This is a genomic window from Glutamicibacter sp. NPDC055354 (assembly GCF_053644955.1).
The window spans coordinates 56,906-170,705 of the sequence record NZ_JBSHMB010000001.1 but is presented as its reverse complement, the minus strand read 5'-3'; the positions used below and the strand labels follow the sequence as shown (position 1 = coordinate 170,705).

The following is a 113,800-nucleotide window of genomic DNA, read 5'->3' as shown; positions in this document are numbered from 1 at the left end:
GGTGGCGCCACCCGGTGGAGGCGAACCATTTGCCCAGGCCCTGGCGCCCCGCGCGTCCCTTGGGTGCGCCGGCTACCGGCCTGCCGGTGATTTCGGTGCTCATTAGTTCAGCTCCTCCAGTGCCTTGGTCTGCTTGAAACTGATAATCGAGATGATCGCGACGATCACGAAGATGATGATGGAGAAGGCGCTGGCCAGGCCGTAGTCGCGCTGGGAGCCAACGAACGCCACCTTGTAGACCATGGAGATCAGGATGTCGGTGGATCCCACGTTCAGTCCTGCATCCTGCATGCGCGGCCCGCCTTCGGTGAGCATGTAGATCACGTTGAAGTTGTTGAAGTTGAAGGCGAAGGAGCTGATCAGCAGCGGAGCCACCGAGACCAGCAGCAGCGGCAGCTTGATCAACCGGAAGATCTGGAACGGCTTCGCCCCGTCGATGGTGGCCGCTTCGGAGAGTTCATTCGGAATGGACTGCAGCGCCCCGGTGCAGACCAGGAACATGTACGGGAATCCGAGCCACAGATTCACCCAGAGCACGGAGAACTTCGCCAGCCACGGGTCGGTCAGCCAAGGGATCTGCGCTCCGCCCAGGAGCACCTGGTTGACGAACCCGAAGTCGCGGTTGAGCATGCCGGCCCAGACCAGCCCGCCCAGGAACGCAGGGAATGCGTAAGGCAGGATCGAGATGACGCGGTAGACCTTCCGCCCCTTCATGCGCATGTCGTTGAAGACAATCGCCAGGAACAGCCCGAGGAAGAAGGTGGTCGCCACCGACAGGAAGGCGAAGGCGAAGGTCCACACGGTGACAGAGAACAGGGCGTTGCGGATCGAGGAATCGGTGACCGCACGGGTGAAGTTCTCGAAGCCCACGTTGATGGACCAGCCGGGCATCAGCTGCGAGCCGTCTTGCGCGGTATACGCGCCCACGCCGGTGTCCCGGTACACCACGCCGGTCTTCTGATCGGTCATGGTGTCCGCGGCTTCATCATGCTTGATGGAGGAAGTGTACTGGTAGGCGGTGCGGCCATCGCTGGTGCGCAAGGTGCCATCTGCCGGGTTCTCGGTGAATGGAACGGCCAGCGAGGTGACTTCCTGCTGGCGGCCCAGCAAATCGGCGAAAGCCAGTTCGGAGTAGTCCCCCAGGCCAGCGGGGTCTACCGGGACGAAAGGATCATCCGCATCGCCGAGCAGCTGCTGGCCATCGCGCTCAATGAGCATCGCCAGCCCGTCTTGTCCTTCGAGGATGGACACCGGGTAGCCGGCTGATCCCTCGACGCGGTTCTGGTTGGATTGCAGCAGCGCGTTGATCGCGTCATCCTTATCCGAGTTGTGCCCCGAACCGTAGTTGGTGAAGGCGATATACCCGGTGTAGCCGATCACGAAGACCTGGAAGATCAGCAGGAAGATGGTGCCCGGCAGCAGGTACTTTGCCGGCAGCCATCCGCGCTTGAAGTAGACCACGTTGATAGCCACGGTAATCACCGCGATCACCGCGGCGATCGCCCAGGCTTCGCGCCCGAGTGCGGTGAAGACCGCGAAGAGCGCGGTCGCATCGACGATCGCCACCAGGATGATCTTGGCGAGCATGGCCCCAATGGAGGTGCTGGTGGCATTCGCGAAGCGCCTGGCTGCCGGTGACAGCTTGGGCTTCGTCTCCTCGGTGCCGGGTTGCGGCCCTTGGCGGGCGGTCTTTGTCATCTTCCAGATATCCCTGTCGATCAAGTGCAGTTGGCGCTGGTGAATTGCAGGCGCTGTGGCCCGGAAGAGTTCCTCCCGGCCCCAGCGCCCACCGTTGTGCCTGGTGGCAGGTGTTCCTACTTCGAGATGGCCTTTTCGATATCCGAGGTCATCTGCTTCCAGCGCTTGGCTGGATCAGCCTTGCCGGTGATGATCTCGGCCTCGGCTACGCCCCAGAACTCCCATACGGCAGCCATTTCCGGGATGTTCGGCATCGGCACACCGTTGGCGCCAACCTCGCCGAAGGCAGCGATGGTTTCATCGGCCTTGGCCGCTTCGAATGCCGCGTTGTTTGCCGGCGGGCGGTTGCCTACCTCGTACAGTTCGGTCTGGACTTCTTCGGTGCCGATGTAGTTGGTCAGGAATTCGGTAGCGGCCAGCAGGTTCTCGGTCTTCGCGGAAACGAAGAAACCCTGCACGGCGACGAATGGCTGGGCCTTTTCTCCACCGGCCGATGGAATCGGGTCGATTTCCAGGTTGATCTCAGCTTCTTCCACTGCTTCCACGTTCCATGGACCGGTCAGGAAGAATGGCGAGTCGCCGGAGATGAACTTCTCCTTGGCAATGTCCCCGTCGAGGCTGGTCTTCAGGTTGCCTTCTTCGCCCTCTTCAGCCAGCCACTTGGCGAACTCGATGCCGCCCTCGTTGCCGATCTGCAGATCTGCCGGGTCATAGGCGCCCGTATCATCGGTGCCGAACACCGGTGCGCCGAAGGAGGTCTGGAACGGGTAGGCGTGGAATGGGTCGCCGACATCAGAGACCTGGACCAGGAACGGGAATTCAGTGCCGGCCTTCTCGCCGGCGGCAATCATGTCATCGAAGCTCGTCGGAGCTTCCTTGACCAAATCCGCATTGCGCAGCAGGGCCAGGTTCTCGGTGGCGTAGGGAACGCCGTAGGTGTTGCCCTCGTAGCTCATGGCGTTGACCGCGACGTCCTGGAATTCGCCGGCCTTGTCGCCCAGCTCAACTGGCTGCACGACACCGTTGTTGACCAGGTTGCCCAGCCAGTCGTGGGCGCCGATGGTGATATCCGGGCCCTTGCCGGTAGGAACCTGGCGCAGGAAGTCTTCCTGGATCTTGGAGAAGTCCTTGATCACCAGGTCCACCTTGACCCCGGACTGCTTCTCGAAGTCCGCCGCGGCCTCCTTCAGCACTGGTTCGCGGTTGGCATCCACCCATACGGTCAGTTCGCCGCCGGAGGCGGCTGCCGGGGAGGATTGCGCCGCTGCGGGGCTGGAAGAAGCTGCTGGCTCGCTGGTGCCAGACCCGCCGCAGGCGGTGAGCGAGAGTGCGGCAATGGCCGTCAGTGCTCCGCCGAGAAGCCAAGGGTGCTTATTCACCTTCATGGGATGTCCTTTCGTGACAACTGTGTCATCAGGGACCGGGTCGGCCGCGATTTCCGCTGAACCTGCCGGTCGGGTCTTTAGTGGTGCGAGTAACACATTGATTGTAAGCGTTTACAGCGTGGCACAGATCATGAAAATTGACAACAATGCCGATAAAATCAGTTTTATCGGCCGAGGCGCGAATTCTGACCTCACCATGGAACGAAGGCTTTGAAGCATAATTGCAAGCGTTTACAAACTCTGGTGAATCATTTATCGTTACCGTCATGACTTCAATTCGTTCAGCAGCTGATTCCCTTGTGCAATCCGAAGACTCGCAGTGGTGGCGCTCCTCGGTGATCTACCAGATCTACCCGCGCTCCTTCGCCGATTCCAATGGCGATGGGATGGGCGATCTGCGCGGCATTACCCAACGCCTGGAAAGCATCGCTCAGCTTTCGGTCGACGCGATTTGGCTGTCGCCATTCTTCACTTCCCCGCAGAAGGACGCCGGATACGACGTATCGGACTACTGCGATGTGGATCCGCTGTTTGGAACCCTGGAGGACTACGACGCGATGGTCGCCAAGGCCCACGCATTGGGCCTGCGCGTCATCATCGACCTGGTTCCGAACCACTGCTCGGACCAGCACCCGTGGTTCCAGGAAGCGCTCAAGGCGGCGCCCGGCTCCCCCGAACGCGACCGCTTCATCTTCAAGGACACCCCGGCAACCGGGCGCCCGAATAATTGGGATTCGGTCTTCGGCGGCCCCATGTGGACCGAAACCAGGAATCCTGATGGCAGCGCCGGCCAGTCCTACCTGCATATCTTCGACTCCTCGCAGCCGGACTTCAATTGGCACAACGAGGAAGTGCGCGCGATGTTCCGCGACGTCCTGCGCTTCTGGCTGGACCGGGGCACCGACGGCTTCCGCGTTGACGTGGCCCACGGGCTGATCAAGGCCGAGGGCTTGCCGGACTTCACCCCGGACCCATCCGGTGCCTCCATGGGCGGCACCGACGAACTGGCTCCGTGGTGGGGCCAGGATGGCGTGCATGAGATCTACCGCGACTGGCGCAAGGTCATGGACGAGTACGACGGCGAGCGCGTGCTGTGCGCCGAGGCTTGGGTCAATCCCCTGTCGCTGATGGCCAAGTGGGTGCGCGAGGACGAGATGCACCAGGCTTTCAACTTCCCTTACCTCTCCTGCGACTTCGATGCCCAGCAGATCCGCGAGACCATCGACCAGTCCCTGGAGGAGTTCGGCAAGGTCGGCGCCCCGAGCACCTGGGTGCTCTCCAACCATGACGTGGTGCGCCATGCGACCCGCTTGGCGCTGACCGATGAGAACCCGCAAGGCGAGGGCATCGGCCTGAACACCCCGAACCTGCCGGAGGCTGCCGTGGGATTGCGTCGCGCTCGTGCTTCCAGCGCGTTGATGCTGGCCCTGCCAGGTGGCGCCTACATCTACCAGGGCGAAGAGCTGGGCCTGCCAGAAGCCGTTGAACTGCCAGATGAGGCGCGCCAGGATCCTACCTGGTTGCGCACCAATGGCGAGCGCTACGGGCGTGACGGCTGCCGGGTGCCCTTGCCCTGGGAAAGCGGCAAGCCCGCTTTCGGCTTCAGCGCGACCGGTGAAAGCTGGCTGCCGCAGCCGGAAGGCTGGGATTCCTATGCCCGCGATGCGCAGGTCGATGACCAGTCTTCCACGCTGAACCTGTACCGCCGCCTGTTGCAGCTGCGCCAGGATCACGCACTGGGCACCGGCACCCTGGATTGGGTCGAAGGCACTGCGGATGATGTTCTGGCTTTCGCCAACGGCACTGTGCTGGTCGTGGCCAACTACGCTGCAACTGCACAGCCCTTGCCTGCCGGTGCGCAGGGCGCCACCGAACTGGTGCGCAGCCAAAGCGAGATTTCGGCGGAACCGGGAATGATTCCGGGCGAAACCACGCTCTGGTTCCAGTTGCCGTAGCCGGCCATCTGCTGACCGGATGCAGCCGCACCGGGTAATGTTGGGCAGGAGCCGTGGCCAGGGGAAGGAATTTCCCCTAGCCACGGCTGTGCCCATGAAGGAAGGAAGAGAAGTGGCCGGGATCAAAGACGTCGCACAAGCCGCTGGCGTATCCATTGCCACCGTCTCGCGCGCATTATCTGGCCGGGGTTCTGTCTCCGCGTCCGCGCAGGAGGCTGTGCAGCGCGCCGCCACTGAGCTGGGCTATGTGGTCTCATCTTCCGCGTCCGGGCTGGCCTCGGGACGCACCCGCAACATCGGCGTGCTCGTTCCGGTGATCAACCACTGGTTCTACGCTTGCGTGCTGGAAGGCATTTCCAGCCGCTTGATGGACGAGGGCTATGACACCACCCTCTATCAGCTGACCAAGGACCGCACCCAGCGCGAGAAGATCTTCTCCGATTTCCTGCTGCGCCAGCGCGTGGATGCGGTGATCGCGGTCAACGTCGAGTTGGCTGGGGACGAGGTCCAGGCGCTGCTGGCCATGGACAAGCCCCTGGTTGGCGTGGGAGGACCGCTTCCCGGTGTGCCGACCCTGCACGTGAATGACGAAGCGATTTCTGCCCTCGCGACCGGGCACCTCATCTCCCTGGGCCATGAACGCATTGGCTTCATCGGCGGCAACGCGGAAACCGATGTGGACTTCATGGTGCCCACCCACCGCCGCACCGGCTACGAGCGGGCGCTGGCCGAGGCTGGACTTGAACTGGATGAGTCGCTGTTCGCCAGCGCGGACTTCTCCATGGCCCAGGGCTACGCGGTGGCCAAGCAGCTGCTGGGCAACCCGGCATCCCGACCGACGGCAGTGTTCGCAGCCAGTGATGAAATGGCCATTGGCGCGATCCTGGCCGCCCGCGATCTCGGTTTGCAGCTGCCCCATGACCTGTCGGTCATCGGCGTGGACAATCACGACCTGGCCGAGCTCTTCGGCTTGACCACCGTCGAGCAGCGTCCGCATGAGCAGGGGCAGCTGGCGGTCGCCATGCTGCTGCGTGCTATCCGCGGCCAGGAACCGGCGCAAGCCCACGAGTTGGGTCATCGGCTGATCGTGCGCTCCTCCACCACCCGCCCCGCCCAGTAACCTGGCCAGGCAGTCGGGTCCCGCATGCCGGCGGCCTAGGCGCAAGGGATGGCGGTGGCCGGACGTCGGCCGTGCAGCAAACTGCCCGCTGCATCCGCCCACTGATCGGCAAACCACCGGTCGCCATACGCGCAAATGCCCGCGCAGGCCAGGATCGCTTGATCCGTTGCCTGCGCGGGCATGGTGCTGCCGCGAAACTAGTGCGCCACGCGCGAGTCGGCCTGTTCGCCCTCGATTTCTTCCACGTGCAGGTTGCGTCCACGAGTCTCGCCCACCCAGAGCACCGCTGCCACAGAAATGATGGTCAGCACCATGATGTAGATGGCAATCGAGATCGAAGAACCTGTGGTCTCCAGCAGGATCTGCGCCACGGTGGCCGCGAAGGCACCGCCCAGAATAGCGCCAATGGCGTAGCCAATGGAGATGCCCGAGTAGCGGATCTGCGCCGGGAACATCTCCGCGTACATCGCCGACTGCGGGCCGTAGGACAAGCCCAGGCCAACGGTCAGCACGAAGATCGCAATGGTGTACAGCACGATGTTTCCGGTGTCGACCATCAGGAACATCGGGATCATCCAGATGAACACCAGCGCGTAGCCGATCACGAAGGTATTGCGGCGCCCGATCTTGTCCGAGAGCCAGCCGCCGACCAGGGTGAAGATCAGCCAGCCCACCGAACCGATGGTGGTAGCCAGGAGGATCGGCGCCACCGGCATCTCGAGGACCTTGGTGGTGTAGGAAATGAAGAACGCGATCACCAGGTAACCGGCGGCGTTGTTCGAAATGAAGATCAGCGCTGCCTGCAGGACCTGCTTGGAATGGCTGGTCATCAGCTCGCGCAGCGGGGTGTGCTCGGAAGCCTTGCGCTGGGCGAGCTGCTTGAAGACCGGGGATTCCTCGACCGCACGGCGGATCATGTAGCCCACGAAGATCAGCGCAATGGAGAGCAGGAACGGAATGCGCCAGCCCCATGCGGCGAACTCTTCCGGGCTCATCGCAACGCGCAGGATGTAGAGCAGGCCGGTAGCCAGGATCATGCCGATGGGCACGCCGATCTGCGGGTAGGCGCCGAAGTAGCCGCGGCGATCCTTTGGTGCGTGCTCTACCGCCATCAAGGCCGCACCGCCCCATTCGCCACCGGCCGAGAAGCCCTGGACCACGCGCAGGAGCACCAGCAGGATTGGCGCGGCCACGCCGATGGACGCGTAGGTTGGCAATAGGCCAATGGCCGCGGTGGCAACGCCCATGAGGATCAGGGTGAGCACCAGGATGCGCTTGCGTCCGTAGCGGTCGCCCAGGTGGCCGGCAACCACTGCGCCCAGGGGACGGAAGAAGAAGGAGATGCCAATCATTGCGAAGGAAAGGATCTGCGCGACACCCGGATTCGACTGCCCCAGGGGCTCGAGGAACAACGGGGTCAGCAGGGTCGCGGTGAGCTGGGCGAAAATGAAGAAGTCGTACCACTCAATGGTGGTGCCCACCAGGGTGCCGGCAAGAACCCGGCGCTCCTCCTGGGTGCGAGTGACAGTCGATGACATGAGTTGGCCTTTTTGCGAGTTGTTTACCGACCGTTCGGACGGTTTATGTCGCACACCATCATATGCCCACAGTGAAGCAGATCACAAGATCTATCCAAATCGTGACCAGCTACAGCCAGGCACCCTCTCCCGCACTGGGCCGGGAATTCGGTGTTCTAATAGAGAACGACTAAAATCGGATATAGATCACCGACCGCTTGGTCCCCAGATTCACTACGAAGGCCCTCGACGACGTTCCAGCAGCGCCGCACGCCAGATTGAAGAACAATGCCTACCTCCCAGACGCTTTCGCGTGGAATCCGCGTCCTTGAAATCGTCGCCAATTCCCCGGTCAATCTTTCCATCGCGGAAATCGCCGCGAAACTGGAAGTCCACCGCTCCATTGCCTACCGCATCATCCGCACCCTGGAGCAGCATCACCTGCTCAACCGCGATGAGGCCGGGCATATCCGTTCCGCTTCCGGCTTGGCCGTGCTCGCCCGCTCGGTCCAGCGCGACCTGCAGGCGGCCGCCACCCCGGAACTCACCGCGCTGGCCAACGAGCTGTCGATGACTGCTTTCGTGGCCGTCTGGGAACACGACCTGTGCACCACCTTGCAGTCGGTCTCCCCGTTGAACTCCCAGCGCGCGATCGTCCACCGCCCGGGCTCGGTGCACGGCATGGATGTGGGAGCAGCCGGCATCGCGATCCAGTCGCGCTATGCCAAGGCCGAGTGGGATGCCCTGGACACGGGCATTGAGTACCGCGAAGCTGCCGTCGCGGCCCGGGTTGACGGCTATGCCACCAGCGAGAATGAAGTCATCCAGGGCGTGACCTCCATTGCCGTTCCGATCCAGCATTCCGGGCAAACCCCGGCGGCCTTGGCCGTCGTCTTCGCCGCCAGCACGGTCGGCGGGTACGAACGCATGATCGAGGAACTCAAGCACGCAGCAGCGCGCATCAGCGAAAAGCTCGCGCACTAGCAATTCCCGGCGGGGAAAGAGGCATCCCGCTGCCTTTCGCCTGCTGGGCGAGGTGCAACGGGATGCTTCTTATCCAGTTTTGCTGGGCGCCGGTCTCGTGCGCAGAGTTCTTGCCCTAGCGGACGCGGGCCAGCGACGGGGACTTCGCGACAACGATCTTCATCGTCACAGCGGCCAGGAAGATCACCAGTGCGCCACCGGTGGAGACCCAGAAAGCGCCGAGGTAGCCCAGGGTCTCGGCGAAGACGCCGGCCAAGCCGTTTCCGATCGCGGTTCCCACAACAATGCCGGCAGAGAGCATGGTCATCACGGTGGACAGGCGCTGCGGCGGAGCTACTTCGCCGCCCAGGGTCATGACCGTGACGATCACCGGCCCTACCGCAAATCCTGCGATGAACAGGGCAACCAGCATCAGCGGGACATTGCCGGCCACGTGCAGCCCGAAGCTGAGTACGGTCAATGCTGCGCCGCACAGGATCCAGCGGTTGATCTGCTTGAAGGCTTGTGGCCAAGCAGCCACGGAAATCGCGGCAATCGCGCTGGAGAACCCCATGGCGCCATAGAGCAGGCCGCCGGAGTTGGAATCGCCCTGCGCCCCGGCAAAGGCCAGGGTACCGGCCGCCGAGGAACCGAAGACCGTGCCCAGCGCCATCATGCCCAGGACCAGGGCACCGATCGCGGCAACCTGCGCGCCGCTGATCGAGACCTTGGGAGTGTGCTCGGCGGTTCTCGCCGGCTTCACCGCATTGCCGGTACGGTGCGAAGCGAACACCGGCACCAGCACCAGGGTCAGCAGGGCGGCAAGGTAAAGCGGCAGCACCGGATCCACCAGGGATGCCAGCAGGCCCACGGCAACCGGGCCGAAGACGAAGCCCAGTTCATCGAACATGGACTCCAGGCTCAATGCCGCCGAAAGGACCTTGTGGTTCTTCTTCTGCTGGCGGGTGATCGCAATCCAGCGGACGCGGGACATCGGGCCGACCTGCGGGCCGGTAGCACCGGTGGCCAGGCACATGATCGAGAGCAAGGCCGCGGACATGTCCGGTCCCGAATCGGCAAACAGCGTCAGGGCAACCAGCAGGATGGTGTGGATGACCGCGACCGTGGTCAATACCGGGCGCTGGCCCACCCGGTCAGCCAGATAGCCGATGCTCGGACCGCCAATGGCGGACCCCAGGCCAACCATGGCCGCGGCCAAGCCGCCCATGGCATATGAGCCGGTGGTAGCAGTTACCAGGGTCATGGACCCGATGGTGAGCATCGCCAGCGGGAGGCGTGCAAGGAAAGTAAGCGGCAGGAAGGGTGCTCCCACCAAAGGAACTAACGCGGAGTATCCGGACATCTTCTCGGATTCCTCACTGTTTTCCTTCGACAAAGTAGGCTGAGTCAACAAAACTCCATGACGAAGCGTGCGTCGTCCCACACCCCCCGACGCACAAAATTTCCCAGGCATGCCTGATGGCACTACTTTCAAGATAGCTACTGCCCTGGGGCAAGTCCAATCTATCCAGCCAAGATCACAGTGCCATCGCGTTCAATGGTGGAACCGTGCTGGGTCTTGCTGACCGAAATCCGATTGGTGATGCGCTGCTTCATTTCTGCCACGTGGGAGACCAAGCCGATGGTGCGGCCCCCGGCACGCAAGTTTTCCAGCGCCTGCATGACTTCTTCCAGCGTCTCGGCATCCAGCGAACCGAAGCCTTCATCGACGAAGAGCGTCTGCATGTCCACTGCCCCGGAATGGTGCGAAATGACATCCGCCAGGCCCAGTGCCAGGGCCAGCGAGGCCATGAAGGTCTCGCCTCCGGAGAGCGTCTGGGTCTCCCGGCGCTTCCCGGTCCACGAATCGAGCACCTGCAGCCCCAACCCGGACTTCGAATTGCCCTGCTTGGAATCATCATGGTGCAGCGAGTAGCGGCCGCCGGACATCATGCCCAGGCGCTGCGTTGCGGCGATTGCCACTTCCTCCAGCCGGGCAGCGAGCACATAGGTGCTCAGCGTCATCTTGTAGAGGTTCTCTCCCCCGCCACGAATCACTTCAGCCAATCCGCGCAGCCGGCGGTAGGCTTCGATGACCGGGCCTGCCTCGGTCCGCTGGCGTTCAAGATCAGTGGCTGCTTGCTCGTGGCGAGCGAGCTGGGTCTGCGCCAGCACTTCTTGTTCCCGCGCCGCTTCGAAGCGTTCTTCGGCAAGGGAAGAGCGCAGCTTCGCTTCGGCAATCCCTTCTTCGCTTGGCCCTTCAAGGCCCTGCGCGGATAATTCCTGGGCCTTGCGGCAGTCCTGCGACGCTTCAAGCGTGGCAATGGCACTGGCCAGATCGGCATCGGCACGCTGCAGCTGGCGCAGGCGCTCGCGTTCGGCGCTGTCCAGCAAGGCGGCCTCGAAGGCAGCCGGATTCTCGAAACCGGCGGCCGTGCGCTGGCTATTCCAGTTGGCCTCGGCCTTCTCCAGCGCCTCGCTAGCCTCAAGGAAACGGCGCAGGTTCTGCACCGCGCTGGCCAAGCCCTGGGACGTGGCGGACAGCTGCGCCACAAGTTCGGCCAGGTTCTCCCGGCCTTGGCGCAGCTGCTCCAGCTTGGCATCGAGTTCTGCCAGCTGGGTTTGCAGGGACTGCGCCCGCTGCTTCGCGGTGGCGTGCTCGAGTACTGCCTGGGATGCCCGCGCGTTCTGCTGCTCGGTACGCTGGCGCACCGCATCCAGCTTTGCCACGCGGGCAGCGATTTCTCCTTGCTGCTTCTGCTCCCGTTCCAGTCCGGCCCGCGCCGTGGCAAGCTCCGCCCGCAGGTCCGCGACCGGGGCATCGCCGGCAGCTTCCTGCGCGGCCTGGAACTTGGCCACCAGGGTGTCGCGCGCCTGCGCGGCCCGTTGCCCGGCAGCTCTTGCCACAGCCACCGCGGTTTCCAGCGTCTGGATCTGCTCATCGTCGATCAGCGGCGCATCGGCATCCGCCCGGGCCGGGGCGGGATGCTCTTGCGCACCGCAGACCAGGCACGGTTGCCCGTCTTCCAGCGCGGCAGCCAATCGCAAAGCGCTCTGGGCCAGCTGCTCGGTACGCAGGTCAAGCAAGGTATTGGCTACGCCTACAATCTCCAGCTCTTGTGCGCTGGACTGCTCCCGTGCGGCCAGCGCCTGCTTCTCCAGGGCGTCGCGCTCGGTGGCATGCTGGATCCTGGTCTCCAGCCCCTTCACCTGTTCCTTGGCCTGCTGGACCTTGCCGCCGGCGGCTACCTGGTCGAGGTCCGCGGCTTCCAGCGCAGCACGTTCGGCCTTGAGCAAGGCAACTTCGGCTTCGGCCTGGGCACGGGTCTCTTCCTGCGCAGCGGCCAGTTCGGCGGCTTTGCGTGCCTGGCCGGCCAGGACGTCGCGGCGCTTTTCATCGTCCAGGCCCGCCTTGGCCACCGCTAGTTCTTCGGCCGCTTGCTGCGCCGGCAGGCGCAGCTGCTCCAGACCGGCAGCGTCGGCACTGGGGTCCAGTCCCTGTTCGGTTTCAAGCCACAGCTTGCTGTCCAGCCAGGTGCCCTTGGCCTGCTCCTGGGCAACGGATGCCTCCTGGAGCTGGGCCTGGTAGGCACGCACCGCGCCTGCCTTGGCATCGCTGTCCAAGCGCGCGGCAGCCGCTGCGGCCGCTTCATGGTTCTGGGCATAGCCGGCCTGCATGCCGCGCAGCTCGGCCAGGCGCGCGAAGATCCGGCGGCGTTCCTCCAGGGCCTGCGCCTGCTCGCGGGTGCGGGTCATCTCGGTGCGCAGTTTGGCCGCTTCTAGGGTCGAGTCCCGGTGAACCGCCGCGATCCGGCGGTGATAGCCGGCGAACTGCTCGGCACTGCTCAGGTCCCCCGCAGCGGCCTGTCCAGCGCCTTCGCCGTCGGTTTCGGCGTTCGCTTCTCCGCCGGCCTCAGCGGACTCATCGATGGCTTCGCGGCCGGCGAGGAACGCCCGGGCAGCGGAATGGATGCCCTCTTCACTGGCGCTCAGGCGTGCTTCCAGGCTCTCGGTTTTCTTGCGCTCTTCGGCCAGCCGGGCGGCGAATTCATCCTCGATCCGCGCATAGCCGCTGGTATCGAAGAGATTCGCCAGGAGATCTTCGCGGTCCTTGGCCTTGGCCCGCAGGAAGTCCGCAAAGCCGCCCTGCGGCAGCATGACTACCTTGGTGAACTGCTCGCGGTCCAGACCCAGCAGGCTGCCCAGGACGTGGCCCACCTCGTCGTTGCGGGTGGACAGTTCCTTCCAGCCCGAACCGGTGAACTCGCGCAGGAAGCTGGCGGCCTTCTGCTCGGTGGTCTTGTTCTTGCCGCGCTTGGACGGGCGCATCCAGGCCGGCGAACGGGTGACCTCGAAGCGCCGGTCGCCGATGGTCAGCTCGCAGACCACTTCCGGAGCCAAACCGGCCGGGGCATGATCCGAACGGATCTGCCGGCTGCCGGCACGGCTTCCGGGCAGCGCGCCGTACAGGGCGTAGCAGATCGCATCCAGGATGCTCGACTTGCCGGCACCGGTGGGGCCATCAAGCAGGAACAGCCCGCCTTCGGCCAGTTCATCGAAGTCGATCTCTTCGGTGCCTGCGAAGGGCCCGAACGCCTGGATCTGGAGTTTGTGGATTCTCACTGGCTGGCCTGTGCCTCTCGGGTGGCTTGGATGACGGCGCCGATGACTTCCCGTTCCAGTTCATCGGCCGCGCGTTCGCGGACATGTTCCATGAAGTCCCCCACCACTTGTTCGGTGCTGGCGGCCTTGGCCATGCGCTCGGCATAGCTCGCCGGCTTGGCATCCCCGCCGGCGTGATCGGGGGCGAAATTCAGCACCACAGTGTCGGGGAAACGGGTCCGAATCGTTGCCATCGCGTCGGCGGGGCGCTCGCTATCGGTCAGCGTGACCTGGCACCATGCATCGACGGCGGATTCCAGTTCCGGATCCGCCAGGAGCTCAGCGAGCTTGCCCTTGAGGATGGCCAATTTCTTCGGCACCGGAAGCAGGACTTCCTGCACGGACTCTATGCCCCGGGCGTTGGTGTCGATCAGCCATACGCCCTTGCGCTGCGTTGCCTCGGAGAAGGAGTATGCCAGCGGAGAGCCCGAATAGCGCACGTGCTCCTTGACCTTCTGCCGTCCATGCAGGTGCCCCAGCGCCGAGTAGTCGAAGCGCTCGAAAAGCTCTGCCGGAACCACGTCGAGGTTGCCGGTGCTCAGCTCGCGTTCGGAGTCGCTGCCGTAGCCGCCGGCGGCGAACAGGTGGGCCATCGCGATGGAAACTACCGGTTTTTCCCCTGCCCGCAGTTGCGCAAGATCTTCATCGATCTGCGATATGGCTGCACGCACGACCGCTTCGTGGCTGGCCTTGGCCACGCCCAGGCGTTCCATCACCATGCGCGGTTCCAGGTACGGGATGCCGTAGATGGCTACCTGGTGGTCGCCGGCCTCGCGGATGACCGGCAGCAGCATGCGTTGGAGGTCGGCGATGATGTGCACCCCGGCGCTGTCCAGGAGCTCTGCGCCGAAGCCCAGACGGGAGGCCGAGTCGTGGTTGCCGCTGGTGACCACGACGGCGGCCCCGGTGGCGCGCAGCTCGCGCAGCACCCAGTTGCACAACTGGACGGCATCCACATGCGGCAGCGCGCGGTCGTAGATGTCACCGGAAATCAGCACCGCATCAACCTGCTGATTAATCGTGATATCGATGATTTCCTGCAGCACTGCGCGCTGCGCTTCGATCAGGGAGGCCCCGTGGAAGGTCCGTCCCAAATGCCAGTCCGAGGTGTGAAGCAATCGCATGTGTCCAACCTTATGCAATGCCGCGGACAACTTGGACATTAGAATGGTGATGTGAATGAAACCGGTGAAACTGCACTCCTGCCAGAGAACTACTCAGACAAGGTGTTTGCGATCCTCCTCGGCCTAGCCGATGGCGCAACCCACGCCCGTGACGAAATTGACCCCGGGGCCACCGAAATCCTCCCGCTCTACCTGGCCGACGGCCTGCTGGAAGCGCTGGAATGGGCCAACGACGGTGTCGCCAGCGACGAAGCGGCCTGCATGTGGCTTGCGGCCCTGCGCGGCTACAGCAAGATCGCCGGCTCCTTCCCGGAACGCGCCCCGCAACCGCTGGGCCGCTGGATCGACAAGGAATTCGCCAACGTCGAGATCTTCGAGAAGATCCTGGACGGCGATCCGCAGAACCTCGCCGGCCTGGACAGCCCCGACATGGGACAGCCAGGGCGTCCCACCGGCGCTGGCGCCGACTCCACCGGCGTGCTTCCGCGTGCCGCGATTGCCGCGCTGCTGGCTCGGGTCCCTGTGGGCACCACCGAGACCCTGGCCCGTTCGGCCGCCTTCCTGACCCACGACGACCAGGCGGCCAAGACCGCCATTGCCGCGGCGAAGATCATCCGCTCGGCCATGGAACGCTCCGAGGCCGCCACCGGCGAATGGGCCGAGCTGCTCGTTGGCCTGCAGGGCCCGTCGGCCGATGCGCTGCGCGAGGTGGCCACCAGGATCGCCGAGAACATCTCGCTGTCCCCCGAAGAGGCCTACGCGGCGTACTTCGGCGAGCATGCCGCCGAGCAAGACGCGGAATCGGACATCGAGGCCGCCCCGGCGGCAACCGCCGAAGAAGAAGCCAGCCGAGATCCCGAGGTCGACGCCTACGCTGTAGCGCTGCTGGCTGCCATCTACGGCACCGAAGCCGTCGGCGAGCGCCCCGCGAGCGCACTGGATGACATCATCTCCGAGCTGCATGACCGCTGGATGGCACTGCTGGTCTAGGAACCGCGCCCAGAAAAAAATGGCAGAAGCCCGGCCGGCACAGATTCGATCTGTGCCGGCCGGGCTTCTGCGGTTTGCTAGGCGGTCAGCCCGAACCCGCCAACCATCTGCATGAACTCGCCTTCGGAGATGATGCTGACCCGCTGGCCCTTTTCGCGCAGCCGGAGTACGTGCTTGGCCTTGTTGGTCAGCCGCCCGTTGGCCAGATCCTCCGGGACGAAGCCGTCTCCGACGACCAGCGCCGTGGTGGCGCGGGTGACCCGCGAGGCGGTCTGCGCGCCGTGTTCGGCGGCCAGTTCCTTGGCCTTGGGGCGCGGCATGGACAGGTTGCCGGTGAACACCATGATCTGGCCGAACAGCGGATGGCTGGGATCCGCGTTGTCGCTCGGCTTCGGGTTCGGCCCTTCCTGCGGCCAGTTGTTGAAGGAATCCTGCGGCGGCAACGGGTTGCCAGCAGCCAGCCAGCCCTGGGCGTCGCGGGTGGCGCGGGACAGTTCGTGGCCTGGCTGCCACGGCTGGGTCAGGCTCAGCCGGACGCCATAGTGGTCTGCCGTCTCCAACACGGACTGCTGTCCGCTGCGCCCGGCGATATCGATCATTGCCCAGGCACAGGCCACAGCGTCAGCCAGAGCCTCGTGGTGGTTTTCGATAGGGTGCCCGGCTTCTTCGGCAACGAACGGCAGCGAGTAGCTGGGCAGATCATAGGCCTTGCGGGAGAGCTTGACGGTGCACAGGTGCGCAATTTCCGGTACCGGCAGTTCGCCGGCTTCGCACGCCGCGCGGATCACTCCGGAATCGAACGAAGAATTGTGGGCCACCAGCACGTCGGATCCGATGAATTCCAGCAGTTCCGGAATCCTGTCGGTCACCCGTGGCGCGGCGCTCACCATGTCGGGGGTGATGTGATGGATCGAGACGTTGCGCGGGTCGAAGTGGTCGAAGCCTGCCGGCGGCTGCATGAGCCACTGTTCGGTTTCGACGATTTGCCCGGAGCGTACCTTGACCAGGCCCACCGAACAGGCGGAACCAATAAAACCGTTTGCTGTCTCAAAATCTACTGCTGTGAAGTCCAATGCCACGCCCAATAGCTTACTCGCTTAATCGCTGGCACCGGCATGCGTGACATTCGCGCACCGCGGACCGCGCGGTGACCGCCGGGCGATAACGTGCCAATAATTCGCTGCAACCCGATTTTGACCTGTATCGATCAAGTTATCGGCGGCCTGGCTGGCTTGGGCGCAAGGCAGGGCATCTCACAATCATCAGCCGGCCGCATTGAGCGAGTCGAACCCTGCACGCAGGGAACTCAGCGCCCGAACAGCTCCTCGTAATGCTCGCTGAGCGCCGGATAGTAATCGGCCTCGAAGTCCACGCTGTCGGCATCGGCTCCGTTCACCACGGCTGCCAGGCGGTCCAGGTAGTAGTCCCAGCCCGGCCCGACGGAGCCGGCGAGCTGCGGGTCAAGGCCCGGCATCCGGAAGACCAGGGAACTGCCCTCGCCGCAGGACTGCACCGCGAGCTCCAGCCGCCAGGCCGAGGGGCCTGTTCCAAGTTGCACCTGCAGGTGGTGCATGCGCGGATCGCAACGCAGGATTTCGACTCGTTCGGTGGGTGAACCGTCCTCGAGCAGCATCACCACGTCCACCGCGCCGCGCTCCGGGTCCCCGTGCCATGGGCCATACCAGAGCGCCAAGCACTGGGAGTCTGCCAGATAGCGCCAGATCCTGCTCGGGGATTGGGTGAACTCGCGGCGCAATTCCAGCGCTCCGTCTGCGGTTCGAATTCCGGTCGGCGAGGCGCTCATGATTTCTCTCCTGGGTTGCTCCCCTGCCGCCGCGGCACGGGCGGCTCCAGCGCCTTCACCGGCAGTCATTGAAGAATAGCAAATCGCGGTCCCGGGCCGCTGGGCGCCTTCTTGCAAAAGCAGGCACCGGTTCCCTTCCCCCAAGGGGAAAGGGAACCGGTGCCCTTATGTTCTGCATTTCCGACCCGGGCTAGGCGGTTGCCTTGCGCAAGGTGAGATAGGATCCTCCTGCCATCAGCAGGGCCACCAGGCCGCCCCATAGCGTGATCCCCGCGGCGGTCCAGGTCAAGGCCCAGCTCCAGAACTGGTCCCAGTAATTGCCGAAGGTGAACAGGGCGATGATTCCCAGCACGACCACACCCAGCAGGGTGAAGAAAACCACCATGCCCGTGGTGCGCCACCTCATGTAGATGGTCGCTATCAGGAAGCCGACCATGAACAGCAGCACCATCAGCACGAAGTAGAACAGGATCTGGACCAGCCAGTTGTTATCCGCAATCCATTGCAGGGCGAAGAACTGGCCGCCCATGCCCCAACCACCGGTGGCGACTTCCAGCAATCCAATCAGGTAGTAGAACACCGACAGAACCAGTGCGCAGACGGAGAACAGTGCCACGGTTCCCAGATAGAAGGTACGCCGCGAAATGCTCATGGCCATGGAGAACGGGAAGGTCAGCGTCAGCGCCTGGATACCCAGGGCCAGGAAATACCACATCGGCGCTTGGGCGCCGCCGCTGTACAGCCCTTCGTCGCTGCCGTTGCGCCGGACCAGCCACCAGATGGCCAGTGTGAAGAGGAAGGATGCGCACAGGATCATCAGCGGGATTCCGATGAAAGTGGCTTTGTTGATCAGTTGCATGCGGGCGACTTTGATGATGCGGTTCATTTTCTTGCCTCCGTCCGTTCGTCGATCCCTGTTTCGGTGGTGCTGCTCAAGGCGCTGCGGACTACCAGTTGCTGCAGCGACACCGGACTCAGGTCCAGGCCCATGAGCTTCGCTTGTTCGCGCTGCTCCGAATCCAGCTTGGCCTTGATGGTGACGCTGGCCAGGGCGCCGAGTGCATCACGATGGATTATCTGCGCGGAGCCGATGAATTCCTGGACCTTGGCGTCCTCGCCAGTTACCGTTACCGCGGTGCCGCGCAGCTCTTCGGCATCCGAGTCGATGACAATTCGCCCCTTGTCGATCACGATGACGTGTTCGAGCAGGTTGGCGACTTCATCGATCAGGTGGCTGGAGAGCACGATGGTGCGTGGATATTCCGCGAAGTCTTCGACGAGGCGGTCATAGAAGATCTGCCGCGCTACCGCGTCCAGGCCGAGGTAGGGTTCATCGAAGAACGTGATGTCAGCCCGCGAGGCCATGCCGATGATCACGCCCACCGCGGACAGCTGCCCGCGGGAGAGCTTCTTGATCCTGCGCCTGGTCGGCAGTGCGAACGCCTCGACGAGATCCTGGGCCAGTTCCTCATCCCAGTTCTCGAAGAACAGGGCTGCGGATTTGAAGGCCTGGTGGACCTTGAAGTCATCGGGGTACTTCTGGGATTCGCGGATGAAGCAGATGCGCGAGAGCGTCGGATCATGCTCGAAGGGGGCGTGGCCGAAGATTTCGGCGGTGCCTTGGTCCGCATAGTTCTGCCCGGTCAGGATGGACATGAGCGTGGTCTTGCCGGCCCCGTTTCGTCCAAGCAGCCCGTAGATACGGTCGGGTTCCAGTTCCAGGCTGACGTTGTCGAGCGCTCGCACGTCCTTGTAGGTCTTGCTCAGCTCGCGTGTGGCGATTGCTGTCGTTCGTGGCATGTCATTCCTCCCTGCCTAGTAGAGATGTTTCAAGAATCCGAACCGGTCTTGATCATGGCGACCAGCTCATCCAGGCCAATGCCCAGCTTGGAGGCTTCTGCGGTCAATGGGGTGATGAATTGCTGTTGGAATTTCTCGCGGCGCTGTTCTCGCAGCCGCCGCGGTGCACCTTCAGTGACGAACATGCCGATCCCCCGCTTCTTGTAGAGCAGTCCGTCTTCCACGAGCCGGTTGATTCCCTTGGCTGCTGTGGCCGGATTGATCCGGTAGAACGCTGCGAATTCATTGGTTGATGGAACTTGCGCTTCTTCTGCAAGAACACCAGAGATGATGTCGTTCTCAATCAGCTCAGCAATCTGCAAGAAGATCGGTTTTGAATCATCAATCATGCTGGCTCCTCTCCGTGCTCATTTCCACTAGGTTAGCTAGTGGGTTAGTTACTCATGTAACTAACCATAGAACCTAGTTCGGTTCTGTGCAATAGCGGGGCGGCAAAATATCCACGGAAAAACCGGTACCCCAAACTGTCCGCCTTGCTATCTATGCTGGGAACTGTCGACGGGGCTGCCCGGAACGGGCACCGGCGATGGTGCGTTCACCGTGGTGAGAACGGAAATGGAGCTGCAGACCGAGACAACGCATGGCGCAACCCGAAACCGGGAAGGGCTGGCGATGGCTACGAATAATTTGCAGTATCTGGCCCAGGAAAATAGTGATCGCACGCTGGGCAATGACCGCAATCCACGGATTGCAGGCCTTTATGGGAGGGACCATGCAAGAACTTTTCAATCGCCTTGAGGCTCCGGATCCGCTTCTCGGAGCATTGGATCGCCAGATCCTGCTCGGGCTGTACAAGGTGATTTTCCCCGAATCCACCGGTGAAGAAATGGCCCGCGCTACCCGGCGCGAGCTGATCGCCAGAATCCAGGACTCGCGCGCTGGCACCATGCAGCGTCCCGGCCGCAATATCCTGGACTACCCCTTGCGCCGCCCGAACCAAGCGGCATTGAATCGCGCACTGCTCACCGGCACGAAGGGCCAGCCGGTATATTGGTGCCGCCAGGCAAATGCACTGGCTTCCGCGGCGGCCCTGGGGCAGGAGAACGAGTCATTCCGCTGGAATTTGGAGGAACCCCTGCGGGCAGGCGATCTCGTCCTGACGGCATTGGAGGGCACTCCAGCGTTGATGGCAAGCCTTGAAATCACCGAAGCCGATGAGGCGGAGCGGCTCACCTTCACCAATTTGGCGACCTTCACCGACCCGATCTCCGTGGCTGAGCTCGAGTCCATGATCGGCGCAGAACTTCCAGGACGCTCGCAGTATTTGGCAGATTCCCTTGCCCAGAAGCTTCTGGGCAGCATCGGGGATCTTCTCGAACTCCCCCGCCCGATATTCGTCACCGCCGGACCTTGCACTCCCTCGCAGCCTGCGAAGGCCAATGAGGTGCTGGGCGTTGTGGCCATCCTCCAGAAGGCTTCACCGTATGAACCGCTTGCTTGCGAAATCTGCGATCGGGATATTTCTGCCAGGCCCGAGGTCCACCTGCCGCAGAGCCATCACAACGGCCTGCGTTGGGAGATCCAGGACCATGCCGATGAGGTGGTGCTGCTTTGCCGTGGCTGCCACGACATGGCCCACCAGCCAACTCTGGAACAGCTCCGGAAGTTCGCGAAGCCTGCCTGCCCGGAATGCGGGGAACGCAATCCGCTGAAGATCATCTGGGGAATGCCAAGCTTCATGCCCGATGACGACGAGTACGTCACCGCTGGCTGCATGATGCCTGTGGGGCCTCCCGCACAGTGGCAGTGCCGCGCATGCGAAACCCAATACCTGGTGACCGAGTTCGACGAGCGGCCCTATCTGGCCCTGGCACGGTTCGGCGAGAACTTCCCGCACTAGCGCAAGAACGCCAGCAAATCCGTTTCAGGATTTGCTGGCGTTCTCGTTCTATCCGGGATTTGGAGGCTACTTGGCCAAGGCCTTGGTGACCTCGTCGATGATGCTGGGCAGCAACGCGGCGAAGGCGCGAGCCCGGTGCGAGATCGCGTTCTTCTCCTCCGGAGTGTGCTGGGCCATGGACTTGCCGGCGCCGGCAGGTTCGAAGATCGGATCATAGCCGAAACCATGCTCGCCGGCACGCTCGGTGCGCAGCACGCCCTCGACCTTGCCCAGTTCCACGTGCTCGGCACCCTCTGGGGTAGCCAGTGCCGCGGCGCAGACGAACTGCGCTGCGCGGTGCTCGGCTGCAATATCGCCGAGCTGGCCGAGCAGCAGATCGATATTCGCTTCGTCATTGCCGTGCACCCCGGACCAGCGCGCCGAGAAGATTCCCGGCGCTCCCCCGAGCACATCCACGCTCAAACCGGAATCATCGGCCAGCGCCACCAGGCCGGTGGATGCCGAGATCTCGCGGGCCTTTTTCAGCGCATTGCCCTGGAAGGTGACCTGGTCTTCAACCGGGTCGGCAGCCCCTGCGGTGGCGGCGTCGATGACCTGGCTGTCAACATCCAGGCCCGGAACCTGCCCGCGCAGCAATTCGCGCAATTCGCGCAGCTTGCCCTGGTTGCGCGAGGCAAGCACCAGTACCGGCTTGCTCATTTGGTGCTGCTCAGGGTTTCACGCTGGATCTCGGCCAGCTCGTTGGTACCGCCAAGGGCCAGGTCCAGCAGGGCATCCAGCTCCTCGCGCTTGAATGGAACCCCTTCGGCGGTGCCCTGGACCTCGACGAAGTCGCCGGATCCGGTGACCACGACGTTCATGTCGGTCTCGGCGCGAACATCTTCCTCGTAGGGCAGGTCCAGCATCGGGGTGCCATCGATGATGCCCACCGAGATCGCGGCGACCGAGTCGGTGAGCACCTTGGCGTTGGCCTTCACGATGCCCTGCGAACGGGCCCAGGAAATTGCTTCTGCCAGTGCCACGTAGGCACCGGTGATGGCGGCAGTGCGGGTGCCGCCGTCGGCCTGCAGGACGTCGCAGTCCAGCACGATGGTGTTTTCGCCCAGGGCCTTGGTGTCCACGACGGCACGCAGCGAGCGGCCGATCAGGCGGGAAATCTCATGGGTGCGGCCCGAGAGCTTGCCCCGGACCGATTCGCGGGAGTTGCGGGTGTTGGTAGCACGTGGGAGCATCGCGTATTCAGCGGTGACCCAGCCGGTGCCTTCGCCCTTGAGCCAGCGTGGCACGCCCTCGGTGAAGGACGCGGTGCACAGCACGCGGGTGTTGCCGAATTCGATCAGCGCCGAGCCTTCGGCCTGAGCGGACCAGCCACGGGTGATGGTAATGTCTCGAAGTTGCGCGGCTCCTCGGCCGTCAGCGCGTAAAGTCATGCTTCCATCCTAACCACGCGCACCGCGCGATCTGTACGGGTGAACCCGCGAGTTACGGTGAAATGCACCTCGTGGCGCATCCTTGGCAGCTACTGCGGATGCACCACAACGCAGCATCGCCCGGGACGCGGGCTCAACTCGGCCCGGCTGCAATCCAACTGGCACCCCTCCAAGACGCCTGAAACCAGTTCATAGTTCATGGAGCAGACCAGTTCGGTCTGCTGCTGCGCGACCAGATGGAAGGGGCAGTTCCCCATGGAGATCTCTCCTCGCTCGTCTGCTTCAGGCGCATAGCCCAGCTCGTCCAGCAGCGGCACGAGCCCGCCACTGCCCTGCCCCAGCATCTGCCCTTCGCCTCGTGCCGCCTGACGCAGCGCCTGGAGCACGACCCCCGAGGCATCGGCACTGGCCGCGTTGGCCAGCAAGCTGCCCAAGAGGCGGTAATTGCGCGCTGGCAAGCTCACGGCGACTTCTTCTTGGGCGAGCGCGTAAAGTTTCGCGGTGCGCCCGGCCCCCGGTCCGTTTTTGCCCTCCGGCCGTGCGAAAGTCACCGCCAGCAATCCTGCGCTTGCCAGCCGGTCCAGATGGTAGGCGGCCAGGGTCCGGCTGATTCCTGCGGCCTTGGATGCCGCGTCGCGTCCCGCCGGTTGCGGGCTTTGCGAAATGAATTCGAATAGTCGCCGCCGAACCGGATCGTTGAGCGATTTGAGGACCGCATCTTGTTGCAAGCTCAGTTTTGTCGACATGCCAGAATTCTACCAACAATGGATCTTGACAAATAGGCCCGAGAGGCGAATTCTGGGTATACGTTCAAACCTTTGGAGGGTGATCGCCATGAGCGCCTCATGGAGCGAGAAGCATCCGGTCTCGCACATACGGGCAACAACAGCTGCATGAGTCAACACCGACCCGTCGTTGAGCGCATTCTGGATCCTGCGCATTGGATTTGTCGTCCTTCCCCTGCTGATGGGACTGGACAAGTTCGCGAACGTGATGACCTACTGGCCGGAATACCTGGCCCCGTGGATCATTGACATCATGCCGTTTTCCGCGCAAACCGCCATGCATTTCGTTGGCGTGGTGGAACTGGTTGCCGCCGCATCGATGATCATCAAGCCGCGCTACGCGAGCTATGTGCTGTCACTGTGGCTGCTGGGCATCATCGTCAATCTGGTCTCGATGGGCGTCTTCCTCGATGTCGTCCTGCGCGACGTGGGACTGCTGGTCGCCGCATTGGCCCTGACCCGACTGGCCAGCAAATTCGACAAGCCATGGGGCGCCAAGCACGGCGCCGGCTAGGCTTCTCCCGGGAAAGCGAAAAGCACCGGCGGAGAGGATATTTCTTCCTGTCCGCCGGTGCTTTTCTCCGGTTCCGTGTGCCTACTTCTTGCGTTTGAGCAAGGGGAACTTGCGGGTCTTCTCGTACGTGATGGTCGGCATGGTGCCGGTACGGGTCTTCAGGTAGTCGGTACCGCGCTCCCCCTTGAACAGGGCCGGGTCCTTGTCTTCCTTCAGGCTGCCGGAGTACACGCCGTAAGTCACCCCGGAAACGGCAACAGCGATCCCGCCGTCGTAGGTTTCCTTGGCTTCCTCGACCACCTTGTTGATGTCGGTCCAGACCGGAATGTGCGTCAGCAGCATGCGCTCGGCACCGGCCGCGGTCGCCATTTCGCCAGCACGCTTGCCGGTCAGGTGCACGCCGTCGATATGGTCATCGCGGCCCTCTTCGAAGGCCGCTTCGCACAGGAACATGTCCGCGCCGCGGGCGGCCTCAACCAGGCCATCGCAGCTGTCGGTATCCCCCGAATAGGTCAGCACGCTGGTCAGCAGCTCGCCGTCGGGGCCCGGCTCATGCGCTTCCACGCGCAGCGCATAGGCTTCCTTGATCGGGTGGCGCACCGGGTAGGGAGTGATGGTGAAGGGACCGATGTTCACCGGCTGCAAGGATTTCCAGACCTGGAAGTCGTAGTCCTTGGCCATGGTGTCGCCATCGGGCAGGGAGTAGGCCGTTTCAATGCGTTCGGCGGTATCTTCCGGACCGTGCACCAGCATCCGGTCCCGGCCCCAGCCCGTCGGGTCCCAGCGAATCGCCACATGCAAACCGCAAAGGTCCATGCAGTGATCGGGATGCAGATGGGAAATCATGATCCCGTCAATGTCTTTTAGATCGGTGTAACGCTGAAGCACGCCCAACGCGCCGGAGCCCAGATCCAGCAGGATCTTCCAGTCGCGCGTGCCATCAAAGGCCGACACCAGGTAGCAGGAAGCGGGCGATCCCGGCCCTGGGAATGACCCGGTGCATCCAATGATGGTCAGCTTCATTCGTTACTCGCTTTCGACGCGGCAATCATCTGCGGGGTAATCCGCGAAATAGCTCCGGTCGGATAGTGGGCGGCTACATGGTCCACGTGGCGCACCTGCAGCACCTCGGGTCCGAGGAATCGGCGAGCCAGTACACCAAAGCTATCAGCGTTGCCTGTGGCTAGGAACTCATGACGCGCCGCGGCGCCGTCGTTGCGCACCAGGGCATGGCGGGTCAACGCCCGGAAAACGTCCTTTGCCGTTTCCTCGGCACTCGAAACCAAGCTGACCGAGTCGCCCATGACATAGGAGATCACGCCGGTCAGCAACGGATAGTGCGTGCATCCCAGAACCAGGGTGTCTACATCGGCGGCCTGCAGCGGCGCCAGGTATTCCTGCGCGATCTCCAGCAGCTCGGCACCGGCGGTAATGCCGGACTCCACGAACTCCACGAAGCGCGGGCAGGCCACGGTGGAGACCTGCAAGTTCGGCGCGGCCGCAAAGGCGTCCTCGTAGGCGCGTGAACCAACAGTCGCCTGGGTGCCGATGATGCCGATCTTGCCATTCTTCGTGCCGGCTACCGCACGGCGCACCGCCGGCTGGATGACCTCGACGACCGGAATGCCATAGCGCGCGGTATAGCGCTCGCGAGCATCGCGCAACACCGCGGCAGAGGCCGAATTGCAGGCAATCACCAGCAGCTTCACGCCACCATCGACCAGCTCATCCATCACCCCCAGCGCATTGGCCCGAACCTGGGCAATGGGCAACGGGCCATAGGGAGAGTTGGCGGTATCCCCCACATAGATCAGCGATTCGCCCGGCAGCTGGTCAATGATCGCGCGGGCCACGGTCAGTCCGCCAACGCCCGAGTCGAAAATGCCGATGGGGGTATTGGCCTCCGGGGCCGAGACCTGCCCGGTAGCAAAGTAGGAATTCATGGATTAGAACTCCGCATCCATCAGTGCAGCCATCAGGGTATCGAGTACCCATGAAATCAGGTTGTACACCAAGGACATGTATTCTTCCGGAGTGTTCACCTCGGATGCATCGAGCACCTCTGCGACCCGGGCTGAATCCTCTTCACTGCGGATTTCCAGGCGCTCTGCGAGCACCAGGCGCACGTCGTTCAGCGCTTGGGCAAAACGCGTCGCGGTGTCCTTGTCCAAGACCAGCTTTTCGGTGTCCAGCAGCATCTGGGCCTCGCGCAGGCGGCCAACCTTTTGCGCGATCAGGTCGGCTTCGGTCAGCCGGCGATGCTCGGCGGCGGCCACTGCGTCATCGCTGGCATCCGGCAGCAGCCTGGCCAGCGCAGGATCAGAAACCGGCGGCAGGTCCATGGACTCGGGCCGCATCCCGGTCAGGGCGTAAAGCGGATCAACATCTTCGGGCAGCTGGTGCAGCTGCGCGCGCTCCTCGAGCATTCCAATGACATCGCCGAAGAGTTCGCGGATCAGTTTTCGTTCTGCGGAGTGCAGCGTTCCGGTAATGCCCTTGGAACCGTTCTTGAAGGCCTTCGCCACGTTCAGGCTCCCTGGGTCATCGTTGCGTTCAGGCCGAACCCGTGCATTGCCTGCACATCGGATTCGATAGCTTCGCGGCTGCCGCTGCGCACCGTGCAGAAGCCGTCATGGTGCACCTGCAGCATGAGCTTCTCGGCTTTTTCCGCGCTGAAACCAAAGTAGGAACGGAACACGTAGGATACGTAGCTCATCAAGTTCACTGGATCATTCCACACGACCAAGCGCCAGGGCTTGTCTTGGGATACCAGGGTTTCAAATTCGGAAAGTACATCGGGCATTGCGGTCATGGCTTCCATTTTACGCTTGGAAGCTGAACGCAACACCGGACACGGCAAATATCACCTTGAGCGTGAGCCGTTATACAGTAAAACCGGTCTGCTTTCCCAAGCAGCACCGTATAAGGCCTTTTCCGATCATCAGGAGCGTCACATGCGCACCAGTCTCTTCACCGACCACTATGAGCTGACCATGCTCCAAGCAGCGCTGGGATCCGGTGCAGCTCACCGCCCGTCTGTCTTCGAGGCATTCGCTCGCCGCTTGCCCGAGGGCCGGCGCTATGGCGTGGTCGCAGGTACTGGTCGCGTGCTCGAAGGGTTGGCAAACTTCCGCTTCGATGACGAACAGCTGCGTTTCCTCAGCGACAATAAGGTAGTCAACGCGGAAACCATCAAGTACCTGGAGAACTTCCGCTTCACCGGCAGCATCTCCGGCTATGCCGAGGGCGAGTTGTACTTCCCGAATTCGCCGCTGCTGACCGTGGAGTCGACTTTCGCTGAAGCCTGCGTTATCGAGACTTTCCTGCTCTCGGTCATGAACCATGATTCGGCCATCGCTTCGGCGGCATCGCGAATGATCGCCTCGGCCGGCGAACGCCCATGTATCGAGATGGGCTCGCGCCGCACCCATGAGGAATCAGCAGTGGCTGCCGCGCGGGCCGCCATGATTGCCGGATTCACTTCAACGTCCAATTTGGAAGCCGGTGCCCGCTATGGCTTGAAGACCGTTGGCACTTCGGCCCACTCGTTCACCCTGCTTCACGACACCGAGCGCGCCGCCTTCGAAGCGCAGGTTGCCTCGCTGGGCAAGGACACCATCTTGCTGGTGGATACCTACGACGTGGAGAAGGGCGTACGCACCGCGGTTGAAGTTGCGGGTCCGGAACTGGGCGGAGTCCGGCTGGACTCGGGCGACCTGGTGCAGCAGGCAGGCTGGGTTCGCGAGCTGCTTGATGACCTGGGCAACTGGAACACCAAGATCACCGTGACCTCGGACCTCGACGAGTACGCGATCGCCGCCCTGGCCAGCGCCCCGGTTGACGCCTATGGCGTCGGCACGGCATTGGTCACCGGCTCCGGCCATCCGACCGCGTCGATGGTTTACAAGCTGGTTGCCCGCCAAGACGATTCGGGGCAATGGATTCCGGTCGCCAAGGCCGCGGCGAACAAGGCCAGCGTGGGCGGGCGCAAGTACGCGGTGCGCCAGCTCAATGAACGCAACCGCGCTGTCGCTGAAATCGTCTCCACTTCCGAGTACACCACCGGCGGCCCCGAGCGGGATCTGGTGGTCCCGTTGGTGCGCCATGGCGAGATCGATCAGGCGTACGTGGGTGCAGCTGGCGTCAAGCTCGCCACCGAGCGCCACTTCGCATCGGTCCAGGAACTGCCAGGCGTGGCACGCAAGATGCAGCGTGGCGAACCGGTCATCCCGACCGTCATGATCCAGGACTAGTCGAACACACGAAAATCCCAGCTGCGGGACGTAGGATCCAGATTCAAGGATCCTGCGGTCCGCAGTTTTCCAATCTCTACACTTCCCCCAGCCAGGAGGCAGCGATGAGCAGAGCCCTGTTGATCATTGATGTCCAACCCGACTTCTGCGAAGGCGGAGCCCTGGCCGTGACCGGCGGCAACGCCGTCGCAACGGCCATTGCCGCGGATATTGCCGAACGCCGCGATGCCTACTCGGCAATCGTCACCACCCAGGATTGGCATATCGAGCCGGGGAATCATTTCTCAGAAACCCCCGACTTCATTGATTCCTGGCCGGTGCACTGTGTCGCCGGAACATCTGGCGCCGCCCTGCATCCGCAGCTCGCCGAGGTGCCCCTGGATGCGCACTTCGCCAAGGGGCGCTTCACCGCAGCCTATTCGGGTTTCGAAGCCAGAGTGCTGGATCCATCGGCTGACCAGGCTGATGAAAGCGGAGAACTGCTAGGTCCATGGCTCAAGGCCAGAGGAATTGACTCTGTAGATGTCGTAGGGCTCGCCGCGGATCATTGCGTAAAGGCGACCGCCTTCGATGCAGCTGAAGCAGGATTCACCACGACCATCATTTCTCCGCTGACCGCAGCAGTCTCACCGGAGAATCTGCCGGCGATACGCGAGGAACTGAGGGCAGCCGGGGTAACGGTGATTTCGCTGGGTTGATGATCCCCCGGAAAGCAGAAACGGCTTTGCTCCTGACCGGATTTTCCGGTCAGGAGCAAAGCCGTTCTCTCGTGGAGCCTATTTTCGCCCGACGAACCAGTCCTGCAGCTTGTCAATGCGCGCCTGCAGCTGGTCAGCAGTAGCCTGCGGCACTGCAGGCCCGCCGCAGACGCTGCGCAGCTTGTTGTGGATCTGCCCGTGCGGGGTGCCGGTGCGGGCAGCCCATGCCGAGACATTCTTCGACAGCTTGGTGCGCAGCTCCATCATGCGGCGGTGGTCCGAGACCGGCTCGGGCTTGGTGCCGCCCTTGGAAATCTGCTTGTTCTGCTGCTTGCGCAGCAGCTCGGAAACCTGTTCGGTATCCAGTAGGCCCGGGATGCCCAGGAAGCCGAGTTCTTCTTCACTGCCGATGTCGGCACCGGTACCGAATTCGCCGCCGTCGAAGAGCACACGGTCAAAGGAGGCCTGCGAGTTCAGCGCCTCGAATTTGTTGCGCGACAGCTCGTCGCTGGCCTTGTCTTCCTTGTTCGCCGCTTCCAGCAGCGAATCGTCCAGTCCGTCTTCGTCCTTGGAACCTTCGCGGTCCAAGGCGTGGTCGCGTTCGACTTCCATCTCGTTGGCCAAGGCCATCAGGATCGGCACCGAGGGCAGGAAGACCGAAGCTACCTCGCCGCGCTTGCGGCTACGCACGAAGCGGCCGACCGCCTGGGCGAAGAACAACGGAGTGGAGGTGGACGTCGCATAAACGCCCACGCAGAGACGCGGAACGTCCACGCCTTCGGACACCATGCGCACCGCAACCATCCAGCGCGCGTCGGATTCGGAGAAATCGTCGATCTTCTGCGATGCCTTGGGGTCATCGGAAAGAATGGTGGTGACCTTCTCGCCGCAGATCGCTTCGAGCTGGGCCGCGTAGCCGCGCGCGTCCTCGTGGTCCGTGGCGATGATCAGGCCGCCGGCGTCCTTCACGGTGCGGCGGACCTCCGAGAGCCTCCGGTCAGCGGCCTGCAGCACCGACGGGATCCAGTCGCCGTGCGGATCCAGCGCGGTGCGCCAGGCATGGGCGGTGACATCCTTGGTGAAGCCTTCGCCGAGGTTTGCTTCCATCTCCTCGCCGCCGGAGGTACGCCAGCGCATATTGCCCGAATAGGCCATGAACAGCACCGGACGGACCACGTGGTCAGCCAGGGCGCTGCCGTAGCCGTAGGTGTAGTCCGCCTTGGAACGGCGAATGCCATCGCCCTCGTCCACATACTGCACGAAAGGAATCGGGGCCGCATCGGAACGGAACGGGGTACCTGTCAGGGCAAGCCGCCGGGTAGCCGGTTCGAATGCTTCACGAATGCCATCGCCCCAGGACAGAGCATCGCCGGCGTGGTGGACCTCATCCATGATCACCAGGGTGCGGGCATCTTCGGTTTTCGCGCGGTGCACCGCGGGCTTCAGCGAGACCTGGGCATAGGTCACCACCACGCCCATGTAGTGCGAGCCGTGCCGGCCGTCGGAGTTCTTGTAGTTCGGGTCCAGTGCGATGCCCACACGCGCTGCCGCATCCGCCCACTGCTTTTTCAGGTGGTCGGTGGGCGCGACAACGATCATGCGGTTGATCTTGCCCGAGTCGATCAGCACTTTGGCCAGGCGCAGCGCGAAGGTGGTCTTACCTGCGCCAGGGGTCGCCACTGCCATGAAGTCCTTGGGCTCCGTATCGAAGTACAGAGCCAAGGCCTCGGCCTGCCAGGCACGCAGCTTCGGCCCAGTGCCCCAAGCCGCACGTTCCGGATACGCTACCGGCAGCTTGTCTTCTAGTGGAAGCTTGTCGCCAAAATCAAAGAGTGTCTCGGTCATTTACCTTTTCCCGGCCGCGTGCATTGTGTGAAGTAGTGCTAGTTCATTCGCAGCACTACCCCATCATGGAGTCGTAGACTTCCTTGCACTCGGGGCATACCGGGAACTTCTGCGGATCTCGGCCTGGCGTCCAGACCTTGCCGCACAGAGCGATCACTGGGTCGCCGGTCATTGCCGACTCCATGATCTTTTCCTTCTGCACGTAGTGAGCAAAACGCTCATGATCTCCGGCCTCGACACTCTGGGTTGTCTCGGTACGTTCAATCGTGGCAGTGCCACCGCGGGTTTCTTCAGACTGTTCCACCATGCCTCCAAGTCTAATACGGATTGCCACTGCTGTCCGAGTGGAAAGCATGGGAGCTTGTCCACATTGACTTTGCCGCGCTGCACTAGGCCGTCCCATCGATTTCTTCCTCTCTGCAAGTCAACAACCATTTTTCAATGTTCTTGCGATGCGATGCGGTGCCGTTGGAAGTCGATATTGCGCCAATTGGGCGCGACCCGATCAATATCCTGTGAACCTCCTTGCACCCAAGACAGGCAAAAGGCCGCCTAGCGGAAAACAGCGTCCCGCTAGACGGCCGAAGGCAGCAATTCGGCTGCTGCGCCTACTTATTGAGGATGACCGACTGCATCAGCTCAGGAGTGCGCTTTTCGTACCATTTGCCACCGAGGGCAATGCCGCCGAGCATCAGCCCGATACCCACGACCAGGCCCGCGCCCAAGGTGATGAAGCCGAAGGACTGCGACTGCTTCACCCAGCCGATGATGTAGGGAATGAGTACCGGGATCAGCAGGAGGCCCATGGCAAGCATGATTCCCAGCTGGGTCAGCGCAATGCGCATGCCATTGCCCGGAGGGGTCTTCATCGGGTTATCACCCGGCAGCGGCACCGAATAGGTGTAGCGGGCCGAGGACACCGACGCGACGCCCAACGCGATGAGCAGCCCAGCCAGTGACAGGCCCAGGTCTCCCGGGATGCGCCACAGCGCACCGGAGATGAGGCCCGGCAAAATGGCTGCCGCCAGGACCGGAACGATGGCAATCAGGAAACAGGACAGCACTCGCCCTGCACGATCTGCGCGTCCGGAAATGCCGGTCAGTGCGTGCAGCGCAAAGGCGGTGTTGTCATAGGAAATGTCGGCCGAGATGGAGAAGCCCATCAAGATGCCGATCAACGGGCCCAGCAGGAACATCATCACGTAGCTGCCGGTCTGGTTGCCGGTGAACCAGAAGAGCAACGGCAGCATCGGCACAATGAGCACGCCAATGGCATAGCGCGGATCCTTGAACCAGTAGGTCAGTGCGCGGGCAGCCACGGCGCCCGTTGGCGTGGCCGGCATCAACTTGAAGAAGCCCAGCCCCTTGGCCGTGGCAGCGCGCTGCTCTGGCGGCGGGGTCACCGTGGCTTTGGCGGTAGCCCGAGCCAGCAGGAGGTACAGTCCGCCAAGGTAGAGCAAGCCCAGCGCCAGATGGATCGCCATCTGGCCGTATTGCGCCGAGGCAAAAGCCCCGGGAATCGCGGCAAAGGCACCCAGCGGGGTGTACCCCAAGACCGAGGCAATCGGCTGGATCCAGTCGCTCATACTCTGCGCGGCAGCCAATGCCGAGGTCACGATCGGCCCCAAGGCGATGAGCACCACGAACAGCAGCACGAAAGTCAATTCACGGAATCGGCGCTTGGCCCGCAGTGCGGTCGCCATGATCACCAAATACTGGCAAAGCAGAATCGCCATCACCGCGGTCGCCACCGCTGCCAGCAGTGCCAGCATGAGCGCGCCCGCATCGAAGCGCCACATCAGCGAGGCGCCGAGCAGGCCCGCAATGGTCAGCACCGCGGGAATCGAGATGAAGCCAGCCAGCACCAGCGCTGGCCCCAAGGTCTTTTCCGGAATCCCGAAGTGGACAAAGCGTGAAGGTTCCAGGGTGAGGTCAACACCGGTCAGCAGCGGCGGGATAATGGCCCAGCCCAGCACCACGGCCGAGCCGATCAGGGTGAAGATTTCGCCCTGGAAAGGAATATCGCCGGCGGTAAACCACATGGCCACGGTCAGCATGGTGATCATGCCCAGTGCGTACAGGCCACCGATGATGACGCCAATGAGCTGGCCGACGGAGCGCTTGAAGCCGTTGGCGAGCAAGCGCAGTTTCAGGCTTAGGACGTGCGCAACCATGACAGCCCCTCATTATTGGCGCGGCCGCCCACCAGATCGACGAAGCGATCTTCCAGGCTCATGCCGCCGCGGACTTCATCCACGGTGCCCTGCGCCTTGAGCATGCCATCGGAAATGACCGCGACATGCGTGCACATGCGCTGGACGAGGTCCATCACATGCGAGGAAACGATGACGGTGCCGCCGAATTCAACGTAGTTATTCAGGATGTCGCGGATATTCGCCGCCGATACCGGGTCCACCGCCTCGAACGGCTCGTCCAGAACCAGCAGCTTTGGCGAGTGGATCATCGCGGTAGCCAAGGATATCTTCTTGGTCATGCCGGCCGAGTAGTCCACCACCAGCTTGTCTCCGTCATCGAGCAAATCCATCACGCGCAGCAGGTCTTCGGTACGCTGGGCAACTTCTGCGCGTTCCATGCCGCGCAGCAATCCCGAGTAGGTCACCAGCTGGCGGCCGGTCAGCCGGTCAAACTGGCGCACGCCATCAGCCAGGACTCCCAACGTGGCCTTGGCCGCTTGCGGATCAGCCCAGATATCCACGCCGTTGACCAGCGCTTGGCCTGAATCCGGGCGCAGCAATCCAGTGGCCATGGAAAGCATGGTGGTCTTGCCGGCACCATTGGGTCCGACAAGACCGTAGAAGGAACCCGCAGGAACTTGCAGGCTAACGTTGTTCACGGCAATCTTGGCGCCGAATTGCTTGGCAAGACCCCGAATGTCCAGTGCGATCTGATTCATAGCTCAAGGCTAGCAATGCCCCTAGTCAGAACGCATCATCCTTTGGAGTTAAACCCAGGTATAAGACAACCGCCGCGACCCAGGGAAAAACCCTGGGTCGCGGCGGTTGAACTGCTTGGTCCAGTCCCTGGACGTCAGCCTAGAAGAGTACGCGTGCCAGTTTCTGCCGCGAGGCAGCTACGCGTGGATCGCTGTTGCCGATTACCGCATAGAGCTCAATCAGGCGACGGCGGACCCGCTCGCGGTCTTCATCAGCCAGGCGGGAGATCAGCGAAACCAGTCGGGCGAAGGCATCTTCAACATGCCCGCCCACCACGTCCAGATCTGCTACATCCAGCTGGGCTGCGATGTCTTCAGGGTTCTGCGCGGCTTGCTCGCGGGACTTGTTCAGATCCAGGTTGTGCGTGCGCGAGAGCAGTCGAACCTGGTACACACCGATCTGCGCGTCCTTGTCGTTCGGCTTCTCGTTCAACGCTTCCAGGTAGGCGGCCTCGGCGGCGGCGTAGTCCCCGGCATCGATGGCATCCACGGCCTTCTGGTGCAGCGGCGGCAGCTCTGGTTCAGGCTCGCCGGCCTGCCCGGAGAATGCCGGGGCGGTACCGCTCATGCCCTGCTGGACTGCAAGCTGTTCAAGCTGTGCGAAAACCTGGACAATCTGCTGTTCATCGGCAGGCCCCTGGAACAGCGGCACCGGCTGGCCCTTGATCAGCGCCACCACCATCGGGATCTGCTGGGCCTGGAAGGCCTGGGCGATCTGCGGATAGGTTTCCGCATCCACCAGGCCGAGGATGAATTTGCCGCCCTTGGCATCCACCAGCTTGCGCAGCGTCGCATCCAGGTCTGCCGAGACCTGCACGCGAGGCGAGCCGAGGGAAACGATGGCAGGTACCTGCTGGGACATGCCGACGAACTGCTGGAACGCAGCCTCATCCAGATTGGTGGTCCAGCTTGCCGGACCAGCCGGCATGCTGCCGGTAGCTTCCGGGCCTTGGCTGGCCAGGGCGGAGAGATCTACCGCACCACGGGTTGAGGGAATGTTCTGATCAGTCATGGGGGTTAGTCAACTTCCTTCACATCGAGCAGGATCTGGCTTGCAGAGATCAGCTGGATCTTGTCCTTGGAACCGTCGGCTGGCAGGTAGAACATCACCGGCTCGGCGTAGGTGCTTTCCACGTCGCCGTTCGAGGAGCTGGATCCCAGCAGCTGTTCGGTCAGCTTGTCGGTGCTCTTGAGCGGGTCAGCGTCTTCGGTGCGCACGAAGAGCGCCTTGTTGTTCAGCTTGCCGCTAACAATCGCTCCGCCATCCGGGGTGGAAACCACCTTGGTGTCGCCCTTGGTGACCGTGCGCTTGTACTTGACGTCCGCCTCGTTGGCTTCCTTGGACTCATCCTTCTGGGCTGCGTGCACCGCCTTGATGAAGTCCGATTCGGCAAACTTGTCCTTGTCCTTGGCTTTGCCATCGGTCAGCACGTTGCCCAATGCTTCCAGAGCCTTCTCCGGGGTCATCTGCAGGCCCTCGGCGTTGGCAGCCAGCTGCTTGGTCGACGGGTCGCCAACGGCGATGCCCGGGAAGGTGGAGTTCGGCAGCATCTGGCCGGCGAAGACCACCTTGAAGTTATCTCGGGCGTTGGCCTGCACCAGGGTCAGCGCCTGCGGCAGGGTGTCGGCATCATTGTTCTTCGCGGTCACCACGGAGATCACGCGGGGGAACTTGGCTTCATTCGCATTCGGCACAGCGGCCGAGCGGATGACCTGGGTAGTGAGCGCCAGCGGCTTGTCTACCTCGAACTTCTCCTTGAGCATGTCGTAGCGCTTATCGCGCAGGTACTTGAACGCCCCGGCGCTGCGTGGTTCCAGGGCTTTGGCATCGCTCTTCTCATCGGCCTTGGCTACCTGCTTCTGGGCATCAGCCAGAACGCGCTTGAGCTGCTCTTCGGTGATGACCGGGAAGCTGGATACTTCTTCAACCGAGGAAGAAGCGGACTCGGAGCCCTTGGCATCATCGGACGCCTTGGCGTCCTGCGACTTCTGCTCGGATTCCGAAGGTTTGGCGCTGTACTCGTCGCTTGGCGCCATGGGCAGCGAAACACCGGAGATCGCCAGGGCCACCACGGCCACGGCGGCGACCGAGTGCTGGGTGTTCGACCCGCTCTTCGGCTTGCCCGGGCGCATGACCAGCAGGGCCAGTCCGAAGACCAGCAGCAGCGAGCCGGCAATGATCAGCGGCAGGGCAAATGGCATGGCGTCGTCGTTCGCGTAGGTTACCGAGATATCCACCGGAGCGGCATCCTTTCCGCCTGCGGCCAGCAGCAGGGACCAGTCGCCGGAATCCGGAGCGGTCCAGCGGTAGGTCATGGTCTGATCCGCGGTCTGCGAGTCGAAGAAGATGTCATCACCGGCGGGATCAGGCGCATCGGCCTTGCCCTTGGCGTGCTTGGCGATCATCTTGTGGTTTTCGGTGTCGATGCCGGTGACCGATACATGCGATGCATCGCCGATCCACGCCTCGACGTCATAGTCGCGGCCCAAGGAAGCAGTGAATTCGCCCTTCGACTTGATCACCAGTTCCACCGGGTCCAGCTTGGGGTCGTTGACCGAGGATTCAATCAGGGTCAGCGGTGCCTCATCAGCTAGTTGCGGCATGCTCGCGGTCACCGTTTCGGGCGGGGCCCAAAAGGTCTTCTGTCCGATGCCGACTACCAGGGCCGCGGCCCCCAGCAGCATCGCGATCACGGAGATTACTTTTCGCACAAGTTCACCTATTCGCCTACGTCTCACAGCTGTTCTTTGACAAGTCTAACGAGTTGCGGCCGATCATGGTTCCGATCCGCGCCTGTGAACTGGCTCAACAACGCAACAGCACGGTGTCTTGAACCACTTAACAGTGGCCGATGCGCGATATGCTCTGACCCATGGAGCCTGATCAGCCGCACCCGCATCGCGATAAGCACGTACCCGAGCCGCGTTCCGACGCGTCGGATCGCTCTTCCGGGCCAGCAACCTCCGGCCCGGAATCCACAGCGCATTCCCAGCCTCATGAGGGCAATTCCCAATCGGAATCACCTGCGGCCGCCAGCGCGCAGGCCCGTTATCCGGGCGCTGCGCCGACGGGCGCTAATGCATCCCGCGAGGGCTGGACCAAGAAGATCGCCGAACGCGTGGGCAAGATGCTCAACACCCCGCAGCGCAGTGCGGCCCTGGGCGAGGAACCGGAGCATCCGCTGGATGGCTCGCCGGAACCGATTCCGGCGCTGCATCCTATTTCCATGGGCTTCTTGGGCACCATTGGCGTGGGCATCGCCCTGGGCGGCTACTACCTGCTGACCAACGTCGGTTCGCTGATGACCTGGATTGCCATTGCGCTGTTCATCGCGCTGGGCCTTGATCCGATTGTGCGCTTCATGATGCGCAAGGGATTGACCCGTCCGCTGGCTGTGGCCGCGACCATGGTCAGCTTGCTGGCGATCTTCGGCGGCTTCATGGCCTTGATCATCCCTACCCTGGTCAACCAGATCACCGCCTTCATCACGCGGGCGCCTGAAATCGTGGATGATTTCCTCAATAGCGATTGGGTCCGGGAAATCGACCGGCAATACGCGGTTTCCCAGCGCATCACTACCGAGGTCGACCGTTTCTTTGGCGATTCGGGCGCGGTGACCAATGTGTTCGGCGGCGTCCTGGGCGTATCGCAGACCGTCGCCCAGTCCATGTTCGGCGTGCTGATCGTGCTGGTGCTGGCCATCTACTTCCTGGCTTCGCTGCCAGGGATGATGGGCTTCTCGCTGCGCCTGGCCCCGCGCTCCAAACGCGACCGCGTGGCCGAATTGACCGTGCGCATTACCCGCTCCGTGGGCAATTACGTGATGGGCCAAGCCACCGTGGCCATACTGAACTGCCTGGTGGCGCTGGTGCTGATGAGCATCCTGGGTGTGCCATTCACCGCGCTGCTCACCTTGCTGGTGGCGATGCTGGCCTTCATCCCATTGGTCGGCGGGGTGATCGCCGGCGTGCTGGTCACCTTGGTGACATTGTCATTGGGCTGGCAAACCGCCCTGATCTACGCGGTGTGCTACTTCGGCTACCTGCAAGTCGAGGCGTATTTCGTTTCGCCGCGCATCATGCGCCGTGCGGTGGCAGTGCCCGGCGCGGTCGCGGTGATCTCGGTGATTGCCGGCGGCACCTTGGCCGGGGTCACCGGTGCGCTCATGGCCATCCCGGTGGCAGCCAGCGCCATGATCCTGCTGCGCGAAGTCTTCATCGCCCGGCAGGACCGCCGCTAGCACCTGCCCTTTAGGCAGCTGGCCTAGTAGCGGTAGGAACGGGTTTCCCAGCAGTGCGGATGCCAGTGGCGGCGCGCGTTGGCCGCGGCGTCATCGCCCGACCAGTGGTCCGCGCGCCAGGCGACCACATGGGCAACTCCAACTCCGATGGAACGGTGGCACCCCGGGCAGGAATAGGGCTTATTGGCGTTCATCGGCGCAATCTTGCGCACATGCCATTGGCCGTCGGGGGCATCCTGGCGCAGCACCACGCCGAAACGGGCACGCTGCATCCACTCTTCCTGGCCCGAACCGTAGCCCTGCTCTTCATCCCCGGATCCGTAGCCGGAGCCGGAGTTCCGGCCTTGGGCGGGTCGGGAATTCTTGGAGCGGCGCGGGCGGTTGGAACGTGGCATGTCTTTAATCATGCCGTATCTCCCGGCACAAGTCGCAACCAGCTAGTAAAGTGTGTGGGGTGCGTTTAGTGGTAGCGAAGTGTTCAGTTGATTACGAGGGCCGTCTTCGAGCCCACCTTCCGTTGGCGACCCGCTTGATCATGGTCAAGGCCGACGGCTCGGTACTCATCCACTCGGACGGCGGCAGCTACAAGCCGCTGAACTGGATGAATCCGCCGTTGATCCTGCGCGAGGCAGATCCCGATGAGGACGCCGCGGCATTGGGTGCCACCGCTACCTGGACCGTGTCCAGCGCGAAGACCGATGACAAGCTGACCATCCACTTCCATAGCTTCGAGCACGACTCGGCCCACATCCTGGGCACCGATCCGGGGCTGATCAAGGATGGCGTCGAAGCCGACCTGCAGCGCCTGCTGGCCGAGCAGATCGAGTTGCTCGGCGCCGGCCACCAGTTGGTCCGCCGTGAATACATGACCGCCATCGGCCCGGTGGATATCCTGGCCCGTGATGCCAAGGGCGCCACGGTTGCCGTGGAGCTCAAGCGCCGTGGCGATATCGACGGCGTGGAGCAGCTGACCCGCTACCTGGAGCTTCTGAACCGCGATCCCCTGCTCAAGCCGGTTACCGGCATTTTCGCCGCCCAGCAGATCAAGCCGCAGGCCCGCACCTTGGCCGAGGACCGCGGCATCCGCTGCCTCACCTTGGATTACGACGCAATGCGCGGAGTCGACGACTCGGCAGGACGCCTCTTCTAGGGTTGCGGGTCCTCCCCGAGCTGCCTGGCCTTGGCGCATCCGCTGCTGGCCGGATGCTGCTGCCTGGCAGCCTTAGCTTGGCCCTGCAGAAAACTGCATCCCGACTGCTAGTCTGATCTCCTCTACCAAAAGCGCTCGGTGCCGCACGGTCCGGGCCGCCAGGCTCGGGAGGTCCATTGGATCCGCTGACAGCTTCGCTCATGGCCATTGGCAGCGGTTCCGCTGCGGGCCTGCGGCCGTATTTCACGGTATTGGCCCTGGGCATCGCGGGACTCGTGATCCCCGATACCGCACCTGACATGATCGCTTCTGCGGCACGGCAGATTCCTGAAAGCATCACCAATCCGTGGGTCCTGGCGATCTGTGCCGTACTTGCCATCGGCGAGGCCGGCCTGGATAAGATCCCTTTCCTCAATCTGTCCATGGAAACCATCTCGGTGTGGCTGCGGCCTGTTTTCGGTGCTCTGGTTGGCATCGGCCTTGGCGCCAATTCGGGAGTCGAGGTTGCCGTCCTCACCGGACTGCTCGGTGCGGGCTCCGCGCTGTCGGTGAGCCTGGGCAAATCGTCGATGACCGCGGCGACCAATGCCGTGCCCGAACCCATCACCCAATGGGTGCGCAGCCTGGCAGAAGATCTTGGCGCGCTGGTTCTCGTCTTCGCAGCTGTGCTGGTTCCCGTACTGGCTGCCGTGCTCGGACTCGTTGCCATTGCCATCGGCTTCTTCCTCTACCGCATGTTCCGCAGGGTCTACCGGTCAATGAAGAACCGGGTCGGCAGCATCAGGCAGAACCGGGCCGCCGCGCACTCCGCGCGCGAAGCGCAGCTGGCCTCCGGCGCGAAGACCAGCACGCTGCAGGCCCTGCAGGCCCTGGCCACCGGCAACGCGCCGGCTTCCGAAGATCCTACGGGCAAGGACAGCTAGCGCCTCGCCTTGGCCAGGAGCCCGACGCACTGGGGCCGTTGCGTTCCCGATTCGCTAAATGCCAAGTCCGCTGAGAAAATAATCCGTCGAGTCGGTGACTGGACGCGTTCTCTCTTCTAAGCTGGGAACATGACTACGACGCGCTACGCCCTTCATGCCACCCTGATTTCCGATGGCCTCAAGGTCACCGATGGCGTGCTCGCCGTGGAAGGCGACCGCATCCGCTTTGCCGGCAACCGCGATGACTTCGACGCGCTGGCCGATGCTGCCGATTACCCGGTACGCGAGGTAGCCCCCGGATCCATCATCATCCCGGGCCTGATCGACCTGCATTGCCATGGCGCCCTCGGCGCGGACTTCTCGGCACCGGATCATTCGAGCGTCACTGAAGCGGTGGAGTACCTGCACCGCTCGGGCACCACTACCCTGCTCGCGTCGCTGGTCACCGCAGAGCCCTCGTCCATGATCGAGGCCGCCGAGCTGCTCGCCGAGCTGGCGGAGGCCGGCCAGATTGCCGGCATCCATGCCGAAGGCCCGTTCCTCTCCGTAGCCCGCTGCGGCGCCCAGGACCCGCGCTTCCTGCAGGATCCGGATCCGGAATTCGTCAGCGAGCTGGTGGCTGCCAGCCGCGGCCAGCTGCGCACCATGACCTACGCTCCGGAATTGGCCGGCAGCGAGGAACTCGTTGAGCAGCTGGTCTCCCACGGCGTGGTTCCGTCGCTGGGGCACACCGATGCCAGCGCCCAGATCACCGCGGATTCCCTGCGCTTTGCCCGCGAACAGCTGCGCAGCGCCGGGGTGGACGGCTTCACCGAACGCCCTACGGTCACCCACCTGTTCAACGGCATGCCTTCGCTGCACCACCGCGAACCCGGTCCGGTGGCCGCCTGCCTGGAAGAGGCGGTGAACCGCAATGCGTTCGTGGAGCTGATCGCCGACGGGGTGCACCTGTCCCCCGATACCGTGCGCCTGGTCTTCCGCTTGGTCGGTGCGGAGAACATCTTGCTGGTCAGCGATTCCATGGCGGCCACCGGCTTGGCCGATGGGCAGTACACCCTCGGCCCGCAGGATGTGAATGTGGCCCTGGGCCAGGCACGGCTGGCCAGCGACAATTCCCTGGCCGGCGGCACCTGCACGCTGCTGGAAATCGTGCAGCGCGCCGTGCAGGCCGGGGTCTCACTGGTCCAGGCGGTCAACTCGGCTACGTCCATCCCCGCCTCGCTGATCGGCCTGGCCGACGAAGTCGGTTCCCTGCACTACGGCTTCGCCGCCGATGCACTGATCCTGGATGCCAATCTGCAGCTGGTCCAGACGATCCGCAACGGGGAATACCTCTAGCCCACCGAAAATCCCGGACTGCGCTAGCCCTGCCGGATCCGCCCGAGCTGGCCGAGCAGCTCAAGCTCCTCGGCCCGGCTCAGGCCAGCATGCCGGGACCGGTCCAGTCCGCGAGCCCGTTCATCGGCCAGCACGTCGCCAAGCAAGTCCTCCAGGTCCCGCTCCGGGCCACCGGCCAAGGCGTACCGCTGGTTGCTGCGCTGGGCGAAGCCGTGGTCCTCAAACGCAAGCCACAGCGGCAGCGAACGCGCCCCGGCCCAGTAATTGACCTGGCGTTCGCGCAGCCATGCGTCCTGGGCGGTGACCAGTTCCCCGCTGAATCCCGCAATCCGTGCGGCCGTACTGAGGAACTGGGCGAAGCCATGTGATGTTCCGGCCACGTTGAAGGTTCCCGTGAGCGAACGCGCGGCGGCGTCGATAATCCACGCGGCGGCATCGCGCACGTCGATGACCTGCACATGGCGGCCCGCGGTTGGCGGGATGAGGACCTGGCCGGCACCGGCCAAGGCCAAGCGCGAAACCCAGTAGGAAAAGCGGTCGCTGGGATCGCCAGGTCCGGTCATCAGCCCCGGACGGGCAATGAGCAACCGGTCGGCAACCATCGCTGTGCTGGCCCGTTCGGCAAGGACCTTTGCATGCCCGTAGTCGCCGGGATCGGACGGATCATGCAGTTGCGCGTCTTCGCCGGCACCGGGCAGCTGCGAGCTGGCATACACCGAGATGGAAGAAACCAGGGTCCAGTGCCGCGCAGTCGAGGCCAGGGCCGCCAGCGCTTCGTGCACCCATTGCGGCTCATAGGACAGCTCGATGACCGAGTCGAATCCGATGCCCTGCACGGCGTCATAGGCCCCGGGCTGGCTCCGGTCGGCACGCACCAGCTGCGCGCCTTGGGCAACCTCGCCGGAATTTCCGCGCGCCAGGCTAGTGACTTCGTGGCCACTGCGGATCAGCTGCCGCGCCAGCTCGCCGCCGAGCCACGCGGTCCCGCCAAGGATCAAGGTTCGTTCCATGCGAACAGTCAACTACGTCCTGCGCCGCGGGCCCAGGCTTTTCGCACTCAGCGCAGTTCCTGCCCACCGTTTCCGAATCGGCGGCTGCGGTGCCCGGGATCCGGAGGTACTCCCCCGAGCCGCCACGCGCAGCTGAGCAGTGCGCCGAGCACGCAGGCGATACGCAGCGGCTTCCCCAGCCTGCCAACGCTGCCTGCCAGCATTGCCCGGCCAGGGAACGCAAAAACCGCCGCTGCATCTGCAACGGCGGTTTTGCTTTATCAAGTTCTAGATCTGCCAGCTCCCGGCGATCGGTCCGGCTTCGAGCCAGGCCGAGAAGCCGGTGTAGTCGCGGTAGTCCATGGCCAGCAGCAGCTCATCACCGCTGCGCACCAGCATCACGATGATGAATCCTGGCGGGATCCGCGAGGTTTCCTCATCGGTGGGCTGGCGTGTCCCGGTGATATCCAGGCCACGGCGCTCGATCACGAAACTCGGGACCGGGGAGACAGAGAAAAACCGCAACAGGTCCACATGCGCTCCGCCGTAGCGGCCGATGACCATCATCCATTTGCCCGAAGGCGCCAGGATGGATGCATCGAAGGTGCCCAGCGTGCGCCGCAATTGGATGCGGCGCACGGCCATGGCCCCGAAGAACATGGCGATGCCGATCAGGATCAGCAACGCGATCAGAACTGGTGCGGTTATCTCAAACAATTCATCGCCTACGCTGCGGTACCAAGCACAGCGTTGTCAGCAACGATCACTACGCGATCCGAATCAACAGAGAAGAAGCCTCCGTCGATCTGGACCGAGAAGCGGGACTCGGAAACCGGTTCGATTTCCAGGTCCCCAGCGGCAAGCACGGACAGCATCGGAACGTGACCGGGCAGAACACCGATCTCGCCGTCCACCGAACGAGCCTTGACCAGCTTCGCAGCGCCCGACCACACGAAGTGGTCAGCCGCGACGATTTCGACCTGAAGCTCAGCCATAATTAGCTGGCCTTCTGGATTTCGGCCCACTGGCGCTCGACGTCGTCAAGACCGCCGATGTTGAAGAACGCCTGCTCTGCAATGTGGTCCAATTCGCCATCGCAAATGGCCTTGAAGCCTTCGATGGTGTCCTTGATCGATACGGTCGAGCCCTCGACACCGGTGAACTGCTTTGCGGTGTAGGTGTTCTGCGAGAGGAACTGCTGGATACGGCGTGCACGGGCAACGACGATCTTGTCCTCTTCGCCCAGCTCGTCGATACCGAGGATCGCGATGATGTCCTGCAGTTCCTTGTTCTTCTGCAGAATGGCCTTCACGCGGATGGCTACATCGTAGTGATCCTGGCCAATGTACTGCGGATCCAGGATTCGCGAGGTCGAGGTCAGCGGGTCGATCGCCGGGTACAGGCCGCGCGACGCGATTTCACGCGACAGCTCGGTGGTTGCATCCAAGTGGGCGAAGGTTGCTGCTGGAGCCGGGTCGGTGTAGTCATCGGCCGGGACGTAGACAGCCTGCATCGAGGTGATCGAGCGGCCCTTCGTCGAGGTGATGCGTTCCTGCAGCAGACCCATTTCATCGGCCAAGTTCGGCTGGTAGCCCACGGCGGAAGGCATGCGGCCCAGCAGGGTCGACACCTCGGAACCGGCCTGGGTGAAGCGGAAGATGTTGTCGATGAACAGCAGCACGTCCTGGTTCTGGACATCGCGGAAGTATTCCGCCATGGTCAGAGCCGACAGTGCCACGCGCAGACGGGTTCCAGGAGGCTCATCCATCTGGCCGAACACCAGTGCGGTGTCCTTCAGGACGTTTGCCTCGTCCATTTCGACCCAGAGGTCGTTGCCTTCACGGGTGCGCTCGCCAACACCGGCGAATACCGAGGTACCACCGAAGTTACGTGCAACACGGGTGATCATTTCCTGGATCAGCACGGTCTTGCCAACGCCGGCGCCGCCGAACAGGCCGATCTTGCCGCCCTTGATGTACGGGGTCAGGAGGTCGATCGACTTGATGCCGGTTTCCAGCATTTCGGTCGAGCCCTCGAGCTCCGAGAACTTCGGAGGCTGGCGGTGGATTGGCCAACGCTCGGTGACCTGGATCTCCGAGTTGTCAACGTCCAGGGCGTCGCCCAGAACGTTGAAGATGTGGCCCTTGACGCCGTCGCCTACTGGGACGGAGATGGCAGCGCCGGTATCGGTCACCGAAGCACCGCGGACCAGGCCGTCGGTGGCCTGCAGCGATACTGCGCGGACCAGGCCCTCACCGAGGTGCTGGCTGGTCTCGAAGGTGATCTTCTTGGTTTCGCCGTTGAGGGTCAGCTCAGCGGTCAGTGCGTTGTAGATAGCAGGCAGTGCGTCGGCTGGGAACTCGACGTCCACGACCGGGCCAGTCACGCGCGCGATGCGACCGATGGCCCCTGCGGTAACCTGCTCGTTGAGTTGGGCAGTCATCTTTCTCACTTCTTGTCTGGTCGGAGTATCGGTAATTAGCTGTTCAGCGCGTCGGCGCCGGCGATAATTTCCGAAAGCTCCTGGGTGATTTCAGCCTGACGGGCATTGTTGAGCAATCGGGTGTACTTCTTGATCAGTTCACCAGCGTTGTCGCCTGCGGCCTTCATGGCGCGCTGGCGGGCAGCGAGCTCGGAAGCAGCGGACTGCAACTGGCAGTTGAACAGTCGAGAATCGATGTAGCGCGGAAGCAGTGCGTCAAGCACTTCTTCCGGCGATGGCTCAAACTCGTACAGTGGCAACAGCTCGTCGGTTGGAGTCTCGGATTCATCCTCGACAACCTCCAACGGCAACAGACGGATGACCGTCGGTTCCTGCGTGACCATCGACTTGAACTGGGTGTAGACGACATGGATCTCGTCCACGCCACCCTGCTCGAAATCGGTGTCGAAGTCCTCCAGGAGGACATCGCGCAGCTCGCGTGCGGTTTCGAAACGCGGGGAATCAGTTTCCCCGGTCCACACTCGTGCGTACTCGCGTGAACGGAAATCAAAGTAAGCCTGGGCCTTGCGGCCGACCAAGTAGGTCTTGACTTCCTTGCCTTCTTCACGCAGGAGTTCCACGAGGTGCTCTGCCTGCTTCAGAACGCTGGCGGAGTAGGACCCGGCAAGTCCTCGGTCCGAAGTCATCACCAAGACCGCGGCGCGGCGTACCTGCGCCGGCTCGGTGGTCAGTGGATGCTCGACATCGGCCTGGGACGCGACGGCGGTTACTGCACGGGTAATCGCATTGGCATACGGCAACGAGGCCGAGACACGCGTACGTGCCTTACCAATGCGGGATGCAGCGATCAGTTCCATCGCCTTGAAGATCTTGCGCATCGACTTGGTCGATCCGATCTTCTGGCGGTAGACCCGAATCTGGGCTCCCATGTGTGTCCTTTCCTTATCCCCTACTTCGGGAGGGCGGCGCCGTTACCGGCGCCGCTCCCCCTCGTAAGGAAATTGTCAGCGCTTCTGCTTGACGATCTGTTCCTGGTCAACGGACTCGGAATCGAGAGCGTCGTGCTCTTCGTGTCCGGCGGCGACAAGCTTGTCGTCACCTTCGCCGAAGAAGCCGGCCTTGAAGTCCGCAACAGCGGTCTTCATGGCTTCCAGAGTCTCGTTCTCCAGCTTGCCGGTCTGGCCGATCACGGTCAGCACGTCGGTGCGGTGGCGCAGATAGTCGATGAACTCGCCCTCGAAGCGGCGTACATCCTCAACCGGGACATCGTCCAGGTAACCGTTGGTGCCGGCCCAGATCGAAACGACCTGGTCTTCGACTGGGTATGGGGTGTACTGGCCCTGCTTGAGCAGTTCCATCAGGCGTGCACCACGGGTCAGCTGCTGCTTGGAAGCAGCATCCAGGTCCGAAGCGAACATCGCGAATGCCTGCATGTCGCGGTACTGAGCCAATTCAAGCTTCAAAGTACCGGAAACCTTCTTCATGGCCTTGACCTGAGCCGAGCCGCCAACGCGGGATACGGAGATACCCACGTCGACTGCTGGACGCTGGTTGGCGTTGAACAGGTCCGACTGCAAGAAGATCTGGCCGTCGGTGATCGAGATGACGTTGGTCGGGATGAACGCGCCCACGTCGTTGGCCTTGGTTTCGATGATTGGCAGACCAGTCATCGAACCTGCACCCAACTCGTCCGACAGCTTGGCGCAACGCTCAAGCAGGCGGGAGTGCAGGTAGAAGACGTCACCTGGGTAAGCTTCGCGTCCTGGCGGACGGCGCAGCAGCAGGGACACGGCACGGTAGGCTTCAGCCTGCTTCGACAGATCATCAAAGACGATCAGAACGTGCTTGCCACCGTACATCCAGTGCTGGCCGATGGCCGAGCCTGCGTATGGTGCCAAGTACTTGAAGCCTGCTGGGTCAGATGCGGGGGAAGCCACGATGGTGGTGTATTCCAGTGCACCCTGCTCTTCGAGGGTCTGGCGTACGGCAGCGATGGTCGATGCCTTCTGGCCAATTGCCACGTAGACGCAGCGAACCTGCTTGGTCTGGTCGCCGGATTCCCAGTTGGCGCGCTGGTTCAGAATGGTGTCAACCGCGATAGCGGTCTTACCGGTCTGGCGGTCACCAATGATCAGCTGACGCTGGCCACGGCCGATCGGGATCATGGCGTCGATAGCCTTCAGACCGGTCTGCATTGGCTCGTGCACGCTCTTGCGCTGGGTGACGCCTGGTGCCTGAAGCTCCAGGGCGCGGCGGCCCTCGGAAGCGATTGGGCCCAGGTTGTCCAGTGGCTCGCCCAATGGGTCAACCACGCGGCCGAGGTAGCCGTCGCCAACTGGAACCGAAAGGATCTCGCCGGTGCGCTCTACCTTCTGGCCAGCTTCGATGCCGGTGAAGTCACCAAGCACAACGACACCGATTTCGCGGGTATCGAGGTTCTGGGCCAGGCCCAGGGTGCCATCTTCGAACTTCAGCAACTCGTTGGCCATGACGGAAGGAAGGCCTTCCACTCTGGCGATGCCGTCGCTCGCGGCGACGACGCGTCCCACCTCGGTGCGCTCTGCCTTACCCGGTTCGTAGGAAGATGCGAACTCGTTTAGGGCATCGCGGACGTCGTTGGCATTGATGGTCAAATCGGCCATCTGCAGTCCCTGCTCTCCTAAATTGTGATCCGGTCCATTGGACCGAATCGAATGTGAATGAAGTCTGTTGTGGTCCTGGCAGCCAGGAACACCAGGCGAAGGATCACTCCCTAGCCCAATGAGTCCTAGCTGGCCAAGGCGCGGCGCAACTCGGCCACGCGTGATGCCACGGAAGCGTCGACAACTTCGTCGCCAACCTTGACTACCAGTCCACCGACCAGCGATGGGTCGGTAGTGGCGTTGAGCTTGAGCTGACGACCGTATAGCTTGTTCAGGCTGGTCTCCAGGCGCGAAAGCTGGGCTTCGGAAAGTTCTACAGAGCTGGTTACCGAGGCAATCCAGCGCTGCTGGCGCTTGGCCACGAGCTCTACGAAACGTCCAACCAAGGCTGCTGGCTTCAAACCGCGGGGGTTCGAAACTGCCTGGGAGATCAAAACCTGCGAGGTCTGCGACGCGTTAGGCACGAGCTTCAGCGCGAGAGTGCGCTTAGCCTCGACTGGGGCCTGTGCATCATCCAACGCACGCTGCAGTTCGTGATTGCCACGCACTGCCTCGATGAAGGAGAACAGATCCTGCTCCAGCTTGTTCAGCCCCGAAGCGCCGTCCTGCTGCTCTGCCACTGCGGTGACCGCAGTGACAGCCAGCGATTCGAGCGCATCGCTAATGTCGCGTTCCGAGCTCCAGCGGGTAGAAGCCAGCTGTGCGACGACGTCCTCGGCGTCAGCCGAGACCTTACCGTGCAGCAGCTGAGCCAAAAGGCCTGCCTTGTCGGCATTTCCACGGGCTGGGTCAGTCATTGCGCGGCGGAGACCGGCATTTGCATCCAGTACTTCCAGGACCGCGAACAGTTCCTTAGGCAGCTCAATAGATGCCAGTGCCAGCTTGGGTTCCAGGAACGCCAAAGCCTTTGCCAGTGACTCGCTCGATACACTTGCCATTAGTTCGATGCACCTGCGTTCTGCTGAGCTTCCAAATCGGTCAGGAACTTGTCAACCACGCGCTGGGCACGGGCATCGTCCTGCAGAGCTTCGTCAACAACCTTGCTTGCAAGCTCGGTAGCCAATGCGCCCACGTCGGTGCGGAGCGAAGCCAGAGCGGATACGCGCTCAGCTTCGATCTGGCGGTGCGACTGCTCGGTGATACGAGCTGCCTCATCGGTTGCCTTGGTCTTCAGATCCGCAAGGATCTGAGCACCTTCGCTACGAGCTTCCTCACGGATGCGGTTTGCTTCGGTGCGTGCTTCCAGAAGCTGGGCCTTGTACTGTGCCAAGGTCTCCTCTGCTTCCTTCTGCGCTGCTTCAGCCTTCTCAAGGCCACCTTCGATCGCGGTGACGCGATCTTCATAGGACTGCTCGAACTTTGGAGCAATTACCTTGATGACGATGAACAGAAGGACCGCGAAACCAACACCCGTGACGAGAATTTCCCACGGGTTCGGCAACAGCGGGTTGACCGATTCGCTCGCAGCGAGGATGAAATCAGTGCTGTTCATTCTCACTATTCCTTATCTACTAGTTTCCGCTTGTGTGTACGCCTCGCGATAGTGGCGAGGCCACTACAGTTGCGAAAAGACTAGGCGCCGATGACGAAAGCGAAGACCAGGCCCAGGATGGCCAGTGCTTCAGCAAGTGCGAAGCCAAGCATGGCGATTGGCTGCAGGATGCGCTGAGCCTCAGGCTGACGTGCAACACCGTTGATGTAGGCAGCGAAGATCAAGCCAACGCCGATAGCCGAACCGATAGCAGCCAGGCCGTAGCCGATCATATTCAGGGAGCCGTGCAACATGTGATTATGTTCCTTTCAAGATACCGAGCTTTTGCCGGTAGGTTGTGAGGTATTCCTTGAGCGACTCAAGGAAGATCTTTATGGGTTGGAAGAAAAGAAGTGTTGGCCTAGTGGGCGTCGGCTTCGATTGCACCCTGGAGGTAGATCGCGGTCAGCAGGGCGAAAACAAACGCCTGCAGGACCATGATCAGCAGTTCCAGGAAGTACATGGCGACCGAGCCAACGATGACCAGGATGCCAAGGCCGTTCATGGCCAGGGAGTCCTGGACAACGATCAGGTGACGAGCGCCGGCAGCTGCCAGCATCACGATCATGTGACCGGCCAGCATCGTTGCCATCAAACGCAGCGAGTGCGTCAGCGGGCGAACGATGAAGTTAGAAATGATTTCCAACGGAATCATCAGTGGCATGATCCAGCCCGGAACACCGGACGGGACGACGGCCAACTTGAAGTAGCGGATACCGTGGTTCTTCAGGCCTACAGCAATCCAGGTGCCGTAGATGATGATAGCCATCGCGTATGCAGAACCAGCGTGTGAGAACGATGGAAGCTGCAGGAACGGAATCGCGCCGAAGAGGTTGTTCAGCAGTACGAAGAAGAAGGTCGCGAACAGCAGAGGAATCCAAGGACGGAAGTTCTTCTCGCCGATGATGTCGCGGCCAATTCCGTTACGTACAAACGCGTAACCGGACTCAGCGATGTACTGCATCTTGCCTGGAACCAGCTTCGGGTTCTTGATGGCCACGGTGAAGAACCAAGAGATAAGCACGATCGACAAAACGATCATGAGCATCTGCTTGCCGAAACCCGTGCCGTACTCAGCCATCCACGGGAAAAGATCCGGGAGGTGGGTATCGGAAACGGATGGCGGTACGAAGCCGCCTTCTTCTGAGGCCATTGGGAGCGCAAACGCGAACAACGCGCTGTCCTCTCTGCAGTAACGGTCACGGGCAAAAGGCGGTGACTGGCGGTAACTGCCTCTCACCGTGTGAAGAAAAGATCAAACGGGGATCCCATCATGGCCCATGCCAGAAGCATCAACCCTGATGAAGGTCCATCTGCGGGTTACCCCGCGGATGCATATTGCGTATTCCGCCCGCAGTTGAGCGGACGGCCAAAAATGACCCGAAGTAAGCTTATCAAACTCACAGCACCCCACCGACACAAAGTCGCGCGGAATACTCTATTCCTCGTTGTAGATAGCCAGGCGCGCCTTCATGAAAGCACGCACCTCGCCAACCTGCCAGGCAACAAGGGAGATAGCTGCTGCAAGAACGAATCCCTGGCGATTAACCCAATCGGGCAACCCCAGGTTCAACAACACGAAGGCGATGCCAAAAACCTTGATGACAAAGACACCCAAGAACGCGGGCATGGCCCACGAGTGGCGAATTCGCCCTGCAGCTTCGGCAATGAGAATGCCAATCGCGAAAAAGCCAATCACAATCCCGGCAGCCAGCGCGCCAGAAAGCGCGTAGCGAAGATCGGCAACCAACCATGAAATCAGGAAAAATATGGCGGTAGCGATCAGCGAATACACCAGTGACAAGCCAAGAATCGGCAACCAGATGGATTTCGGGGCTGACGAAGCACTGACGCGGGCAGAACCAGAATTCACGTCCGCAACCTTTCTTCGTCAACACCGAGGAACCATCGTGCACCCATCGATGCTGATGAAACTTGAAACTTCCACCTATTCCCTAAAGAACAGATGAAAGAAGATCCAGATTGAATTCTACACGAGATAGAAACAGATTGCTTGTGCGTTACCCCGCTATTTGATCGGGCTAGGCTTTGCCCATGCGCTTGCGTAAGGCCTCGACCCGCTTGATCACCAGGGGGCGCCACGTTGCAACCGCTGCCACTAGGAACAACAGCAAGGCCATCGGGACCACCAGAATGACCGGGATGAAGGCGATGGAAACCACTGAGACTGCAATCACGGCGGCCCACAGGTAGAGCAGAACTACCGATTGGCGCACCGAGTGGCCCTGGGCCAGCATCCGGTGGTGGATGTGCTTGGCATCCGGGGAAAAGGGTGAGCGTTTGTTGGCCAGCCGGCGGAAGACCGAGAGTACAAGGTCCAGTACTGGTAGGAAGACGATCACCATCGGCAGCAGCATCGGCATGTAGGCCGGGATGTTGCGGAAGCGCCGGGCCTCCAGGCCCTGCACATCACCGGTCACCGCCACCGCGGCCACCGAGAGGATCATGCCGATGGCGAGAACGCCGGTCTCCCCCATGAAGATATTCGCCGGGTTGAAGTTGTGCGGCAAGAAGCCCAGGCAGGCACCGAGCAGCAAGGCGCAGAGCAAGGCCCCGATGTTCGCGTAGTCATCGGCGCTCACGTGCGTGGCCAGTACATAGGAGTACACGAAGAAGGTCGCCGCGCCAATGGCGGCCAGGCCCGCGGCCAGGCCATCCAATCCATCGGAGAAGTTGATCGCGTTCATGGTCAGCACGATCAGGAAAATCGTCACCGAAATCTGCATCCATTGCTCATCGATCTGCCACGAACCCACTGGCAGGGACTGGATGACGATTCCGTTGGTGGCGACCAGCCAGCCGATCAGGATCTGGCCGGCGAGCTTCAGCCACCATTTGAGGTCGAACATGTCATCGGCCAGGCCCATGAGCACGATGACGCCCAGGGCGTAGGCGATTCCGCGGATGGCGTCGTCATTGCCGAAGACCCCGCGGAAGAAGTGGAAGTTGCTGGCCAGCCATAGCCCTGCGGCGAAAGCGGCGATAATCGCCAGGCCGCCGAACTTCACGATCGGTTTTTCGTGCTGGTCGCGTTCGCGCACCAGCTGGTTGCCGGTGAAACGGTGGCCAAGGGTGCGGATGATCGGGGTGAGCAGGAACGAAACCGTAAAGCTGAATGCTATGAGCAGTACGTATGTTCTCATGCGCCGGTTTCCGGTGCGTCCTGTCCCAAATCGAGAATGCCAGGGACGACCACGCGCAATTCCTCAATGGAAATCGCGCCCGAGCGAACCACCTGCAGGTTCTGGCCGGTGCAATCGATGATGGTCGATGGCAGGACCTCTTCCCCGGCCTCGCCGCGCGGGCCGCCGTCGAGGTAGACATCCACCGACTCCCCGAGCTGAGCGAAAGCCTGCTCGACATCCAGCGCCGCCGCGTTGCCGGTGCGGTTGGCCGAGGACACGGCCAGCGGGCCGGTCTGGCCCAGGAGTTCCAAGGCGGTGTCGTCGTTGGGCACGCGCAGCGCCACGGTGCCGCGGGTCTCCCCCAGATCCCAGGTCAGCGAAGGCTGGGCCTGCAGGATCAGGGTCAGTCCGCCTGGCCAGAACGCTTCGGCCAGCTTGCGCGCGGCCTCGGGGATGTCCCTGGCCAATCCGTCCATGGTGGAACTCTGGGCGATCAGCACCGGCGGGGGCATGGTGCGGTTGCGGCCTTTGGCGGCCAGCAGCATCGCCACGCCCTGGGCGCTGAATGCATCGGCGCCGATCCCGTAGACGGTATCTGTAGGCAAGACGATGCAGCGCTTGTCCGCCAGCGCGGCCTTGGCTGCGGCGATGCCTTCAGCGTGTTCCTGCTCGTTGCTTACCGAAAATGTTGTGCTCACGGGATCATTCTTTCATGCACTGGGTGTGGTTTGGTTATTGCGGCGCGTAGCCGGATGTGGCGCGGGCGCGCCCGGTCAAATCTTCATGGCCAGCTACCTGCGTGAAACCGGCCGCGTGCAGCATGGCTGCCGCGGTTTCGCGCTGCACTTCGGCGTGTTCCATCACGTAGTAGCCGCCGGGACGCAAGAGCTTCATGGCTTGGGCGGTAATGGCTCGCGGAATGTCCAGTCCGTCTTCCCCGAGCCCGTATAACGCCATTTCCGGGTCGTGCTCGCGCACTTCCACTTCGCGCGGAACCGCGTTGGGCGGAATATACGGCGGATTGGAGATCACCAGGTCCATGGTGCCTTCCAGCTCCCCGGGAACTTGCGTGGCATCCTGGTGCAGCACGGTGACCCGGTGCGGCTCGCAGTTGGCCCGGGTGTAGCCAATGGCATCGTCCGAGAGCTCCACGGCCCAGACGCTGGCTGCTGGCACTTCGCTGGCCACGGACGCTGCAATGGCGCCGGAGCCCGAGCACAAATCAATGCACCGCGGGGTGCCGATGCCTTGGCCGGCCAGGAAATCAAGGCCGAGCTGCACCACGGTTTCGGTTTCCGGCCGCGGGGTGAATACTCCCGGTCCCACCTTCAGCTCCAGGTAGCGGAAGTACGCCACGCCAGTCAGGTGCTGCAGCGGGATGCGGGTGCGCCGGGCGGCCACCAGGGCGGTGAACTGCTCCCGGCTTCCAGGGTCGAGGCCCTCGCCACGCAGTTCGCGCAGCTTCAGTTCCGAGCGGTCAATGCCCAGCACGTGGCACAGCAGCAGGTCGACGTCGACGCCGGGGCTTGGCACCCCGGCGTCGGCCAGCGCCGCAATCGCCTGGCGGCGTACGGCAGTGAGTTCTTCCAAGGCGTCGTTACTCGCCCAGCGCTGCCAAGCGCTCTTCCTCGTCCATCTGGATGCAGGATTCAACCACCGGCTGCAGGTCCCCGTCCATCACGGCGTCAAGGTTGTAGGCCTTGTAGCCGGTGCGGTGGTCGGCAATGCGGTTTTCCGGGTAGTTGTAGGTGCGGATGCGCTCGGAGCGGTCCATGGTGCGGATCTGGCTTGCACGCTGGGCCGAATTCTCCTTGTCGATGATCTCCTGCTGGTGGGCCAGCAGGCGCGAACGCAGCACGCGCATCGCGGCTTCGCGGTTCTGGATCTGCGACTTCTCGTTCTGCATGGCCACCACGATGCCGGTGGGCAGGTGGGTAATGCGCACCGCGGAGTCGGTGGTGTTCACCGACTGGCCGCCGGGGCCCGAGGAACGGTAGACGTCGATCTTCAGGTCGTTCTGGTGGATGTCGACTTCTTCGGGCTCGTCCACTTCGGGCAGGACCAGCACGCCGGCAGCCGAGGTGTGGATGCGGCCCTGGGATTCGGTGACCGGCACGCGCTGCACGCGGTGCACGCCGCCTTCGAACTTCAGCTGGGCGTAGACGCCTTCGGCCGGGTCATTCGATTTGCCCTTGATGGCAACCTGGGCGTCCTTGTAGCCGCCGAGGTCGGACTCGTTGAAGGAGATCATCTCCACCTTCCAGCCCTTGTGCTCGGCGAAACGGGTGTACATGCGCAGCAGGTCGGCTGCGAACAGCGCTGCTTCGTCGCCGCCCTCGCCGCCCTTGACTTCGAGGATCACGTCGCGGCCGTCGTTCTCGTCGCGCGGGATCAGCAGGCGGCGCAGCTTCTCCTCGAGCTCTGGCAGGGCGGCGGTGAGGGTTTCCACCTCTTCTGCGAAGTCCGGATCCTCGTCAGCCATTTCCTTGGCTGCTTCCAGGTCCTCGGTGGCGGCGTGCCACTTGTTGTAGGCCTCGACGATGCCGTTCAGCTGTGCCGAGCGGCGGCCGAGCTTGCGGGCCAGCGCCTGGTCGGCGTACACCGCTGGATCCGAGAGCTGCGCCTGGATTGCGGCATGCTCTTCTAGTAGCGACTTGACGGACTCGAACATGGTGGGTGTGCTTCCTTGTTGGCGTTTTCCGCGCAGTGCCGCCGGCTATTGCGGCTGGGGCACTGCTGGAATTCAATTCTAAACGCTGCGCCGGCCGGGGCCGGCGTGCGAGGTGTCACTACGCGCCGATGGCGTCCAGCCAGCTGCCGGTGCGGCAAGCTGGCTGGACGCCATGGCGGTGGGTGGTGCTAATCCTTGTTTGGAGTGGTCTTGTTGACCAGCATCAAGAATTCCGCGTTCGATCCGGTTTCGCGGATCTTCCCGGTGAGCACTTCCAGTGCCTGCTGCGGATCGATGCCCGAGAGCATGCGGCGCAGGCGCCACATGATGCGCACCTCTTCGGCACTCATCAGCTGCTCTTCGCGGCGGGTCGAGGAAGCGTTGACATCCACTGCCGGGAAGATGCGCTTCTCGGCCAGCTGGCGCGAAAGGCGCAGCTCCATGTTGCCGGTGCCCTTGAATTCCTCGAAGATGACCTCGTCCATCTTGGAACCGGTCTCCACCAGGGCGGTAGCCAGGATGGTCAGCGAGCCGCCATTCTCGATGTTGCGGGCTGCACCGAAGAAGCGCTTCGGCGGGTACAGCGCTGCCGAGTCGACGCCGCCGGAGAGGATGCGGCCCGAGGCCGGAGCGGCCAGGTTGTAGGCACGGCCCAGGCGGGTCATCGAGTCCAGCAGGACCACGACATCCATGCCCATTTCCACCAGGCGCTTGGCGCGCTCGATGGCCAGCTCGGCCACGGTGGTGTGGTCATCGGCCGGGCGGTCGAAGGTCGAGGCGATGACCTCGCCCTTCACGGTGCGCTGCATGTCGGTGACTTCTTCGGGACGCTCATCAACGAGCACCATCATCAGGTGCACTTCTGGGTTGTTGATGGTGATCGCGTTGGCAATGGCCTGCAGGATCAAGGTCTTGCCGGCCTTCGGAGGCGAAACGATCAGGCCGCGCTGGCCCTTGCCGATTGGCGCGACCAGGTCGATGACGCGCGGGCCGACCAGCTTCGGATCGGTTTCCAGGCGCAGGCGCTCGGTCGGGTACAGCGGGACGAGCTTGTTGAACTCGACGCGTTCGCGGTTGTCCTCTGGCTTCTTGCCGTTGACCGAAGTCAGCTGCACCAGGGCGTTGAACTTCTGGCGCGGGTTCGGGGTCTCGCCCTCGCGTGGCTGGCGGATGGCGCCAACGATGGCGTCACCCTTGCGCAGGTTGTACTTCTTGACCTGGCCCAGGGTGACGTAGACGTCGTTCGGGCCGGGCAGGTAGCCGGAGGTGCGCACGAAGGCGTAGTTCTCCAGCACGTCCAGGATGCCGGCGATCGGCAATACGACGTCGTCCTCGCTCAGCTGCGGCTCGTCGTCATCACGGCGGTTGCGGCGGTTGCGGTTGTTGCGATCGTTACGGTCGTTGTTGCGATCGTTGCGATCATTGTTGCGCTCGCGGCGGTTGCTGCGGTCATTGCGATCGTTGCGGTCGTTGTTGCGCTCGCGGCGTTCGCGGCGGTCATTGCGGTCGCCACGCTCGGAACGGTCCTCGGTGTTCTCCGAGTCGTTCGAGTCGTTGTTGCGATCGTTGCGATCGTTGCGATCGTTGTTGCGCTCAGCACGATCGTTATTGCGCTCATTGCGGTCGTTGTTGCGCTCGTTGCGGCGGTTGTTGCGCTCGCGGCGCTCTTCGCGGCGGTCGGTGCGCTCTTCAGCGTTCTCCGACTCGGCAACTTCGGTGCGCTCGGTGCGATCGGTGTTGCGATCGCGGCGGTTGCCACGCTCACGGCGGTTGCCGCGCTCGCGGCGCTCTTCGCGTGCTTCGCCGTTGCTCTCGGCGTTCTCCGCCGGTGCCTCGGCCTGCTCGGCTACCTGCTCTGCTGGCTGGTCAACCGGCTTGTTGTTCCGCGAGTTGCGGCGCTGGCGTGGAGCCTTGGGCTCCTCGGCTGCTGCCTGGTTCTCGGCTGGAGCCTCGGTAGCGGCTTCGTTGGCTTCGGCAGGAGCCGCAACCTTGCCCGAGTCGGTCACACGGCGCGAGGTGCGGCGTGCGCGAGCTGGCTTTTCAGCCGGAGCTTCAGCAGCCGCGCCGGCCTCTGGTGCGCTCTCGGTCTCAGCCTGCGCCTGGGCCGCGGCCTTTGGCGCACGACGTGCACGGGTCTTGGTTTCCTTGGCCTGCTCGACTGGAGCTTCAGCCTTCGCTGCGGGAGCTTCGGTCTTGGCAGACTTCGCTTCCTGTGCGGCCTTGGCATCCTTGGCGGCAACGGAGCCACCGCGCTGGTGGTCGCCGATGGCCTTGACCAGATCAGCCTTGCGCATCCGCGAACCGCCGGTGATACCCAGCTGCGAAGCCAACTGCTGGAGCTGGGTCATTTTCAAAGAGGCCAGTCCGGCGCTCTTGTTTTCGGAAGTCTTGGTGTCCACGCCTTCGTTGAGGCTCGTGGTTTCGGTCACGAAAGTTCCTTCTGACTCGTAGGATGGGCCGCTTCAAGGCAGGCCCACTATGCCGTAAATGATGTTCAGCAGCCGAAGATTTCGTGGCTACTTCACTTTCTCCCCGCAAGATGGCCCAGAATTCGGGGCAAAACTGCAGTGGATTAGAGAGACTGACATCTCCTAGGCACGAAGACGTACCTGAATGCGGGATATCAAAGTTGCTGCGAACTGCAGGAAGATCCGGGACGGCTGGACGGATGAAATGGGGTTCGAGAACCGAATTTATCCGCATCAACACTGGCCACAAAGGATTCGGACCGGGCTACTGCCCAGCTATCCGGCCTGCCATGGTGTTACAGCACTTCTACTGTAACACCGTTGGCGGCCAGCTTGGGAACTTCAGCACGCCAAGACACTGGAGATCCTGCAGAGAATTCATCGATGGCTGCTTGCACGGCAGCGACCTGTTCATCGCTGGCCACCAGGGTCAACACGGTCGGTCCGGCGCCGGACACCACTGCGGCCAGTCCTGCACCGCGCAGCTTGGCAATCAGCGCCGCGCTTTCGGGCATGGCCGCGGCGCGATAGTCCTGGTGCAGGTAGTCCTTGGTGCCGCCCAGCAGCTGGCGCGGATCGTTGCTCAGCGCATGGATCAGCAGCGCGGCGCTCGCGCTGTTCGCCGCGGCTACCGCGTGGTCGACCTGTGCAGGCAGCGCGCCGCGCGCGACCTCGGTGGACAAGCCATTGGACGGGATCGCCAGCACTGCGCGCAGGTCCGGGTGCAGGGGCACCTGCACCGAGCTGAAGCTGCCGGCGGCATCGGTGGCAGAGATGCTCAGTCCGCCAAAGACCGCCGGAGCCACATTGTCCGGGTGCCCTTCCCACGCTGCAGCCGCCTGGAAGATCCGCTCGGTCCCGCCACGGGCTGGGGCCGGAAGCAGCGCATCGGCGGCGGCGTAGGCCGCGACGATCGCCGCGGCCGAGGATCCCATGCCGCGCGCGTGCGGGATGTTGTTATGCGCGACCAGCTGGACGCCTACCGGTTCAAAACCGGCGTCTTTCCAGTAACGGTGCATTTCCTTGATGATCAGATGCGACTCATCGCGTGGCAGCTCCTGCGCCCCATCGCCGAAAATCTCGACACTGCTGGACTGCGCGGTGCGCACTTCGAGGCGGTCGCGGTATTCCAGGGCCAGGCCCAGCGAGTCGAAGCCGGGACCGAGGTTGGCTGAGGTGGCCGGCGGGGAAACGATCAACTTCTGGCCCAGGGCGATCTGCTGCGTCATGGTTCCTTCAAGAATTCGGTGCGATAGGTATCAGGTGCGCAACGGCCCGCCGCGATTGGCTCCCCCGGTCCGGGAGAGCCAATGACGCGGCGGGCCGTCGTGCCGCCGGCGGCTGGCCGGCGAAAAGACGCTAGGCCAGGCCCAGCGCGCCGGCGACCTCGACCACGTCGAAGGCCACCTTCTTCGGCGCAACTTCCGAGCCGTCGGCCTGCTTCAGGGCCCAGTCCGGGTCCTTCAGGCCGTGGCCGGTCACGGTGATCACGATCTTCTTGCCGGTCGGCGCAGTGCCGGCGGCGTGGTGCTTGAGCAGGCCGGCCACGCCGGCTGCCGAAGCTGGCTCCACGAAGACGCCTTCGCGGCTGGAAAGCCAGCGGTGGGCTTCGAGGATCTGCTCGTCAGTGACCGAGTCGATCTGCCCGCCGGATTCGTCGCGGGCGGCTTCGGCCTGTTCCCAGGATGCCGGATTGCCGATGCGGATGGCGGTGGCGATGGTATCCGGTTCGGTGATCGGGTGGCCGGCCACGATCGGGGCGGCCCCGGCAGCCTGGAACCCCCACATGACCGGGTTCTTGGTGGACACCGGCTCCAGTTCCTTGCCGGCTTCGTTGGTCCACTTGGAGGAATACTCCTTGTAGCCCTTCCAGTACGCGGTGATGTTGCCCGCGTTGCCTACCGGCAGCAGGTGGTAATCCGGGGCGTCGCCCAGGAAGTCGACGACCTCGAAGGCGCCGGTCTTCTGGCCCTGGATGCGGGCCGGGTTCACCGAATTCACCAGGAACACCGGGTAGTTCTCGCTGAGCTTGCGCGCAACTTCCAGGCAGTTGTCGAAGTTGCCGTCGATCTGGATGATGTCCGCACCGTGGGCGATCGCCTGGGACATCTTGCCCATGGAGATCTTGCCATCCGGAACCAGCACCGCGCACTTCAGCCCGGCCTGGGTTGCGTAGGCGGCGGCCGAAGCGGAGGTGTTGCCGGTGGAGGCGCACACCACGGCCTTGGCGCCGGCAGCCACCGCGGCGGTCATCGCCATGGTCATGCCGCGGTCCTTGAAGGAACCGGTCGGGTTCATGCCCTCGACCTTCAGGTACACCTCGTTGCCGGTCTGCGCCGACAGCGCCGGGGCGTAGACCAGCGGGGTGCCGCCCTCGCCCAGGGTGATGACCTTGGTGTTTTCGTCTACTGGCAGGCGATCGGCATATTCGCGGATCACTCCGCGCCACTGGTGAGCCACGTTAGTTTCCTTCAACTCGCATAACGGATAGAACAGAGTGCACCGTGTCCAGCGCGGTCAGCGCCTCGACGGTGCTGGCCAGGGCCGCTTCGGTGCCCTGGTGGGTCAGGATGCGCAGCTGCGCGCCGGCTTCGGCGTCCACCTGCTGGCTCATCGACTCGATGGAGACCCCGTGCTCGCCGAAGACGGTGGCGATGGCTGCCAGCACGCCGGACTGGTCCTTGACCGACAGGCCAATCCAGTAGCGGGTGTCGATGGCCTCGAAGTCCAGCATCCGTGGCGCCTGGTTGACCGAGCCGTTGGGCAGCGGGGCTCCGGCAGCGATCTGGCGGGCCACGGCAACGACGTCGCCCATGACCGCCGACGCGGTCGGGTTGCCGCCGGCTCCAGCCCCGTAGAACATCAGGTCGCCGGCGTTCTGCGCTTCGACGAACACGGCGTTGAACGCGCCATGCACGGTAGCCAGCGGGTGGCTGCGGCGCACCAGCGCCGGGTAGACGCGCACCGAAATCCCGGCTTCGGCCTGCTCGGCGATGGCCAGCAGCTTGATCACGTAGCCGGCGGCGGCCGCGGCCGCGACATCGGCGGCGCTAACTTCGGTGATGCCCTGGGTCCAGACCTGGTCCGAGGACACGGTGGTGTGGAAGGCCAGCGAAGCCAGGATCGCGGCCTTCGCGGCGGCATCGTGCCCGCCCACGTCGGCGGTGGGATCGGCTTCCGCATAGCCCAGCGCCTGGGCTTCGGCCAGCACGTCGTCGAACGCGGCACCGGTGGTGTCCATGGCGTCGAGGATGAAGTTGGTGGTGCCGTTGACGATGCCCATCACCTTGGTGATGTGGTCCCCGGCCAGCGAGTCCGCAATCGGGCGCAGGATCGGGATGGCCCCGGCCACCGCGGCCTCGTAGCGCAGCTGGGCGCCGTTGTCGGCAGCGATCGCGTTCAGTTCGGCGCCCTTGAGCGCAATCAGCGCCTTGTTGCCGGTGATGACGCTGGCACCCTTGGCAAGGGCGGCGGCGATGTATTCGCCGGCCGGCTCCATGCCGCCGAGCAGTTCGATGACCACATCGGCCTGGGCGATCAGCCCGTGGGCGTCGGTGGTGAAAAGCTCCTGGGGCAGCACTGCATCGCGCTTGGCATCCGGTGTGCGCACGGCAATGCCGATCAGCTGCAGGCCGGCGCCCGAGCGGGCAGCCAGTTCATTTGCATCTTCCAGCAGGATCCGGGCCACCTGGGCTCCGACCGTGCCGCAACCCAGCAGGGCTACCTTCAGGTTCTTTTCGCCGCTCAATTAAACTCCCATGTCACGGGCCAACAAGTCTGTTTCCGTTTCCCTGCGCACGATCAGACGGGCTTGGCCATCGCGTACCGCTACCACCGCGGGGCGGGTGAGGTAGTTGTAATTGCTCGACAGCGCCCAGCAGTAGGCGCCGGTGGCCGGAACGGCGATCAAATCGCCGGCCGCCACGTCATCGGGCAGGTAAACGTCCTTCACGACTATGTCACCTGACTCGCAATGTTTCCCAACTACACGAGAAATAATTGCGTCGTTTTGCGTCATACGGCTAGCCAGCACGGCGGTATATTGCGCGTCGTAGAGCACCGGGCGCGGGTTGTCGCTCATCCCGCCGTCCACCGAAAGGTAGCGGCGCGGGTGCAGGGCTCCGGCCTCGTCTTCCACCTGGACGTCCTTGCGCACGCCGGCCTCGTAGAGGGTGAAGGTGCTCGGGCCGGCGATGGCGCGGCCCGGCTCGATGGAAATGCGCGGGCATTCCAGCTCGAGTTCGGTGCAGGTCGCCGAGACCACTTCGGCCATCTGCCCGGCCAGCTTGGCCGGGGTGGAGGGGTGGTCCTCGGAGGTGTAGGCAATGCCGTAGCCGCCGCCCAGATCCAGCTCGGGCAGGGAAACACCATGAATCGAGCGGATCTTGGCCAGCAGGCCGAGCATGGTGCGGGCGACCATTGCGAAGCCTTCGGCCTCGAAGATCTGCGAACCGATGTGGGCGTGCAGGCCCAGCAGGTTGATGTTCTGCGCCTCGATCGCCTGGGCGACCGCGCGCAGCGCAGGAGAAGTGCCGGAGGCATCGTCCAGGATGGACAGCCCGAACTTCTGGTCCTCGTGCGCGGTGGCAATGGCCTCATGGGTGGAGGCGTGCACGCCGGGGGTAATGCGCAGCATGACCTGCGCGCTCTGGCCCATGGCGTCAGCGATCGAAATCACCCGGTCCAGCTCGTCCAGCGAGTCGATGACCAGGCGCCCGACGCCCATTTCGATGGCGCGGGTGATCTCAGCAGCCGACTTGTTGTTCCCGTGCAGCGAGAGGTTGGCAGCGGGCACCTTGGCGGCGTTGGCCACGGCCAGTTCGCCCCCGGAGCAGGTATCCAGGCGCAGGCCCTCGTCGGTCACCCAGCGGGCCACCTCGGTGCACAAGAACGCCTTGCCGGCGTAGTAGACGTCGACTCCCCCGCACAGCTGCCTGAACGCGTCGTCGAAGGCGGTCTTGAAACCCCGGGCGCGGGCGCGGAAGTCGTTCTCGTCGAGCACGAACAGCGGGGTGCCGAACTCGGCGGCCAGCTGGGAGACGGGAAGGCCCTGGATGGACAGTTCGCCGCCAGCCTCGCGGGAAACCCCCGAAGCCCACTCGATCTGTCGAAGTGCGTTGATGTTTTCCGGGAATTGCAGCCATTGCGGGGCTAGCGGCGATACGGCCATAAGGTCTTACATCCTCTCTGGGGCGGAAACGCCCAGCAGTTCCAATCCATTTGCCAAAATGGTGGTGGCGGCGTCGTTCAGCCACAGGCGGGTGCCGTGCACCGGCGCGACCGCTTCGCCTTCGCCCACCGGGGTGATGCGGGTTGCGGCGTACCACGAGTGGTAGGCGCCGGCGACCTGCTCCAGGTAACGGGCAATGCGGTGCGGTTCGCGGAATTCCGCGGCACCGGCAACCACCGACGGGAACTGGCCGAGCACGGCCAGCAGCTCGTTTTCGGTCGGGTCGGTCAGCAGCGCGGCATCGAAGCCGTCACGGGTCACGCCCTTGGCGGCGGCATTGCGGGCCGCGGCGCACGAACGGGCATGGGCGTACTGGACGTAGAACACCGGGTTGTCATTGGTGTTCTTCTTCAGCTGCTCTGGATCCAGCGCGATCGGCGAATCAGCCGGGAAACGGGCCAGCGAGTAGCGCAGCGCGTCGGCGCCGATCCAGTTGATCAAATCGCGCAGCTCGATGATGTTGCCCGCGCGCTTGGACAGCTTGGCTCCGTTGACGGAGATCAGCTGGCCGATCAGCACCTCGATGTTCTTGTCCTTGTCATCTCCCGCGCAGGCGGCGATCGCCTTCAGGCGGTTGACGTAGCCGTGATGGTCGGCGCCCAGCAGGTAGATCTTCTCTTCGAAGCCGCGGTCCTTCTTGGACAGGTAGTAGGCTGCATCGGCGGCGAAGTAGGTCGGCTCGCCGTTGGCGCGGATCAGCACGCGGTCCTTGTCATCGCCGAAGTCGGTGGTGCGCAGCCAAACCGCGCCCTCCAGATCGAAGATGTGGCCCTGTTCGCGCAGGCGTGCCACGGCGTCAGCCACCGCACCGCCCTCATGCAAGGTGGTTTCGGAGAAGAACACGTCGAAGCTGACGCCGAAGTCGGCCAGGGTGGACTTGATGTCTTCGAGCTGCGCCTTGTAGGCGGCGTCGCGCAGGGCAGGAATTGCTTCTGCTTCGTCCAGCTCGCGCAGCTGCGGGGCTTGGGCCAGGACGGCGTCGCCCAGTTCCTTGATGTATTCGCCCGGGTAGCCGCCCTCTGGCACTGGCAGGCCGTGGATGCGGTTGTACACCGAACGGGCGAAGACGTTCATCTGGTTGCCGGCATCGTTGATGTAGTACTCGCTGGTCACCGAAGCGCCCGAAGCGCGCAGCACGCGGGAGATGGCATCTCCCAGCGCGGCCCAGCGGGTGTGGCCGATGTGCAGCGGGCCGGTGGGGTTCGCGGAAACGAATTCCATGTTGACCACGTGGCCGGCCAGGGCCTCGTTGCTGCCGTAGGCGGAACCCGCCTCGACGATGGTGCGGGCCAGCTCGCCGGCAGCGCCGGCTTCGAGGGTGATGTTCAGGAAGCCGGGACCTGCGATGTCCACGGCGCCGACTCCTGGGACCGAAGCAAGTCGGGTGGCCAGGATCTGGGCGAAGTCGCGCGGGGCCATGCCGGCCTTCTTGCCCAGCTGCAGCGCGATGTTGGTTGCCCAGTCGCCGTGTTCACGGCTTTTCGGGCGGTCCACGCGTACGGTCTCTGGCACCTCGACGGAGATTTCGCCGGCGGCTACGGCTTCGGTGAGGCATGCGGATATTGCTGCGGAGAGTTCTTCAGGAGTCACCGTTCAAGAATACCGGCAATTGCCGTGCTTCTTCAGCATTCATGACTTGCATCGCCTGTGAGACTGGCCCAACCCGGTGACTTTTGCAACACATGGGTGCCAGGGTGCTGGAATTGCGCAGATCAAGTGACGACCTGATAGTATTTTTCCTGTTGCCCAGCAACACGCCTCTGTAGCTCAGTGGATAGAGCGTCTGCCTCCGGAGCAGAAGGCCGAAGGTTCGATTCCTTTCAGGGGCACCACCTAAATTGCAGGTCCTGGTTACCAGGGCCTGCTATTTTTTTCGCTCTTCTTCTCACGCCGCAGCTCGCGCGAGGCCGCGAATAATCTCCTGTCAGCATTTTCTGGCAGCTTCCCCGTCGCCACAACCTTTAGCTTCGGCTAGGCCCTAAACTCGGATAAACCGACAAGCGTTTAAGGGCACCATGAAAAAAACCATTCTCATTACCGGAGCCAGCGACGGGATCGGGGCCGCATCGGCCCGAGAACTGTCACGACAGGGGCACCTGATTGTCGTTGTCGGTCGGTCGCAAACCAAAACCCAGGCCATCGCCCATGAGCTAGGCGCCAGCTATTTCGTGGCAGACTTCAGCCAGCTCGCACAGGTACGCGGCCTGGCCACGCAGTTGCTCCAGAAGTATCCCCGAATTGATGTGCTGGCTAATAATGCCGGCGGGATCAAGGCAGAGCGCGAACTGACCGTGGATGGATTCGAAAAGACTTTCCAAGTCAATCACCTCGCGCCCTTCCTGCTCACGAATCTGTTGTTGCAACGACTAATCGATTCGGGTGCCACGGTCATTCAGACCGCCAGCATGGCTGCGCGTCTCATGGCCAAATTCGACATTGCGGACCTACAGGGCGAAAACAGCTACTCACCGAGGGCCGCCTACGGCAATGCAAAGTTGGCGAACATTCTGTTCACCTCGGAATTACAGCGGCGCTTTGGCGGTTCCGGGCTTAACGCCGTGGCGTTCCACCCCGGGATCGTTGGCACCAGTTTCGCCTCCGACTCCAAGGGGTTATTGAAGTTCCTTTACCACGGTCCGCTTAGGCGCTTCTTCACGGTCGACTCGAGCAAGGGCGCCGACCAGCTCGTCTGGCTTGCGGAGGCGAAGCCTGGCGTGCAATTCGAACCGGGCGCCTACTACGAGTCGGGAAAGATCGCATCGAAGGTCAACCCGCTGATCCATGATGAGGTACTAGCGAAGCAACTCTGGGACCGCTCGGCGGCCTTGCTTCAAATCCAGAACTGCACTTAGGGGATCTTGGAGTCGACCCGACCGGCCTATTCGGGAACTACTGCCGGCATGGACCGGGCTCGTCATCAATCCGAGATGGCGATACCCGCATCAAATTGCCCGTGGCCGCTAACTGCCCACCGCTTGATGGAAAGAGCGATACGCCATCCACTCGACACTGAATTCGCATCGCTGCCATTCAAGAGTTCCTCGGCAAACTACCCGAGCGAAAACGTGGGAAATCGAAGTACTCTCATGAACTCTTGATTTTATCCCGCTAAAAGATAATCTTGACACATGACGAAACGCCTCTTTGGAATCATTTCACTTGCTTCTGTGATTGCTTTGGCACTGTCTTCATGCAGCCCTTCGACTTCCCCTGAGACAGCGCTTGGAGAGATTCCTTCGTCAGATACGTCGGCCAGCACCTCGGAATCGCCAGATTCCCTAAAGAAGCATGCCGAATTCCTCGCCCAGAGCGAAGACTCCTTCCAGATTCTCAATGAAACTCATTCCGTGGGCTCGACCACTCTGCGCCTCGGGGATCTTCCCGGAGGATTTGATTCAGTTGGCTTCATAATTTCATGTGATGCAACGTCCCCTTGGGAGATTATCCTGCTAGGTGGATCAAAAACCGGTGCGAGTGGTTGCGATTCGAATTCAGAAATATATACGAGTCTTTCTACCCCGGCACATCAAATCAACACCAATGAGGTACAGCTCGAATTCAAAGAGCCGGTGGGAGTCTGGGTCACTGTTTATGCCACGAATGAAGAATAAACAGGCGTTTCCGATGTTTCATTTGGACACTAGGCGAAAAGCCTAAAGACATCGCGCGGCAGCTGACTGTCCGCGCTAATGATTCGGCGAAAGCCTAACCGGCATTGCCGAGAGGGAACCAAAGCTCCACTTAGAGCAATAGCCGGGGAAATTTCGCTTTGTATCGCGCTTACGAGATACCCGGATACCAAGAATCCTGAATCACTAGAATTGCAAAGCTTAGGGATCAACCGTGGATGACTGGGACGCCGGATGCTCGGGCGCAGCAGGATACAGTTCCTCCGGTAGCCCTATAGTGAATCCTTCCTCACGGATACTATGGCCACCGACCCACAGTGAGTGCCGAGCATACTGGTTACCGTCAGTCAGGTGAACGGATACTGCGCTTCCAAACTGCTCTCCAACCACGACCGACACATTTTCAGGTGTAATGCCGTGGTTCTCTAGAATCTGCCGAGTCTGGCTGACCATCTCGTCATTCAGGTTTCCTCCTGGAAATGGCGAAGTAACCCGGCAAACTCCAGTGCGATCGCCAGCATACGCAGCAACTACCAATTCCGTGCCCGCCTGCTCTAACGAGCTGACGGGTTTGCGGCCATCGCAGGTTTCATCGGAGTATTTCCCAGTCAAAGAGCAACCCGACAGCAATCCAGTGATGAGAGCCAGACCGACGACTCCTGTCGCTGCAGCTATGTACGCGCTATGGGTTCTCAATAGTCCACCATTCGTTTCGCAGAAGGTGTTAATCCTAGGCAGGTTTATAGCAATGCATCTTTAATTGCATGAATATTTCTCAAATTCATATTGAGTATCGAAGATCAGCTGCATGAGTAAACCCATTAATGCCACCTATGATGCCAGAGCTGCGGCCGCGTATGTCGCGCTCTCTCATGAGCCAGCAGTTGAAACGGCAGAAATCGAGTCTTCCACTATGCCGTACCTCGTGAATTAGAATCTTGACAGCGCAGGCAGGCCGACAGGTGTAGAACTGATCTATCCTGCTGGTCACTGCCCCAGCCATGTCCAGTCTGCTGATCGCCGGCAATGCACGTGCCGAGGCGCTCTATCGCCGTTGCGGGTACCAATGGACAGGACAGCAAGTCATCGACCGGAGCTCGGGACGCGTCGAGCACCGCCTGCGCAAACCGCTGCCTTAAAACCGACAGACCCCGTCTTCTCGTTTATCAGAGAAGACGGGGTCTGTGCCCAGCACTTAATTACTGGAGCATGGTCTTGTCATCGAGCTGTGCGCCCTTGATCTTGCTGAATTCCTCCAGCAGGCCCTTGACGGTCATCTTGGACTTCTCTTCCTGGTCCAGGTCCAGGATGATCTGCCCGTCGTGCATCATGATCAGCCGGGTGCCCAGCTGCAACGCCTGTTCCATATTGTGCGTCACCATCAACGTGGTCAGCTGGTGGCGTTCGACAATTTCCTTGGTCAGGCGCGAGACCAGCGCGGCACGCTGCGGATCCAGGGCCGCGGTGTGCTCATCGAGCAGCAGGATCTTGGGCTTGGAGAAGGTGGCCATCAGCAAGCTCAGCGCCTGGCGCTGGCCGCCCGAGAGCAGGCCCACCTTGGTTTTCAAGCGGCCTTCCAAACCGAGTTCCAGGCTCTTGAGCTCCTCGACGAACAGCTCGCGCCGCTTGGTGCCTACGCCCAGGCCCAGCCCGCGGAAACGGCCGCGGGCGTAGGCCAGAGCCATATTCTCCTCGATGGACATGGTCGGCGCAGTGCCGGCCATCGGGTCCTGGAATACCCGGCCGATGTACTTGGCGCGGGTGTAGTCGGCCATCCTGGTGACGTTCTTCCCCGCGATGGACACCGAACCGGCATCGGGCTGCAGCTTGCCTGCAACCATATTCAGCACGGTGGACTTGCCGGCGCCGTTGGAGCCGATGACGGTGACGAATTCACCGTCGGACAGGTTCAGGTTGATGTTGCGCAGCGCCTTGCGCTCGTTGACAGTTCCCGGGAAGAACGTGCGCGACAGGTTCTTGATTTCAAGCATTGGTGCGAACCTCTTCCTTGGTTTCAACTGCTGCTGGGGTGCGCTTGAAGTTCTTGATGATCTTCTGGAAGCCCTTCCACTTCGGCAGCAGCAGGGCGACGACGACGAGGACCGCGGAGATCAGCTTCATGTCGTTGACCTCCAGGCCTGCCGACAGGGCCATCTGGATCACCAGGCGGTAGATTACTGCGCCGAAGACCACCGCGATGGCGGCCAGCCAGATGTAACGCTGGGTGAAGATCGCCTGGCCGACGATGACCGAGGCCAGGCCGATCAGGATCAGGCCGATGCCCATGCCGATATCGGCGAAGCCCTGGTACTGGGCGATGACCGCACCGGACAGCGCCACCAGTCCGTTGGACAGCGCCAGGCCCAGGATCTTCTGGTTGTCGGTGCTCACGCCGAAGGAACGGATCATTTCCTGGTTGTCGCCGGTGGCCCGCATGGCCATGCCCAGCTCGGTGTGCAAGAACCAGACGATCGCTGCCACGAAGACCAGGCAGACGGCAAAGAGGATGGCCACCGACGCCCATGAGCCGAGCAGGCCCGAGACGCGCATCGGGCTGATCAGGGTCTCCTCCCCCAGCAAGGGGGTGTTGGCCTTGCCCATGATGCGCAGGTTGATCGAGTACAGCGCGATCATGGTCAGGATGCCGGCGAGCAGGCCGTCGATCTTGCCCTTGGTATGCAGCAGGCCGGTAATGACACCGGCAACCATGCCGGCGAAGAAGGCCAGCACGGTGGCCAGCCAGGGATTCATCCCGTTCACGATGCCCACCGAGGCGACGGCGGCACCGGTGGTGAAGCTGCCGTCGACAGTCAGGTCGGGAAAGTCCAGGATACGGAAGGTCAGATACACCCCGAGCGCCATGATGGCGTAAATCAGGCCGAGTTCAACCGCTGTGATCATGTGTGGATCCTTGAGTTGTAAGTTTTGCAGGTAATCACGACGAAAGGCGAGGCACCAGGTTATGCGCCTCGCCTTGCGTCGGTAAGTTGTTGCCGGGGCTTAGTAGACCTCTACGGCTTCGGACTTCATCTCGTCGGTGAATTCGATGCCTGCCTTCTTGGCGGCATCTTCATTCAGGTAGAGATCGACCTCGGAGATGGTCTCCACCGGCAGGGTTGCCGGCTCGGCCTCGCCCTTGAGCAGCTTCACGGCCATGGCAGCGGTCTGCGCGCCCAGCTTCTCGTAGTTGATGCCGTAGGTTGCGGTAGCACCGCGCTTGACGGACTCGCCGTCAGCCGAAATGACCGGCACGCCGTTCTTCTCGGCAACCTGCAGCAGGCCTTCCAGGGCGGAAACGACTGCGTTGTCAGTCGGAACGTAGTACGCGTCGACATCCAGCGAGCTGGCGGCCTGCTGGACTTCGCTGGACGCCGAGACAGCGGCTTCTTCAATGGTCAGCCCCAGGCTCTTGGCTGCTTCCTTGGCCATCTTCACCTGGACTGCGGAGTTGGCTTCGCCCGAGGAGTAGACAATGCCCACCTTCTTGGCATCGGGCACCAGGTCCTTGAGCAACTGCAGCTGCTCGTCGACCGGGTTCATGTCCGAAGTGCCGGTGACGTTCGCGCCCGGAGCTTCATTGGAGGCGACCAGCTTGGCATCAACCGGGTCGGTCACAGCGGAGAAGAGGACCGGTACCTTGGTGATCGCCTGCGCCGCGGCCTGGGCCGACGGGGTAGCAATTGCCAGCACCAGGTCGATATCCGAATCAGCGGCGAGCTTGCCGGCAATCGAGGTGTTGGTAGCCTGATCGGTTTCGGCGTTGTTCTCGTCGTAGCTGATCTTCTCGCCGGTGTAGCCTGCTTCTTCCATGCCTGCCTTGAAGCCGGTGACCACTGCGTCCAGCGAAGGGTGCGAGACGAACTGGGAGATGCCGATCTTGACGGCCTCGTCGCCGCCCTCCGCGGTGCCCTGCTCGCCACTGCCGCCGCAGGCGGTCAGGGCCAGTGCGCCAGCTGCTGCGATGGCAGCGAATTTCATGGCGGTGAAGCTCTTCATTGAAGTTCCTTTCAAAGTTCCCTTGCGAGTGATTCCCACCGATAGCGCGGAAGCCTGATTATGAAGCGCAACTGGTGCGCAGCATGCGGGAACCGTCCAGGCATCACGTCGATGATTACCCCCGATCTTACATGTGAACGACCTCACCTTGCCTACAATCACGGTCGATTCCTAGACGTTTGCATCTTGATACGGATTCTTGTGGACACAAATGCTCCGCAGGGAAGCAGAATCTGGAAGTTTTGTATTTACCGGCCCGAACTTGTCGACAATTGCTTGGACAATCTGAAAATTTGACTCATGGAGCAATGCGTCCGGGAGCACATTTCCTGCCCCGAATCGGGCTTCGGCCCGGCGGCCACCACGAAAATGCGTGGCGCGAATAGAATGGGAACATCATGGCGCTCAGCATTACGTATCCCGAAGCCCTTCCCGTTTCAGCCCGCCGCGAGGACATCCTCGCCGCGGTCCGCGAAAACCAGGTCGTGGTAATCGCCGGCGAAACCGGTTCGGGCAAGACCACCCAGCTTCCCAAGATGCTCATCGAGCTCGGCCTGGCCGAGAAGGGCATGATCGGGCACACCCAGCCGCGCCGCCTGGCCGCGCGCACCGTGGCCGAGCGCATCGCCGAGGAAATGGGCACCGAAATCGGCGAGGAAGTCGGCTTCCACGTGCGCTTCACCGGCGAGGTTTCGCGCAAGACCAAGCTGAAGGTGATGACGGACGGCATCCTGCTGGCCGAGATCAAGCGCGACAAGCTGCTCAAGAAATACTCGGCGATCATCATCGACGAGGCGCATGAGCGCAGCCTGAACATCGACTTCCTGCTGGGCTATCTCAAGCAGATCATGCCCAAGCGCCCCGAGCTGAAGATCATCATCACCTCGGCCACCATTGACCCGCAGCGCTTTGCCGAGCACTTCGGCAAGCCGCTGCCCGGCGGCGGCGTCGAGCCTGCCCCGATCCTGGAGGTCTCCGGGCGCACCTTCCCCGTCGAATTGCGCTACCGCCCGCTGCAGGCCGAGCTCGATGTCGACGCGGACGAGGCCCGGGAGAACTCGCTGGAGGAAGAACGCGACCCACTGGATGCGGTCACCGACGCGGTCAAGGAACTGAGCGGCGAAGCGCCCGGGGACATCCTGATCTTCTTCTCCGGCGAGCGCGAAATCCGCGACGCGGCCGAAGCCTTGCGCGCCATGGTCACCGCCAACAAGCGCCTGCCGCGCTATGAGGTGCTCCCGCTGTTCGCCCGGCTGTCGCTGGCCGAGCAGCACCGGGTCTTCCACCCCGGTGGCGCCCCGCGCATCATCCTGGCCACCAACGTCGCCGAGACCTCGCTGACCGTGCCGGGCATCAAGTACGTGATCGATACCGGCACCGCCCGCATTTCGCGCTATTCTCACCGCACCAAGGTGCAGCGCCTGCCCATCGAGCGCGTTTCGCAGGCCAGCGCCAACCAGCGTTCGGGACGTTGCGGCCGCGTGTCGGAGGGCATCGCCATCCGCTTGTACTCGGAGCCCGACTACGAGGCGCGTCCGGAGTTCACCGACCCGGAAATCCTGCGCACCAACCTGGCCAGCGTGATCCTGCAGATGATCTCCATGGGCGTGGTCGCTTCGGCCACCGAGGTGGCCAGCTTCCCGTTCGTCCAGCCGCCCGAAGCCAAGGCCATCACCGATGGCGTGAACCTGCTGCGCGAGCTCGGTGCGCTGGAGCAGGACAAGGCCGCGAAGCTGACCGAAACCGGCAGGGCGCTGGCGGTGCTGCCGCTGGATGTGCGCCTGGGCCGGATGATCGTCGAGTCCGCACAACGCGGGGTCGCCAAGGAAGTGATGGTGCTGGCTGCCGGGCTGAGCATCCAGGATCCGCGCGAGCGTCCCAGCGAGGAAACCGGGCAGCGTGATCGTGCGGTGGAGCTGCATAAGCGCTTCGCCGATGACAAGTCCGACTTCATTGCGCTGCTGAATTTGTGGGCCTACCTGCAGGAGCAGCAGAAGGACCTGTCCTCCTCCGCTTTCCGCCGGCTGTGCAAGAACGAGTTCATCAACTACCTGCGCGTGCGCGAGTGGCAGGACCTGTTCACCCAGCTGCGCCAGCTGGCCAAGCCGCTGGGCATCACCATGGCGGCCGCCCCGATAGACCCGGCGGCCAATGAGGACCAGGTGCACAAGTCGCTGCTGTCGGGCCTGCTGGGGCACATCGGGCTCTACGATGAGCGCAAGCGCGACTACCTGGGCGCGCGCGGCACCCGTTTTGCGATCTTCCCCGGCTCGGGCCTGTTCAAGAAGTCCCCGACCTGGGTGATGTCCGCCGAGCTGGTGGAAACCTCGCGGCTGTGGGCCCGCACCAACGCGGCCATCTCCCCCGAATGGGTGGAAGAGCTGGCTCCGCACCTGCTCAAGCGCACCCACTCCGAGCCGCACTGGTCCAAGCGCACCGGTTCGGTCATGGGCTACGAGAAGGTCACGCTTTTCGGCCTGCCGATCATCCCGCGCCGCCAGTTCCACTACTGGCGGGTGGATAAGGACCTGGCTCGCGAGCTGTTCATCCGTCACGCGCTGGTGGAGGGCGATTGGCGCACCCACCATAAGTTCTTCGCCAAGAACCGGGCGCTGCTCGAAGAAGTCGAAGAGCTCGAAACCCGCATGCGCCGCCATGACCTGCGCATTTCCGATGAGGACCTGTTCGCCTTCTACGATGCCCGGGTGGGCGCCGAGGTCTACTCGGAGCGCCACTTCGACCGCTGGTGGAAGAAGGCCCGCGCCACCGATCCGTCGCTGCTGGACTTCGACCCCGAGGCGCTGCTGGCCGAGTCCGATGCGGTTGACGAGGCCGCGTTCCCCACCACCTGGCAGCTGGGCAGCATCCACTTGCCGCTGTCCTACGAGTACAACCCGGCGGCCGCCCCGGGAGAAGGCGATGGCGTGTCGCTCACGGTCCCGGTGGTGTTCTTGAACCAGCTGGATCCCGCGCGCTTCGCCTGGCTGATTCCGGGGTTGCGCCACGAGCTGCTCACCGCGCTGATCCGTTCGATGCCCAAGGCCATCCGCAAGAACTTCGTGCCTGCCCCGGATGTGGCGGCCAAGGCGCTGGCCATGCTGGAGGCGGACTTCGATCCGGCGGCCGATGATCTGGCCGATTCCCTGGCCTTGGTGCTGCGCCGGCTGCGCGGCATGGTCGTCGAGCCTTCGGTCTTCGACTTCTCGACCCTGCCTGCGCATCTGCGCTTCGGCTTCACCGTCACCGATGCTTCGGGGAAGGTGCTGGGCAGCGGCGATGACCTGGCCGCCTTGCAGTACAAGTTCGCCGCGGCCAACCGCGCCGCGCTGGCCAGCGGGGTCAACTCCCCCGGTGTCGCCACCGGCAAGCCGGGGATGCCTGGCAAGCCTGCGGCCGCGTCGAAGGCGCAGTCCAAGAAGAAGGGCGCCGCGGCCACCGCATCGGCGGCCACCGGCGCCTGGGACCAGAAGTCGCTGGATCATTGGCCGCAGCTGGAATCATCAGGCGATACCCTGGGCGATACGCTGCCTGCCAAGGTTACCACCACGGTGATGGGCCAGCAGATCACCGCCTATCCGGGGCTGATGGACACCGGCGAAAAGGTCGACCTGAGTGTTTTCCGCACCCAGGCCGAGCGCGATGCGGCGCACCGAACCGGTGTCATCCGGTTGCTGATGCTGCGCTTGCCGCCTGCCGGGAAGTTCGTGATTTCGCACCTGAAGAACGCTGAGAAGCTGGTGTTCACGCAGAACCCGCACGGGTCCATCGAGAAGCTGATTGCCGATTGCACCATGGCCGCGATAGACCAGCTGGTGCCCGAGAAGCTGCCGATGAACCGCGCCGAATTCGAGGCGCTGTTCGAGACGGTGCGCGCCGAGCAGATCGACACGGTCTTCACGATTACCGCGATCGTGGCGAAGGTCTTTGGCTCCTCGACCCGGATCAACAAGGATCTGAAGAGCACCAACTCCCTGGCGATGTTCGCGGCAGTCACCGATATCCGCTCCCAGCTCGAGCAGCTGATCTATCCGGGCTTCATCGCGGCCACCGGGGCAGCGAACCTGATGCGCCTGCCGCGCTATGTGCAGGGCATCGAGAAGCGCTTGGAGAAGCTGCGCGCAGGTGCTGTCACCCGTGATTCCCAGGCCCTGGTCGTGATCCAGAAGCTGGAAGACGAATACGATACCGCCCTGGATCGGGTTCCGCCCGGAGCCCGGGTGCCGGCGGACTTGGCCCAGGTGAAGTGGATGCTGGAGGAAATGCGCATTTCGCTGTTCGCCCAGGAGCTGGGCACCGCCTATTCGGTCAGCGAAAAGCGCATCCGCAAGGCGATCAAGGATTCGCTGGCGCAGCTATAGCGGCCAGCTGAGGATCCCAACGTAGACGGCGGTGCCGCCCAGCACGCTGAGCACCGCATTGGACTTGAGCAGGTGCAGCACCACGGTGGCCGCCAGGGCGGTGGCCACCGGCCACGCCACGGCCGGATCCGCAATGCCGGCAGGCACCGTGGAAGCAACCAGCACCACCATGATTCCCAAGGGCATGCGCAGCGCCAGGTAGTTGATGAACGCGTTGCTGCGCAATTTGGCGATGAAGGCGAAGGGCAAGGCACGCAGCCCGAAGGTCACTGCGGTGCTCAACGCGATGGCCGAGAAGAGGTAGAGGCTATCGGGCATCGGCTGCTTCTCCCGCCTGCTGCCCGCCGGCCTGCTGAGCGGTGCCGGTGCGCCGGCGCAGCAGGTAGGCCGCCGCAAGTCCGGCAAGGAAAATCGCCATGGCTACCACCATCATGCTCTGCGGTGCGATCCAGCTGGCCGCCACGGCGCTGATCAGCGCCAGCATGGACAGCGGCACACTGCGGTAGGCCTTGAACGCTTCGATCGCCAGCACGGCAAACAATGCGGTCACCGCGAATTCCAGGCCCCTGATGGATTCGGGGATCATTGCGCCCAACAGCGATCCGCCCAGCACGCTGGTGGTCCAGCTTGCATGGAACAGGCTCTGGATGGCCAGGATCCGCGTCGAGGAATAGTCCTTCCGCTCGGCCTGCAGGGTCAGCGCATAGGCCTCATCGGTCAGTGCAAACATGCTGTAGAACTTCGCCCCCTGGCCCTTGACCCGGTGCAGCGGGAAAGAGATCGCATAGAATACGTGGCGGAAATTGACTACCAGCGTGGTCAGGGCGATATGGGACAGCGGCGCCACGGCGGCAAGCAGCCCGATCAAGAGGAATTCCAGGGAACCGGCGAACACCAGCCCGGCAAGCAAGGGAGCTGACCACCAGGGCAATCCCGAGCGCACCAGCAGCACGCCCAGGGCCAGGCCCAATGGCATGACCGCAAGACTGGCGGGAAGCACATTTTTCGCGCCCAGCCTGATCTGCTGCCATCGGTCCTCTTCGGACAAAGGCCGGGAACCTTTAATTGCCAGTTTTTCGCTCATGAAGCAATATTAGGAAATTCCAAGCCAAATATGGTTGCTGATTCTAGCCAACTGACGGGTTGGATCGGCAATAATAGATGCATGGATGATCTTGACCGCGCAATTATTGCCGAACTGGAAAATGACGGCCGCATCAGCAACCTCGAGCTCTCGCGCAGGGTGGGCCTGACCCCCGCTCCCTGCCTGCGTCGCGTCCAGCGCCTGGAGGCCGAGGGAATCATCCATGGCTACAAGGCGATCGTCAATCCCAAGGCCTATGGCAGGGGCTTCGAGGTCACCGTGGCCATTGACGTCGAAATGAACAACGAGCACAGCCTCGACGAATTCGAGAAGGCGGTGGACACCGTTGCCGGCGTCACCGAAATACGCCGCCTCTACGGCCAGCCCGACTACTTCCTGCGCATCCAGGTGGCCGATGCCGAGGCCTACGACCGGGACCTGATTCCCAAGCTGACCGCGCTGCCGGCGGTCCGCCGCGTCACCTCCCACATGACCATGCGCCGGGTGAAGGGCTAGGCACTGCGGGCGTGGCGATCACCTGCACGTCATCTTCGTAGATGATGGTGCCCGGAGCACTGCTTTCCAGCATCTCCCAGCCGATCCGGTGCGCGTCGTGCAACCGCACCTAGGGCTCGACGCGCGCCAGCAGGTGCTGCGCGCTGCCCCTGAACCACGCCACGGCCCCGGGGTTGATCGCATGGTCGTAGATTGCCCGATGGGTGCGGCTCGGGTTCGGATAGGCAGCGTCGTACCAGTCATTGCCCGCACGCAAGATGGCGTGTTCGGCGGCGCTCAGCTTCCCGCCGCGGCCCAGGGAATTGGCCAGCGCGAAAATCCCCAGGTGCACGCCGCGGTGATTGGGCTCGGTGCCCTGGTAGCGGATGAATTGCACCGGCTAGGCCTCGGGCACGAATTCCCCATGGCCATCTTCGCGCAGGCCCGCGCGAAGCGCTTGCGCGTTCTTGTCCATGGCCGCCGGATCCGGGTTATCGGCCGCATTGGACAGGTCGAAGTCCGCCAGCGAGTTGGTCGGCCAGACATGCACATGCAGGTGCGGCACCTCGAATCCGGCGATCATCAGGCCCGCGCGCTGCGCGGAGAACACGCGCTTCTGGGTGCGCCCGATCTTGGCCGCGACCAGGGTCAGGTGCGCAACCAGCTCGTCGGAGGCATCGGTGAACTCGTCGATTTCCTCGCGCGGAACCACCAGTGCGTGCCCGTCGGAGAGCGGCCCGATGGACAAGAACGCCACGCAGGTTTCGTCCTCCCACACGAAGCGGCCCGGGATCTGCCCGTTGATGATCTTGGTGAACAGCGTACTCATTGCTGCCTTTCTTGCTCGATGGCTGAATTCTAGTGGCGGTGCTTCTCGTCGCTCGTGGCGACCGGCGCATCCGGGTAGGAGCAGTATTCGGACCAGCTGCCGGGGAAAAGCCCCAGTGGGATCCCGGCACTTGCCGCGGCCAATACCTGGTGCGTCGCGGTGATCCCCGAACCGCAGTAGGCGGCCGATCCCGGCCTGTGGGCACCCAGCGTCACGAAGCTGGAATGCAGCACCTCCGGCGCCCGGAAACGCATCTGCGCGTCGAGGTTGTCGGTGGTGGGACGGTTCAGCGCACCGGGAATATGCCCGGCCACCGGGTCGATGGGCTCCTCGATGCCCAGGTAGCGCGCGGTGGCCCGCGAGTCGATCAGCGTGCCGGGCAAGGTGTCCAGCTCCTCGTACTCCACCACCGGCATCCGGCCCCACGACAGCGAAACGCTGCCCTTGGCGGCCTGCTCGTAGCCCAGCGCCAGCTCTCCGCCGGCGTCCGTCCAGGCCCCGAGCCCGCCGTCGAGCACCTGCACGCGGTCGAATCCGGCATGGCGCAGCAGCCACCAGGCCCGGGCCGCGGCGAGGGCTCCGGAGTTGTCGTACGCCACCACGTGGCTCTGGGCATTGATGCCCCAGCCGCGCGCGGCCTGCTCGAAGTCCGCCGGCAAAGGCAGCGGGTGGCGGCCGGTATGCTCGCCCGGCGCACCGGAAAGCTCTTTTTCCAGGTCAGCGAACACCGCGCCGGGGATATGCCCGGCAGCGTAGCTCTGCGCCCCGTCGTCGCGGCCCAGGACCCACCGCACATCGAGCAGCACCGGCTGGCCCCCGGCGTCCAGGATTTCGCGAAGCTGCGCGGCGCTTATCAAGGGGTTCATTCGTTGGTGCCTCCCAGCAACTCGTCGAGATGATGTTCGATTCCAGGTTCCAAGCGCACATAGCTGCATCCTGCCCGCTGGGCGATCGCGCCGAGCTGGCGATCGAAAAGCCCAAGTCCGTTGGCGTTGAGCAGCCCGTCGTGGATCGGCATCCAGCACCTAGCATCCACGGCCACCGCGAAGTCGGCAGCCTCGGCCATCTTGCCCCACGGGGCCATCACCGGCAGCAGCAGCACATCCGGCTGCGCCCCCACCGGCACCTGGTAGCTGTCGCCCGGGTGGAAGACCTCCAGCTGGCCTACCGCGCGGTCCCCCAGGAGGTAGCCCACGTTGGCAACCACTGCAATGGAATGGTGGATGGTGGCGTGGGTGCCTCCGAAAGTCCGTACCCGAATGCCGCCGACGATGAAGTCGGCCCCGGCTCGCACCGTCACCACCTGGGATTGGGCCGCTGGCGGCAGCTGGTCGCGCATCGCCTGCGCCAGCGCGGCCGGCGCGTAGAGCTCCAGGATGGAATTCGCCTCCAGCGCGGCGGCAATGGCCGGCTGGTCGGCATGGTCAGCATGCTCATGGGTGACCAGCACGGCATTGATGCCGTCGAACGCGTCGTCAAGCTGCGAAAATCCGCCCGGATCCAGCAAGACCTTGCCGTCGATCGTGCTCGCTTCCAAGCAGGAATGGCCCCTAAGTTTGATGCGCATATCCTTAGCGTAGGCTCAGCGCCCCGCCCATGCCAGAGCCAGACACGCATTGCAACGCAAAGTTGGCTAAAATTGAGGGAAACCGCAGGTGATTGGCCCAGTTCGCTGGCTTATCGCCGGTCCGCAACAAACTCAAGGAATGGTGCACGTCGATGTCCCAGCCAGAAACCCGGGTCACCAAGCAGCGCCTGGCCGTCACCGAGGCACTGGGCGAGGTCGATGATTTCGCCACCGCCCAGCAGCTGCATCGCTGGCTGCAGGATTCGGAGAAGAAGGTTTCGCTGGCCACCGTGTACCGCCTGCTGCAGTCCATGGCCGACGATGGCCTGGTCGATGTGCTGCGCAGCGGAGATGGCGAAGCCCGCTTCCGCCAGTGCGTCACCGAGGTCCACCACCATCACCTGGTCTGCCGCGTTTGCTCCAAGACCGTCGAGGTACTTGCCCCTTCCGTCGAGCGCTGGGCCGCTCGGGTTGCCGCGGAGCACGACTTCTCCGATCCCGAGCACACCGTGGAAATCTACGGCCTCTGCGCCGACTGCCGTGCCAAAGCCAAGGCTGGCGCCCCCGCTGCCTCGTAGCCCTTTCCGCTACCTGGACCTGGGTCCAGCGGACTGTTCGGCGCCCCAAGAGTTCGGTAATCCCCAGCTGAATCATTCGAAGACATATTCGAACAATGGGCGTATACTAGTACTATGCTCGAAGCAAAGGCGCACGGAAACAGCCTAGCCCGCCCAGCAGATCAGCCGGATTTCGAATCCCACCTGATCCAGCTGCAGAACGACCTGTCATGGTTCCATGACCACGGCGGCAAGGCCGCGTGCGCCCGGGTTATCGAATCCGTCGAAGGACTGGTCTCATCCTTGCGCTATCAGCAAGCCGGCCTGGCTCACCAGTTGGAGAAGGAAGTCCTGCGCGAGAATGAAGAGCGCGGCACCAACATCGATGACCAGGTCCGCGGAGCGGCCAGCCGCGTTGCCATCGCCCGCAAGCAGACTCAACGCGGTTCCAGGAACTACCTGGCCAATTGCCGCATCCTCTTCGAGGACACCCCGAATATCGCTGCCGCATTCTCCCGTGGTGAATTCACCGAAGCGCAGATCAACGCGATGCTCACCCCGCTGCAGGAAGTCCGGCCATTGCGCCGCACCGAGTTCGATGCGATCTACGGGCAGAATCCAGACATGTTCGAATCCATGGGCCCCAAGCGCATCAAGGAAACGGTCACCAGCTTCACGATCAAGTACGCATCGGACCGGGAAGACAAGAAGCTGAAGGAAGCCAACCAGCAACGCTACGTTCGCTTCCGCACCGATCGGGAAGCAGGGTGCGTCTTCCTCCAGGCCCGTCTGCCTATCGTTGGCGGAACCGGATTGCAGATGACGCTGCGAAACCAGTCATGCAGGATCAAGCGCAAGGGCGATGCCCGCACCCGCACCCAGATCCAGGCCGATCTGCTGGCCCGCTACATGTTCTTCGATGAAAACAATGAGCAGAAGATCAACGTCCAGCTCGGACTGGTCATGACCGATAGAGCGCTGTTCATGGGTGATCGCGAACCGGCCTACTTGGAAGGCTACGGCTTCATCCCCGCGCAGACTGCGCGGGAACTCATTGGCGGCCACCAGATTCCCAACGAGCTGACCTTCGCGGAAATGGAAGCCGAACTCGCCCCCGAGAATATTGAGCGGATCGAAGTGATGACGGAGATAACTCGTCTCTACACCGCTCCCGGGGACCAGGAACTAATCGCGATGGATTCCAAAGCCCGGATCTTCCCGGATAAGCTCAAGAGGTTCATCGGGATTCGCGATCGGCATTGCCGAACGCCCTTCTGCGACGGGCTGGTCGAAGAAACAGACCACGTGCTCCAGTATGCACGTGGCGGCAAGACGACCGTGGCCAATGCTTCGGGCCGTTGCGCGACCTGCAACAAGGCAAAGCAGGCCGACGGCTGGTACGAGTACACCGCTTTCCGCGATCGGCACTCGATGATGATCTGTCCGGGGTCGGCAATGTCCTATCGATCCACTGCGCCACCGGCAACTGGATTCATGCACAAGCCATTCCCGCAACTAATGCGCGACTCGAAATGGTTCGCTGATTTCAAGGAACGGCTCACCAGGCCCGACGGACCAGGAACTACTGAAACCTAGGCAACGGCGCGCGTTCTGCCGCGCCCATGCCGCGCGGCCCCTCACCTTTCTGCAATTTACCGCACGAGGGCCAGCCCCGGACCCGTCAGGCCCACAGCGTGCTTGCTTCGGCCTGAAACCAGCATCAGCAGTTCCAGGCGCGGTCCTGCAATCTGCGGGCCGATGCCCAGCCGGAAGCCTTCGTCGTCGCTGCACAGCTGGACCCTGCTCGCTAATTCCTTGGCACCCCCAACACCTTGCGGCGTGGCTGCCTGGTATTTGATTGCTGGCTCCAGGGATTCTGCAGGATAGGCCCGTTTCAGGCCCACGGCACGACGGATGTCTTCCCCATGGGCGATTTCCTCCACCAACCGGCTGGCAATCGGAACCGGTGGAGTGGCCCGCAAAGCCGCGACCTCAACGAGCCTGCGCAATGTCCCATCGGGAGTTGCGGCCTTCTCGGCGGCCACGCCATTGTCGTTCTGGCGGTCCAAGCTGAATCCGGCCTTGGGCATCCCGGCAAGCAGGCGGAAGAAAGTCGCACGCGCGTTATCTGCCAAATGAGCAGCCACGTCATGGACGCTCCACCCATCGCACAGGGAGGGAACTTCCCACTGATCCGGATCCAAAGTTCCCAGATCATCGATCAGGGCCAGGCGTTCGGCATGCACCAATGGCCAGATTTCACTGGCTGGAATTTTGCTCATGCTCCAGCTTGGAGGTTCGGCTGCCGGCTAGTCAACCGAGCCCGGAACCAGCGGGGGCGCGCTGGCCGAATGCAGCTCCTAGACTTGGTGGCGGCGAGGGGAACGCACCGCTTCGATTCCGCGGCAGACCACATAGATCACGAACGAAATCGTGGTCACATACGGACTGATCGGCAAGGAACCAGCCAACGCAAGAAGGATGCCGCCCACGACAGCCAGTTCCGCGAACACGATGGAGAGCACGACGGTGATGACCGGATTGGAGCTCACACGCATGGCGGCTGCGGCGGGCGTGATAAGCAGCGCCAGCACCAGCAAGGCACCGACCACTTGAATCGTCACCGCTACAGCCAGCGCCAGGATCATCATGAAGACGATGGACAGGCCAGCCGTGCGCACGCCCCGGGCATTGGCAACCACCGGGTCCACCGAAGCGAAGGTCAGCGGACGCCAAATAACCAGCAGCGCGATCACTACCACCGCCGAAAGGACCAGCATTCCTGTCAATTGCACGTCATCCACGGCCACGATCTGGCCGGTCAGCAGGCCAAACTTATTGGCGCTTCGCCCCTCATACAGCGAAAGGAACAAGATGCCCAGGCCAAGGCCGAAAGGCATCAGCACGCCGGTGATGGAATTCCGGTCCCTCGCCCGGGTTCCGAGAATGCCAAGGATCAGCGCCGCGATCATGGACCCGAACACCGAGCCAGTCACCACGTCGGCTCCGATGAGCAAGGCGAAGGCCGCCCCCGCAAAGGACAGCTCAGCGATGCCGTGCACGGCGAAAGCCATGTCCCGCATCATGATGAAGATGCCGATCAGACCGCCAACCACGCCCAGAACTGCACCGGCAATCAGGGAATTGGTCACCAGCGGAAGCAGCAGTCCGTAATCCTGGAAGTTGAACGCCTTCTCGATGAGATCCGAAAAGTCCATGTCCTGCTCCTACTTTCCGGTCTCTAGATCGATTTCTTCAACGTGGTCGTGCCCATCGGCTGGCAATGCCCGATTGCCGTCGCCCGAGACCACCACGATGCGGCCATTGACCCGCAGCACCTCGACCGGAGCACCGTAAAGTTCGGTGAGCACCGCAGACTGCATGACTTCATCCACGCTGCCCAGATGGAAGCGGCCTTCGGCCAGGTACAGGACGCGGTCGACATAGGGCAGGATCGGGTTGATCTCGTGCGTCACGAAGACTACCGCGCTGCCGCGCTCTGCGGCCTGGCGGTGTATCACTTCGCTGATCGCCTGCTGGTGATTGAGGTCCAGGGAGAGCAGCGGCTCGTCGCATAGCAGTACCCGGGGATCACTGGCCAAAGCCTGCGCTGCGCGCAGGCGCTGCTGCTCGCCTCCGGAAAGGTCGGACACCGCACGGTTGGCGTAGGCGGTAGCGCCGACCAGTTCCAGCAGTTCGTCGACCTTGTTGCGCACGGCCCTGCGGGCCACGCGAATCCCGGGCCGGGTTCCATCCAGTCCCAGTGCGACCAGGTCGCGAGCGCGCAGGGGAACGTTGTCCCCGAAGGGGCGCTGCTGCGGGATCAACCCCACGGCAGCCGACCCCCGGCGCACGGCCTCCCCGGCGATCGAGACCCTGCCTCGATTGAGCGCGGTGGTGCCGAGCATCGTGTTGATGAAGCTGGTCTTGCCCGAGCCGTTGGGCCCTAGAACTGCAAGGAACTCCCCCGCCGCTATGGATAGGTTGAGTTCATCCCAGAGCACGCGGGAGCCATAGGCAAGGCGCGCGTCTTCAAACCTGACGATGGGGGTCTCTGTCATTGACTGCTTTCTGGATTGCGCTGGCTGAGGATGGGCCGGCAACGAAAAACTGCGGCACCCGCAATGGGTGCCGCAGTCAATCGTATCAGTTGCGAGTCATTCGCAATATGCACTCTGGGGTGAGCTTGAGCTAATTTGCCCGTTTTTCGCTGCGAGGCGGGTTGACGCGTTTTCGCGTGGTATCGGTGATTTCACCGACCAGCACCTCGATCACGTCCTCCAGGAAGAGCACGCCGAGCGTTGCCCCCGACTCGTCGACAACCGCCGAAAGGTGGTTGCCTTCCTGCCGCATCGCTTCCAGGGCGGCCTCGATTTCGGTGTCCTGCTCCAACCGGCCCAGCGGGTGCAATGGCAAATCAAGCAGTGGCTGCGTGGAGTGGGCATCATCGATGAGCATCACGTCCTTCACGTGCCAGTAGCCCACCGGAACCTCGTTTTTGGTGATCACCATGCGCGAGAATCCGGTCTTGCCGACCTTCTTCTCGAAAGCGCGCGCGGTGGTCTGCCCGTACTCCAAGGTGAACAGGTCATCCAGCGGAACCATGCAGCTGCGCGCGGTAACCGAGGAGAATTCCAGCGCTTTGGTCAAGCGTGCGGCATCGTCCTCATCCAGCGCGCCTTCCTCGGATGAAGCATCGATGATCGATCGAACTTCAGCGGCGGTATACGAGCTGGCCACCTCATCCTTCGGTTCAATACCGAAAGCGTGCAGCACCAGGTTCGCCACGCCATTGAGCGACGCCGTAATCGGCTTGAGCACCTTGGACAGGCCGACCAGTGGCATGGCCAGCAGCAGCACGGCCTTGTCCGCAACGGAAACCGAAATGTTCTTCGGCACCATTTCGCCGAAGGTCACGTGTAGGAAGGTCACCACGATCAAGGCAATCAGGAACGCTACGGTGTCCGCAGCGGATTCGGCCATGCCGATCATGGTCAGCGGTTCGGCCAGCAGGTGGTGGATCGCCGGCTCCGAAATATTCAGGATCAGCAGCGAGCAAACGGTAATGCCCAACTGGCACACCGCGAGCATGATCGAAACATGCTCCATGGCGTACAGCGCGATCTTTGCCCGCTTATTGCCCTCGTCGGCCAAGGGTTCAATCTGCGAACGACGCGCACTCATCACCGCGAATTCGCCGGCAACGAAGAAGGCATTGCCAGCCAGCAGGACAATCAGCCAGACCAGGCCCATGAAGTCATTCATTGCCATCCTCCTGCACTGCTGGTTCGAAACGAACCTGCGAGATGCGGCGGCCATCGAGCTCGGTCACCGTGAAGGTGCCATGCTCGGTGGCGACGCGGTCATTGAGTTCAGCCAAGCGGCCCAATTCGGCGAGCATGAAGCCGCCGATGGTTTCGTAGGTCGACTCTTCCGGGATGACGTCCGTATCGAAGTTCTCGTTGATCTGGTCCGGGCGGTACATGCCCGGGAACAGCCAGTTGCCGTCGGGCTGGGTGACGGCTTCCTCCTCGTCCTCGTCGTGCTCATCGGAAACTTCGCCGACGATTTCTTCGACCAGGTCTTCAAGGGTCACCAGACCAGCGGTTCCACCGTATTCGTCCATCACGATCGCGACCTGGAATTCGGCGGCGCGCAACTGCTCAAGCAGCACATCCAGGTGAATGGTTTCCGGAACGTACAGCGCGTCGCGGGCGAACTCGCCTACCTGCAGCGCTGCGCGGCGTTCACGGGGCACCGAGACAATTGCCTTGACGTGGCAGATACCCTGGATTTCATCGGTGGATCCGGTGGTGACCGGGAAACGCGAGAAGCCGGTGTCCGCGCTGACCTCGATCAGCTCGGAAAGGGCCGCCTCGGAATCAATGGTGGACATCGAGGTTCGCGGGGTCATCACGTCGGCGGCGGTGCGCTCGGAGAATTCAATGGTGGATTCCACGAAGCGAGCGGTCTGCACATCCAAGGTGCCCAGCTGAGCCGAACGGCGGACCAGCGATGCCAGTTCCTGCGAGGAGCGGGCCGCGGAGATTTCTTCCTTGGCTTCGAGTCCGAAGAACTTGCGCAGTACCGCATTCGAGAAGCCGTTGAGCACGATGATGGCCGGCTTGAAGATGGCGGTGAAAACCAGCTGCGGGCGGGCCAGCAGCTTGCCAACCTTCATCGCCTGGGCAATTGCCATGTTCTTCGGGACCAGTTCGCCGATCAGCATCGAAAGCAAAGTGGCAACGACCATCGAGATCACCACGGCAATGGCCAGCGAACTTGCGGCCGGAATGCCGAATTGTTCCATCAACGGCTCGAGCAGCGCGCTCATTGCGGGTTCAAGCACGTAGCCGGTCAGCAGCGTGGTCAGCGTAATGCCCAGCTGGCAGCTGGACAGCTGGGTAGAGAGGGAGGTGAGGCACTGCAGCAGCGGCTTGGCGCCACGCTCGCCGTCATTTACGGCACGCTGCACGGTGCTTTTATCCAGGGCGACCAGGGAGAATTCCACGGCCACGAAGAAGCCGGTGCCGAGAATCAGCAGCAGGCCGAAAAGTATTGAGAGCCATTCCATAGGCGTTTACCGCCGCCTATTCACTGGCGTGCGAAGTTCAGTTCCAGTGCCGACAGGGCGGCAACTAGAAGGCTCCAAAAGGGAGGCGGAACTTCCTGAACATGGACTGTTGTGGCCGGCACTGCGCCCTTGGGCGGCACACCGGCTTGGAGAGTGGGATTCCATAGTGCGAATTAGTCTATCGAACGAAGGGCCATTGCGCACCACTTCGACACATGCTCGCCCAGCGGTGCTTTGGATACGCTGAACGGCATGTTAGGCGCAACACTTTCGTGACATTACATACGTGCCGTGGCCAAGTGGGCGGAAAAGTCACTAGACTGGTGCGCAGGTCTAGAAATCTTGTGGGCCGCAGTGGTCGTATCACGTCCTCGAAAGACCACCGGCTCAAGCTAGAACAACGTAGAAATCAGGGAAGAGGCGTTGCACGTGCCAGAGCAAGCACACCACCGACTTACTGAAGAGTTTGGTGGAAACGAGTGGCTAGTAGACGAGCTGTTCGAACAGTATCTCGTCGACAAGAACTCGGTAGATAAGAAATGGTGGGATATTTTCGAATCTCTCGCCGCCGAAAAGAAGGCACCAGCAGCACCGGCAGCGCAGCCGGCGCCAGCAGCGGCAGCACCTGCCGCAGCGTCTGCAGCCAACGGGCAGGGTGCGCCACGCGCCGCAGCCCAGGCCCGTGCCTCCGAACCAGCACCGGTTGCCAAGGCAGCACCAGCTCCGGCCGCTGAAGCCAAGAAGGCCGAGCCAGCACTGAAGACTGCGCCGATCCCGGCACAGGCTCCGAAGGCCACGCCGTCCACCGAACTTTTCGGTGAGGAAAAGCGCACCCCGCTGCGTGGACCAATGAAGGCCATCGCAACCAACATGGATGCCTCCCTCACCGTGCCTACCGCTACCACCGTGCGTGCCGTACCGGCCAAGGTGATGATCGACAACCGCATTGTCATCAACAACCATCTCAAGCGTGCTCGCGGCGGCAAGATCTCCTTCACCCACCTGATCGGCTTCGCCGTGATCCGTGCGCTGAAGCAGATCCCGTCGATGAACGTCACCTACGACGTGATCGACAAGAAGCCAACTGCGATCCAGCCAGCCCACGTGAACTTCGGCATCGCGATCGACATGCCGAAGCCGGATGGCACCCGCATGCTGGCCGTGCCGAACATCAAGGCTGCCGAGACCCTGAGCTTCAACGAGTTCTGGGCCACCTACGAAGACCTGATCAAGCGCGCCCGCGGCAACAAGCTGACCGCTGACGACTACGCAGGCACCACCGTTTCGCTGACCAACCCAGGCGGCATCGGCACCGTTCACTCGGTTCCACGCCTGTCCAAGGGCCAGGCCGCGATCATCGGCGTTGGCGCACTGGAATACCCGGCAGAGTACCGCGGCTCCTCGGAGAAGACCGTGGCCGCCCTGGGTATCGGCAAGCACATCACCCTGACCTCCACTTACGACCACCGCGTCATCCAGGGTGCAGGTTCGGGCGAATTCCTGAAGCTGGTCGAGTCGCTGCTGCTGGGCGAGCAGGGTTTCTACGACGAGATCTTCGAGCAGCTGCGCATCCCTTACGAGCCGGTTCGCTGGGCCGTTGACAACCAGGTCGACATCGACCTGCAGGTCAACAAGGTTGCCCGCATCCAGCACCTGATCAACTCCTACCGCGTGCGCGGCCACCTGATGGCCGATACCAACCCGCTGGAATACGTCCAGCGCAAGCACCCGGACCTGGACATCAATTCCTACGGCCTGACCCTGTGGGATCTGGACCGCGAATGGCTGGCCGGCGGCCTGGGCGGCAAGGACCGCGGCCTGCTGCGCGACATCCTCGGCGTGCTGCGCGATGCCTACTGCCGCACCATCGGCACCGAGTACATGCACCTGCAGAACCCCGAAGAGCGCGAATGGTTCCAGGCCAAGCTGGAATCCGGCTACGCCAAGCCAAGCCGCGAAGAGCAGCTGCGCATCCTGAGCAAGCTCAACTCCGCCGAGGCTTTCGAGACCTTCCTGCAGACCAAGTTCGTCGGCCAGAAGCGCTTCTCGCTGGAAGGCGGCGAATCGCTGATTCCACTGCTGGATGCGATCATCTCCGACGCAGCCGACGAGCAGCTGGACGAGGTCGCGATCGGCATGGCCCACCGCGGCCGCCTGAACGTGCTGACCAACATCGCCGGCAAGACCTACGCACAGGTCTTCCGCGAATTCGAAGGCACCGCAACCCCGGGCTCGGTCCAGGGTTCGGGCGATGTGAAGTACCACCTGGGCACCGAGGGTTCGTACACCTCGGATGCCGGCAACCAGACCAAGATCTACCTGGCTGCCAACCCATCGCACCTGGAAGCAGTCGATCCAGTGCTCGAGGGCATCACCCGCGCCAAGCTGGACCGCCTGAACCAGAAGAACACCGTGCTGCCGATCCTGGTCCACGGCGACGCCGCATTCGCCGGCCAGGGCGTGGTCTCCGAGGTACTGGCCATGAGCCAGCTGCCCGGCTACAAGACCGGCGGCACCGTGCACGTGATCGTGAACAACCAGATCGGCTTCACCACCGCGCCGAGCTCCTCGCGCTCCTCGGTGTACGCAACCGACGTTGCACGCACCGTGCAGGCTCCGATCTTCCACGTCAACGGGGATGACCCGGAGGCAGTGGTGCACGTGGGCCAGCTGGCCTTCGAGTACCGCCAGAAGTTCGGCAAGGACGTCGTCATCGACCTGGTGTGCTACCGCCGCCGCGGCCACAACGAGGGCGATGACCCTTCGATGACCCAGCCGATCATGTACAACCTGATCGAAGCCAAGCGCTCGACCCGCAAGCTGTACACCGAGGCCCTGGTGGGCCGCGGCGACATCACGCAGGAAGAAGCCGAGAACGTGCTGGCCGAGTACAAGGAGAACCTGGAGCGCATCTTCGCCGAGACGCATGCGGCCCAGACTTCGCCGATCCCGATCATCACCCCGGGCTCGACCATCAACGACCTGGAGAAGCCATTCGCCCAGGCTGCCGACGAGAACACCGTCGACGGCGCACGCGGCTCGGCCATCACCGCCCAGACGCTGGCGAAGATTGGTGCCGCCCACCTGGATATCCCGGCCGGCTTCACCATGCACACCAAGCTGAAGTCGCTGCTCGAGCGCCGCGAGAAGATGTCCCGCGAAGGCGGCATCGACTGGGGCTTCGCAGAACTGGCAGCCCTGGGCACCTTGACCATGGAAGGCGTGCCGGTCCGCCTGGCAGGCCAGGACTCGCGCCGCGGCACCTTCGTGCAGCGCCACGCAGTCTTCCACGACCGCGAGAACGACACCGAGTGGTACCCGCTGCACCACCTGGCCGAAGACCAGGCACCGCTGTGGATCTACGACTCCCTGCTCTCCGAATACGCCGCGCTCGGCTTCGAGTACGGCTACTCGGTAGAACGCCCGGATGCACTGGTCATGTGGGAAGCGCAGTTCGGCGACTTCGTCAATGGCGCGCAGACCGTGATCGACGAGTTCATCTCCTCCGCAGAGCAGAAGTGGTCGCAGTCCTCCTCGCTGGTCATGCTGCTGCCGCACGGCTACGAAGGCCAGGGCCCGGACCACTCCTCGGCCCGCATCGAGCGCTTCTTGCAGCTGTGCGCCGAAAACAACATGGTCGTTGCCCAGCCTTCCACCGGTGCAAACCACTTCCACCTGCTGCGCCGCCAGGCCTACGCCCGTCCGCGCAAGCCGCTGATCGTCTTCACCCCGAAGCAGCTGCTTCGCCTGAAGGCCGCGGCCAGCTCGGTAGAGGACTTCACCACCGGAGGCTTCCGCGAGGTCATCGGCGATGCGTCGATCACCGATGCGAACGCCGTGGACAAGGTGCTGCTGTGCTCGGGCCGCGTCTACTACGATCTGCTGGCCGCTCGCACGAAGACGAACGACACCAAGACCGCACTGGTACGCGTCGAGCAGCTCTACCCGGCTCCGGCCGAGCAGATCGCTGCCGAACTGGCCAAGTACCCGAACGCCGAGGTGGCTTGGGTCCAGGACGAGCCTGCGAACCAGGGTCCATGGCCGTTCTTCGGCTTGTACGTTGCACCGGCACTGCAGCAGAAGATCACCTTGATCTCCCGCCCGGCATCGGCTGCGACCTCCGCTGGCAATGCAAAGCGCCACGACGCAGAAAACGCAGTGCTGATCCAGCAGGCTTTCGCCCGCTAGACCGCATCGCTTGAACGCTGCTGGCCAACTGTTGCCGGCGAACTATCCGGGGGTTCCACCTCGGAGGTTCGCCGGCAACAGCGCTTTAACCCGGCGCTGGTTTTTCGCAGGGAATTGTGGGGTTTAACCAATGACCGCCTCCCCCGATGCCAGCGTTCCGACTGCTAAGGTGGGGAGCGATTCATCATTTTTGAGCCAACGAAAGGTCGCCCAGTTGGAGTTACGCACAATCCGAATTACCGCAATCGGAGATGAGCTACTGGCCGGACATGGCGACCCGCGGGGCCTGGGCTGGTTCGGCCGCGTCATGGCCCGCACCCAGGATCCGGCACTGCGCCTGCAGTCCTTCGTCCTGGCTTCCCCGGCCGAGGGATCCGAAGCGCTGGCCGAACGCTGGCTGGGGGAAGCTTCCCGCCGATTCAGCGACCAATACGAAAACCGCCTGGTCATCGCGCTCTCGGACCGCGACGTCGATCTGGATGTCACCACCGCGCGCAGCCGGCTGAATCTGGCCAACATCCTGGATTCGGCTTCGCAGATGAACATCAAGGCCTTGCTGGTCGGCCCGGCCCCGGGCCTGGATGATGCGCGCAACCAGCGCGTGGCAGAACTGAACCGCGTCTACTCGGATGTGGCGCTGCGCCGCAACCACCACTACGTCGATACTTTCACGCCCCTGCGTTCCCATGCCCAGTGGCGTGCCGATCTGAACGCTTCCGGCGGGGTGCCCGGCCAGGCAGGCTACGGGCTGATGGCCTGGCTGGTGCTGCACCGCGGCTGGTATTCCTGGCTGGAGTTGCCTGAGCCAGGCGAGGGCTAGGGACCGCCGGTCCGTTAGGAAAATGGGCCGGAAGTGTGAAAGACTATGAGCCGGCCCGAATTTTCGGGAAGCAATATTGTTCCCTCTAAGGAGTCACCATGTCGAAGCGCGCTCGTAAGCGTCGCGATCGCAAGCGTGGCGGTGCCAACCACGGCAAGCGCCCAAACAGCTAAGCGAAGCGAACAAAAAAGAACCCCGTACCCTTCGAGATCAACTCGGAAGATACGGGGTTTCTCTTTGCCGTGCTAGTGGCCTGATTCCACGCGGATCTGCGAGATCCGCGCGATGATGCTGGCCTTCAAGGTCTGCGGGGCATGCTCCTGGCAGCTGCGGCGCACCACCGAGCGGATGATGCACTCCAGATCGTACTGCTCGGTGCATTCCGGGCAGCCATCCAGATGGGACTTGACCTCCTTGAGGTCATCGAGCGTCAGCGCTCCGTCGAGGTACTCGTAGATGCGGACGATGCGGTCATCGGCGCAATCACCCATTGAATTGCAATCCATCTTATTTCGCTCCTCGGTCAGCCTTGGCGGCACTCTTGCTCTGGGTGCCGGTGGCGATCCCACGATCTGCTGCGTAATCGGCCAGCAGTTCCCTCAAGTTCTTCCGTCCGCGATGCAACCGGGACATCACGGTGCCGATCGGCACGCCCAGGATCTCGCTGGCTTCCTTGTAGCTGAAGCCCTCGACATCCACGAAGTAGACGGCCATGCGGAAATCCTCGCCGATCGACTGCAGCGCGGCTTTCACATCCGAATCCGGAAGATGGTCCAACGCCTCGGCCTCGGCTGAGCGCAAGCCGGTCGGCGAATGCTCCATCGCCTGGGCCATCTGCCAATCCTCGACCGTATCGGTGGAAGTGCGCAGCGGCTCGCGTTGGCGCTTGCGGTACAAATTGATGTACGTGTTGGTCAGGATGCGGTACAGCCAGGCCTTCAGGTTGGTGCCCGGCTTGTACTGGTGGAAGGCGGAATAGGCCTTGGTGTAGGCCTCCTGCACCAAATCCTCGGCATCCGACGGGTTGCGCGCCATGCGCAGGGCAGCCGAATAGAGCTGGTCCACGTACTGCATCGCGTCACGCTCGAAGCGTTCGCGGCGCTGCTGCTCGGACTCGGAGGCCACATCGGGCAAATTCTCGTCCACACTCTTGTTGTTCATCACTGCCGAGTCTACGCGTTCGAACGGCTTTATGCGCGTGCCAGCGCGGGCCCGGGCCGGCCGCGGTTGCTCGGCGACGGCGCAAGCGGTGCCGCCGGCGTTTGAAGTGTCCTGTCGTATCGTCACAGTAGGTATAACCAGCGGAGCTAAAGCCTTATTCCCGCACCGATCTCGGCTAGAATTAGGCAGTGGGCGCACAGTACTTGCGGTACTGCCAGCGGCCCCGAATTGAAGCCTCGAGCCTAAGGATCTACCAATCAGCACTGCAAGCGCCCCCGGGAGCCCCCTCGATCAGCTGCACGACGCAGAAAAGAACTGGTGGGCAGCGCCCTATGCCGCCGCCGGACTGGATGCAACCGTCCCGGTGCCAGCTTCGAAGTCGCTGACCAACCGGTATCTGATCCTTGCGGCCCTGGCCTCCTCGCCATCCACGATCCACAACACGCTGATCAGCCGCGACACCGAGCTGATGCTCAGCGCCCTGGCCGGATTCGGGGTCGGGATCAAGCGCACCGAGCAGGCCGACGGCTCCACCACCGTGGACATCACCCCGGGCCAGCTGGCCGCCGGACCGCTGGCGATCGACTGCGGCTTGGCGGGCACGGTGATGCGCTTCGTTCCCCCATTGGCTGCCGTCGCCGGCGCCAAGGTGGCCTTCGACGGCGACGCCGCGGCCCGCGTGCGGCCCATGGCCCCGGTACTGGACGCGCTGGCAGCCTTGGGCGCCCGCATCGACTACGCCGGGAGCACCGGCATGCTGCCCTTCACCATTGATGCCAGCGAGCTGAAGCAGGATGCCGAAGTGGTCATCGACGCGTCGGGCAGCTCCCAGTTCATCTCCGCGCTGCTGCTGGTTGGCCAGGCACTGCCCGGCGGGCTGAAGCTGCGCGCCGCGCCGGGGCCTATCGCTTCCCCGGACCACATCGCGATGACCGTCCAGACCCTGCGCGATTTGGGCGTAGAGGTAAGCGTCGATGCCGATGCGCGCGGCTGGAGCATCGTCCCGGGCCAGCTGGCGGGCTTCACCGTCACCGTGGAACCGGACCTGTCCAACGCCGGACCGTTCCTGGCCGCCGCGCTGGCGAGCCATGGCACCGTGCGCGTGCCCTTCTGGCCTGCCAGGACCACCCAGGTCGGCGGCAAGTGGGTAGAAATACTGGCCGCGATGGGAGCGGAAGTCAGCCACGGCGGCGACGGCGTGCTCACCGTGCGCGGAACCGGAGTCATCCGCGGCATCGACTACGCCGATGCCTCCGAGCTGGCCCCTACCCTGGCAGCACTGTGCGTGCTGGCCGATTCGCCGAGCAAGCTGACCGGCATCGGGCACCTGCGCGGCCATGAAACCGATCGGCTGGCCGCGCTGGAAACCGAATTGTCAAAGGTGGGCGCCAGAATCACCGCCACCGCGGACGCGCTGGAAATCGTTCCCGGAGCCCTGCAGGCAGCGGATATCGATTCCTACGAGGACCATCGCATGGCGACCGCCGGTGCCCTGCTGGGCCTGGCCATCGACGGGGTGCGCGTGGAAAACATCGCCACCACCGCCAAGACCATGCCGGATTTCCCGCAGCTATGGTCCCGCATGGCGGCTACCGCAAAGGGCCAGGGCTAATGCGCTACTCCGACTACGACGAATCCTCGGTCCGCGTCCGCCCCAACAAGAAGGGCAGCCGTCCGCGCACCAAGGACCGCCCGGCCTACGAACAGGCGGTCATCGGCCGCATCATCACCGTGGACCGCGGCCGCTACACCGCAATCCTGGATGAGGACACCGCCACGGAGCGCATCGTCATCGCCGCCCGGGCCCGCGAGCTGCGCCGCCAGGCGATCGTGCCCGGGGACCTGGTGGGACTGGTGGGCGACACCTCCGGAAAGCCCGATACCCTGGCCCGGCTGATCCGCATCGAAGAGCGCACCACGCTGCTGCGCCGCAGCGCCGACGACACCGACGCCACCGAGCGCGTGGTCGTCGCCAATGTCGACAAGCTGGTCATCGTCGTGGCCGCCGCCAATCCCGAGCCGCGCACCGGCTTCGTGGACCGCGCGCTGGTCGCCGCCTTCGACGCCGGCATCCAGCCGGTGCTGTGCGTGACCAAGGCGGATGTGAAGGATCCGGCCGACTTCCTCAAGCACTACGAGGGACTGGAGTTCCCCGTGGTCATCTCCCGCACCACCACTGCCGACGCCTCCGGCGTGGACGCGCGCGGCGCCGACGGTTCCAGCGCCCGGCTGGGTGCCGGCGCGCTGGCCGAACTCGAAGAGATCCTCTCCGGCTGCGTCTCGGTAGTGCTGGGCCACTCCGGAGTAGGCAAGTCCACCCTGGTCAACGCCCTGACCGGTTCGACCCGCGCCACCGGGCACGTCAACGCGGTCACCGGCCGCGGACGCCATACCTCGTCCAACGCCCTGGCCCTGCGCTTGGGCGACACCCCTGGATCCTGGCTGATCGACACCCCCGGCATCCGTTCTTTCGGGCTGGGACTGGTAGACCGGGACAATATCCTGGCCGCCTTCGAGGACCTGGCAGAAATCGCCACCGGCTGCCCGCGCGGTTGCACCCATGCCGCCGGCGAGGCGGGTTGCGCGCTGGAAGCCTGGGCCGAAAATGCCGAAGGCACCCAGGCCGCTGACCGGTTGGCCTCCTACCGCCGGCTGGTCACCACCGAGGAAACCACGCACGAAAAGGAGCTCGGCGCGCTCTAGGCGCCCGCAACACCATGGCTGAATACACCCTGCAGCAAGATCTCGACTTCGCCCTGGCTCTGGCCGGGAAGGTCGACGCCTTCACCCTGGCCCGCTACGGCGCCAACGACCTGGTGGTCGAATCCAAGCCGGACATGACCCCGGTCTCCGACGCCGACCGCGGCGCCGAGCAGCTGATCCTGGCCGAGCTGGCCGCCCACCGCCCCGATGATTCGGTGCTCGGCGAAGAATTCGGCGTGCACGGAACCGGCTCCCGGCGCTGGATCATCGACCCGATCGACGGCACCAAGAACTTCGTGCGCCGTGTACCCGTCTGGGCCACGCTGATCGCGCTGGAGATCGACGGCGAACCGGTGCTGGGAGTCATCTCCGCCCCGGCCATGACCCGCCGCTGGCATGCCGCGAGCGGCCTGGGCGCGTACGTCACCGAACCGGGTGCCACCGCCGGTACCACCGCCACCCGACAGATCAAGGTCTCCTCGGTGAGCGAGCTGTCTGACTCCTCGCTGGCCTACGCCTCGCTGAACGGCTGGAAGGAGGCCGGCAAGCTCGAGGGCTTCCTGGAACTGCTGGATACCGCGTGGCGCACCCGCGGCTACGGGGATTTCCTGTCCTACGCGCTGCTGGCCGAAGGCGCGGTCGATGCGGCCTTCGAACCCGAACTGGAGCTCTACGACATGGCCGCCCTGGTGCCGGTGGTACGCGAAGCCGGGGGCCGCTTCACCTCGGTGGCCGGAGAAGAGGGCTGCCATGGCGGCAACGCCCTGGCCACCAACGGCAAGCTGCACGAGGCGATCCTTCCCTACCTGAACCGCAGCTAGGCAGCACGAGGACGATGGCAACCGCACGACGCGGGCCGGCCGGGCTGACCACCAGCGAAGAGGACTACCTCAAGGCGGTGTACCTGCTCACCGAATGGGAAGACACCGAAGTGGGCACCGGCGCGCTGGCCGACCAGCTGGGCTTGTCCCCTGCCTCGGCCACCGCCATGGTGCAGAAGCTCGCAGCCAAGCACCTGGTCCATCACGTGCCGCGCGGGGCCATTACGCTCAGCGGCACCGGCCGGCGCGAGGCCTTGCGCATGGTGCGCCGCCACCGCCTGCTGGAAACCTTCCTGCGTGATGAGCTGGGCTACGGCTGGGACGAGGTGCATGACGAGGCCGAGGCCCTGGAGCACACCGTCACCGACCGCTTCATCAACGCCCTGGAAGCCCGGCTGGGCCACCCGCGCCACGATCCGCATGGCGACGCGATTCCCAGCGCGGAAGGGGAACTGCCGGTCTCCGGGGCCATCCGGCTTGACCGCTACTCCGGTGCCCGGGCCGTCATCGACCGGATCAGCGATGAAGACCCCCAGTTCCTGCGTCGTGCCGCCGCCCAGGGGCTGGTTCCCGGGGCGGTCATCGAGCTGCCGCATCAGCTGGATTTCATTGAGGCTTCGCTGATCTGGGTGCGTAAAGCCTAGCTGATTGCCGGCTGTGCAAGAATTAAAACCAGCGACGCGCTGCACGGTGCGCCCCACTGCCAAAGGGAGGGCCATTGGAGACACGACCGATCATCCTGGGCATCCCGGATCGCCTCGATCCCCACGTTCTGGACGCAGCCGCAGACCTCGCCGGCGCGCTCGGAGCGCGGTTGCTTTGCGTCCACGTGGATCCCACCCGCTATCGGCTCGAAGAGCTTCCCGATGGCACCATCCGCAGCGCACCGCTGGATCCCGAATCCGGGGACGAAGCAATTGAGCGTTTCCCGGCACGGCTTCTGCAGCAGCTCGAAGCCCAGCTCGGCGGATCGGGACTGGAATGGCAGGCGCATGCCGCGGCCGGTGGCCCCGGTCAGCAGCTGTCGCATCTTGCCCTGCAGCATGATGCGGCGCTGATTGTGCTCGGGGTTCGGGAGCGTTCTATGGCCAACACTATTGGGGAACTGCTCAACGGTTCGGTAGCGGTGCATCTGACCCATCGACAGCGCCATCCGGTGCTCCTCATCCCGCCACTCCGCGCAGAACAGATTCGCAATTCATGACCCGTCCGCCAACACCCATGGCCCAGCGCCCCGCGCAGGGTTCCTTCCTCAACCCGCGTTTCCTGCTGCTGGTATTCCTTGGTGGCGCTGCCGGTACTGCCTGCCGGCAAGGCCTGGGCCTGCTGCTGCCAGATCCCGGCGGTTTCCCGATCGCGATTTTCCTAGCCAACATGCTGGGGGCGTTCCTGCTCGGCCTGCTGCTCGAGGCGCTTTCGCATCCCGGCCTCGACGAGGGCAAGCGTCACCGGCTGCGGCTGCTGCTGGGCACCGGTTTCCTGGGCGGCTTCACGACCTACAGCGCGCTGGCCACCGGCAGCATGCAGATGTTCGCATCCGGCGCAACGCTCCATGCCCTGGGTTACGCACTGTTCACGGTGTTCTTCGGTGCATTGGCAACCTGGTGCGGAATCGCCGCCGGTGCTAGGCGCATGGCCCGGAAATCGGGAGGGCTTCACTAGTGCTCTCCCCCGGCTTATTTCTTATCGTTGCGCTCTGCGGCGGCCTTGGCGCCTGCCTGCGTTTCGTGGTCGATGCCCTGATCAAGCGGTGGCTTCCGGCCCCGCTGCCCTGGGGCACGATCCTGGTCAATCTCTCCGGCTCCTTCGCGCTGGGTGCGCTGACCGGGCTGATGGCCCAGCAGTTGTTGTCGGCGCAATGGCTTGCGGCCATAGGTTCAGGACTGCTCGGCGGCTACACGACGTTTTCGGCGGCCAGTTTCGAAACTGTCCGGCTGCTCCAGGCCGGCCGCCTCGCAGCCAGCCTGGCCAATGCATTGGGGACCCTCGCTGGAGCGGTGCTCGCGGCATTGCTCGGCTACCACGTCGCTGGGCACTTCTAGCCGCAAACGAAAAATGCCAAGCCTTTCGGCTTGGCATTCCATCAGTTCTAGCGTGCTGCCCGGCGTCCCTTGGGAGCACCCGCTCGTGCCCGGCTCGGAACTTGCTTCGGTGGCTGCTTGGTTCGATCGTGCGGGACCACGTATCCGCCGGTGGCGATGACCAGAATGGCGCTGATGCCGGTCAACGCAAGCATTCCGATGGCCCAAATCTGCGATTGATCGTAGAAGGAATGGTCGACGCTCAGCCACAGCACGTAGGCGCCGATGAGGTAAATGATATGGACCAGGAGCAGACGGGTTCGCAGCCTCAACTTGATGACGGCTTTCGGCGAGAAGAAAATCGACCAGAGGATCAGCAGCGGGACAACTACTACAAGGATTGCTGGAATTGTCGGCCATGGGATGAAAGCGATAGCGGCTAGTGCCGCGGCGAAAAGCAATCCTACTTCCAAGAGGAAGGCAACTGCCGCATAGCTTGCTGAAAGGAAAGGCGATACCCGCTGGGAACTGTTTTTACCCATCGACTTCAATCTCACTCCGTTTCTGCACACGCTGTCGTTTCGAAAGCCTTGGACTTTCATTTCAAGTCTATGTGTAAATTCTCCATCCCGCGAACAGGCTCGCGATGTGACTGCGGACTCCGAAACAAACAAAAAGCTCCGGAGCCAGACCTATGGGCCTGGCTCCGGAGCTGGATATTGTGGAGATGGGGAGAATTGAACTCCCGTCCGATGTGGTGTTGCCAGGTCTTCTCCGGGCGCAGTTTGCTGCGGATTTTCTCTGCCCCAACCATCACGCAAACATGTGGTTGATCCGGGCACAGTTGCCTAAATGTGTATCCAGAAGCGGCAACATCCGCTGGATACATTGGCTATCTAAATGACGTTAGGAACAGGGGCGATAGCGTCCCCTGGCTAACGGACCGTCTGGCTGCTTAGGCAGCGAGAGCGAAGTCAGTGCGCTTTGATTCGGCACTTATTGGTTTGCAAAGGGCGTTTACGAGATAACTTTGCGTCCTCGGCCCGCTTCATCTGTCGCGACTCACACCGTCGAAACCGATCATCCCCGTATTTTGTTGTCAGTCCCGGTCTCCCGGGTACAACCACACCCTAGGGCGTGTCTACCAATCATAGCGCACTGCCCGGGTTTCCCCCAATGCGAAATGCGCCACAAGCTAGCCTTATGCGTTTCCGCGGTTGCGTTCGCGCATGGCACGCAACGCCTCGCGATTATCCTGCTTTTCCCTCAAGGTCTGGCGCTTGTCGTATTCGCGCTTACCGCGGGCAACGCCGATCTCCAGCTTCGCCCGACCGGATTTGAAGTACAAGCTCAGCGGGACGACGGTCAGGCCGGCTTCACTGATTTTGCGTTCGATCTTGAGCAGTTCCTGGCGGTGCAGCAAGAGCTTGCGGCGACGACGGGCCGCGTGATTGGTCCACGATCCATTGAGGTACTCGGGGATGTAGACGTTCTCGATGTACAGCTCGCCACGGTAGAACTGGCCGAAACCGTCAACCAGCGAGGCCTTGCCTTCGCGAAGCGACTTCACCTCAGTACCCGTGAGCACCATGCCAGCTTCGAAGGTGTCGAGTATTTCGAAATCGTGGCGCGCCTTGCGGTTGCTCGCGATTACTCGATCTTCTTGATTCTTCTTAGCCACGTTACTCCTTGCATGTCGCGGGCGGATTCCCGCGCACAGATTACAAGTCTAGCGCTAGAGAAGTCCCAAGGGGTTCACATGTGAACCATTGATGATCGTTTCGAAGTGCAGATGGCAGCCGGTCGAATTGCCGGTGGTGCCAACGTAGCCTATAACCTGGCCCTGCTTCACATGCTGGCCGACGCTTACCGCGATGCGGGACATGTGGTGATAGTTGGTGGCCAGGGCCTTGCCCTTGATGACGCCGTGAGAAACGGTGACCTTGTTACCCGAGGATCCGCCCCAACCGGCCATCCACACTTCACCGGAGGCAGCAGCCGTGATTGGCGAGCCGCACTGGCCGCCGAATCCCCAGTCAATGCCTGCGTGGACATAGCCGCCACGGCCGCCATAGTCGATTGTTCCAGCTGGAGTCGGGCGCCACCCGAAGGTCGAGGTCAATCGGTTACTGGTAGTGGGCTTAACCAAACCCCAGCTGCTTGGCTCGGCATATGTCGGTGCCTTTGGCTCGGATTTCGGTGCTACATAGGCCTTCTTCTTGTAGGCCTTTTTCTCTGCGCGAGCTTCTGCTGCCTTGCGCTCCTGCTCAGCTTCGTAGGCCGCCTTTTCCTCAGCGATGCGCTTTCGCTCGGCTTCTGCTTCGCGGCGCGCTTTTTCTTCTGCCTTGCGCTTGCGTTCGGCAGCTTCCCTGATCAAGCGCTCCTGGCGTTCCTTGATCTGCTGGTTGACCGCGGCGTATTCCTTCTGCTGCGATTGCAGTTTCGCCTGGATACGCGGCTTCTGCGCTTCAAGTTCAGCACTGAGTTCTTCGGTGCTGGCAACCAGCGCATCCAGTTCGTTCTTGGCGTTCTGCGCAGCATCTCGCGCCGCCTGCTCCTGCGCCAAGGCTTCCTCAGCCTGGGCTTTCAGGGAGGAAATTTCCTTTTCAACAGCAACCAGGCGAAGCTTGTTGCTTTCATTGCTGGCTTGTTCCTGGGCCAGGTCATTGTATGCGGCATTCTGGGATTCCATGGCGCGGTTGGCCATGTCCAGGCCATCGGCCATCTTGGTCGCCGAATCCATGTTGAGGATCATGTCCAGCCCGCCAGAAACGCCGCCGCGCTTATAAGCCTCAGAAGCGATCTGCGCCATCGCATCTTGAGCGTCGGAAAGCTTAGCCGCGTTTTCCTCGATCTGCTTAGCCACTTCATCACGAGTCGCTTGCGCGCTGATTAAGCGGTTGTTGAGATCGGAAAGGGTGGCCTGTGCATTGGCTACGCGGCTTTGCGCGTCAGCCAATGCCTGCTGGGCTACAGGAACCTGTGCTTGCTGGTCACGCAATTTCCTGTCGGTTTCTTGAATGTCGGCATCCAAGAATTCCATGTCGTTCTCGAGGGTATCGATGTTCTTTTCGACTTGAGCTTTCTTGTCGTCCAGCTCATCGGCGGCTACCAGCCCTGCGGGCAGCGTGAGCGCGAGAGCCATTGCTCCACCGATGGAGGCGCGTAAGAATTTACGTCGCACTGCGTTCGACAGCATAAAGCTCCTTTTAGAAATTGCGTACTTCAGTTCAAGCCTAGATAACGTTTCAGCTAAACCTTCAGGTAACGCTTCAACGTTACCACTGATGAAATTGTGGCCAAAACGATACCAATAATCAAGAGTATCGGAGCAACTAGCCATATTTCGCTGGTGGAGATGAACGCTACACCGACGTTTTCATTGGCCAACTTATCCTCGACGAGGAACTTCAGCAGCAACCACAAGGTGCCAGAAGCCAGCAATCCACCAATCAGCGACGCGATGACTCCTTCGATAATGAACGGCAGCTGAATCGTTGCTTTCGATGCACCAACCAGTCGCATGATCGTTGTTTCGAGTCGCCGGTGCATGGCTGAGAGCTGGATAGTCGTACCGGTCAGCAGCACCGCGCAAACAATCATCACGATTGCAACGACAGCAGCGGCGGCGGATGCCACGCGCACCAACTGGAAGACCTTTTCAAGCAGTTCCCGTTGGTCAATGACCGAGTCAACGCCTTGTACCGTGGAGAACGCTTCGTTGATCACCGGATACTTCTCCGGATCTACCAGTGCGACGCGGAATGATTCGGGCAGCTGCTCAGCAGTGACCTGGTCAACCAATGCCGAGTTCTCGTATTGGTCGAGGAAGTTTTCGTATGCCTGGTCCTTCGACTCGTAGGCGAATTCCTTGATATACGGCGTAAGCTGCTCTGATTTGAGCATCTCTTCAATGCTCTGGCGCTGCTCTTCGGAAACCGCGCTACCAGCGCAGTTGGGCGAAGTGCTCGTGTCATCGCAGAGGTACACCGCAACTTCCATGCGGTCGTACCAGTAGCCCTTCATCTGGTTGATCTGGAGCTGCAGTAATACCGAGGCACCGACGAAGGTCAACGATACGAAAGTCACCAGCACCACAGAGACGACCATGACGACATTCTGCCGCAGGCCCTTCGCCGCTTCGCGGAGAATAAATCCTAGTCTCACTGGTCCTCGTCTTTCTTGTCCTCAGCAACCTGTGACTCTTCGTCGTACTCCACGGCGGAATCGCCGACGAGCAGTTCGCGCGAACCGTCCTGGTTCACCACGGTGGTCATCGGGGCGTACTGTCCATCAATTTCATCGCGGATGACCTGCCCGCGACTCAGTTCAATAACGCGGTGGCGGTATTCGCTCACCAGTTCATGTGCGTGCGTAGCCATCAGGACAGTCGTACCGTTCTGGTTAATGCGGTTGAGCACGTTCATGACTTCGATGCTGTTCTTGCGGTCGAGGTTACCCGTAGGCTCATCGGCAAGCAGGATCGAGGGCCTGTTCACAATGGCGCGGGCAATGCCGACGCGTTGCTGCTCGCCACCGGAAAGTTCAGTTGGCTTGCGACGCGCCTTATCTTCAAGGCCGACCATTTTAAGTGCATCTGGCACACGCTCGCGGATCTGGGCCCGTGAAGCTCCAATGACCTCCATAGCGAACGCGACGTTGTCGAAGACCGTGCGCTCGCGCAGCAGGCGGAAGTCCTGGAAAACGAAACCGATGTCACGGCGCAGCTTAGGCACACGGCGGCTCGGAATACGGTTGAGGTTCTGTCCCGCCACGTAGACGGATCCGTCGGTGGAGCGCTTTTCGCGCAGCACCAAGCTGAGGAAGGTCGACTTACCCGAACCGGATTCGCCAACCAAGAAGGCGAACTCGCCACGGTCTATCTCGATGTTTATATCGTCCAAAGCTGCATTCTGCTGCTTTGGCTCGTAAACCATCGAGACGTTTTCGAATTTAATCATGTCTTCAATCGCTAGTCTTCGTCGGGGCGCGACCCACGAATACCAATCTCGAGATCAAACGTCTTTTGGTGCGCCAGTCTTCCAAACACTATCGGTGCCAGGTAGCTAACCAGCCGAAATATAAGGTGTGTTGCGAGATTCATGCCGTACATACAGCTAACGCAGAATGCCCAGCTTAGGCATGACTAGCTGGAATTAGCGAAACGGAGTTCGTAACGGTGATGATACTTACACCCTCTGTGGCAAAAGCGTTTAGACCAGCTGGAATTCGCGATTTCGCTTACTTACTAGGGCGACGCTGTCCTGCACGCCAGCGGATGCCTGCATCAATGAAATCGTCAATTTCACCATCAAGTACTGCCTGGGTATTGCCGACTTCATGTTCGGTACGCAGGTCCTTGACCATTTGGTACGGATTAAGCACATAGGAACGCATCTGATCGCCCCAAGATGCCTTCACATCTCCGGCGAATTCCTTCTTCTGGGCGTCTTCTTGTTCCTTCTTCAGAAGCAGCAACCGCGATTGCAGAACTCGAAGTGCGGCAGCACGGTTCTGGATCTGCGACTTTTCGTTCTGCATCGAGACGACAACTCCGGTAGGAATATGCGTCATGCGTACTGCAGAGTCGGTGGTGTTAACGCTCTGTCCGCCAGGGCCAGAGGAACGGAAGACGTCCACGCGGATTTCAGATTCAGGGATTTCGATGGTGTCAGTCTGCTCAATCAGCGGCACGACCTCCACTGCGGCAAACGACGTCTGGCGACGTCCCTGATTATCGAATGGTGAAATACGAACCAGACGGTGCGTGCCGGCTTCTACCGAGAGTGTGCCGAAGGCATACGGTGCGTCGATTTCGAAGGTTGCCGATTTAAGGCCGGCCTCCTCGGCATACGAAGTATCCATAACGGTGGCCTTGTAACCACGGCGTTCAGCCCAGCGCAGGTACATGCGCAAAAGCATCTCTGCGAAATCGGCGGCATCAACGCCGCCGGCACCGGAGCGAATCGTGACAACCGCTCCGCGAGCATCGAATTCACCGTTGAGAAGGGTAACAATTTCGAGTTCGGCAAGGGACTTCTGGACGCTGACGAGCTCTCTATCCGCTTCGTGCAACGTATCATCGTCGTCTTCAAGTTCAGCAAGCTCAACCAAGACTTCCAAATCGTCGATGCGGGTCTTAAGCCGGGTCAGCCGTTCCAGCTCAGACTGGCGATGCGATAGCTTGCTGGTAACGATCTGCGCGGCGGCCGGATCATCCCAGAGGTTCGGAACGCCAGCTTCCTCCGAGAGGACTGCGATGTCAGCTTTGATCTGCTCGACATCGCTCACGTCTTCAATTGCGGAGAATGTAGAACGCAGTGAGCGGATTTCAGCGGAGAAGTCAGTTTTTGCCATGGTCCTCTAAGACTACGTCATTTAGCCATTGATCAATGAGTCCGGTGCTATCGCCGAAAAGAAGTTCCAATCGAGGTTTTCACTGAAAATCGCGCTGTGGAACCCCTAGCCAACTTGCAAGGCTTGCATCCACGGGTCGATCGGGAATCCGGCCAGTCAGTTCTCGAACAGTATTTCTGAACTGGGATTTGGAGGTGGGGTCCGCAAGCTTCCAAAGAAGCCCGAACTACCGCAAAAATGATGGATCCGGTTGCGCTGGATCCATCCTTCTTGGATTCCGCTCCTGGGGCATGCAGCAGCGTTGCTCGCTGACACGTTCTTTCTCTTGCTTCCCCGTACTTGTGCATTTCCCGCTTCCCTGGAACATCCATGCTGCTCTGCGCGGAGGTGTTCACCTGCTCAGTACAGTTCTTGCTGATGAATCTACAGATATTGGTACTCCGTCTGGAACGATCCACCCCACTATCGGCGGTTGCACCGAGCCCTGCAGCACGAGATTCGCGCCTTGCCCATCAGGCGTGATCTGCACCCGGCCAATGCGTAAATTGTCGACGCGGCCGGCCGCACCCACATCCGAAAGGTACTGTTGCACGGCTTGTTGCACGCGCTGCTGGTCCAACTGAATCCTCGGGTCGCCATTGTCCGCAACAAATTCGAATTCATCCACGGCAGCCACGACCGCCCCGTCGGCAATTGACAACAGCTGACGCGCTTTGAGGTTGACTGCGCTGACTGCTAGCACCACTGAAATAGTCAGCAAAGTGATGGCGCACAAGCCGATTGCCAGCACTAAGGATTGTCCATCCTCGTCCCGTGGATTCAGGGCAGCGCGTTTTGTCCTAGCCAAAGCGATCAGTCCTTTGCGAGGCTGAAGAATCCACGGTGAAAGCAGATACCTCTGCCCAGTCGGAAACGAAAGGAAGGGGAACATCCAACGCTACCGTCACAGTGACGACACTGCCCGGACTCAAGCATTCCTTGTCGCAACTAATCGATGTGCGAGCGTCGGCATATCCAAAGTTGTTCATGGTTCTTCGTACGACTGCGTGCGCATCTGACCTTGCCTGGGCGGGGTTATCGGCGGCGGCGAAAACCTTCGCTGCATGATCAGCAGCTCCAACCACGGCATAGCTACCGCCTTGCAGCTGTCCGACGGCCAGAATCAGGTACACCATGGGAATCAGCAAGACAGTTGAAGCAAAAATAAACTCCACTATCGCGCTGCCGCGATCTTCGGCCCGGATTCTCTTGTGCATCGCGGCAGCGAGATACTTGGCTCTACCCATAACGCACAGCTTCTCCCTGAACCTGCAAATCCCACCCGTTGGGCAAGAACCCGATTAAGGGCACCCTCGTGTTAACCGATACGGTTACCAACTGGCTATCACCAACGCGGGTTGTGCTCACAGCAATGTCACGGGCAAATCCGCCATGCAAGCTTTCGGTGATCAATATCCGAGTTCTGCTTCGAGCGTCGGATACTGACCGATTGGCCAAAGCACCGTAATGGGCGCCGTTCGATGCTGCGTCAATCAGGGTGTTGCGCACATGCAGTACCAACGCGAGTTGGATGAGCATCATTGCGATGACCACAAGCAACGTTGTGACCATGACAAATTCGGCTACAGCAGACCCGTTCTCGCAATCTACAAGTTCCGCAGATTCCGAATTTCCAGGAGACCCCGCACTCGACCACATGCGCGGTTATCCCAATCCGGAAACTCGATCGATCGCTTGGTTGAACAGGTCCTGCAGCCTAGGCCCTGCAATGGCCAGCAAGGCGGCAACCAGCAACGCGGACATGAGTGTAATCATGACCCATCCGGGCACGTCGCCTCTGCTATCCCTGAGTTTCGGGGAAACCTTACGAAAGAGTAGTTCACCGGTTGCAGTGATTTGCAATACCAGTTTGAGCATCATTTCTTGTATGTGATTCATGACGGCCCTTCTAACTTGCTAAAGGATTTCAAAGTGGGAGATTCAAGTTTTTCTATGCTCCGATCAATAACTCATCTCCAATAACGCCAGACCGGGGAATACGGCGAAAACGATCGTGAGAGGAAGAATTCCGAACACGACCGGGACCAGCATGGAAATCTCGCGTTTTCCTGCAACTTCCATAAGTTCTCGTTTGGACGCATCGCGGACGTCTTGTGCTTGGTCTCTGAGCACTTGAGCCAATGGTGTGCCTCGCTCTGTTGCAACAACGATTGCATCGACAAATCGCGTCATGGCTCCAACTTGCATCCGGTCGGACATATTCTGCATCGCTTGGACCATCGGTGTGCCTGCGTGAATGTCGTTCAAAGTCTTGGTGAATTCGTCACCGATCACCCCGTGGCAGATTCGTGAAATTCTTTCGATGGCCCCGGTGGTTGATTCGCCTGCGCCGACAGTTAGCGCCAGCACTTCGGCCACGGTTGGAAACTGAGTCAATATTTTCCTGGCCCGCCGATGGATCTGTTCGCCAAGCCACCAACCACGCAATGCATAGCCAACAATCCCGAAACCAACAACGACTAGCACCGATAGGATCAAAGAGACATGATACTGAACGGCGGCAAAGGCCATGAGCGCAGATCCTGCTACTAGGCCTGCCAGAGCATAAACAATTTCTTGAGACCGGTAGTCAATTACGCTCATGTCCAATCCGGCAGCGTTCAGACGCTTCCGAAGAGTACTTGCCGAAGGACTGTGCAGGCTAGCCAGCTTCTTGATTTGCAGCAACATGGGGGCAGCGAGTTGGCCTAAAGCCGAGTGCCCGGAGTCAGAGTGCCATGAGTCTTCCAGCATGCGTGAGCTTCGAACGCCAACGCGAACATGGGGCGCAATACGATCAGCGAAGGCCATTCTTCGCCAGCCCGGCAGGTTCACAAAGACCAGCCAAAGGCCTATGCCAAGTCCCAAACCGCAAAGCGCCGCCCACGGTGTATAGCTGTTCATGCCAGGACTCGTTCTTCTACTGGCAAGGTGCCCAGCCGGAGCATGATTCGATAGCAAACGAGGGAAACCAGCATGCCCAGGCATAGCACTATCACTCCCCCGAACGTCATATATGCATCCTTCGCAGCTTCCTGGGTGCCCAAGACCAACAGCAAGATCCATGGCGCGGCGACTGCCAAACGCGCTGCCGAGACAATCCATGATTGGCGGGCAGCGAGTTCCCCTCGTGTTCTCACGTCATCGCGCAAGAATGCCGACAAAGTTGTGAGCGTATGCCCCAAGTCGGTGCCCCCGACTTCACGCGTAATCCGCAATGTCGTGAGAATCTTGTCGGCTACCGGGTCTGCCAAGCGTTCGCCCAGCTGGTCCAGCGCCACGGAGAAGTTCGCTGTGGCTCGATAGTCCAATGCGAAATCCCGAAATAGCGGACGCAATACCTGCGGGCCGACGACAGCCAATTGGCTCAATGCTTCGGGAAGAGATAGGCCCGCCCGGATGGCACTTCGCAAGTGATCAACCACCTCTGGCCATTGTTCTTGCAATGCTGTGCGGCGCTTGGTGGCTTGATGGCGCAGGTAGACCCATGGTGCGAATGAACCGAAGATGCTAAACACCAAGGCGAAGAGCCACGAAGCGGTGAGTCCCAACGTCACCAACGCGGAAGTCAGCCCGCAGACCAAGCAAATCACGATGAATTTTGCCGGAGCCAGATTGCTCATTCCTGCATGCAAAAGAGCATTCTTGATGGCCGAGCTTCGTTTGGGCGATTTTGCCCACGGGGCGAAGAGCAACCAGTCAACCATAAGGGCAATGCCTAGCCCGCCAAGGAGAGCAAAGAAAGCAACCACCGCTACACCGCCATCAAATCGGCAATATTGATTCCAGCGACATCAAACTTTTCATGGGACCAATCGGCTCCCCGAGCCGGCAGCAGGCGATCGGCTTGCCGCTCGAATAGCGTCGAGGACTCAATTTGTCCTTCCTCCACGCGGTTGCGCACGCTGAGAATCTCGTTGACATAGCGATGGCCCTGTGGACTCCGCACGCAATGAACCACAAGGTCAATGCATGCAGCCACGGTCTTGATGGTGAAGTCGCTGGTGATATTTGGTCCTGCAAGCAACGGCAAAGTGCAAATTTTTGTGATAGCGTCGCGGGCAGAATTCGCATGCAAGGTACATAGCCCCGCGATTCCCGAGTTCAGGGCAATGAGCATATCCAAGGACTCTGCTTCGCGGACCTCGCCGATAATGATCCGTTCCGGGCGCATGCGCAAGGCCTCCTTGACCAGCCGGCGCATCGTGATTTCACCGGTGCCTTCAAGATTGGCGAGGCGAGTTTGCATTGCAACGACATCTCTCAGTGAAAGATTCAGCTCAAAGATTTCCTCGATGGTGATAATGCGTTCCCTGGGGCCGATCGCTGATGCCAGACAGTTGAGCATTGTCGTTTTGCCGGCTTGTGTAGGGCCAGTAACGATGACATTCAGACCGGCACTGATCGCCGTAGAAAGGAACCTCGCTGCTTGTTCGCTCAAGGCTCCCAGCTCAACTAGATCTTCAAGTTTTCCCGCGCGAGCAATGAACTTACGAATGTTGATGGCCCAATGCTCATGGGTGATGTCTGGAATCACAACGTGAAGACGAGACCCATCAGGCAATTGGCAGTCGACGAATGGCTGGGAAAGGTCCAGACGCCTGCCCGACGTTTTGAGCATGCGTTCTACTAGAGCCGCGATTTCTGCCGATTCCATGCGTATGTGGGTCAGTTCGCTTTGGCCACCTCTGGCGCAAAATACTTGATGTGGAGAATTTACCCAGATCTCTTCAACAGAAGGATCATCCAATAAGGGTTGCAGCGCTCCGAACCCGGCCACATTATCGAATACTGAACGTTGGGCAGCCTCTAGCGATCCAAGTGAAGGCACGGCGCCAAGCAATGCGCGTTCGTCGTAGTCGCGAATGACCTCTTCAATAAGTGATCGGATCATCGCTGGCTGCTTTGCCGGGTCCAATCCACGCCGGCGAACCAGCTCGCGTACTTCGTCTTCGACAATGGACAGCGCATCCACGACTGACTCCTTTGGCTTCCCTACTGGAGGATCCCGATCTCGGGGACTATCGGCGAGCGCGTCGTCGGTGCAGCATACCTATTCGTATGACAAGGGATGCTATCTGCAGCAGAGACCGCTTTCAAGAGGTTCCCGAAGTTGTGGATAGTTCTTGGTACTTTCTCCACACCAAGATTCTTATCTTCCAGCGCCGCCCTCAATGCTGGTTTAGATGGGAACGACAACATTCCATTACATTCAGGAGACCTCATGGTCCGCTATGAATTACTTCTGATTTCCCGAAAATTCCAGCATCCGCGGCAATTCGAACTTGTCATGTCCGGACGAATATCGGGCGAGCAGCTCGCCGCACTGCTGCAGCAGCATTTCCCGGGACAACGATGGTATTCGGGAATAACGCGGATAGAAGAGTTGGGGATCTTGCATGCGTCTGAACGTCTTCTGCTCAATGAATTGCCCCAACCTGTTCGCGCCACAAGCACCACAGCTTCGTGCCTCAAGTTATATGTAGTTCGCGGCCCCGACGCTGGTGCCTGGATTCCGCTCACAAAGGGAGAACATGTCATCGGCAGAACCGCCCCATTATGGTTAGAAGATCCGCTGGTGTCCCGGGTTCACGCGAAGTTATTCGTGACAACCCGGAGCTTGCGCCTGGTAGCCTGCTCTGAGCAGCAACTTGTCATGCCAGATGGCAGCCGCTGCGAGTCCGTGGAATTGGAACACGGATCGCGTTTCTTTCTGGGCAACACTGAATTCGCTGTCGGCGATCCATTAACCGCCCAATCCGGTCAATTGGTAACCCCCGAACAATTGGAAATCCAAGTACCTTCCAAGCCCGAGCTGTCCCGCTTAATTGCTCTGGTCCTCGCAGCATTCGTTCCGATCATCTCCGGCGTCTTGCTTGCCTTGGTTACCGGTTCGACGCTCTTTCTGATCTTGAGTGGCGTTTCGGCCCTTATGGGTATGGTGCCTGCCGGTCAACTGTTCGTGGAGCGTCGCGAATGGAAAAGGGAAATGGAAGTGCAACGAGCTTCCGCCATTATCGCGAGAAGTAAATATACTCCGGCTCTCGGCGAATCGTTCGTAGCCGGACTGGATTCCGCTTCTTTGGGACTGCCGCATGCCCGGATACCACCACTGGTTTGGGGCGAGGGACTGTGGTCTCCGCAGGACACCTCTCGTTCTGATCCCACGGGGATCCGCAAAGTATTTCGTAGCCTCAGGAAGACGAAGTCGGATGCGCCCTGGTTCGGTCCAGTATTTTTCCCGAGTACCCCGAGCGTCTGGCAGCTGAATTCTGCACAAGGGCAAAGCGCTGGGGCTATTCTGGCCGCAGTACTTGCACGCTATCTCCCGGCCATACATTCCGGCCAGATACGGCTCGTGCTCGATCCCAGTGTCAGGTGTCTTCCGGCGTCGCTGCTTTTGGTGAGCAACGTTTCCGTGGCCCACCTGTCGATTCCCGAAGAATCGAGCTTCACCAGGAAAGAGGAAACCAACCTGGCGACGTTGTACGTCACTGCCCAGGAACCTCAACCTATTTCCGGCGCCCTGGTGCTGGGCGTTTCACCGGTGCTGGCCGAATCCGTGGAGAATTGGATTGTTCCAAGCCCCGTGTCCTCGCGTTTGCCCGACGAACGCTTAGTGCTGCAGAACCTAAGCACGCTGAGCCTTTCGCGGTTCGACAGGATGGTGCAGCAGTATGTGCAGCTGCAAAAGCAGGCAATAACCAAGAACGCAGAATCCATTGCATCCCCATCACTAGCCGTACGGGCACATCTGGGCCTCGATGAACAGCAAGAGGACGTGTTCCTTGATCTTCATGTGGATGGTCCGCATGTACTGATTTGCGGCACTACAGGGTCAGGCAAGTCAGAAGCGCTCAGGCGCCTGATTGCTGATTTTGCCCGGAACTACCCGCCGACTCAGCTTGCCTTCGCACTTATTGATTTCAAGGGTGGAGCTGGACTAGGCGTCTATGCAGGTTTGCCCCATGTCCAGCTCTTCGCAAGCGACCTCGATGAGGCAGCGGCTCAGCGCACGTTGGAACAACTAGAACATGAGGTGCGGCGGCGCGAGGAGCTTCTGGCAGCACAAGGCTGCAGCGACATTGCGGAATATCAAGATCTCGACGAATCAGGCCCGATTCTGCCTCGCTTGCTGGTAGTCATTGACGAATTCCGTGTTTTCGTCGAAACGCTTCCTCAAGCCAGCGCCAGAATTGATCGTTTAGCTGCGGTGGGTCGAGCTCTAGGAATCCATCTGATTCTCAGCACGCAGCGTCCGGCTGGCGCTTTGACGGGACAAACCAAGGCGAACTTAAACACGACAATCGCATTGAGGGTAAACGACCCGGGTGAGTCCGTGGAACTGGTGGGCTCCACCGAGGCGTCCAAACTCCTCCACCCCGGACAGGCGATCATCAAGGGCGCTTCCAAGCCCACTAGGAACATGCAATTCCAGCTGGCCATCGAGCCGCCACTGCACGGCGAACTATTCGAGCGGAATCGTCAAGATCTCAGCCTTCGTCCGTTGTGCCGATTCGAAAAGAGCATCGCGTCAGTCGCTGGAGATCGCTTGCAAAACCATGCAGCAGAACTTTCCTCACAGTGGTCCACTTCGGAGCTCCCGGTATCTGGTTTTGCTCCAGCGTTGCCTCGGCCAGCAGAACCAACGCACTCGCCAGATACGTGGGATGGGAAGGAACGAGGAACGATTTACTGCGGCGTTGCAGATAATCTGCATTTGGCCCGGCTTGAACCTTTGATTCTTGACCCTGCCCGTTCACGATCAACATTGATCTGCGGCTTGCCAGAAGCCGGTGCCCGAACCCTGTTCGCTTCCCTCGCCCGTTCGCCCAGAAAAATACTTTGCTTCGGTCCGTCGCCGATCCCGGATGCCACTGAAAACGTCAAGGTTGTCACGGGTGAGGATCCCTATGGCTTTTTCGATGCTGTCGACTTCCTGGAATCCATGCCCAGTGATCCAGCATTGATCATTCTCGTTCATTCACTGGCCCAGCTGCAGTCCAATATCCACCCGCAACATTTCCAACGCCTGGACGAAGCACTCGGTACGCTATTGCGTTTCGGCGGCCCGCAATCGCCTATGGTGATTTGTTCAGTTGACCGCGACCAAAACGCGTTGAAGTCCACCGGTCTTTGTACAGAGCAATGGTTCTTCCCATTCAACGCTACCGAGTCATTAAAGATGATGTGGCCCAAGATCCCGGCCTGTTCGCTTTTGCCGGGTCGAGGGGTCAAGCTGAGTTCGGGGCATCCTCCGCAGGTCTTCCAACTCACCGAAGTTCAATTAGCTGAAATCCCGGGAAGCACCTGGCCCGAAGTGCCTTCGGCTTGGCAGATGCCTTCAGGTTCTGCCCTTCAACCGGCAAACTTTCTGGGATACTCGCCCTTCGATGGTGAGGCGGTCCCTCGACCAGCAGGGCCGATGGTTGTTGTGCTGTGCCCCGATACGCAACAGCGCCGGCAGCTGACTGCCGTACTCGCTGTGCGTTGGAACTCCCCGCATATTTGCGGCCTACCGGACTTTGAACGGTTCGTACGTTCTCTCGAGGACGGCTCGTACCGTGTTCGGCAGGACTTGCTTTGCCTCTTCCTCGAAACCACCAATGACTCTCGGTTGCCACCGCTCTTGAACGCTCTGAATTCTAGGGGAATCGGTGTCGCGCTATTCGTTCCGCCGTCCAGCAGGATGGCCTTCGACCTGGGATTGAGCGCCAACGGGTTCGATGATCGCCAGGTAGTCGCTGTCGAAGCCCATCATCCGCAAGATCTTCAACCGATGAATTGGCAGCCAATCCATCAGGTGCCTCATCAAGGAGCCAAAGACTATTGGTGCGCGGTCATCTCCAAACGAGGCAAACCGCGGATGATTCATATTCCGTACGAATTATCTGCTGGCAATTCAGCGGTTTGGCCGGTCTCCGAGGAATGCGGTGGTCTTCGGCGCGAAGAGCATCACCACAGTGGTTCCGGCGACCACGATGGAAAGTACCGCCGCGGCCGTCACCATCGGGATATTGGAGCTCAGGAATGAAACAGAGAGGATGAGCTGGAATAGTTGCCAAACGACAATCGGAGCACGAGTGAACGCTTTTCCCTTGAAGAAGTTGACAGCTACCGAGCCTTGCCAAACGGCAAGAAGCAAGCACAGGGCCAGCATGAATAACTGCCCGCCCATATTGACTGTTCCGTTGGTGTCGAGGTTCAACATGTAGCTGACGGCGTACGCCAGAACAGCCAGGGCCTCAATTAGGACAAGCGCGGCAACCACGAAAACACTGGTTGGGCGGGACGAGATTGCATTTTCGTTGCTCACATCAACAATTTTCGTTGACCTTCTGCAGGAACTCAAACCGCAACAATTGACTTTTGCTGTTGCTCGCGCCACACCTCTGATAACTAGCGGATCCTAGTGCCAAATGCCATGTGAGAAAGCACTCAGGCATTCAGCAACATTTCGCTACCGTGACTCTTGTTTACTTCCGCGTTACATGAAAACCTTATGTGGTCGGTTAAACGAAGTGCCCGAATGGACTTCTCCGACCTTTCGAGACGCCAGATGTTAACCGCTAGGCAACCAGGATTTCATTTCACTCCTAGTTATTTTTTGCCTGTGTGTTGATTGTCGTTGGTGTTTCACACCCTCTCAGATTTCAAGGAGCATCAATAAGCATGGATTGGCGTAGCCGCGCGGCGTGTCTGGAAAAGGACCCGGAACTGTTTTTCCCAGTGGGAAACACCGGTCCGGCCCTGTTGCAGATCGAAGAGGCCAAGAGCGTCTGCCGTCGATGTGAAGTAACCGAAACCTGCCTGCAGTGGGCTATTGAGTCCGGCCAGGATGCAGGCGTCTGGGGTGGCATGAGCGAAGATGAGCGTCGTGCCTTGAAGCGTCGTGCAGCACGAGCTCGCCGCGCTTCCTAATTAAGCTGCGCTCGAGGTAATTCTCGCAACCCGAGACGCTATACGAAATCCGCCAGAGGTAAACACCACTGGCGGATTTCGAGTTTAAGCGACAAATTGTCAGCTCAGCTAGGTACATTAAAAGTAGTATTCATGTTCGAAAGGATCCGTTAGTGACTCTGGCCCGCTTCGCGTGCACCGTTCAGGCAGGTGCGACCGCAAAATGAGCCCGGCCCTGACCGACCCCAACCTGGGCAAGACGCTGGATGGTCGATACCGACTGGACCATCTGCTTGCCCTGGGTGGCATGTCACGCATCTACCGCAGCATGGACAAGCGCCTGCATCGAGCGGTTGTCGTGAAGATCCTGAACGACAACTTCTCCAGCGAGCATACAGTGCGTGAGCGATTCGAATCCGAAGCTGTCATCGCTGCGAATATCACTCATCCGAATGTGGTCTCCATCCGCGATCACAACGTGAGCGATAATCTGGTGTACCTCGTGATGGAGTATGTTCGAGGACGGAACCTCG

General features: G+C 61.9%; 108 protein-coding genes, 1 tRNA gene, 1 other RNA gene and 1 pseudogene (2 of these 111 cut by a window edge). 34 read left to right on the top strand and 77 right to left on the bottom strand.

Going from position 1 to position 113,800, the window contains the following annotated elements; genetic code table 11:
- From ACWICV_RS00825 to ACWICV_RS00815, 3 genes are all read right to left on the bottom strand, one after another.
- Positions 1-103, bottom strand: partial view of a sugar ABC transporter permease gene (locus tag ACWICV_RS00825; RefSeq protein ID WP_105658448.1) — the 5' portion only. The gene continues 812 nt to the left of window position 1, outside the view; only the first 103 of its 915 coding nucleotides appear in the window; its start codon is at positions 101-103; the stop codon falls past the left edge of the window.
- Positions 103-1,698, bottom strand: a complete 1,596-nt coding sequence (locus tag ACWICV_RS00820) for an ABC transporter permease subunit (protein ID WP_454090922.1) — start codon at positions 1,696-1,698, stop codon at positions 103-105. The genes ACWICV_RS00825 and ACWICV_RS00820 overlap by 1 nt, the downstream gene beginning before the upstream one ends.
- Positions 1,699-1,814: 116 nt before the next feature.
- Complete coding sequence (locus ACWICV_RS00815; RefSeq protein WP_454090923.1) at positions 1,815-3,083, bottom strand: sugar ABC transporter substrate-binding protein; 1,269 nt, start codon at positions 3,081-3,083, stop codon at positions 1,815-1,817.
- Positions 3,084-3,349: 266 nt separating this feature from the next.
- Here ACWICV_RS00815 and ACWICV_RS00810 point away from each other — a divergent pair, with 266 nt between their 5' ends.
- Both ACWICV_RS00810 and ACWICV_RS00805 read left to right on the top strand, forming a co-directional pair.
- A complete protein-coding gene (locus tag ACWICV_RS00810) occupies positions 3,350-5,038 on the top strand; it encodes a glycoside hydrolase family 13 protein (protein WP_454090924.1) in 1,689 nt (562 codons plus the stop codon).
- A gap of 112 nt (positions 5,039-5,150) precedes the next feature.
- Positions 5,151-6,158, top strand: coding sequence for a LacI family DNA-binding transcriptional regulator (locus ACWICV_RS00805; protein ID WP_105658460.1), 1,008 nt, complete (start codon positions 5,151-5,153; stop codon positions 6,156-6,158).
- A 197-nt stretch (positions 6,159-6,355) separates the two neighbouring features.
- Here ACWICV_RS00805 and ACWICV_RS00800 read toward each other — a convergent pair whose 3' ends face one another.
- Entirely contained in the window at positions 6,356-7,696 is a 1,341-nt protein-coding gene (locus tag ACWICV_RS00800) for an MFS transporter (RefSeq protein WP_105658444.1), read from the bottom strand.
- 267 nt (positions 7,697-7,963) lie between these two features.
- Between ACWICV_RS00800 and ACWICV_RS00795 the strand changes: the two genes are divergently transcribed.
- Complete coding sequence (locus ACWICV_RS00795) at positions 7,964-8,659, top strand: IclR family transcriptional regulator (RefSeq protein ID WP_133834432.1); 696 nt, start codon at positions 7,964-7,966, stop codon at positions 8,657-8,659.
- Between the two features lie 115 nt (positions 8,660-8,774).
- Here ACWICV_RS00795 and ACWICV_RS00790 read toward each other — a convergent pair whose 3' ends face one another.
- From ACWICV_RS00790 to ACWICV_RS00780, 3 genes are all read right to left on the bottom strand, one after another.
- The gene (locus tag ACWICV_RS00790; protein ID WP_454090925.1) at positions 8,775-10,049 is read right to left on the bottom strand and encodes an MFS transporter; all 1,275 of its coding nucleotides are present in this window, start codon (positions 10,047-10,049) and stop codon (positions 8,775-8,777) included.
- 113 nt (positions 10,050-10,162) lie between these two features.
- Entirely contained in the window at positions 10,163-13,261 is a 3,099-nt protein-coding gene (locus tag ACWICV_RS00785) for an AAA family ATPase (RefSeq protein ID WP_454090926.1), read from the bottom strand.
- Complete coding sequence (locus tag ACWICV_RS00780) at positions 13,258-14,424, bottom strand: exonuclease SbcCD subunit D (protein WP_400290811.1); 1,167 nt, start codon at positions 14,422-14,424, stop codon at positions 13,258-13,260. Before ACWICV_RS00780 ends, ACWICV_RS00785 begins: the two co-directional genes overlap by 4 nt.
- 51 nt (positions 14,425-14,475) lie before the next feature.
- Here ACWICV_RS00780 and ACWICV_RS00775 point away from each other — a divergent pair, with 51 nt between their 5' ends.
- Positions 14,476-15,414, top strand: coding sequence for a hypothetical protein (locus ACWICV_RS00775; RefSeq protein WP_105658439.1), 939 nt, complete (start codon positions 14,476-14,478; stop codon positions 15,412-15,414).
- 77 nt (positions 15,415-15,491) lie between these two features.
- On the opposite strand, the gene ACWICV_RS00770 is transcribed toward ACWICV_RS00775, so the two are convergent.
- The 5 genes from ACWICV_RS00770 to ACWICV_RS00750 all read right to left on the bottom strand — a co-directional run bounded on the left by ACWICV_RS00770 (position 15,492) and on the right by ACWICV_RS00750 (position 19,407).
- On the bottom strand, positions 15,492-16,493 hold the full coding sequence (locus ACWICV_RS00770; RefSeq protein ID WP_105658459.1) for an exonuclease domain-containing protein: 1,002 nt from the start codon (positions 16,491-16,493) through the stop codon (positions 15,492-15,494).
- A gap of 227 nt (positions 16,494-16,720) precedes the next feature.
- Complete coding sequence (locus tag ACWICV_RS00765) at positions 16,721-17,218, bottom strand: SRPBCC family protein (protein ID WP_105658438.1); 498 nt, start codon at positions 17,216-17,218, stop codon at positions 16,721-16,723.
- Between the two features lie 190 nt (positions 17,219-17,408).
- Positions 17,409-18,104, bottom strand: coding sequence for a hypothetical protein (locus tag ACWICV_RS00760; RefSeq protein ID WP_400290805.1), 696 nt, complete (start codon positions 18,102-18,104; stop codon positions 17,409-17,411).
- Complete coding sequence (locus ACWICV_RS00755) at positions 18,101-19,018, bottom strand: ABC transporter ATP-binding protein (protein WP_105662601.1); 918 nt, start codon at positions 19,016-19,018, stop codon at positions 18,101-18,103. Before ACWICV_RS00755 ends, ACWICV_RS00760 begins: the two co-directional genes overlap by 4 nt.
- Positions 19,019-19,047: 29 nt before the next feature.
- On the bottom strand, positions 19,048-19,407 hold the full coding sequence (locus ACWICV_RS00750) for a GntR family transcriptional regulator (protein ID WP_181148913.1): 360 nt from the start codon (positions 19,405-19,407) through the stop codon (positions 19,048-19,050).
- Between the two features lie 383 nt (positions 19,408-19,790).
- Between ACWICV_RS00750 and ACWICV_RS00745 the strand changes: the two genes are divergently transcribed.
- Positions 19,791-20,918 carry an HNH endonuclease signature motif containing protein gene (locus ACWICV_RS00745; protein WP_454090927.1) on the top strand — a complete coding sequence of 376 codons (1,128 nt, stop codon included), beginning with the start codon at positions 19,791-19,793 and terminating at the stop codon, positions 20,916-20,918.
- 66 nt (positions 20,919-20,984) lie between these two features.
- On the opposite strand, the gene rdgB is transcribed toward ACWICV_RS00745, so the two are convergent.
- The 3 genes from rdgB to ACWICV_RS00730 all read right to left on the bottom strand — a co-directional run bounded on the left by rdgB (position 20,985) and on the right by ACWICV_RS00730 (position 23,094).
- The gene (gene rdgB / locus ACWICV_RS00740; protein ID WP_105658434.1) at positions 20,985-21,617 is read right to left on the bottom strand and encodes an RdgB/HAM1 family non-canonical purine NTP pyrophosphatase; all 633 of its coding nucleotides are present in this window, start codon (positions 21,615-21,617) and stop codon (positions 20,985-20,987) included.
- Positions 21,614-22,348: a ribonuclease PH gene (rph, locus tag ACWICV_RS00735; RefSeq protein WP_105662598.1), complete on the bottom strand. Its 735-nt coding sequence runs from the start codon at positions 22,346-22,348 to the stop codon at positions 21,614-21,616. Before rph ends, rdgB begins: the two co-directional genes overlap by 4 nt.
- 89 nt (positions 22,349-22,437) lie before the next feature.
- Complete coding sequence (locus tag ACWICV_RS00730) at positions 22,438-23,094, bottom strand: helix-turn-helix transcriptional regulator (RefSeq protein WP_454090928.1); 657 nt, start codon at positions 23,092-23,094, stop codon at positions 22,438-22,440.
- A 169-nt stretch (positions 23,095-23,263) separates the two neighbouring features.
- Here ACWICV_RS00730 and ACWICV_RS00725 point away from each other — a divergent pair, with 169 nt between their 5' ends.
- The gene (locus ACWICV_RS00725) at positions 23,264-23,647 is read left to right on the top strand and encodes a hypothetical protein (RefSeq protein ID WP_454090929.1); all 384 of its coding nucleotides are present in this window, start codon (positions 23,264-23,266) and stop codon (positions 23,645-23,647) included.
- Positions 23,648-23,875: 228 nt separating this feature from the next.
- Here ACWICV_RS00725 and ACWICV_RS00720 read toward each other — a convergent pair.
- The 4 genes and pseudogenes from ACWICV_RS00720 to clpS all read right to left on the bottom strand — a co-directional run.
- Positions 23,876-24,670, bottom strand: a pseudogene (locus ACWICV_RS00720) (MBL fold metallo-hydrolase); the annotation flags it as partial.
- The gene (murI, locus tag ACWICV_RS00715) at positions 24,667-25,590 is read right to left on the bottom strand and encodes a glutamate racemase (protein WP_105662596.1); all 924 of its coding nucleotides are present in this window, start codon (positions 25,588-25,590) and stop codon (positions 24,667-24,669) included. The gene murI and the pseudogene ACWICV_RS00720, both read right to left, overlap by 4 nt.
- 3 nt (positions 25,591-25,593) lie before the next feature.
- Positions 25,594-26,172 carry a DUF2017 domain-containing protein gene (locus ACWICV_RS00710; RefSeq protein ID WP_400290795.1) on the bottom strand — a complete coding sequence of 193 codons (579 nt, stop codon included), beginning with the start codon at positions 26,170-26,172 and terminating at the stop codon, positions 25,594-25,596.
- 2 nt (positions 26,173-26,174) lie between these two features.
- The gene (clpS, locus tag ACWICV_RS00705) at positions 26,175-26,459 is read right to left on the bottom strand and encodes an ATP-dependent Clp protease adapter ClpS (RefSeq protein ID WP_105658428.1); all 285 of its coding nucleotides are present in this window, start codon (positions 26,457-26,459) and stop codon (positions 26,175-26,177) included.
- 142 nt (positions 26,460-26,601) lie between these two features.
- On the opposite strand from clpS, the gene ACWICV_RS00700 reads away from it, so the two are divergent.
- Positions 26,602-27,900, top strand: a complete 1,299-nt coding sequence (locus tag ACWICV_RS00700; protein WP_105662594.1) for a nicotinate phosphoribosyltransferase — start codon at positions 26,602-26,604, stop codon at positions 27,898-27,900.
- Positions 27,901-28,004: 104 nt separating this feature from the next.
- Entirely contained in the window at positions 28,005-28,598 is a 594-nt protein-coding gene (locus ACWICV_RS00695; RefSeq protein WP_105658426.1) for an isochorismatase family protein, read from the top strand.
- A gap of 78 nt (positions 28,599-28,676) precedes the next feature.
- On the opposite strand, the gene ACWICV_RS00690 is transcribed toward ACWICV_RS00695, so the two are convergent.
- From ACWICV_RS00690 to ACWICV_RS00665, 6 genes are all read right to left on the bottom strand, one after another.
- Complete coding sequence (locus tag ACWICV_RS00690) at positions 28,677-30,443, bottom strand: DEAD/DEAH box helicase (protein ID WP_454090930.1); 1,767 nt, start codon at positions 30,441-30,443, stop codon at positions 28,677-28,679.
- A gap of 55 nt (positions 30,444-30,498) precedes the next feature.
- Positions 30,499-30,750, bottom strand: coding sequence for a DUF3039 domain-containing protein (locus tag ACWICV_RS00685; RefSeq protein WP_105658424.1), 252 nt, complete (start codon positions 30,748-30,750; stop codon positions 30,499-30,501).
- Positions 30,751-31,051: 301 nt separating this feature from the next.
- Complete coding sequence (locus ACWICV_RS00680) at positions 31,052-32,617, bottom strand: transporter (protein WP_454090931.1); 1,566 nt, start codon at positions 32,615-32,617, stop codon at positions 31,052-31,054.
- The gene (locus tag ACWICV_RS00675) at positions 32,599-33,357 is read right to left on the bottom strand and encodes an ABC transporter ATP-binding protein (RefSeq protein ID WP_105658422.1); all 759 of its coding nucleotides are present in this window, start codon (positions 33,355-33,357) and stop codon (positions 32,599-32,601) included. The genes ACWICV_RS00680 and ACWICV_RS00675 overlap by 19 nt, the downstream gene beginning before the upstream one ends.
- Before the next feature lie 139 nt (positions 33,358-33,496).
- A complete protein-coding gene (locus ACWICV_RS00670; protein ID WP_434693382.1) occupies positions 33,497-34,408 on the bottom strand; it encodes a co-chaperone YbbN in 912 nt (303 codons plus the stop codon).
- Positions 34,409-34,413: 5 nt separating this feature from the next.
- Positions 34,414-36,108, bottom strand: coding sequence for a hypothetical protein (locus ACWICV_RS00665; protein ID WP_454090932.1), 1,695 nt, complete (start codon positions 36,106-36,108; stop codon positions 34,414-34,416).
- A gap of 161 nt (positions 36,109-36,269) precedes the next feature.
- On the opposite strand from ACWICV_RS00665, the gene ACWICV_RS00660 reads away from it, so the two are divergent.
- Positions 36,270-37,637, top strand: coding sequence for an AI-2E family transporter (locus tag ACWICV_RS00660; RefSeq protein WP_402473798.1), 1,368 nt, complete (start codon positions 36,270-36,272; stop codon positions 37,635-37,637).
- Positions 37,638-37,660: 23 nt separating this feature from the next.
- Here the strand turns inward: ACWICV_RS00660 and ACWICV_RS00655 are convergent, their stop codons facing one another.
- Positions 37,661-38,032, bottom strand: a complete 372-nt coding sequence (locus ACWICV_RS00655) for a hypothetical protein (RefSeq protein WP_105658418.1) — start codon at positions 38,030-38,032, stop codon at positions 37,661-37,663.
- Between the two features lie 59 nt (positions 38,033-38,091).
- Between ACWICV_RS00655 and nucS the strand changes: the two genes are divergently transcribed.
- The 3 genes from nucS (at position 38,092) to nagA (ending at position 41,048) form a co-directional block, all read left to right on the top strand.
- Positions 38,092-38,787: an endonuclease NucS gene (gene nucS, locus ACWICV_RS00650; protein ID WP_105662590.1), complete on the top strand. Its 696-nt coding sequence runs from the start codon at positions 38,092-38,094 to the stop codon at positions 38,785-38,787.
- Between the two features lie 200 nt (positions 38,788-38,987).
- Positions 38,988-39,710, top strand: a complete 723-nt coding sequence (locus ACWICV_RS00645; RefSeq protein ID WP_400400457.1) for a DUF4126 domain-containing protein — start codon at positions 38,988-38,990, stop codon at positions 39,708-39,710.
- A 129-nt stretch (positions 39,711-39,839) separates the two neighbouring features.
- The gene (gene nagA / locus ACWICV_RS00640; RefSeq protein ID WP_400290774.1) at positions 39,840-41,048 is read left to right on the top strand and encodes an N-acetylglucosamine-6-phosphate deacetylase; all 1,209 of its coding nucleotides are present in this window, start codon (positions 39,840-39,842) and stop codon (positions 41,046-41,048) included.
- Positions 41,049-41,071: 23 nt separating this feature from the next.
- Here nagA and ACWICV_RS00635 read toward each other — a convergent pair whose 3' ends face one another.
- From ACWICV_RS00635 to argS, 21 genes are all read right to left on the bottom strand, one after another.
- A complete protein-coding gene (locus ACWICV_RS00635; protein ID WP_400290771.1) occupies positions 41,072-42,058 on the bottom strand; it encodes an NAD-dependent epimerase/dehydratase family protein in 987 nt (328 codons plus the stop codon).
- Between the two features lie 267 nt (positions 42,059-42,325).
- Complete coding sequence (locus ACWICV_RS00630) at positions 42,326-42,754, bottom strand: DUF2550 domain-containing protein (protein WP_105658413.1); 429 nt, start codon at positions 42,752-42,754, stop codon at positions 42,326-42,328.
- An 8-nt stretch (positions 42,755-42,762) separates the two neighbouring features.
- Entirely contained in the window at positions 42,763-43,032 is a 270-nt protein-coding gene (locus tag ACWICV_RS00625; RefSeq protein WP_038990466.1) for a F0F1 ATP synthase subunit epsilon, read from the bottom strand.
- A gap of 2 nt (positions 43,033-43,034) precedes the next feature.
- Entirely contained in the window at positions 43,035-44,480 is a 1,446-nt protein-coding gene (gene atpD, locus ACWICV_RS00620) for a F0F1 ATP synthase subunit beta (RefSeq protein ID WP_133834459.1), read from the bottom strand.
- Positions 44,481-44,515: 35 nt separating this feature from the next.
- Positions 44,516-45,409 carry a F0F1 ATP synthase subunit gamma gene (locus tag ACWICV_RS00615; RefSeq protein ID WP_133834460.1) on the bottom strand — a complete coding sequence of 298 codons (894 nt, stop codon included), beginning with the start codon at positions 45,407-45,409 and terminating at the stop codon, positions 44,516-44,518.
- Positions 45,410-45,484: 75 nt separating this feature from the next.
- Positions 45,485-47,122 carry a F0F1 ATP synthase subunit alpha gene (atpA, locus tag ACWICV_RS00610; RefSeq protein WP_400290767.1) on the bottom strand — a complete coding sequence of 546 codons (1,638 nt, stop codon included), beginning with the start codon at positions 47,120-47,122 and terminating at the stop codon, positions 45,485-45,487.
- A gap of 125 nt (positions 47,123-47,247) precedes the next feature.
- Positions 47,248-48,060, bottom strand: coding sequence for a F0F1 ATP synthase subunit delta (locus ACWICV_RS00605; protein WP_133834462.1), 813 nt, complete (start codon positions 48,058-48,060; stop codon positions 47,248-47,250).
- Positions 48,060-48,614 carry a F0F1 ATP synthase subunit B gene (locus ACWICV_RS00600; RefSeq protein ID WP_013348622.1) on the bottom strand — a complete coding sequence of 185 codons (555 nt, stop codon included), beginning with the start codon at positions 48,612-48,614 and terminating at the stop codon, positions 48,060-48,062. Before ACWICV_RS00600 ends, ACWICV_RS00605 begins: the two co-directional genes overlap by 1 nt.
- Positions 48,615-48,694: 80 nt before the next feature.
- A complete protein-coding gene (locus tag ACWICV_RS00595; protein ID WP_013348621.1) occupies positions 48,695-48,907 on the bottom strand; it encodes an ATP synthase subunit C in 213 nt (70 codons plus the stop codon).
- A 107-nt stretch (positions 48,908-49,014) separates the two neighbouring features.
- Positions 49,015-49,806 (bottom strand): F0F1 ATP synthase subunit A, encoded by a 792-nt coding sequence (atpB, locus tag ACWICV_RS00590; RefSeq protein ID WP_105658410.1) that lies wholly within the window; start codon positions 49,804-49,806, stop codon positions 49,015-49,017.
- Positions 49,807-50,091: 285 nt separating this feature from the next.
- On the bottom strand, positions 50,092-50,472 hold the full coding sequence (locus ACWICV_RS00585; protein ID WP_133834463.1) for a hypothetical protein: 381 nt from the start codon (positions 50,470-50,472) through the stop codon (positions 50,092-50,094).
- A gap of 223 nt (positions 50,473-50,695) precedes the next feature.
- On the bottom strand, positions 50,696-51,817 hold the full coding sequence (locus ACWICV_RS00580; protein ID WP_332488148.1) for an MraY family glycosyltransferase: 1,122 nt from the start codon (positions 51,815-51,817) through the stop codon (positions 50,696-50,698).
- Positions 51,814-52,497 (bottom strand): L-threonylcarbamoyladenylate synthase, encoded by a 684-nt coding sequence (locus tag ACWICV_RS00575; protein ID WP_105658407.1) that lies wholly within the window; start codon positions 52,495-52,497, stop codon positions 51,814-51,816. Before ACWICV_RS00575 ends, ACWICV_RS00580 begins: the two co-directional genes overlap by 4 nt.
- Positions 52,498-52,531: 34 nt before the next feature.
- A complete protein-coding gene (gene prmC / locus ACWICV_RS00570) occupies positions 52,532-53,389 on the bottom strand; it encodes a peptide chain release factor N(5)-glutamine methyltransferase (protein WP_400290763.1) in 858 nt (285 codons plus the stop codon).
- 7 nt (positions 53,390-53,396) lie between these two features.
- The gene (gene prfA / locus ACWICV_RS00565; protein WP_105658405.1) at positions 53,397-54,470 is read right to left on the bottom strand and encodes a peptide chain release factor 1; all 1,074 of its coding nucleotides are present in this window, start codon (positions 54,468-54,470) and stop codon (positions 53,397-53,399) included.
- 188 nt (positions 54,471-54,658) lie between these two features.
- Entirely contained in the window at positions 54,659-56,899 is a 2,241-nt protein-coding gene (gene rho, locus ACWICV_RS00560) for a transcription termination factor Rho (protein ID WP_454090933.1), read from the bottom strand.
- A 335-nt stretch (positions 56,900-57,234) separates the two neighbouring features.
- Complete coding sequence (thrB, locus tag ACWICV_RS00555; RefSeq protein WP_105662582.1) at positions 57,235-58,167, bottom strand: homoserine kinase; 933 nt, start codon at positions 58,165-58,167, stop codon at positions 57,235-57,237.
- Positions 58,168-58,297: 130 nt separating this feature from the next.
- The gene (gene thrC / locus ACWICV_RS00550) at positions 58,298-59,398 is read right to left on the bottom strand and encodes a threonine synthase (protein ID WP_332727313.1); all 1,101 of its coding nucleotides are present in this window, start codon (positions 59,396-59,398) and stop codon (positions 58,298-58,300) included.
- Between the two features lies 1 nt (position 59,399).
- Complete coding sequence (locus tag ACWICV_RS00545; RefSeq protein ID WP_400290758.1) at positions 59,400-60,686, bottom strand: homoserine dehydrogenase; 1,287 nt, start codon at positions 60,684-60,686, stop codon at positions 59,400-59,402.
- Positions 60,687-62,108, bottom strand: a complete 1,422-nt coding sequence (gene lysA / locus ACWICV_RS00540) for a diaminopimelate decarboxylase (protein WP_400290757.1) — start codon at positions 62,106-62,108, stop codon at positions 60,687-60,689.
- A gap of 6 nt (positions 62,109-62,114) precedes the next feature.
- Entirely contained in the window at positions 62,115-63,758 is a 1,644-nt protein-coding gene (gene argS, locus ACWICV_RS00535; protein WP_454090934.1) for an arginine--tRNA ligase, read from the bottom strand.
- A 166-nt stretch (positions 63,759-63,924) separates the two neighbouring features.
- Here argS and ACWICV_RS00530 point away from each other — a divergent pair.
- The 5 genes from ACWICV_RS00530 (at position 63,925) to ACWICV_RS00510 (ending at position 66,936) form a co-directional block, all read left to right on the top strand.
- Positions 63,925-64,000 (top strand) — tRNA-Arg (locus ACWICV_RS00530).
- A 183-nt stretch (positions 64,001-64,183) separates the two neighbouring features.
- Positions 64,184-65,020 carry an SDR family NAD(P)-dependent oxidoreductase gene (locus ACWICV_RS00525; protein ID WP_402473796.1) on the top strand — a complete coding sequence of 279 codons (837 nt, stop codon included), beginning with the start codon at positions 64,184-64,186 and terminating at the stop codon, positions 65,018-65,020.
- A 276-nt stretch (positions 65,021-65,296) separates the two neighbouring features.
- Positions 65,297-65,779 (top strand): hypothetical protein, encoded by a 483-nt coding sequence (locus ACWICV_RS00520; RefSeq protein WP_400290754.1) that lies wholly within the window; start codon positions 65,297-65,299, stop codon positions 65,777-65,779.
- Positions 65,780-66,605: 826 nt separating this feature from the next.
- On the top strand, positions 66,606-66,731 hold the full coding sequence (locus tag ACWICV_RS00515) for a hypothetical protein (RefSeq protein WP_402473795.1): 126 nt from the start codon (positions 66,606-66,608) through the stop codon (positions 66,729-66,731).
- 67 nt (positions 66,732-66,798) lie between these two features.
- Positions 66,799-66,936, top strand: a complete 138-nt coding sequence (locus tag ACWICV_RS00510) for a hypothetical protein (RefSeq protein ID WP_402473794.1) — start codon at positions 66,799-66,801, stop codon at positions 66,934-66,936.
- Positions 66,937-66,996: 60 nt separating this feature from the next.
- Here ACWICV_RS00510 and ACWICV_RS00505 read toward each other — a convergent pair whose 3' ends face one another.
- The 3 genes from ACWICV_RS00505 to ACWICV_RS00495 all read right to left on the bottom strand — a co-directional run bounded on the left by ACWICV_RS00505 (position 66,997) and on the right by ACWICV_RS00495 (position 69,793).
- The gene (locus tag ACWICV_RS00505; protein WP_105662577.1) at positions 66,997-67,788 is read right to left on the bottom strand and encodes an ABC transporter ATP-binding protein; all 792 of its coding nucleotides are present in this window, start codon (positions 67,786-67,788) and stop codon (positions 66,997-66,999) included.
- Positions 67,781-68,698 (bottom strand): ABC transporter permease, encoded by a 918-nt coding sequence (locus tag ACWICV_RS00500; protein ID WP_105658396.1) that lies wholly within the window; start codon positions 68,696-68,698, stop codon positions 67,781-67,783. Before ACWICV_RS00500 ends, ACWICV_RS00505 begins: the two co-directional genes overlap by 8 nt.
- Positions 68,699-68,797: 99 nt before the next feature.
- Positions 68,798-69,793 carry an ABC transporter substrate-binding protein gene (locus ACWICV_RS00495; protein ID WP_332731187.1) on the bottom strand — a complete coding sequence of 332 codons (996 nt, stop codon included), beginning with the start codon at positions 69,791-69,793 and terminating at the stop codon, positions 68,798-68,800.
- Between the two features lie 398 nt (positions 69,794-70,191).
- On the opposite strand from ACWICV_RS00495, the gene hrpA reads away from it, so the two are divergent.
- On the top strand, positions 70,192-74,151 hold the full coding sequence (gene hrpA, locus ACWICV_RS00490) for an ATP-dependent RNA helicase HrpA (RefSeq protein ID WP_402473793.1): 3,960 nt from the start codon (positions 70,192-70,194) through the stop codon (positions 74,149-74,151).
- On the opposite strand, the gene ACWICV_RS00485 is transcribed toward hrpA, so the two are convergent.
- On the bottom strand, positions 74,146-74,469 hold the full coding sequence (locus ACWICV_RS00485; RefSeq protein WP_105658393.1) for a branched-chain amino acid transporter permease: 324 nt from the start codon (positions 74,467-74,469) through the stop codon (positions 74,146-74,148). The genes hrpA and ACWICV_RS00485 overlap by 6 nt on opposite strands.
- A complete protein-coding gene (locus tag ACWICV_RS00480; protein ID WP_133834477.1) occupies positions 74,459-75,235 on the bottom strand; it encodes an AzlC family ABC transporter permease in 777 nt (258 codons plus the stop codon). Before ACWICV_RS00480 ends, ACWICV_RS00485 begins: the two co-directional genes overlap by 11 nt.
- A gap of 81 nt (positions 75,236-75,316) precedes the next feature.
- Between ACWICV_RS00480 and ACWICV_RS00475 the strand changes: the two genes are divergently transcribed.
- Positions 75,317-75,751 carry an Lrp/AsnC family transcriptional regulator gene (locus tag ACWICV_RS00475; protein ID WP_105658391.1) on the top strand — a complete coding sequence of 145 codons (435 nt, stop codon included), beginning with the start codon at positions 75,317-75,319 and terminating at the stop codon, positions 75,749-75,751.
- A gap of 109 nt (positions 75,752-75,860) precedes the next feature.
- Here the strand turns inward: ACWICV_RS00475 and ACWICV_RS00470 are convergent, their stop codons facing one another.
- From ACWICV_RS00470 to ACWICV_RS00455, 4 genes are read right to left on the bottom strand one after another with little or no spacing between them, the layout of a single operon-like run.
- Entirely contained in the window at positions 75,861-76,127 is a 267-nt protein-coding gene (locus ACWICV_RS00470) for a hypothetical protein (RefSeq protein WP_402473792.1), read from the bottom strand.
- A 3-nt stretch (positions 76,128-76,130) separates the two neighbouring features.
- Positions 76,131-76,559, bottom strand: a complete 429-nt coding sequence (locus ACWICV_RS00465; RefSeq protein ID WP_105658389.1) for an HIT family protein — start codon at positions 76,557-76,559, stop codon at positions 76,131-76,133.
- A gap of 29 nt (positions 76,560-76,588) precedes the next feature.
- Positions 76,589-77,425, bottom strand: a complete 837-nt coding sequence (locus ACWICV_RS00460; RefSeq protein WP_402473791.1) for a sulfurtransferase — start codon at positions 77,423-77,425, stop codon at positions 76,589-76,591.
- A complete protein-coding gene (locus ACWICV_RS00455; RefSeq protein ID WP_400290739.1) occupies positions 77,422-78,126 on the bottom strand; it encodes an MBL fold metallo-hydrolase in 705 nt (234 codons plus the stop codon). The genes ACWICV_RS00460 and ACWICV_RS00455 overlap by 4 nt, the downstream gene beginning before the upstream one ends.
- Before the next feature lie 152 nt (positions 78,127-78,278).
- Here ACWICV_RS00455 and ACWICV_RS00450 point away from each other — a divergent pair, with 152 nt between their 5' ends.
- Entirely contained in the window at positions 78,279-78,704 is a 426-nt protein-coding gene (locus tag ACWICV_RS00450) for a Fur family transcriptional regulator (protein WP_105658386.1), read from the top strand.
- A 114-nt stretch (positions 78,705-78,818) separates the two neighbouring features.
- The gene (locus tag ACWICV_RS00445) at positions 78,819-80,279 is read left to right on the top strand and encodes an HNH endonuclease (protein ID WP_332594810.1); all 1,461 of its coding nucleotides are present in this window, start codon (positions 78,819-78,821) and stop codon (positions 80,277-80,279) included.
- Between the two features lie 56 nt (positions 80,280-80,335).
- On the opposite strand, the gene ACWICV_RS00440 is transcribed toward ACWICV_RS00445, so the two are convergent.
- From ACWICV_RS00440 to ACWICV_RS00420, 5 genes are all read right to left on the bottom strand, one after another.
- Complete coding sequence (locus ACWICV_RS00440; RefSeq protein ID WP_454090935.1) at positions 80,336-80,965, bottom strand: maleylpyruvate isomerase family mycothiol-dependent enzyme; 630 nt, start codon at positions 80,963-80,965, stop codon at positions 80,336-80,338.
- A gap of 78 nt (positions 80,966-81,043) precedes the next feature.
- Entirely contained in the window at positions 81,044-81,901 is an 858-nt protein-coding gene (locus ACWICV_RS00435; protein ID WP_105658383.1) for a metal ABC transporter permease, read from the bottom strand.
- Between the two features lie 9 nt (positions 81,902-81,910).
- Positions 81,911-82,744 (bottom strand): metal ABC transporter ATP-binding protein, encoded by an 834-nt coding sequence (locus tag ACWICV_RS00430; RefSeq protein WP_105662569.1) that lies wholly within the window; start codon positions 82,742-82,744, stop codon positions 81,911-81,913.
- 130 nt (positions 82,745-82,874) lie between these two features.
- Entirely contained in the window at positions 82,875-83,948 is a 1,074-nt protein-coding gene (locus ACWICV_RS00425; protein WP_332594812.1) for a hemolysin family protein, read from the bottom strand.
- A complete protein-coding gene (locus ACWICV_RS00420) occupies positions 83,941-85,257 on the bottom strand; it encodes a hemolysin family protein (RefSeq protein WP_105658381.1) in 1,317 nt (438 codons plus the stop codon). Before ACWICV_RS00420 ends, ACWICV_RS00425 begins: the two co-directional genes overlap by 8 nt.
- A gap of 429 nt (positions 85,258-85,686) precedes the next feature.
- On the opposite strand from ACWICV_RS00420, the gene ACWICV_RS00415 reads away from it, so the two are divergent.
- From ACWICV_RS00415 to ACWICV_RS00405, 3 genes are all read left to right on the top strand, one after another.
- Positions 85,687-89,445: a multifunctional oxoglutarate decarboxylase/oxoglutarate dehydrogenase thiamine pyrophosphate-binding subunit/dihydrolipoyllysine-residue succinyltransferase subunit gene (locus ACWICV_RS00415; protein ID WP_454090936.1), complete on the top strand. Its 3,759-nt coding sequence runs from the start codon at positions 85,687-85,689 to the stop codon at positions 89,443-89,445.
- A gap of 214 nt (positions 89,446-89,659) precedes the next feature.
- Complete coding sequence (locus ACWICV_RS00410; protein WP_105662568.1) at positions 89,660-90,265, top strand: GDSL-type esterase/lipase family protein; 606 nt, start codon at positions 89,660-89,662, stop codon at positions 90,263-90,265.
- Between the two features lie 98 nt (positions 90,266-90,363).
- The gene (locus tag ACWICV_RS00405) at positions 90,364-90,438 is read left to right on the top strand and encodes a 50S ribosomal protein bL37 (protein ID WP_369299107.1); all 75 of its coding nucleotides are present in this window, start codon (positions 90,364-90,366) and stop codon (positions 90,436-90,438) included.
- Between the two features lie 72 nt (positions 90,439-90,510).
- Here ACWICV_RS00405 and rsrA read toward each other — a convergent pair whose 3' ends face one another.
- The gene (gene rsrA / locus ACWICV_RS00400) at positions 90,511-90,771 is read right to left on the bottom strand and encodes a mycothiol system anti-sigma-R factor (RefSeq protein WP_105658379.1); all 261 of its coding nucleotides are present in this window, start codon (positions 90,769-90,771) and stop codon (positions 90,511-90,513) included.
- Position 90,772: 1 nt separating this feature from the next.
- Positions 90,773-91,426, bottom strand: a complete 654-nt coding sequence (locus ACWICV_RS00395; protein WP_166650812.1) for a sigma-70 family RNA polymerase sigma factor — start codon at positions 91,424-91,426, stop codon at positions 90,773-90,775.
- Between the two features lie 295 nt (positions 91,427-91,721).
- On the opposite strand from ACWICV_RS00395, the gene aroA reads away from it, so the two are divergent.
- From aroA to crcB, 7 genes are all read left to right on the top strand, one after another.
- The gene (gene aroA, locus ACWICV_RS00390; RefSeq protein ID WP_454090979.1) at positions 91,722-93,038 is read left to right on the top strand and encodes a 3-phosphoshikimate 1-carboxyvinyltransferase; all 1,317 of its coding nucleotides are present in this window, start codon (positions 91,722-91,724) and stop codon (positions 93,036-93,038) included.
- A complete protein-coding gene (rsgA, locus tag ACWICV_RS00385; RefSeq protein WP_454090937.1) occupies positions 93,038-94,129 on the top strand; it encodes a ribosome small subunit-dependent GTPase A in 1,092 nt (363 codons plus the stop codon). Before aroA ends, rsgA begins: the two co-directional genes overlap by 1 nt.
- A gap of 14 nt (positions 94,130-94,143) precedes the next feature.
- A complete protein-coding gene (locus ACWICV_RS00380) occupies positions 94,144-94,950 on the top strand; it encodes an inositol monophosphatase family protein (RefSeq protein ID WP_454090938.1) in 807 nt (268 codons plus the stop codon).
- 14 nt (positions 94,951-94,964) lie between these two features.
- The gene (locus ACWICV_RS00375; protein ID WP_454090939.1) at positions 94,965-95,594 is read left to right on the top strand and encodes a metal-dependent transcriptional regulator; all 630 of its coding nucleotides are present in this window, start codon (positions 94,965-94,967) and stop codon (positions 95,592-95,594) included.
- 74 nt (positions 95,595-95,668) lie between these two features.
- A complete protein-coding gene (locus tag ACWICV_RS00370) occupies positions 95,669-96,154 on the top strand; it encodes a universal stress protein (protein WP_454090940.1) in 486 nt (161 codons plus the stop codon).
- Positions 96,151-96,612 carry a CrcB family protein gene (locus ACWICV_RS00365; RefSeq protein ID WP_402473785.1) on the top strand — a complete coding sequence of 154 codons (462 nt, stop codon included), beginning with the start codon at positions 96,151-96,153 and terminating at the stop codon, positions 96,610-96,612. The genes ACWICV_RS00370 and ACWICV_RS00365 overlap by 4 nt, the downstream gene beginning before the upstream one ends.
- Positions 96,612-96,992 (top strand): fluoride efflux transporter CrcB, encoded by a 381-nt coding sequence (gene crcB, locus ACWICV_RS00360; RefSeq protein ID WP_400290723.1) that lies wholly within the window; start codon positions 96,612-96,614, stop codon positions 96,990-96,992. Before ACWICV_RS00365 ends, crcB begins: the two co-directional genes overlap by 1 nt.
- 47 nt (positions 96,993-97,039) lie before the next feature.
- Here the strand turns inward: crcB and ACWICV_RS00355 are convergent, their stop codons facing one another.
- From ACWICV_RS00355 to ACWICV_RS00290, 14 genes are all read right to left on the bottom strand, one after another.
- On the bottom strand, positions 97,040-97,513 hold the full coding sequence (locus ACWICV_RS00355; protein ID WP_166650814.1) for a DUF2568 domain-containing protein: 474 nt from the start codon (positions 97,511-97,513) through the stop codon (positions 97,040-97,042).
- 177 nt (positions 97,514-97,690) lie between these two features.
- Positions 97,691-98,059: a transfer-messenger RNA gene (gene ssrA, locus ACWICV_RS00350) on the bottom strand.
- Positions 98,060-98,172: 113 nt separating this feature from the next.
- A complete protein-coding gene (gene smpB / locus ACWICV_RS00345) occupies positions 98,173-98,652 on the bottom strand; it encodes an SsrA-binding protein SmpB (protein ID WP_105658370.1) in 480 nt (159 codons plus the stop codon).
- Positions 98,653-98,706: 54 nt separating this feature from the next.
- Positions 98,707-100,116 carry a peptidoglycan DD-metalloendopeptidase family protein gene (locus tag ACWICV_RS00340; RefSeq protein ID WP_332487267.1) on the bottom strand — a complete coding sequence of 470 codons (1,410 nt, stop codon included), beginning with the start codon at positions 100,114-100,116 and terminating at the stop codon, positions 98,707-98,709.
- A 107-nt stretch (positions 100,117-100,223) separates the two neighbouring features.
- Positions 100,224-101,138, bottom strand: a complete 915-nt coding sequence (gene ftsX / locus ACWICV_RS00335) for a permease-like cell division protein FtsX (RefSeq protein WP_454090941.1) — start codon at positions 101,136-101,138, stop codon at positions 100,224-100,226.
- Positions 101,135-101,932 (bottom strand): cell division ATP-binding protein FtsE, encoded by a 798-nt coding sequence (gene ftsE / locus ACWICV_RS00330; RefSeq protein ID WP_105658367.1) that lies wholly within the window; start codon positions 101,930-101,932, stop codon positions 101,135-101,137. The genes ftsX and ftsE overlap by 4 nt, the downstream gene beginning before the upstream one ends.
- 280 nt (positions 101,933-102,212) lie before the next feature.
- Positions 102,213-103,328, bottom strand: coding sequence for a peptide chain release factor 2 (gene prfB / locus ACWICV_RS00325; protein WP_105658366.1), 1,116 nt, complete (start codon positions 103,326-103,328; stop codon positions 102,213-102,215).
- A 391-nt stretch (positions 103,329-103,719) separates the two neighbouring features.
- Entirely contained in the window at positions 103,720-104,175 is a 456-nt protein-coding gene (locus tag ACWICV_RS00320; RefSeq protein WP_133834484.1) for a hypothetical protein, read from the bottom strand.
- Entirely contained in the window at positions 104,168-104,614 is a 447-nt protein-coding gene (locus ACWICV_RS00315) for a hypothetical protein (protein ID WP_105658364.1), read from the bottom strand. Before ACWICV_RS00315 ends, ACWICV_RS00320 begins: the two co-directional genes overlap by 8 nt.
- On the bottom strand, positions 104,607-105,026 hold the full coding sequence (locus ACWICV_RS00310; RefSeq protein ID WP_400290717.1) for a TadE family protein: 420 nt from the start codon (positions 105,024-105,026) through the stop codon (positions 104,607-104,609). The genes ACWICV_RS00315 and ACWICV_RS00310 overlap by 8 nt, the downstream gene beginning before the upstream one ends.
- A 6-nt stretch (positions 105,027-105,032) precedes the next feature.
- Positions 105,033-105,248, bottom strand: coding sequence for a hypothetical protein (locus ACWICV_RS00305; RefSeq protein WP_286134310.1), 216 nt, complete (start codon positions 105,246-105,248; stop codon positions 105,033-105,035).
- Positions 105,249-105,329: 81 nt separating this feature from the next.
- Complete coding sequence (locus tag ACWICV_RS00300; protein WP_400290715.1) at positions 105,330-106,271, bottom strand: type II secretion system F family protein; 942 nt, start codon at positions 106,269-106,271, stop codon at positions 105,330-105,332.
- Positions 106,268-107,119 (bottom strand): type II secretion system F family protein, encoded by an 852-nt coding sequence (locus ACWICV_RS00295; protein WP_105662565.1) that lies wholly within the window; start codon positions 107,117-107,119, stop codon positions 106,268-106,270. The genes ACWICV_RS00300 and ACWICV_RS00295 overlap by 4 nt, the downstream gene beginning before the upstream one ends.
- A 2-nt stretch (positions 107,120-107,121) precedes the next feature.
- Positions 107,122-108,342: a CpaF family protein gene (locus ACWICV_RS00290; protein ID WP_402473779.1), complete on the bottom strand. Its 1,221-nt coding sequence runs from the start codon at positions 108,340-108,342 to the stop codon at positions 107,122-107,124.
- Between the two features lie 249 nt (positions 108,343-108,591).
- Here ACWICV_RS00290 and ACWICV_RS00285 point away from each other — a divergent pair, with 249 nt between their 5' ends.
- The 3 genes from ACWICV_RS00285 to ACWICV_RS00275 all read left to right on the top strand — a co-directional run.
- Complete coding sequence (locus tag ACWICV_RS00285) at positions 108,592-112,401, top strand: FtsK/SpoIIIE domain-containing protein (RefSeq protein WP_454090942.1); 3,810 nt, start codon at positions 108,592-108,594, stop codon at positions 112,399-112,401.
- Positions 112,402-113,039: 638 nt separating this feature from the next.
- The gene (locus ACWICV_RS00280) at positions 113,040-113,288 is read left to right on the top strand and encodes a WhiB family transcriptional regulator (protein WP_013348560.1); all 249 of its coding nucleotides are present in this window, start codon (positions 113,040-113,042) and stop codon (positions 113,286-113,288) included.
- Positions 113,289-113,490: 202 nt separating this feature from the next.
- Positions 113,491-113,800, top strand: the beginning of a protein-coding gene (locus ACWICV_RS00275; protein ID WP_454090943.1) for a protein kinase domain-containing protein. 1,907 nt of this gene lie beyond the right edge of the window; the window shows 310 of its 2,217 coding nt (coding positions 1-310); it begins with the start codon at positions 113,491-113,493; its stop codon lies beyond the right edge, outside the window.

Bases quoted from the DNA above. Each gene is read 5' to 3' on its own strand.
- ACWICV_RS00820 (WP_454090922.1), bottom strand. From the start codon at position 1,698: ATGACAAAGACCGCCCGCCAAGGGCCGCAACCCGGCACCGAGGAGACG.
- ACWICV_RS00815 (WP_454090923.1), bottom strand. From the start codon at position 3,083: ATGAAGGTGAATAAGCACCCTTGGCTTCTCGGCGGAGCACTGACGGCC.
- ACWICV_RS00810 (WP_454090924.1), top strand. From the start codon at position 3,350: ATGACTTCAATTCGTTCAGCAGCTGATTCCCTTGTGCAATCCGAAGAC.
- ACWICV_RS00800 (WP_105658444.1), bottom strand. From the start codon at position 7,696: ATGTCATCGACTGTCACTCGCACCCAGGAGGAGCGCCGGGTTCTTGCC.
- ACWICV_RS00795 (WP_133834432.1), top strand. From the start codon at position 7,964: ATGCCTACCTCCCAGACGCTTTCGCGTGGAATCCGCGTCCTTGAAATC.
- ACWICV_RS00780 (WP_400290811.1), bottom strand. From the start codon at position 14,424: ATGCGATTGCTTCACACCTCGGACTGGCATTTGGGACGGACCTTCCAC.
- ACWICV_RS00765 (WP_105658438.1), bottom strand. From the start codon at position 17,218: ATGAGCGCCTCGCCGACCGGAATTCGAACCGCAGACGGAGCGCTGGAA.
- ACWICV_RS00760 (WP_400290805.1), bottom strand. From the start codon at position 18,104: ATGAACCGCATCATCAAAGTCGCCCGCATGCAACTGATCAACAAAGCC.
- ACWICV_RS00755 (WP_105662601.1), bottom strand. From the start codon at position 19,018: ATGCCACGAACGACAGCAATCGCCACACGCGAGCTGAGCAAGACCTAC.
- ACWICV_RS00750 (WP_181148913.1), bottom strand. From the start codon at position 19,407: ATGATTGATGATTCAAAACCGATCTTCTTGCAGATTGCTGAGCTGATT.
- ACWICV_RS00745 (WP_454090927.1), top strand. From the start codon at position 19,791: ATGCAAGAACTTTTCAATCGCCTTGAGGCTCCGGATCCGCTTCTCGGA.
- rdgB (WP_105658434.1), bottom strand. From the start codon at position 21,617: ATGAGCAAGCCGGTACTGGTGCTTGCCTCGCGCAACCAGGGCAAGCTG.
- rph (WP_105662598.1), bottom strand. From the start codon at position 22,348: ATGACTTTACGCGCTGACGGCCGAGGAGCCGCGCAACTTCGAGACATT.
- ACWICV_RS00730 (WP_454090928.1), bottom strand. From the start codon at position 23,094: ATGTCGACAAAACTGAGCTTGCAACAAGATGCGGTCCTCAAATCGCTC.
- murI (WP_105662596.1), bottom strand. From the start codon at position 25,590: ATGAATTCCTACTTTGCTACCGGGCAGGTCTCGGCCCCGGAGGCCAAT.
- clpS (WP_105658428.1), bottom strand. From the start codon at position 26,459: ATGACCGCAATGCCCGATGTACTTTCCGAATTTGAAACCCTGGTATCC.
- ACWICV_RS00700 (WP_105662594.1), top strand. From the start codon at position 26,602: ATGCGCACCAGTCTCTTCACCGACCACTATGAGCTGACCATGCTCCAA.
- ACWICV_RS00695 (WP_105658426.1), top strand. From the start codon at position 28,005: ATGAGCAGAGCCCTGTTGATCATTGATGTCCAACCCGACTTCTGCGAA.
- ACWICV_RS00690 (WP_454090930.1), bottom strand. From the start codon at position 30,443: ATGACCGAGACACTCTTTGATTTTGGCGACAAGCTTCCACTAGAAGAC.
- ACWICV_RS00685 (WP_105658424.1), bottom strand. From the start codon at position 30,750: ATGGTGGAACAGTCTGAAGAAACCCGCGGTGGCACTGCCACGATTGAA.
- ACWICV_RS00680 (WP_454090931.1), bottom strand. From the start codon at position 32,617: ATGGTTGCGCACGTCCTAAGCCTGAAACTGCGCTTGCTCGCCAACGGC.
- ACWICV_RS00675 (WP_105658422.1), bottom strand. From the start codon at position 33,357: ATGAATCAGATCGCACTGGACATTCGGGGTCTTGCCAAGCAATTCGGC.
- ACWICV_RS00670 (WP_434693382.1), bottom strand. From the start codon at position 34,408: ATGACTGATCAGAACATTCCCTCAACCCGTGGTGCGGTAGATCTCTCC.
- ACWICV_RS00660 (WP_402473798.1), top strand. From the start codon at position 36,270: ATGGAGCCTGATCAGCCGCACCCGCATCGCGATAAGCACGTACCCGAG.
- ACWICV_RS00655 (WP_105658418.1), bottom strand. From the start codon at position 38,032: ATGCCACGTTCCAACCGCCCGCGCCGCTCCAAGAATTCCCGACCCGCC.
- ACWICV_RS00645 (WP_400400457.1), top strand. From the start codon at position 38,988: ATGGCCATTGGCAGCGGTTCCGCTGCGGGCCTGCGGCCGTATTTCACG.
- nagA (WP_400290774.1), top strand. From the start codon at position 39,840: ATGACTACGACGCGCTACGCCCTTCATGCCACCCTGATTTCCGATGGC.
- ACWICV_RS00635 (WP_400290771.1), bottom strand. From the start codon at position 42,058: ATGGAACGAACCTTGATCCTTGGCGGGACCGCGTGGCTCGGCGGCGAG.
- ACWICV_RS00625 (WP_038990466.1), bottom strand. From the start codon at position 43,032: ATGGCTGAGCTTCAGGTCGAAATCGTCGCGGCTGACCACTTCGTGTGG.
- atpD (WP_133834459.1), bottom strand. From the start codon at position 44,480: ATGACTGCCCAACTCAACGAGCAGGTTACCGCAGGGGCCATCGGTCGC.
- ACWICV_RS00615 (WP_133834460.1), bottom strand. From the start codon at position 45,409: ATGGGAGCCCAGATTCGGGTCTACCGCCAGAAGATCGGATCGACCAAG.
- atpA (WP_400290767.1), bottom strand. From the start codon at position 47,122: ATGGCCGATTTGACCATCAATGCCAACGACGTCCGCGATGCCCTAAAC.
- ACWICV_RS00605 (WP_133834462.1), bottom strand. From the start codon at position 48,060: ATGGCAAGTGTATCGAGCGAGTCACTGGCAAAGGCTTTGGCGTTCCTG.
- ACWICV_RS00600 (WP_013348622.1), bottom strand. From the start codon at position 48,614: ATGAACAGCACTGATTTCATCCTCGCTGCGAGCGAATCGGTCAACCCG.
- ACWICV_RS00595 (WP_013348621.1), bottom strand. From the start codon at position 48,907: ATGTTGCACGGCTCCCTGAATATGATCGGCTACGGCCTGGCTGCTATC.
- atpB (WP_105658410.1), bottom strand. From the start codon at position 49,806: ATGGCCTCAGAAGAAGGCGGCTTCGTACCGCCATCCGTTTCCGATACC.
- ACWICV_RS00580 (WP_332488148.1), bottom strand. From the start codon at position 51,817: ATGAGAACATACGTACTGCTCATAGCATTCAGCTTTACGGTTTCGTTC.
- prfA (WP_105658405.1), bottom strand. From the start codon at position 54,470: ATGTTCGAGTCCGTCAAGTCGCTACTAGAAGAGCATGCCGCAATCCAG.
- thrB (WP_105662582.1), bottom strand. From the start codon at position 58,167: ATGACGCAGCAGATCGCCCTGGGCCAGAAGTTGATCGTTTCCCCGCCG.
- lysA (WP_400290757.1), bottom strand. From the start codon at position 62,108: ATGGCCGTATCGCCGCTAGCCCCGCAATGGCTGCAATTCCCGGAAAAC.
- ACWICV_RS00525 (WP_402473796.1), top strand. From the start codon at position 64,184: ATGAAAAAAACCATTCTCATTACCGGAGCCAGCGACGGGATCGGGGCC.
- ACWICV_RS00520 (WP_400290754.1), top strand. From the start codon at position 65,297: ATGACGAAACGCCTCTTTGGAATCATTTCACTTGCTTCTGTGATTGCT.
- ACWICV_RS00515 (WP_402473795.1), top strand. From the start codon at position 66,606: ATGAGTAAACCCATTAATGCCACCTATGATGCCAGAGCTGCGGCCGCG.
- ACWICV_RS00510 (WP_402473794.1), top strand. From the start codon at position 66,799: ATGTCCAGTCTGCTGATCGCCGGCAATGCACGTGCCGAGGCGCTCTAT.
- ACWICV_RS00505 (WP_105662577.1), bottom strand. From the start codon at position 67,788: ATGCTTGAAATCAAGAACCTGTCGCGCACGTTCTTCCCGGGAACTGTC.
- ACWICV_RS00500 (WP_105658396.1), bottom strand. From the start codon at position 68,698: ATGATCACAGCGGTTGAACTCGGCCTGATTTACGCCATCATGGCGCTC.
- ACWICV_RS00495 (WP_332731187.1), bottom strand. From the start codon at position 69,793: ATGAAGAGCTTCACCGCCATGAAATTCGCTGCCATCGCAGCAGCTGGC.
- hrpA (WP_402473793.1), top strand. From the start codon at position 70,192: ATGGCGCTCAGCATTACGTATCCCGAAGCCCTTCCCGTTTCAGCCCGC.
- ACWICV_RS00485 (WP_105658393.1), bottom strand. From the start codon at position 74,469: ATGCCCGATAGCCTCTACCTCTTCTCGGCCATCGCGTTGAGCACCGCA.
- ACWICV_RS00480 (WP_133834477.1), bottom strand. From the start codon at position 75,235: ATGAGCGAAAAACTGGCAATTAAAGGTTCCCGGCCTTTGTCCGAAGAG.
- ACWICV_RS00475 (WP_105658391.1), top strand. From the start codon at position 75,317: ATGGATGATCTTGACCGCGCAATTATTGCCGAACTGGAAAATGACGGC.
- ACWICV_RS00465 (WP_105658389.1), bottom strand. From the start codon at position 76,559: ATGAGTACGCTGTTCACCAAGATCATCAACGGGCAGATCCCGGGCCGC.
- ACWICV_RS00460 (WP_402473791.1), bottom strand. From the start codon at position 77,425: ATGAACCCCTTGATAAGCGCCGCGCAGCTTCGCGAAATCCTGGACGCC.
- ACWICV_RS00455 (WP_400290739.1), bottom strand. From the start codon at position 78,126: ATGCGCATCAAACTTAGGGGCCATTCCTGCTTGGAAGCGAGCACGATC.
- ACWICV_RS00450 (WP_105658386.1), top strand. From the start codon at position 78,279: ATGTCCCAGCCAGAAACCCGGGTCACCAAGCAGCGCCTGGCCGTCACC.
- ACWICV_RS00445 (WP_332594810.1), top strand. From the start codon at position 78,819: ATGCTCGAAGCAAAGGCGCACGGAAACAGCCTAGCCCGCCCAGCAGAT.
- ACWICV_RS00440 (WP_454090935.1), bottom strand. From the start codon at position 80,965: ATGAGCAAAATTCCAGCCAGTGAAATCTGGCCATTGGTGCATGCCGAA.
- ACWICV_RS00435 (WP_105658383.1), bottom strand. From the start codon at position 81,901: ATGGACTTTTCGGATCTCATCGAGAAGGCGTTCAACTTCCAGGATTAC.
- ACWICV_RS00430 (WP_105662569.1), bottom strand. From the start codon at position 82,744: ATGACAGAGACCCCCATCGTCAGGTTTGAAGACGCGCGCCTTGCCTAT.
- ACWICV_RS00425 (WP_332594812.1), bottom strand. From the start codon at position 83,948: ATGAATGACTTCATGGGCCTGGTCTGGCTGATTGTCCTGCTGGCTGGC.
- ACWICV_RS00420 (WP_105658381.1), bottom strand. From the start codon at position 85,257: ATGGAATGGCTCTCAATACTTTTCGGCCTGCTGCTGATTCTCGGCACC.
- rsrA (WP_105658379.1), bottom strand. From the start codon at position 90,771: ATGGATTGCAATTCAATGGGTGATTGCGCCGATGACCGCATCGTCCGC.
- ACWICV_RS00395 (WP_166650812.1), bottom strand. From the start codon at position 91,426: ATGAACAACAAGAGTGTGGACGAGAATTTGCCCGATGTGGCCTCCGAG.
- rsgA (WP_454090937.1), top strand. From the start codon at position 93,038: ATGCGCTACTCCGACTACGACGAATCCTCGGTCCGCGTCCGCCCCAAC.
- ACWICV_RS00380 (WP_454090938.1), top strand. From the start codon at position 94,144: ATGGCTGAATACACCCTGCAGCAAGATCTCGACTTCGCCCTGGCTCTG.
- ACWICV_RS00375 (WP_454090939.1), top strand. From the start codon at position 94,965: ATGGCAACCGCACGACGCGGGCCGGCCGGGCTGACCACCAGCGAAGAG.
- ACWICV_RS00365 (WP_402473785.1), top strand. From the start codon at position 96,151: ATGACCCGTCCGCCAACACCCATGGCCCAGCGCCCCGCGCAGGGTTCC.
- ACWICV_RS00355 (WP_166650814.1), bottom strand. From the start codon at position 97,513: ATGGGTAAAAACAGTTCCCAGCGGGTATCGCCTTTCCTTTCAGCAAGC.
- ACWICV_RS00340 (WP_332487267.1), bottom strand. From the start codon at position 100,116: ATGGCTCTCGCGCTCACGCTGCCCGCAGGGCTGGTAGCCGCCGATGAG.
- ftsE (WP_105658367.1), bottom strand. From the start codon at position 101,932: ATGATTAAATTCGAAAACGTCTCGATGGTTTACGAGCCAAAGCAGCAG.
- prfB (WP_105658366.1), bottom strand. From the start codon at position 103,328: ATGGCAAAAACTGACTTCTCCGCTGAAATCCGCTCACTGCGTTCTACA.
- ACWICV_RS00315 (WP_105658364.1), bottom strand. From the start codon at position 104,614: ATGGGTAGAGCCAAGTATCTCGCTGCCGCGATGCACAAGAGAATCCGG.
- ACWICV_RS00310 (WP_400290717.1), bottom strand. From the start codon at position 105,026: ATGTGGTCGAGTGCGGGGTCTCCTGGAAATTCGGAATCTGCGGAACTT.
- ACWICV_RS00305 (WP_286134310.1), bottom strand. From the start codon at position 105,248: ATGATGCTCAAACTGGTATTGCAAATCACTGCAACCGGTGAACTACTC.
- ACWICV_RS00300 (WP_400290715.1), bottom strand. From the start codon at position 106,271: ATGAACAGCTATACACCGTGGGCGGCGCTTTGCGGTTTGGGACTTGGC.
- ACWICV_RS00285 (WP_454090942.1), top strand. From the start codon at position 108,592: ATGGTCCGCTATGAATTACTTCTGATTTCCCGAAAATTCCAGCATCCG.
- ACWICV_RS00280 (WP_013348560.1), top strand. From the start codon at position 113,040: ATGGATTGGCGTAGCCGCGCGGCGTGTCTGGAAAAGGACCCGGAACTG.